The sequence below is a fragment of the Phascolarctobacterium succinatutens genome (assembly GCF_023497905.1).
GTDB classification, from domain to species: domain Bacteria; phylum Bacillota; class Negativicutes; order Acidaminococcales; family Acidaminococcaceae; genus Phascolarctobacterium_A; species Phascolarctobacterium_A succinatutens.
In genome coordinates, this window is the sequence record NZ_CP097284.1 from 1,285,072 (window position 1) to 1,400,414 (window position 115,343).

Annotated in this window: 89 protein-coding genes, 3 tRNA genes, 5 pseudogenes and 1 riboswitch (1 of these 98 running past the window's edge); of the genes and pseudogenes, 18 read left to right on the plus strand and 79 right to left on the minus strand. The window is 46.4% G+C overall.

The annotated features are described in order from the left end of the window. Positions 1-23 precede the first annotated feature (23 nt). The 5 genes from dapG to M5E81_RS11310 all read right to left on the minus strand — a co-directional run bounded on the left by dapG (position 24) and on the right by M5E81_RS11310 (position 7,668). Positions 24-1,244 carry an aspartate kinase gene (gene dapG, locus M5E81_RS06090; RefSeq protein WP_009145029.1) on the minus strand — a complete coding sequence of 407 codons (1,221 nt, stop codon included), beginning with the start codon at positions 1,242-1,244 and terminating at the stop codon, positions 24-26. 111 nt (positions 1,245-1,355) lie between these two features. Continuing rightward, the gene (locus tag M5E81_RS06095) at positions 1,356-2,393 is read right to left on the minus strand and encodes an aspartate-semialdehyde dehydrogenase (protein WP_249747034.1); all 1,038 of its coding nucleotides are present in this window, start codon (positions 2,391-2,393) and stop codon (positions 1,356-1,358) included. 20 nt (positions 2,394-2,413) lie between these two features. Further along, positions 2,414-3,184: a 4-hydroxy-tetrahydrodipicolinate reductase gene (dapB, locus tag M5E81_RS06100; RefSeq protein WP_009145031.1), complete on the minus strand. Its 771-nt coding sequence runs from the start codon at positions 3,182-3,184 to the stop codon at positions 2,414-2,416. A 93-nt stretch (positions 3,185-3,277) separates the two neighbouring features. Next, positions 3,278-3,443: riboswitch (Lysine riboswitch) on the minus strand. 161 nt (positions 3,444-3,604) lie between these two features. Further along, positions 3,605-6,772: a type III restriction-modification system endonuclease gene (locus tag M5E81_RS06105; protein WP_249747035.1), complete on the minus strand. Its 3,168-nt coding sequence runs from the start codon at positions 6,770-6,772 to the stop codon at positions 3,605-3,607. After that, on the minus strand, positions 6,772-7,668 hold the full coding sequence (locus M5E81_RS11310) for a DNA methyltransferase (protein WP_272881114.1): 897 nt from the start codon (positions 7,666-7,668) through the stop codon (positions 6,772-6,774). Before M5E81_RS11310 ends, M5E81_RS06105 begins: the two co-directional genes overlap by 1 nt. On the opposite strand from M5E81_RS11310, the gene M5E81_RS06120 reads away from it, so the two are divergent. The 5 genes and pseudogenes from M5E81_RS06120 to aph(3')-IIIa all read left to right on the plus strand — a co-directional run bounded on the left by M5E81_RS06120 (position 7,583) and on the right by aph(3')-IIIa (position 10,693). After that, positions 7,583-8,620 carry an IS1595-like element ISCco2 family transposase gene (locus tag M5E81_RS06120; RefSeq protein ID WP_002814786.1) on the plus strand — a complete coding sequence of 346 codons (1,038 nt, stop codon included), beginning with the start codon at positions 7,583-7,585 and terminating at the stop codon, positions 8,618-8,620. The genes M5E81_RS11310 and M5E81_RS06120 overlap by 86 nt on opposite strands. A 26-nt stretch (positions 8,621-8,646) precedes the next feature. Beyond that, positions 8,647-8,775, plus strand: a pseudogene (locus M5E81_RS11435) (AAA family ATPase); the annotation flags it as partial. Then, positions 8,776-9,267, plus strand: a pseudogene (locus tag M5E81_RS06130) (aminoglycoside 6-adenylyltransferase); the annotation flags it as partial. Next, a complete protein-coding gene (gene sat4, locus M5E81_RS06135) occupies positions 9,264-9,806 on the plus strand; it encodes a streptothricin N-acetyltransferase Sat4 (RefSeq protein WP_000627290.1) in 543 nt (180 codons plus the stop codon). The pseudogene M5E81_RS06130 and the gene sat4, both read left to right, overlap by 4 nt. A gap of 92 nt (positions 9,807-9,898) precedes the next feature. Continuing rightward, complete coding sequence (aph(3')-IIIa, locus tag M5E81_RS06140; protein WP_001096887.1) at positions 9,899-10,693, plus strand: aminoglycoside O-phosphotransferase APH(3')-IIIa; 795 nt, start codon at positions 9,899-9,901, stop codon at positions 10,691-10,693. A 659-nt stretch (positions 10,694-11,352) separates the two neighbouring features. Here the strand turns inward: aph(3')-IIIa and M5E81_RS11440 are convergent. Together M5E81_RS11440 and M5E81_RS06150 are read right to left on the minus strand one after the other, a co-directional pair. Beyond that, positions 11,353-11,466 (minus strand): annotated as a pseudogene (locus M5E81_RS11440) (anti-sigma factor family protein); the annotation flags it as partial. Further along, a complete protein-coding gene (locus tag M5E81_RS06150) occupies positions 11,459-11,725 on the minus strand; it encodes an RNA polymerase sigma factor (protein WP_223201969.1) in 267 nt (88 codons plus the stop codon). The gene M5E81_RS06150 and the pseudogene M5E81_RS11440, both read right to left, overlap by 8 nt. Positions 11,726-11,916: 191 nt before the next feature. Here M5E81_RS06150 and M5E81_RS06155 point away from each other — a divergent pair, with 191 nt between their 5' ends. Beyond that, the gene (locus M5E81_RS06155; protein WP_249747014.1) at positions 11,917-13,302 is read left to right on the plus strand and encodes an IS4 family transposase; all 1,386 of its coding nucleotides are present in this window, start codon (positions 11,917-11,919) and stop codon (positions 13,300-13,302) included. A gap of 32 nt (positions 13,303-13,334) precedes the next feature. Here M5E81_RS06155 and M5E81_RS06160 read toward each other — a convergent pair. Continuing rightward, positions 13,335-13,547 (minus strand): annotated as a pseudogene (locus tag M5E81_RS06160) (AAA family ATPase); the annotation flags it as partial. Between the two features lie 33 nt (positions 13,548-13,580). Between M5E81_RS06160 and M5E81_RS06165 the strand changes: the two are divergent. Together M5E81_RS06165 and M5E81_RS06170 are read left to right on the plus strand one after the other, a co-directional pair. After that, positions 13,581-13,874, plus strand: coding sequence for a pyroglutamyl-peptidase I (locus tag M5E81_RS06165; RefSeq protein WP_009145957.1), 294 nt, complete (start codon positions 13,581-13,583; stop codon positions 13,872-13,874). A 156-nt stretch (positions 13,875-14,030) separates the two neighbouring features. Then, positions 14,031-14,576, plus strand: coding sequence for a P-loop nucleotide/nucleoside kinase family protein (locus M5E81_RS06170; protein ID WP_226313799.1), 546 nt, complete (start codon positions 14,031-14,033; stop codon positions 14,574-14,576). 48 nt (positions 14,577-14,624) lie between these two features. Here the strand turns inward: M5E81_RS06170 and M5E81_RS06175 are convergent, their stop codons facing one another. Genes M5E81_RS06175 through M5E81_RS06185 form a run of 3 tightly spaced genes read right to left on the minus strand, consistent with a single transcriptional unit; the run spans position 14,625 to position 19,719 of the window. Beyond that, on the minus strand, positions 14,625-15,872 hold the full coding sequence (locus tag M5E81_RS06175; RefSeq protein WP_249747036.1) for a site-specific DNA-methyltransferase: 1,248 nt from the start codon (positions 15,870-15,872) through the stop codon (positions 14,625-14,627). Further along, on the minus strand, positions 15,869-16,483 hold the full coding sequence (locus M5E81_RS06180; RefSeq protein WP_249747037.1) for a DUF4391 domain-containing protein: 615 nt from the start codon (positions 16,481-16,483) through the stop codon (positions 15,869-15,871). Before M5E81_RS06180 ends, M5E81_RS06175 begins: the two co-directional genes overlap by 4 nt. Then, positions 16,483-19,719, minus strand: a complete 3,237-nt coding sequence (locus M5E81_RS06185; protein ID WP_249747038.1) for a helicase-related protein — start codon at positions 19,717-19,719, stop codon at positions 16,483-16,485. Before M5E81_RS06185 ends, M5E81_RS06180 begins: the two co-directional genes overlap by 1 nt. 223 nt (positions 19,720-19,942) lie before the next feature. Here M5E81_RS06185 and M5E81_RS06190 point away from each other — a divergent pair, with 223 nt between their 5' ends. Then, entirely contained in the window at positions 19,943-20,143 is a 201-nt protein-coding gene (locus tag M5E81_RS06190) for a helix-turn-helix domain-containing protein (RefSeq protein WP_044484102.1), read from the plus strand. Between the two features lie 260 nt (positions 20,144-20,403). Here M5E81_RS06190 and M5E81_RS06195 read toward each other — a convergent pair whose 3' ends face one another. Further along, positions 20,404-21,606, minus strand: coding sequence for an ATP-binding protein (locus tag M5E81_RS06195; protein WP_249747039.1), 1,203 nt, complete (start codon positions 21,604-21,606; stop codon positions 20,404-20,406). Positions 21,607-21,794: 188 nt separating this feature from the next. Between M5E81_RS06195 and M5E81_RS11315 the strand changes: the two genes are divergently transcribed. Next, positions 21,795-21,989 carry a transposase gene (locus M5E81_RS11315; protein ID WP_272881147.1) on the plus strand — a complete coding sequence of 65 codons (195 nt, stop codon included), beginning with the start codon at positions 21,795-21,797 and terminating at the stop codon, positions 21,987-21,989. 188 nt (positions 21,990-22,177) lie between these two features. Here the strand turns inward: M5E81_RS11315 and tkt are convergent, their stop codons facing one another. From tkt to ybaK, 10 genes and pseudogenes are all read right to left on the minus strand, one after another. Continuing rightward, positions 22,178-24,160, minus strand: coding sequence for a transketolase (tkt, locus tag M5E81_RS06205; RefSeq protein WP_249747040.1), 1,983 nt, complete (start codon positions 24,158-24,160; stop codon positions 22,178-22,180). A gap of 137 nt (positions 24,161-24,297) precedes the next feature. Then, entirely contained in the window at positions 24,298-24,750 is a 453-nt protein-coding gene (dut, locus tag M5E81_RS06210; RefSeq protein ID WP_009146131.1) for a dUTP diphosphatase, read from the minus strand. A gap of 69 nt (positions 24,751-24,819) precedes the next feature. Further along, positions 24,820-26,907 carry a polyribonucleotide nucleotidyltransferase gene (locus tag M5E81_RS06215; protein ID WP_249747041.1) on the minus strand — a complete coding sequence of 696 codons (2,088 nt, stop codon included), beginning with the start codon at positions 26,905-26,907 and terminating at the stop codon, positions 24,820-24,822. Between the two features lie 187 nt (positions 26,908-27,094). Then, the gene (locus M5E81_RS06220) at positions 27,095-27,493 is read right to left on the minus strand and encodes a DUF2207 domain-containing protein (RefSeq protein ID WP_009146134.1); all 399 of its coding nucleotides are present in this window, start codon (positions 27,491-27,493) and stop codon (positions 27,095-27,097) included. Positions 27,494-27,509: 16 nt separating this feature from the next. Next, positions 27,510-29,054 carry a hypothetical protein gene (locus tag M5E81_RS06225; protein ID WP_249747042.1) on the minus strand — a complete coding sequence of 515 codons (1,545 nt, stop codon included), beginning with the start codon at positions 29,052-29,054 and terminating at the stop codon, positions 27,510-27,512. Between the two features lie 52 nt (positions 29,055-29,106). Next, positions 29,107-30,512: pseudogene (larC, locus tag M5E81_RS06235) on the minus strand (nickel pincer cofactor biosynthesis protein LarC). Between the two features lie 70 nt (positions 30,513-30,582). Continuing rightward, entirely contained in the window at positions 30,583-31,416 is an 834-nt protein-coding gene (gene larE, locus M5E81_RS06240) for an ATP-dependent sacrificial sulfur transferase LarE (RefSeq protein WP_009146139.1), read from the minus strand. A gap of 301 nt (positions 31,417-31,717) precedes the next feature. Next, positions 31,718-32,461 carry a nickel pincer cofactor biosynthesis protein LarB gene (larB, locus tag M5E81_RS06245; protein ID WP_009146140.1) on the minus strand — a complete coding sequence of 248 codons (744 nt, stop codon included), beginning with the start codon at positions 32,459-32,461 and terminating at the stop codon, positions 31,718-31,720. A gap of 135 nt (positions 32,462-32,596) precedes the next feature. After that, the gene (thrC, locus tag M5E81_RS06250; protein WP_249747043.1) at positions 32,597-34,087 is read right to left on the minus strand and encodes a threonine synthase; all 1,491 of its coding nucleotides are present in this window, start codon (positions 34,085-34,087) and stop codon (positions 32,597-32,599) included. A gap of 156 nt (positions 34,088-34,243) precedes the next feature. After that, on the minus strand, positions 34,244-34,729 hold the full coding sequence (ybaK, locus tag M5E81_RS06255) for a Cys-tRNA(Pro) deacylase (protein ID WP_009146142.1): 486 nt from the start codon (positions 34,727-34,729) through the stop codon (positions 34,244-34,246). A gap of 97 nt (positions 34,730-34,826) precedes the next feature. Between ybaK and nadE the strand changes: the two genes are divergently transcribed. From nadE to M5E81_RS06275, 4 genes are all read left to right on the plus strand, one after another. Further along, positions 34,827-36,719: an NAD(+) synthase gene (gene nadE, locus M5E81_RS06260; protein ID WP_249747044.1), complete on the plus strand. Its 1,893-nt coding sequence runs from the start codon at positions 34,827-34,829 to the stop codon at positions 36,717-36,719. Between the two features lie 120 nt (positions 36,720-36,839). Beyond that, positions 36,840-36,916 (plus strand) — tRNA-Pro (locus M5E81_RS06265). 1 nt (position 36,917) lies between these two features. After that, positions 36,918-36,991: transfer RNA gene (locus M5E81_RS06270), tRNA-Gly, on the plus strand. 9 nt (positions 36,992-37,000) lie between these two features. After that, positions 37,001-37,077 (plus strand) — tRNA-Arg (locus tag M5E81_RS06275). Positions 37,078-37,172: 95 nt separating this feature from the next. Here the strand turns inward: M5E81_RS06275 and M5E81_RS06280 are convergent. Together M5E81_RS06280 and trpE are read right to left on the minus strand one after the other, a co-directional pair. Further along, the gene (locus M5E81_RS06280) at positions 37,173-37,739 is read right to left on the minus strand and encodes an anthranilate synthase component II (protein ID WP_009146234.1); all 567 of its coding nucleotides are present in this window, start codon (positions 37,737-37,739) and stop codon (positions 37,173-37,175) included. Positions 37,740-37,742: 3 nt separating this feature from the next. Next, positions 37,743-39,122: an anthranilate synthase component I gene (gene trpE, locus M5E81_RS06285; RefSeq protein ID WP_419720858.1), complete on the minus strand. Its 1,380-nt coding sequence runs from the start codon at positions 39,120-39,122 to the stop codon at positions 37,743-37,745. A 149-nt stretch (positions 39,123-39,271) separates the two neighbouring features. Between trpE and M5E81_RS06290 the strand changes: the two genes are divergently transcribed. Next, entirely contained in the window at positions 39,272-40,471 is a 1,200-nt protein-coding gene (locus tag M5E81_RS06290) for an IS256 family transposase (RefSeq protein WP_249747046.1), read from the plus strand. Between the two features lie 809 nt (positions 40,472-41,280). Here M5E81_RS06290 and M5E81_RS06295 read toward each other — a convergent pair. From M5E81_RS06295 to M5E81_RS06405, 22 genes are all read right to left on the minus strand, one after another. Beyond that, positions 41,281-42,468 carry an ATP-binding protein gene (locus M5E81_RS06295; RefSeq protein WP_249747047.1) on the minus strand — a complete coding sequence of 396 codons (1,188 nt, stop codon included), beginning with the start codon at positions 42,466-42,468 and terminating at the stop codon, positions 41,281-41,283. Positions 42,469-42,787: 319 nt separating this feature from the next. After that, positions 42,788-43,339 carry a hypothetical protein gene (locus M5E81_RS06300; RefSeq protein WP_210684351.1) on the minus strand — a complete coding sequence of 184 codons (552 nt, stop codon included), beginning with the start codon at positions 43,337-43,339 and terminating at the stop codon, positions 42,788-42,790. Positions 43,340-43,409: 70 nt separating this feature from the next. After that, positions 43,410-45,440 (minus strand): TonB-dependent receptor plug domain-containing protein, encoded by a 2,031-nt coding sequence (locus tag M5E81_RS06305; RefSeq protein ID WP_249747048.1) that lies wholly within the window; start codon positions 45,438-45,440, stop codon positions 43,410-43,412. A 379-nt stretch (positions 45,441-45,819) separates the two neighbouring features. Continuing rightward, positions 45,820-46,467, minus strand: a complete 648-nt coding sequence (locus M5E81_RS06310; RefSeq protein ID WP_249747049.1) for an Rpn family recombination-promoting nuclease/putative transposase — start codon at positions 46,465-46,467, stop codon at positions 45,820-45,822. Positions 46,468-46,697: 230 nt separating this feature from the next. Continuing rightward, positions 46,698-48,956 (minus strand): TonB-dependent receptor plug domain-containing protein, encoded by a 2,259-nt coding sequence (locus M5E81_RS06315; RefSeq protein ID WP_249747050.1) that lies wholly within the window; start codon positions 48,954-48,956, stop codon positions 46,698-46,700. A gap of 285 nt (positions 48,957-49,241) precedes the next feature. Beyond that, on the minus strand, positions 49,242-52,301 hold the full coding sequence (locus tag M5E81_RS06320) for an efflux RND transporter permease subunit (protein WP_249747051.1): 3,060 nt from the start codon (positions 52,299-52,301) through the stop codon (positions 49,242-49,244). Next, positions 52,301-53,416, minus strand: a complete 1,116-nt coding sequence (locus M5E81_RS06325) for an efflux RND transporter periplasmic adaptor subunit (RefSeq protein WP_249747052.1) — start codon at positions 53,414-53,416, stop codon at positions 52,301-52,303. The genes M5E81_RS06320 and M5E81_RS06325 overlap by 1 nt, the downstream gene beginning before the upstream one ends. 143 nt (positions 53,417-53,559) lie before the next feature. Further along, a complete protein-coding gene (locus tag M5E81_RS06330; protein WP_009145752.1) occupies positions 53,560-54,117 on the minus strand; it encodes a hypothetical protein in 558 nt (185 codons plus the stop codon). Between the two features lie 56 nt (positions 54,118-54,173). Next, positions 54,174-56,138 (minus strand): VWA domain-containing protein, encoded by a 1,965-nt coding sequence (locus M5E81_RS06335; RefSeq protein WP_249747053.1) that lies wholly within the window; start codon positions 56,136-56,138, stop codon positions 54,174-54,176. Between the two features lie 12 nt (positions 56,139-56,150). Further along, positions 56,151-57,179, minus strand: coding sequence for a magnesium chelatase ATPase subunit I (locus M5E81_RS06340; protein WP_021721194.1), 1,029 nt, complete (start codon positions 57,177-57,179; stop codon positions 56,151-56,153). Positions 57,180-57,277: 98 nt separating this feature from the next. Then, entirely contained in the window at positions 57,278-60,988 is a 3,711-nt protein-coding gene (gene cobN / locus M5E81_RS06345) for a cobaltochelatase subunit CobN (protein WP_249747054.1), read from the minus strand. Positions 60,989-61,118: 130 nt separating this feature from the next. Further along, positions 61,119-62,096, minus strand: coding sequence for an ABC transporter substrate-binding protein (locus M5E81_RS06350; protein WP_249747055.1), 978 nt, complete (start codon positions 62,094-62,096; stop codon positions 61,119-61,121). Between the two features lie 105 nt (positions 62,097-62,201). After that, positions 62,202-63,668, minus strand: coding sequence for a TonB-dependent receptor (locus tag M5E81_RS06355; RefSeq protein WP_272881117.1), 1,467 nt, complete (start codon positions 63,666-63,668; stop codon positions 62,202-62,204). 115 nt (positions 63,669-63,783) lie between these two features. Further along, positions 63,784-65,169, minus strand: coding sequence for an IS4 family transposase (locus tag M5E81_RS06365; RefSeq protein ID WP_249747056.1), 1,386 nt, complete (start codon positions 65,167-65,169; stop codon positions 63,784-63,786). Positions 65,170-65,249: 80 nt separating this feature from the next. Beyond that, positions 65,250-65,615: a TonB-dependent receptor plug domain-containing protein gene (locus M5E81_RS06370; protein WP_249747057.1), complete on the minus strand. Its 366-nt coding sequence runs from the start codon at positions 65,613-65,615 to the stop codon at positions 65,250-65,252. A 282-nt stretch (positions 65,616-65,897) separates the two neighbouring features. Beyond that, positions 65,898-67,388: an ATP-binding protein gene (locus M5E81_RS06375; RefSeq protein ID WP_249747058.1), complete on the minus strand. Its 1,491-nt coding sequence runs from the start codon at positions 67,386-67,388 to the stop codon at positions 65,898-65,900. A 145-nt stretch (positions 67,389-67,533) separates the two neighbouring features. Further along, the gene (locus tag M5E81_RS06380; protein ID WP_009145748.1) at positions 67,534-68,493 is read right to left on the minus strand and encodes an ABC transporter substrate-binding protein; all 960 of its coding nucleotides are present in this window, start codon (positions 68,491-68,493) and stop codon (positions 67,534-67,536) included. Between the two features lie 168 nt (positions 68,494-68,661). Further along, positions 68,662-70,632, minus strand: coding sequence for a TonB-dependent receptor plug domain-containing protein (locus M5E81_RS06385; RefSeq protein ID WP_249747059.1), 1,971 nt, complete (start codon positions 70,630-70,632; stop codon positions 68,662-68,664). A 134-nt stretch (positions 70,633-70,766) separates the two neighbouring features. Then, positions 70,767-74,483 (minus strand): cobaltochelatase subunit CobN, encoded by a 3,717-nt coding sequence (gene cobN / locus M5E81_RS06390; RefSeq protein ID WP_249747060.1) that lies wholly within the window; start codon positions 74,481-74,483, stop codon positions 70,767-70,769. An 18-nt stretch (positions 74,484-74,501) separates the two neighbouring features. Continuing rightward, the gene (locus M5E81_RS06395; protein ID WP_249747061.1) at positions 74,502-75,422 is read right to left on the minus strand and encodes an ABC transporter substrate-binding protein; all 921 of its coding nucleotides are present in this window, start codon (positions 75,420-75,422) and stop codon (positions 74,502-74,504) included. A 35-nt stretch (positions 75,423-75,457) separates the two neighbouring features. Then, a complete protein-coding gene (locus M5E81_RS06400; RefSeq protein ID WP_249747062.1) occupies positions 75,458-76,228 on the minus strand; it encodes a carbon-nitrogen hydrolase family protein in 771 nt (256 codons plus the stop codon). Positions 76,229-76,332: 104 nt separating this feature from the next. Continuing rightward, complete coding sequence (locus M5E81_RS06405; RefSeq protein WP_249747063.1) at positions 76,333-78,240, minus strand: TonB-dependent receptor plug domain-containing protein; 1,908 nt, start codon at positions 78,238-78,240, stop codon at positions 76,333-76,335. A 193-nt stretch (positions 78,241-78,433) separates the two neighbouring features. Here M5E81_RS06405 and M5E81_RS06410 point away from each other — a divergent pair, with 193 nt between their 5' ends. Next, positions 78,434-79,267: a MerR family transcriptional regulator gene (locus M5E81_RS06410; RefSeq protein WP_249747064.1), complete on the plus strand. Its 834-nt coding sequence runs from the start codon at positions 78,434-78,436 to the stop codon at positions 79,265-79,267. Positions 79,268-79,318: 51 nt separating this feature from the next. Here the strand turns inward: M5E81_RS06410 and M5E81_RS06415 are convergent, their stop codons facing one another. Next, the gene (locus M5E81_RS06415) at positions 79,319-79,603 is read right to left on the minus strand and encodes a hypothetical protein (RefSeq protein ID WP_210684331.1); all 285 of its coding nucleotides are present in this window, start codon (positions 79,601-79,603) and stop codon (positions 79,319-79,321) included. A gap of 228 nt (positions 79,604-79,831) precedes the next feature. On the opposite strand from M5E81_RS06415, the gene M5E81_RS06420 reads away from it, so the two are divergent. After that, entirely contained in the window at positions 79,832-80,671 is an 840-nt protein-coding gene (locus M5E81_RS06420) for a MerR family transcriptional regulator (protein WP_249747065.1), read from the plus strand. A gap of 61 nt (positions 80,672-80,732) precedes the next feature. Here M5E81_RS06420 and M5E81_RS06425 read toward each other — a convergent pair whose 3' ends face one another. From M5E81_RS06425 to M5E81_RS06470, 10 genes are all read right to left on the minus strand, one after another. Continuing rightward, on the minus strand, positions 80,733-81,710 hold the full coding sequence (locus M5E81_RS06425; protein WP_249747066.1) for an ABC transporter substrate-binding protein: 978 nt from the start codon (positions 81,708-81,710) through the stop codon (positions 80,733-80,735). Positions 81,711-81,901: 191 nt separating this feature from the next. Continuing rightward, positions 81,902-83,905 (minus strand): TonB-dependent receptor plug domain-containing protein, encoded by a 2,004-nt coding sequence (locus M5E81_RS06430; protein WP_249747067.1) that lies wholly within the window; start codon positions 83,903-83,905, stop codon positions 81,902-81,904. A 170-nt stretch (positions 83,906-84,075) separates the two neighbouring features. Beyond that, on the minus strand, positions 84,076-84,846 hold the full coding sequence (locus M5E81_RS06435) for a carbon-nitrogen hydrolase family protein (RefSeq protein ID WP_249747068.1): 771 nt from the start codon (positions 84,844-84,846) through the stop codon (positions 84,076-84,078). A gap of 220 nt (positions 84,847-85,066) precedes the next feature. Continuing rightward, positions 85,067-86,092, minus strand: a complete 1,026-nt coding sequence (locus M5E81_RS06440; protein ID WP_249747069.1) for a radical SAM/SPASM domain-containing protein — start codon at positions 86,090-86,092, stop codon at positions 85,067-85,069. Further along, positions 86,082-89,801: a cobaltochelatase subunit CobN gene (gene cobN, locus M5E81_RS06445; RefSeq protein WP_249747070.1), complete on the minus strand. Its 3,720-nt coding sequence runs from the start codon at positions 89,799-89,801 to the stop codon at positions 86,082-86,084. Before cobN (M5E81_RS06445) ends, M5E81_RS06440 begins: the two co-directional genes overlap by 11 nt. 15 nt (positions 89,802-89,816) lie before the next feature. Next, positions 89,817-90,854, minus strand: coding sequence for a FecCD family ABC transporter permease (locus M5E81_RS06450; RefSeq protein WP_249747071.1), 1,038 nt, complete (start codon positions 90,852-90,854; stop codon positions 89,817-89,819). 16 nt (positions 90,855-90,870) lie between these two features. After that, positions 90,871-91,842, minus strand: coding sequence for an ABC transporter substrate-binding protein (locus M5E81_RS06455; RefSeq protein WP_249747072.1), 972 nt, complete (start codon positions 91,840-91,842; stop codon positions 90,871-90,873). A gap of 7 nt (positions 91,843-91,849) precedes the next feature. Continuing rightward, on the minus strand, positions 91,850-93,145 hold the full coding sequence (locus M5E81_RS06460; RefSeq protein WP_009145968.1) for a nitrogenase component 1: 1,296 nt from the start codon (positions 93,143-93,145) through the stop codon (positions 91,850-91,852). Beyond that, positions 93,138-94,427 (minus strand): nitrogenase component 1, encoded by a 1,290-nt coding sequence (locus M5E81_RS06465; protein WP_249747073.1) that lies wholly within the window; start codon positions 94,425-94,427, stop codon positions 93,138-93,140. The genes M5E81_RS06460 and M5E81_RS06465 overlap by 8 nt, the downstream gene beginning before the upstream one ends. Then, complete coding sequence (locus M5E81_RS06470; protein WP_009145970.1) at positions 94,417-95,223, minus strand: nucleotide-binding protein; 807 nt, start codon at positions 95,221-95,223, stop codon at positions 94,417-94,419. The genes M5E81_RS06465 and M5E81_RS06470 overlap by 11 nt, the downstream gene beginning before the upstream one ends. A gap of 148 nt (positions 95,224-95,371) precedes the next feature. On the opposite strand from M5E81_RS06470, the gene M5E81_RS06475 reads away from it, so the two are divergent. Next, positions 95,372-96,232, plus strand: a complete 861-nt coding sequence (locus M5E81_RS06475) for a MerR family transcriptional regulator (RefSeq protein WP_009145971.1) — start codon at positions 95,372-95,374, stop codon at positions 96,230-96,232. Positions 96,233-96,409: 177 nt separating this feature from the next. Here the strand turns inward: M5E81_RS06475 and recO are convergent, their stop codons facing one another. The 22 genes from recO to M5E81_RS06585 form a co-directional block, all read right to left on the minus strand. Further along, complete coding sequence (gene recO / locus M5E81_RS06480) at positions 96,410-97,171, minus strand: DNA repair protein RecO (RefSeq protein WP_249747074.1); 762 nt, start codon at positions 97,169-97,171, stop codon at positions 96,410-96,412. Continuing rightward, positions 97,164-97,928: a hemolysin family protein gene (locus M5E81_RS06485; RefSeq protein WP_249747075.1), complete on the minus strand. Its 765-nt coding sequence runs from the start codon at positions 97,926-97,928 to the stop codon at positions 97,164-97,166. The genes recO and M5E81_RS06485 overlap by 8 nt, the downstream gene beginning before the upstream one ends. A 129-nt stretch (positions 97,929-98,057) precedes the next feature. Further along, positions 98,058-98,972 carry a GTPase Era gene (gene era, locus M5E81_RS06490; RefSeq protein ID WP_272881148.1) on the minus strand — a complete coding sequence of 305 codons (915 nt, stop codon included), beginning with the start codon at positions 98,970-98,972 and terminating at the stop codon, positions 98,058-98,060. Between the two features lie 18 nt (positions 98,973-98,990). Then, complete coding sequence (locus tag M5E81_RS06495; protein ID WP_009145975.1) at positions 98,991-99,398, minus strand: cytidine deaminase; 408 nt, start codon at positions 99,396-99,398, stop codon at positions 98,991-98,993. A 56-nt stretch (positions 99,399-99,454) separates the two neighbouring features. Then, positions 99,455-99,961 carry an rRNA maturation RNase YbeY gene (ybeY, locus tag M5E81_RS06500; protein WP_009145976.1) on the minus strand — a complete coding sequence of 169 codons (507 nt, stop codon included), beginning with the start codon at positions 99,959-99,961 and terminating at the stop codon, positions 99,455-99,457. Then, the gene (locus M5E81_RS06505) at positions 99,958-100,959 is read right to left on the minus strand and encodes a PhoH family protein (protein WP_249747077.1); all 1,002 of its coding nucleotides are present in this window, start codon (positions 100,957-100,959) and stop codon (positions 99,958-99,960) included. Before M5E81_RS06505 ends, ybeY begins: the two co-directional genes overlap by 4 nt. A 32-nt stretch (positions 100,960-100,991) precedes the next feature. Next, the gene (locus M5E81_RS06510) at positions 100,992-101,552 is read right to left on the minus strand and encodes a peptidylprolyl isomerase (protein ID WP_040565289.1); all 561 of its coding nucleotides are present in this window, start codon (positions 101,550-101,552) and stop codon (positions 100,992-100,994) included. Positions 101,553-101,602: 50 nt separating this feature from the next. Beyond that, entirely contained in the window at positions 101,603-102,349 is a 747-nt protein-coding gene (locus M5E81_RS06515; protein ID WP_249747078.1) for an alpha/beta hydrolase, read from the minus strand. Positions 102,350-102,485: 136 nt separating this feature from the next. Continuing rightward, positions 102,486-103,313, minus strand: a complete 828-nt coding sequence (pgeF, locus tag M5E81_RS06520; RefSeq protein ID WP_249747079.1) for a peptidoglycan editing factor PgeF — start codon at positions 103,311-103,313, stop codon at positions 102,486-102,488. Between the two features lie 85 nt (positions 103,314-103,398). Next, positions 103,399-103,650: a hypothetical protein gene (locus M5E81_RS06525; RefSeq protein WP_009145981.1), complete on the minus strand. Its 252-nt coding sequence runs from the start codon at positions 103,648-103,650 to the stop codon at positions 103,399-103,401. Between the two features lie 11 nt (positions 103,651-103,661). Next, positions 103,662-104,129 carry a transcriptional regulator NrdR gene (gene nrdR, locus M5E81_RS06530; protein ID WP_009145982.1) on the minus strand — a complete coding sequence of 156 codons (468 nt, stop codon included), beginning with the start codon at positions 104,127-104,129 and terminating at the stop codon, positions 103,662-103,664. Between the two features lie 19 nt (positions 104,130-104,148). After that, the gene (ftsZ, locus tag M5E81_RS06535) at positions 104,149-105,219 is read right to left on the minus strand and encodes a cell division protein FtsZ (RefSeq protein ID WP_009145983.1); all 1,071 of its coding nucleotides are present in this window, start codon (positions 105,217-105,219) and stop codon (positions 104,149-104,151) included. A 124-nt stretch (positions 105,220-105,343) separates the two neighbouring features. Continuing rightward, entirely contained in the window at positions 105,344-105,676 is a 333-nt protein-coding gene (locus M5E81_RS06540) for a small basic family protein (RefSeq protein ID WP_009145984.1), read from the minus strand. Continuing rightward, on the minus strand, positions 105,673-106,371 hold the full coding sequence (locus M5E81_RS06545; protein ID WP_009145985.1) for a DUF881 domain-containing protein: 699 nt from the start codon (positions 106,369-106,371) through the stop codon (positions 105,673-105,675). The genes M5E81_RS06540 and M5E81_RS06545 overlap by 4 nt, the downstream gene beginning before the upstream one ends. A 63-nt stretch (positions 106,372-106,434) precedes the next feature. Next, positions 106,435-107,211, minus strand: coding sequence for a cell division protein FtsQ/DivIB (locus tag M5E81_RS06550; protein ID WP_040565291.1), 777 nt, complete (start codon positions 107,209-107,211; stop codon positions 106,435-106,437). A gap of 33 nt (positions 107,212-107,244) precedes the next feature. Beyond that, positions 107,245-108,192, minus strand: coding sequence for a D-alanine--D-alanine ligase family protein (locus tag M5E81_RS06555; RefSeq protein ID WP_009145987.1), 948 nt, complete (start codon positions 108,190-108,192; stop codon positions 107,245-107,247). Next, positions 108,182-109,576, minus strand: a complete 1,395-nt coding sequence (gene murC, locus M5E81_RS06560; protein ID WP_249747080.1) for a UDP-N-acetylmuramate--L-alanine ligase — start codon at positions 109,574-109,576, stop codon at positions 108,182-108,184. The genes M5E81_RS06555 and murC overlap by 11 nt, the downstream gene beginning before the upstream one ends. Before the next feature lie 13 nt (positions 109,577-109,589). Next, positions 109,590-110,693 carry an undecaprenyldiphospho-muramoylpentapeptide beta-N-acetylglucosaminyltransferase gene (gene murG, locus M5E81_RS06565; protein WP_249747081.1) on the minus strand — a complete coding sequence of 368 codons (1,104 nt, stop codon included), beginning with the start codon at positions 110,691-110,693 and terminating at the stop codon, positions 109,590-109,592. Then, the gene (gene murD / locus M5E81_RS06570) at positions 110,690-112,063 is read right to left on the minus strand and encodes a UDP-N-acetylmuramoyl-L-alanine--D-glutamate ligase (protein WP_040565293.1); all 1,374 of its coding nucleotides are present in this window, start codon (positions 112,061-112,063) and stop codon (positions 110,690-110,692) included. The genes murG and murD overlap by 4 nt, the downstream gene beginning before the upstream one ends. 88 nt (positions 112,064-112,151) lie before the next feature. Further along, complete coding sequence (gene mraY, locus M5E81_RS06575; protein WP_009145991.1) at positions 112,152-113,114, minus strand: phospho-N-acetylmuramoyl-pentapeptide-transferase; 963 nt, start codon at positions 113,112-113,114, stop codon at positions 112,152-112,154. A gap of 25 nt (positions 113,115-113,139) precedes the next feature. Continuing rightward, positions 113,140-114,504 carry a UDP-N-acetylmuramoyl-tripeptide--D-alanyl-D-alanine ligase gene (locus M5E81_RS06580; protein WP_009145992.1) on the minus strand — a complete coding sequence of 455 codons (1,365 nt, stop codon included), beginning with the start codon at positions 114,502-114,504 and terminating at the stop codon, positions 113,140-113,142. After that, positions 114,498-115,343 carry the 3' portion of a UDP-N-acetylmuramoyl-L-alanyl-D-glutamate--2,6-diaminopimelate ligase gene (locus tag M5E81_RS06585; RefSeq protein WP_009145993.1) on the minus strand. Its footprint extends 642 nt past the window's final position, so 846 of the gene's 1,488 nt are visible here — the last part of the coding sequence; its start codon lies off the right edge, out of view — the gene reads right to left on this strand; its stop codon occupies positions 114,498-114,500. The genes M5E81_RS06580 and M5E81_RS06585 overlap by 7 nt, the downstream gene beginning before the upstream one ends.

Sequence of the window (115,343 nt, forward strand, 5' to 3'; positions counted from 1 at the left end):
GCAGACGGTGCTTTATACACAGACTATAACTTGAAGGCTTCGTGGAGCGCCTTCACCGCCTCCACCAAATGCTCCTCTTTAACAATCGCGGAAATCGTAGTATCGCTGTCCACAGTCTGCAGAATAGCAATATTATGGCTGGCAAGCGCACTTACAAAGGTAGCCATAATGCCAGGCACACCACGCATAGCGCTGCCGACAACGGAAACCTTGCCGCAGCCTTCGTTCAGCGTATATTTAAAGCCGCTTTCATTAAGCACCTTGCAGGTGTGCTCTACGTCCGGAGAGAATACGGCAAACATTGCTTCCTTCTCCGACAGGTTCAGGCAGCCTACGCTGATGCCTGCATCCGCCAAATCTTCGAACAGATTACGGCCTGCAGTAATATCCTGCGGGTTCAGGTCAATGCGGAATTGTGCCAGATCATTAAGATGAGCTACACCGCTGGCGCAGGATTCGTTAATCGCAATTTCGCCACCGTTACCCTGACCGATGCGTTCGCTGGTAATCAGAGTGCCGGGAGCATCGCTGAAGGTGGATTTAACATACATAGGAATATTGCTGCCCATGGCAATTTCAACGGCACGCGGATGAATAACCTTAGCACCGTTCTGCGCCATCTGGCAAACCTCAGCATAGGAAATCTGCTGCAGAATATTAGCCTTCTCGACAATACGCGGGTCAGCAGTCATGATGCCCTCAACGTCTGTATAGATTTCCACAAAATCAGCCTTGAGTGCAGCGCCCAGTGCAGCAGCAGAAGTGTCGCTGCCGCCGCGACCCAAGGTCGTAAATTTATAGTTATTTTCCGTCATACCCTGGAAGCCGCAGACAACCGGAATGATGCCTGCCTCCAACAAACGGATAAGACTGGAAGTATTGATATTTTTGATACGTGCTGCCCCAAACTGGGAATCGGTAATGATACCTGCCTGGCCGCCGGTAAGCGCCATAGCGTTAATGCCGAATTTTTGCAGGGTTGCCGCCATTACGCAGGAGGAAATGATTTCGCCGCAGCACATCATCATATCCATCTCACGCACATTAACGGAAAGGTTAACGTCCTTCAGTGCGCCGATAAGCGTATCGGTTGCGTAGGGAGCGCCCTTGCGTCCCATAGCTGAAACTACGACTACCGGGGAGTAACCGTTGCGGATAGCCTGCTGTACCTTGTTTTTAACTGCAACGCGGGCTTCCTCACTCGCGACGGAGGTGCCGCCGAATTTCTGCACAATGATTTTCATGTAAATTGCTCCTCATCTGTTTAAATTAAAATGCAAAATGTACCGGATGCCGGAAAGGCTGCGGCGTACAAGCTGTACGCCGTTTAGTCTTTACACCGCAGAGGTGCATTATTATTTTTCTAACCAGCCGTTTTTAATCATAACCTCAGCAATCTGCAGCGTGTTCAGCGCAGCGCCCTTGCGGATCTGGTCGCCTACTACCCACAGGTTAAAGGTGTTCGGATTGGACTCATCGCGGCGCAGACGGCCAACGAAGCAGTCATATTTTTCCGAGGTATATAAAGGCATCGGATAAATCTGATTGGACGGATCATCCATCATCTGAATTCCGGGGAAAGCGTTGATTGCAGCTGCCATATCCTTCAGCTCCAAATCATGCTCAAACTCAATGTTTACCGATTCGCTGTGGCTGCGGTATACAGGCACACGCACGGTAGTAGCAGTGATGCGCATTTCGTCATCATGCATAATTTTTCTGGTTTCGTTGATCATCTTCATCTCTTCTTTGGTGTAAAGATTATCAAGGAAAACATCAATCTGCGGAATCAGGTTAAACGCAATCGGATAATGCTTCGGCAGGCTTGCGGACGGAAGAATGTGTGCCTCCATCTCACGGCCCTCGCTGTAAGCCTTGGTCTGATCGGTGAGCTCGTCAATGCCCTCCTTACCGGCGCCGGAAACAGCCTGATAGGTAGAAACGACGATACGTTTAATGCGTGCCAGGTCATACAGCGGCTTCAATGCCATAACCATAATAATGGTAGAGCAGTTAGGGTTGGCAATAATGCCCTTGTGCTTCAGGATGTCCTCGGGGTTAACCTCCGGCACAACCAGCGGCACTTTGGGGTCCATACGGAAGGTGCTGGAGTTATCAATAACAACGGCACCGGCTTTCACAGCGTAAGGAGCAAATTCCTTGGAAACGCTACCGCCTGCGAACAAAGCAATATCAATGCCCTCGAAGGAGTCCTTGGTGGCCTCCTGCACAGTATATGTTTTGCCCATAAATTCAATCTGCTTGCCTGCGCTGCGCTTGGAAGCCAGCAGACGCAGTTCTGCAAATGGGAAGTTTCTTTCTTCAATAAGCTTCAGAAATTCAGTACCAACAGCACCGGTAGCGCCTAAAATAGCAACGTTATACTTTTTCATAAAATTCTCCCCCTCACTATTTAGAGTAATTTATCTAAGCCGTATACCAGGCCTGCTTGATCAACAATTTTGCGGCAGCCAAGCGCAACGCCCGGCATGTAGCATTCGCGGTTAATCGGGTCGGTGCTGATTTTCAAAGTTTCGCCCTGACCGCCGAAGATAACCTCCTGGGAAGCAACGTAACCCGGCAAGCGGACACTGTGAATCTTCATGCCCTCGTAATCCGCACCGCGCGCACCTGCCATGGTTTCCTTTTCATCAGGATTACCCTGATGCATAGCCTTGCGCACCTCAGCAATTTTTTGTGCGGTGATAATTGCAGTACCGCTGGGAGCATCCAGCTTGTTATCGTGATGCTTCTCGATAATTTCCACATGCGGGAAATATTTGGCAGCCTCACACGCCAGCTTCATCATAACAACTGCACCAAGCGCAAAGTTCGGAGCAATCAGCAGGCTGGTGTTATGCTTGCGTGCCAGCTCATCAACCTCTTTTAAATCTGCATCGCTGAAGCCTGTAGTGCCTACTACAGCATGCACGCCAAGCGGCAGCATTTTGCGCAGGTTACCCATAACAACATCAGGACGGGTGAAGTCAACAACAACGTCCGGTTTGGCAGCCTCAATCGCAGCAACCAGGTCAGTAGTTACCTTAACACCGTCACCCAGAGGCACGGTGCCTTCCTTAATATCTACAGCACCGACAAGCTCCAAATCAGCTTCGCTATATACCTTTTTACATACCTCGCTGCCCATGCGGCCCAGCGCGCCATTTACCAAAACACGAATCATGTCGTTCACTCCTTAATCATAAAAATAACCGTTGAGATATTTCCTTTGGATTCTATCTCAACGGTTAGCATGCTAAATAATATTCACACCCATAGCCGAGATAGCCCTCCGCTGCAAATGCAGCGACAGTCCGGCAGCTTTCACTGACGGCCCAGCACAACGACACGGCTGCCATTGCACTTCGGCGTTAGCCCTTTTGTGATGCTTCTCAGCTCCCGCTCCACAACCTACTCATGCTTTCCGCGCCTCTATCTTAATGGTTTGCTATTAAAAAAATTATATTACTGTTACTGCTGTTTGTCAACGAGGAAATTTATTAGCATCTTCTTATAACAGCAAGTGTAAAGATTTTACAAAAAGAGTATACACATAGGCACAAGCAAACTATCAGCGTGAATTATTCCATATTCGGTTGTGGTTTTATCTATCAAGTACAATATCCATCAGGCTCTTGTAATCCGTTACCTGACCGTAATGCACTTCGCCATTGGAAAGTTTTTCAAAAAGCTTTTCGGCACATTTAATTTTTGCCTGCTCCATAGATTTCAGCTCCATACTTTCATTAGTTCCTTTGGTTTCAGCAATGAAATATACGTACTTAATCTTTCCCTCTTTAAAAGCAATTGCCCAGTCAGGCGAATATTTGCCTACAGGTGTCGGAATGTAAAAGCCTCGCGGAAGCTTTGCATATACTGCGACTTCATCTGCTTTATCCAGATTTTCAACAAATTTACGCTCCACACTCTGCTCTGCCGTACCGTCAGTAACAACATAATCCGTTACGGCACGCAATGCAGGAAATACTTTTGATAAAGCTACACGATGACATTCCGCCGTGAAGATTTCTTTGTCAAAAACTTCATTTGTCGTATTGTAGGTAACGCCTTCTACAATCAGGCCGGCCTTCTGTTCGTTAATCAGACGTGCAACCTTGCTGATAAACTCTTCCGGATTATCACGGAATTTCCTGTACTTCATCATATTGATTCTGCTCAAAATAGCAGCAACAGTGCAACGTGTTAAAGAAGTCCGTTGCGTCAGCTCGTGCAGCAAATCATACTTCAAGCTGCTGTCATGAGCATTTTCCAATACATTTGTAGTATGTGAAGGTGCTACAAAGCTGGTTTTTTGCTCTAATTCATGCGCCTGCATATTATTTTTCTGATATCCGACGCTCAATGTATAAAGTGTCTGAGTAACCTGCAGCTTGGCATCAATCGCTGCCACAGCCTTATCAATCAGCACATTACTGTCAATCTTTACGGTATAAGCACACTTACGGTTGATACGCTTCCACAGCTCCTGGAATTCCTGCTTTTCAAAATTCTTATTGTTGAGCTTGTTTTCAACGGTTGTCTGATTACCGTTAGTAATCATATCCTTAAGCGAATCCTTATCATACAGGCTCTTAATCAGTACATGTACAGCAGGCTCAATATCCTTAAGCTTATCCTGCACAGGCTCCAAAGTACCGTTGGCGGCATCCTGCTTATATTTTTCGGTGATTCTGTCATCATCGTCAAGATAATCATGTCTATCAAGATATTTCACTATCTGACGTGCCTGCTCGCCTTCAATTTTATAAGTTTCATCGCCAACCTTTACTACTCTGCCGAAGAAGTACTCTACAGATACCTTTTCAGGACGTTCATACAAAGCTTTTTTGATTTCATCCTGCAGGCTGTCGACAAAATCGGCATAGCTTTCACTGGCAATAACCGTCAATTTATTGACCACATGCACATTAGCTCCGCATACGCTTTCATCCATGCGCTCACCCTGCTGATTGACGCAGATACGCATACCACGGCCGACCTCCTGACGCTTATTGACATTGCTGTTGGACTGCTTCAAGGTACAGATTTGGAAAACATTGGGGTTATCCCAGCCTTCACGCAACGCGGAGTGAGAGAATATAAAACGCACAGGATTATTAAAGCTTAACAGTGCTTCCTTGTTGCGCATAATCAAATCATAAGCTGATTCATCGTTAGAAGTATCCTTGCCACGTTCACATTTACTGTCAACGCTATGGCCTTTTTTATCAATACTGAAGTAGCCTGTATGCACTGCACTTACATCCGCAGCCATATTTCTCAGATATTCGCCATACGGCGTTTGATAAAGCTCCTGCATCCTATCTCTGAAAATTTTCTGATATTCTTCTTCAAATATTTTGCCGTATTCGCCCAGCTTTTGTGTGCCATCTTCGTCATATAATCTGTATTTGGCAACCTCATCAATAAAAAACAGCGATAAGGTTTTGATGCCCTGCGCAAAAAGCTGTTCTTCCTTTTCAAAGTGAGATTTTATAGTTTCACGAATCTGTACACGACGCAAATCAGACATTTCCTGACTGTTGTTAGCAACTTCACCGCCATGTAATTCTTCTCCGTTGGTAAATCTTACGCAACCTGTATCGTTGGCATCAATGTCACTGATTTTGTAGCCTTCGTACTGCAGCATGCCGTTAGAAAGCTCATACAGATTATCTCCGTAAGCACAATTGCGTAAAACACGCTTTACAGTACCGCTTTTCAGCTGCTGTTCAAATTCCAGCTTTACCATGGGAGGTTTATTTTTGGAAGTAACAAAGCTGTCGCAGTAAAGGTAACCGTCAATGCCTTTAAGATTTACAACCTCAATACCCTTAACCTCTATCTTTTTGACCAGCTTATGATTATAGGCATCAATCGCATCTAAACGATATACTTCATTATGCTCCTGTTTATGCGTAGCAGAATAATTGACGCTGAAAAGCGGATTAAAGCGCTTCATTGCTTTTTGCGTAACATTACCTGCCAACTTCTGTGGCTCATCGATAATCAAAATCGGATTAGTTTTGGCAATAACATCAATAGGCTTGCGTGAACCGAATTCATCACGTTCACTGTAAATAATCAATGCACCCTTATCACCGCCACGGCCTTCCTTATTCTTCTCCTCATTCAAGGACTTAGCAAAGGCTTGATTATTAATAATCATTACGTTGATTTCGTTGCTTTTGGCAAAATCATCAATCTTCGTCAGATTCTTGCTGTCATAAATAAAATAGCGCGCTTTCTTGCCATACTGGCTCATGAAGTGCTCTTCCATAGTTTCCAGGCTTTTTTTGACGCCTTCACGGATTGCGACGGAAGGCACGATAATAATAAACTTATTCCATCCATACTGCTTATTCAGCTCAAACATAGTCTTGATATAGACATAGGTTTTGCCTGTACCTGTTTCCATTTCAATATCAAGACTGCACTTTCCCTGACCTTCTATAAGCTCCTTAGACGGAGTTATATTATTATTGCCTTGAATAAGCTTAATATTTTCCAGAAGCTGCACCTTATCCAATTTTATTGGCGCATTAGCATAACCAAGTATTATATCCTGCTTGGCTTCCTGTTCATCAAGCTCCTGCTGAAACAAGTTATAACCATTGCTATTCTTTGCTTTTTTTGTTTTCACCGGCACAAGTCTGCCCGGATCAAAAAAGTAGCTGGTATCCTGCGCAGGACGCACCTGTCCCTTGAACACGTCAATCACTGCATTAACAGCATCCGTCTGGTACTGCTGAATTTTAAAACTGAACTTCATTACAGCACCCTCCTCACTGTTTGCGGACTATAGGTGTTGAAAATCTGCTCAAAGTTAATTGCTACGCTGTCATCAGCCTGCGAGCTGTCACGCATAACAAAATAGCTCGGCATTTCTTTGGCAATGGCAGTAATAACCTCATCCGTCACGTTCTTATCAAAGCATGCCATTAAATGACCTTGCGCCACGTTGTAGACAGTTTTGCCGGCAATGCTTATCTTTTCGATTTTGCTGGAAAGCGGTGTATCCAGCTTCAGCATAGCATCAAACAGCAAATCCTCATCGCTGCGGTCTTTTTTGATATTGTCAATAAACAGGCTTTGTTGTTTATCCATGTATTCCTTCGGCGTGAAGTACACGTCCTCCATGTTACTACTGTCGCATTTCAGCACGCGGAAGCCGATGTCTAAATCCTGGGTTGTCAGCGGATTTTCTTCTTTGATTTTCTTGCCTGCACGGCGTATGCGCTCCTTGCCGATTTCGCAGATGTTTTTGTAGCCTGCTTTGTACGCTTCGCTGTTTTCAGCACATTCTTCCGGTAATTGCACCATAATAAAATTACGCTTACCGCCATCTTCGGCGTTAAGCTGCATGACTGCGTGAGCGGTGGTGGCAGAACCGGAGAAGAAATCAAGAACAAGGGAGTCTGCAGAACTTAATACAGTAATTAACTTTTTTAGTAAAAACAATGACTTTGAATAATCAAAGATCTTTTTTTCTTTGGCTATGTCACAACAAACGGTTGATTTTTGACGAGAAATAGCGCATAATAATAGTAGGAAATAGTACCACCGAAGGAGGTAATTGGATATGCCTACTATCAAAGACGCATTAGATATTATCGGTAAGTTGACTGTTGCAGAGCAGGAAAGCCTTAAAACAATGCTTTTAAGCACTGCCTTTGTAAAGTCTTTGAATATTGAAGATTTCGTGGCAAAGGAACGCTTTGCAAATGGTCGTGTATGCCCTCTTTGTGGTTGTATTCATGTGGTTCGTAACGGTCATCGTAAAGACGGTACGCAGCGATATGTATGCAAGGATTGTGGCAAGTCCTTCGTGATTGCTACGAACTCCATTGTGTCTGGTACAAGAAAAGACTTGTCCGTATGGGAACAGTATATTGATTGTATGATGAATGGTTTATCCATTCGTAAGACTGCTGTTGCTTGTGGTATTCATAGAAACACCGCTTTCCTTTGGAGGCACAAGATTTTAGACGCTCTTCAGAATATGGCAGACGATGTTACTCTTAACGGCATTATTGAGGCTGACGAAACTTTTTTCGCCATCTCGTACAAGGGCAATCATAGTAAGAGTAAGACATTTACTATGCCACGCAAGGCTCATAAGCGTGGTCATTCTACACATATCAGAGGCTTGTCCAAAGAAAAAGTATGTGTTCCTTGTGCGGTTAATAGGAATGGCTTGTCTATCTCCAAGATTACGAATACTGGTAGAGTTTCTACAAAAGATTTACATCATATTTATGATGGTAGGATTAAGACCAATTCCACTCTTGTTACGGACAAGATGAACTCCTATGTGAGATTTACGAATGCCAACGGCATTGACCTTGTACAGTTAAAGACGGGCAAAGCCAAGAAAGGCATTTATAATATACAGCATATCAATAGCTACCATAGTCAGTTAAAGAGGTTTATGCGTGGTTTTAATGGTGTTTCCACCAAATATCTGAACAACTATCTTGTGTGGAATAACCTTGTAAATTATGCCAAAGAAAGTGACATGGAGAAAAGGAACATCTTCTTGACTTTCGTTTTGGCAACATTGAAAACTGCTAAATGCAGAGACTTATCAAACAGACCAGCAGTTCCTCTGGTCGCCTAATTAGAAGTTGTGGAGGTAAAATATAGATGAATCAAGGTAGAATTATTGTAATCACAGGTGCGCCGGGGACAGGAAAAACTACAACGGCATCTGCTGTTGCAAAAGAATCAGATTTGGAAAAGTCTGTGCATATGCACACAGATGACTTTTATCATTATCATGTAAGAAAGCCAAGCGCAAGGGAGTATGATGATTGCTGCAATGAATTTTGGAATGTAACACCTTATGTTATTAAAGGATTGTGCCGTAAGGAAATTTTATTTGCTATTGATCATTTTAATCAGATTGTTCGCCATGAGCTGCTGAGAATGATATCATGGAAGGTCGGCATCGAAACAGGCTTTAAATTAAGTGTAGGCAAGAACTATAAGTTTATTGAAAGGTATATATCCGAGGATTTGTGGGAGAAACTTTTGTCCACCTACCGGATGGATTCCTATGAAAACATATGGGAAGCATTATTTCTATGCCATCAATTGTTCAGGGCGGTATCCGGTGAGGTGGCGGAAAGGCTTCATTATGCCTATCCGGAGTATGATAGGAATATAACAAAATATACCAGGGACATGTATAAAAAATACACTGGTAAAACCGGCTGCCTGGATAGCACATATGCCGCTGATATAGAAGAGAGGCGGGAACAGTGATTACAGAAATGAAAGCAGGGCACCTGAAAGATATCGATAAACCCAGCGAACCATTTGAGGTGATAGGTAAGATTATACCGAGGTATGAAAACGAGAATTGGACCTTTACAGAATTACTCTATGAAGCGCCATATTTAAAAAGCTACCAAGACGAAGAGGATGAAGAGGATGAGGAGGCAGATTGCCTTGAATATATTGACAATACTGATAAGATAATATATCTTTACTACCAAGACGATAAATGCGTCGGAAAAGTTAAACTGCGAAAAAATTGGAACCGGTACGCTTATATAGAAGATATCGCCGTATGTAAGGATTTCAGGGGGCAAGGCATAGGCAGCGCGCTTATCAATATATCTATAGAATGGGCAAAGCATAAAAACTTGCATGGACTAATGCTTGAAACCCAGGACAATAACCTTATAGCTTGTAAATTCTATCATAATTGTGGTTTCAAAATCGGCTCCGTCGATACTATGTTATACGCCAACTTTGAAAACAACTTTGAAAAAGCTGTTTTCTGGTATTTAAGGTTTTAGAATGCAAGGAACAGTGAATTGGAGTTCGTCTTGTTATAATTAGCTTCTTGGGGTATCTTTAAATACTGTAGAAAAGAGGAAGGAAATAATAAATGGCTAAAATGAGAATATCACCGGAATTGAAAAAACTGATCGAAAAATACCGCTGCGTAAAAGATACGGAAGGAATGTCTCCTGCTAAGGTATATAAGCTGGTGGGAGAAAATGAAAACCTATATTTAAAAATGACGGACAGCCGGTATAAAGGGACCACCTATGATGTGGAACGGGAAAAGGACATGATGCTATGGCTGGAAGGAAAGCTGCCTGTTCCAAAGGTCCTGCACTTTGAACGGCATGATGGCTGGAGCAATCTGCTCATGAGTGAGGCCGATGGCGTCCTTTGCTCGGAAGAGTATGAAGATGAACAAAGCCCTGAAAAGATTATCGAGCTGTATGCGGAGTGCATCAGGCTCTTTCACTCCATCGACATATCGGATTGTCCCTATACGAATAGCTTAGACAGCCGCTTAGCCGAATTGGATTACTTACTGAATAACGATCTGGCCGATGTGGATTGCGAAAACTGGGAAGAAGACACTCCATTTAAAGATCCGCGCGAGCTGTATGATTTTTTAAAGACGGAAAAGCCCGAAGAGGAACTTGTCTTTTCCCACGGCGACCTGGGAGACAGCAACATCTTTGTGAAAGATGGCAAAGTAAGTGGCTTTATTGATCTTGGGAGAAGCGGCAGGGCGGACAAGTGGTATGACATTGCCTTCTGCGTCCGGTCGATCAGGGAGGATATCGGGGAAGAACAGTATGTCGAGCTATTTTTTGACTTACTGGGGATCAAGCCTGATTGGGAGAAAATAAAATATTATATTTTACTGGATGAATTGTTTTAGTACCTAGATTTAGATGTCTAAAAAGCTTTAACTACAAGCTTTTTAGACATCTAATCTTTTCTGAAGTACATCCGCAACTGTCCATACTCTGATGTTTTATATCTTTTCTAAAAGTTCGCTAGATAGAGTTCTATATTAGAGATGTAAAGAGTTTTGGTGAAGAGGTTTGTGAGTATGGCTTTTATAACCAGGGTGCAATGAGAAGCACTAACAGCAGCTAGCTTAAGAACGCATAGGATATACTTTTTATGGAAGTCACAGAGGAGGAATAAAATTTGAACAGGATTAACAGAGTAAAGATGCATAACACCATGAACATTTTCCTCGTTATCAGCTGCGAAAAAGATCAGCAGGTGATTGTCTATTGTTTGCCACGAGACTGCACGAACCGGAGTTCCTGCTTCCACACCGGAAATAGTGTTGCCTTCCGGTGAAGGAATATAGTCACATACCGCTTCCAGCCTACCGGCTTCTGTATTGGCATAATGAAACTCCAAATCATAGAGCCACCCTATACAAAACAGGGCAACAAGTGCGGAAAGAATTGCCGCTATTAAGCGAGTGCGTTTAACACGCTTTAAAAATCTAAGTGCACGCTGTGGCGCTTTTTCAATAGGAACCTGCCTGCGCATATCCTCTTCAAGCTGGCGGCAGGCCGCACAATGCTCAATGTGTTCTCTGACCATAGCAGAGGTCTCTGTCTCGGTCAATTCTTCAAGATAGGATGGGAGTAAATCCCTGACTACGCAGCAGTCAAGATTGGTTTCACGCATTGTTATCACCTCCGATAATCTTTACAAGTTTTTCCTTACCACGATAAAAGCGCACTCGAGCCCATACTTCGCTGTGCCCAAGAATGTCACCGATGTCACGGAAAGAGAAATCACCGGCTAATCGCAGATGGATTACTTCACGAGTTTCGGCATCTAACTGTTGCATTGCTCGATATAGTGCAAAACGCTCTTGCCGGTTCTCAAACTCTTTCGTGGGATTATCAGGAGCCGCAACATGAGTAAGTTCGCTTTCTTCCACAAGAGTGGTGCGCTTACTTGCGATTTTTTCTTGTACTGCGGAAACAGTATCTTTGACTCAAACTTCGCAGGTAAAAATCCCCTGCACCCCTTGAAAGTCCAGGCTTTGTAAACAGAAAAATAGCATGAGTCTTGCCAGTTTGGTATAATTATGTTGGCTCAAAAACATACCAAGCACCGGAGGCTCATGCTATGAAAAGTATATCACAAACCACCCAGCAGATGGAATCCATCTCGAAGAAAACTTCGGCGTTCTTCCGTCGTTATCATGTCGGCCAGATTCTGCGCGCGGCCAACGCTTGCAAGCTCAAAGGATTTTCCTCCATTCTCGTTTTCCTCGTGCTCGTAAGCATCATCTTCGAGAACCGCTCGCTCTATATGCAGCGCCGACTTCACGAGGATTCGCTGCCGTTCGGCAAGGACACGGCTTACCGCTTCTTGAACTCCTGCCACACGAACTGGCGCAAGTTCACGCTGCTTCTTGCGGCGCGGATCATCAACGAAACCATCAAGCCGCTGACGGATGCCGGCCGGCGTTGTGCCATCGTCGTCGACGATTCGCTCTTCAGCCGCTCGCGTTCCAAGCGCGTGGAACTCTTGGCGAACGTCTACGACCATGTGAGCCGCCGCTATACGAAGGGCTTCCGCTTGCTCGTCCTCGGCTGGACGGACGGGAACACGTTCCTGCCACTCACGTTCTGCCTTCTTTCAACCTCGAAGGAAAAGAACCGGCTCAATGAGGCCAGCGCATCCGTCGATGCAAGAAGCAACGGCGGAAAGCAGCGCAAGCTCGCGCAGATGGAAGCGCCAGCCGTCGTCCTCAATTTGTTGCAGGAGGTCAAGGCGACAGGAATCCCCGCGCAGTACGTCCTCTTCGACACATGGTTCTGCTCGCCGTCGTCGCTGAAAGCCATCCATGACCTCGGCTATGACGTCACCGCTATGGCAAAGAAGAGCAAGAAGGTGCGCTACCCCTGCGAAGGGAAGATCTCGAACGTCAAGGCCATCTACAAGGAACACAAGAAACGCCGCGGACGCTCGCGTTACCTCCTGTCCGTCGATGCTGTCGCGACGAAACAGGGAGAATCCCTCGTGCCTGTGCGATTGGTCTTCGTGCGGAACCGCAACAAGCGGAAGGATTATCTCGTCCTCGTCACGACAGACCTCTCGCTTTCGGAGGAAGAAGTCATCCAGCTCTACGGGAAGCGCTGGGGCATCGAGGTGTTCTTCAAAGCGTGCAAGTCCTACCTGCGGCTCGGCAAGGATTGTCGTTCCGTCTCCTACGATGCGATGACGGCGCATGTCGCCGTCGTCTGCACACGATATATGCTCCTGGCTGTCGAGGAACGTGAGAACACGGATGGGCGAAGCCTCGGCGAGCTCTTCTATCTGGGGCTTGATGAGCTTCCGGACTTGAAGTACATGGAAGCGCTTCGCCTCGTGTTGCAGGAGTTTGCGGAGCAGCTTCGGGCAGAATATCCGTCAGAAGTCTTGCTGGTCGAATCGCTCTTGGAACGATTCCTGAACGATCTGCCCGCTCTTTGGATGAGTCGTCTGCGTGCACAGAAGTGTGCGTGAATGGCTTTCGACATTCAGTTCAAGCTGATTTATCAAGGCATACGGGATGTTTTCCGTGTGCGAAGTTTGAGATCTTTGATTGAATGCGTAGTTGTATCTATAACATTTAATTCATAGATTCCCAAATTGGAAAATTGCTTCCACATTGTTTCAACTAATTCAATATTTGTTTCTCTGTCTAACTTTGAGCGTTCGATAGCTCGCTTCATAGTTTCTTCTTTACTTGCCCTTAAAACGATATACAAGGCGCGGAAATTTTAAAGCTCGAAGTGCCGACGGTGTTTGGAAAGGCAGGAGAGGTTCTTAAAAAAGCGGTGGAGCAATACAGACCCGACGCGGTGGTGTGCGTAGGTCAAGCCGGAGGGAGAGCCGCCATTACTCCCGAGATGATAGCCGTGAACATAATGGACGCGCGCATTCCCGACAACGCCGGAAACAAGCCGTGCCACGAGCTTATAATAAAAGAGGGAAGAGAAGCGTATTTTTCCTCACTTCCGGTGAAGGATATCGAGAAAAATCTAAATGATAACGGAATTCCGTCGTCGGTATCGTATGGAGCGGACAACGAGTAAAAGAGTGACCGCCGAGATAACCCATTGCTCGGCGGTGTTCCTTTCCAAGTTAATTGCGTGATATAGATTGAAAAGTGGATAGATTTATGATACAGTGAATAGATTTATGATATAATGAGTTATCAACAAATCGGAATTTGTGGAGGTAAAATATAGATAAATCAAGGTAGAATTATTGTAATCACAGGTGCGCCGGGGACAGGAAAAACTACAACGGCATCTGCTGTTGCAAAAGAATCAGATTTGGAAAAGTCTGTGCATATGCACACAGATGACTTTTATCATTATTTGAGTAAAGGGGCAATACCACCGCATTTACCAGAATCAAATGAGCAAAATTTGATTGTCATTGAAGCGTTTTTAGAAGCTGCGAAGCGATATGCTCGTGGTGGATATGATGTAATTGTTGACGGTATTATCGGACCGTGGTTTTTAAAGCCGTGGCAAAGTCTTGTTCGGGAACATTATGAGGTGCATTATATTATTTTAAGGGCAAGTAAGGAAGAAACCTTGAAGCGAGCTGTTGAACGCTCAAAGTTAGACCGAAAGACAAATATCGAATTGGTAGAAACCATGTGGGAGCAATTTTCCAATTTGGGAATCTATGAATTAAATGTTATAGATACAACTACGCATTCAATCAAAGATACTGTTTCAGCAGTAAAAGAAAAAATAGTAAGCGGTACGGCTTTACTATTTTAGACAACTTCCAGTTTGTAGGGGAGTTTTAAGGCTCCCCTATAAAAATGGCTATATATCAACTGTTTGTTGTGACATAGCCTTTTCTTTAAAAAGATCTGTAAGTAATTCAGTTGCAAATTCATTGTTAATTTCTTTATCATCCCAAATACTCATAGGTTTTCTTCTTTTATTTTCGCTGAGATAATCCTTACTAAAAACATCATATTCATATTCTGTGCCACGTTTTACTGCTCTTACTACCAGTAAGTTTTTTTCTCTCTCTACTTTTGATTTACTCCATCTCCATCTACCATCAGTTCCATCGCTTAATTTAGGATATATTATAACGCTATATTTTTCTATTGTAGATAAGTTATCATTGTCAGGATCGTAATATATCGGGAAATACATACTGGGTGAATCTTCTCTTCTAGAATCTGCTCCTCTTTTTCTTAATCCCAATAATCTGTAACATCCCATAGCGTCTTGATACTTGTACTCTTTCTCTTGTTCTTCGGTTAATTCCAAACCATTTACTTGATACTCTTTAGATTTTGCAATAACCAAAATATACTCGTGCGTAATAGCTATGTCTTTACTAGACTGAGAACCTCTAGGATTCATTTTTGATATAATTGTAGCTATATAATTAGATTCACCGTAAATCTCTTTACAACATCTTTTTAAATTTTCTACTTCATTTTCATCTATGCTAATAGCAATAACACCATCATCACTCAGCAAATCTTTTGCTAGCTTCAATCTAGGATATATCATATTCAGCCAATCAGTATGAAAACGACCGTTACTCTCAGTATTAGTAACCATCTGATTCCCTTCTTCATCATATTGGCCACTATTATCCTTGTATTCCGAAGCATTTTGCTTAAATTCATCGCGATAAATAAAGTCATTACCCGTATTATACGGCGGATCAATATAAATCATCTTCACCTTGCCCAAATACGTTTCCTGCAGCAGCTTGAGTACTTCCAGATTATCGCCTTCAATATAAAGGTTCTCCGTATTATCGAAGTCCACGCTTTCTTCTCTGCAGGGGCGCAAGGTTTTGTTAATCGGTGCATTGGCAGCCAAAATTGCTTTGCGCTTATCCGGCCATGTAAACTGGTAGCGTTCCTGCAAGCCATCTACAACATGGTCACTAAGCTCCTGTTTCAGCATATCAAAATCAATGGCATGCTCCAATTTGCCCTCATTATTGATTCTTTCGGTAACGCAATTAGGGAATAGCTCCCTTATCTTCGCTACGTTTGCTGCAACCTTATCCATAGATTGCATGTTGAGATGTTCCATCATTGTAAATCCTCCAGTTCTTTTTTCAGCTTGTTTATTGCTTCACGCAAGGTCAGTTTTTTGCGTGCCTGCTTTTCCGCAAACATTTTCTTCGTCAGCGCTGCTATCTGTGCTTCTGCTTCTGCCCGCCTGCCGGCATTGGCAATCACGGAAGCAGGTGTAAGCCCTGCACGTGGCGTTAATTGCGCCACCTGCAGAGCTAAGTGCTCCCAAATATCGTTTAAGCTTGTGCCTTGCAAATTCACCTTCTGCTCAGCCACAGGCATAAACTCATTGAGCAATATTCTGTTATCGAAATACAGCGCCAGCTGCAGCTTATCTTCATAGCAAAGCGCCAACAGCAAGCGTTGGTCAATCAGCCTGCACAGCCTTTGCAAAAGCCTTTCCGCACAGCCCTCCTGCTTCAGCTGTACTGCCAAAACATAAACTGCTTTTTCCTGCTCCTTTTTTTGCAAGGCAGGAATTGTGCGTAAGGAAATTTCGTTGACAATGGTCATCTGCCTGATGGCTGCATCAAACTCCTTCTGCTCCGCTGTATTCATTTGAAACTTGCTGTATAAGGCACGTTTGGGAATAATTTTTTTTACTTCTGTAGTCTGCGGTAAGCCTAACATTACTGCTCACCTCGCACAACGAGGAAGCAAATCAGTTCAAAATCATCCAGTCCCTTAATACTATTGTCAAAGAAGCTGATTTCTTCACCGCTCAGGAAGCTGTCCACATCGTCAGCGTCCTTCACGTTAATTATGGAAGCAATAGCATCCTCCAAAAGCCGGGAATAAACACCCATACTTCTGCCATCATTCGTCGCCTTGTTGAATCCATTGCACAAATCCGTCATAGGCTTATCCTTGCCACGGCAGGTAAAGCGCAGCTTGTCCAACAGCTTCTTCGGCGCCAAATGGTTGCAGATAATCTCACCATCCTCGCCAATATATACGGCATAAAACGGATGCAGCAGATTTTTTCTGTCTATATTTATGTTATCCGTGCAGTTTTTCAGCACGTAAATTACACCAGGAGGGCATTCCTCACTCGCAGGCACAACGGCATGCAAGCCAAAGGGGGTTTTATCCAGCTCGCCATGCGTCTTTATATATTCCAGTAAATCAAGGCGGAACTCGTTTAAGCCTAAATCCATAATGGAAATACCCGTACTCATATCCTCAATATCGACAACTTCCTTTTGTAGCTGCTGAAGCTGCTGCTTGCGATACTGCAAGTCGAGCTTTTCATTATTGCTCAGCAGATTATCGTCCGCGGTAGCAGTCAAATCAACTGCCTTCATACGACTTTCTACACGGCTTTTGAGGTCAATGTAGTCGTCCAAATCCACGTCTGGCCAAAAATTAACCAATTGGATAAAGGCATTTCTGCTGCCTATGCGGTCAATACGGCCGAAGCGCTGGACGATACGCACTGGATTCCAATGTATATCATAATTCACAAGAAAATCACAATCCTGCAAATTCTGACCTTCGGAAATACAATCAGTAGCAATCAAAATATCTATATCGTTTTTATCCTCAGGGAAAATCAGCTTCTTATCCTTCGCCAATGGTGCAAAACAGGTCAGTACAGTATTCAAATCACACCTAAGCTTCGGTATCGTGCATCTGCCATCCACCGAGCCTGTAACCATCGCTGTATGCAAGCCAAACTGCTCCTGCACATGCTTGCTGATATGCTCATAAAGATAAGCAGCAGTATCGGCAAAGGCAGTAAACACAATAATTTTCTTGTTATCTGCATTCAAGGGATGCTGAATTTTATCGTCTATAAGCTCTAGCAGTTCCTGCAGCTTATTATCCTGCTCAGGCGTTATCCCCTGCACCATCCCAAGCAGCTCATCCAAACACTCCTTGTCATGCTGCAAGCTATGCCCCCAGCTCACAATATCCATGTCAGCCAGCTCAATAGGAACTTTTTTGCCCACAACAAAGCTTTCCTCTTCCATATCAAAATCGGCGCCGCTGAAATCAGTACCGGTATCCACCTGCGCATTAGCAAGCCTGTGCTGTGTGAAGCTGTCTATCTTTTGCAATGCTGCGCAAATACTAGCCCGCACTCTTTCCACAGTCAGCCTGAACGAATACACGGAGCTTTCCATGCGCTTCAAAATATTTATCGCCATCAGTCGACGAATACCACGCTCACGGTTCGCCTGTGTAAAGCCAGTATTGACCTTATTATCATCAAAAAGCTCTGCATATTTCGGCAAACGGCTATGCAAAATAAATTCCGTAGGAGTATATATAGACAGCTCCAGCTCATCAAGCTTCGAAAATATTTCTTTATAATTTACCGCGCCATTCTTAACCAATGCAGGGCGAAAGGATAGCGGCGTTTTGCGTTCAGGAAAGCTGCCAATAGCCTTTGTATCATAATATCTGGTAATATGCTTGCGTGAACGTGCAATAGTCACAGAATCAAGCAAATTGAAAAAATCATAGCTGAGGTTTTCCAGCAAATTCTGCACTGTGCGTTCTGCCGGAGGCAGCTTCGACCAATGATTATAGGCAGCCTGCGCATTACGGAAAATATCATCTATAGAGTTTTTGGTGTTCAGCTTATCATTAATTTTGCTGCTATCACCTTCATAGGCCAATTGCAGCTGATTCTTCAAATCGTTAAAGCGATTATTAACGGGAGTAGCAGAAAGCATCAACACCTTTGTCTGCACGCCCTCACGAATAACCTTGTTCATCAGCACCGTATAGCGATTCTCTTTATCTTCGCCATCAAAGGCACCACCATTACGGAAATTATGCGATTCATCAATAACTACAAGGTCATAGTTACTCCAATTTATCCTGCTTAAATCAATATCACCGCTATAACCGCGCTTGCGCAGCAGGTCTGAATGATATAAGACATCATAGCGCAGTCTGTCGCTGGCAATAGGGTTGTTTTTATAGTTAGCGCGATACGTATTCCAGTTGTCTGCCAGCTTTTTCGGACATAATACAAGTACATTCTTGTTGCGTCCTTCATAATATTTAATAACAGCTAATGCAGTAAAGGTTTTGCCCAAACCAACACTGTCAGCTAAAATGCAGCCATTATATTTTTCCAGCTTATTAATAATGCCTAACGCAGCATCACGTTGAAAATTAAAGAGCATATTCCAGATTTTGCTGTTCTTAAAGCCTGTACGCTCATTTGGCAGCTCATCCTCACTGATATCCGTAAGAAATTCATGGAAAATATTATACAGCGTCACGAAATAAATAAACTCAGGCGCATTCTCATTATAAGCCGAGCTTATACTGCTTATAACATTGTTGGTTACGTCCTTTAACTCTTCTTCGTTCTGCCAGAGCTTGGCAAATTGCTCTATGAATGCCTGCGACGCAGGACTTTCTAGCTTTAATATGTTCACGCCCATATTGTTTCCCTGCTCACAGCCTAAATCAACAGTCGTGAAGCTATTAACGGTATAATACGCTATATCGTTCAATACAATAAACCTATCTGTAATTTCCTTATTACCAACATTGGATTTAAAGGTAACCTTCTTCTTAATCCACTCAGCACATTCCTTGGCAATAGCCTTTTGATTTAATTCGTTGCGCAGCTTTACCTCAAATTCCGTGCCATAAATACGACGCTCACGATTTATTTTAGGAATATAAAATTCACGTTTTTCCTTCTTGCTATTCTCTTTTTGAATAAAAGTAGGGTCAGTGAAAATAAAACGTAATTCTTCAATCTCGCTCAGCTCCTTACGCAAAGCCTCGAAGGCATACATAGAAAAATCTGCTGCCACAATAGACAGCATACTGCCCTTCTGCAATTCTAAGGCCAAATCATCTTTTAGCGTTTCATTTACGTTTCTAATAACCTTCATTTTCTCAAGTCAGCTCCGTTAATTGTTCATGTATCAAAAATTTGTTAATAACTCATTATAATGATACACTGTTGTCCCCCCCCGTCAAGCAAAAGCACACATCGAGTGTGTTTTGCCTGACGTATTAGCAAGCTAATACTTTCCTGTTCTGATTTTAGCGCAATTTGCGCTAAATAGCAAGTTGAAGTGCCATCTCTTTCTATAATGTTATTGGGTGATAACAATGTATCAGCGTATTCGCGACTTACGTGAGGACAAGGATATGACGCAAACACAAATGGCTGAAATCCTTAACTGCTCACAAAGAGTCTACAGCAACTATGAAAAAGGCGAACGGGATATACCGACAGATATACTCATTGCCTTGGCTAAATTTCATAACACATCCACGGATTACATTTTAGGCTTAACAAACAAAAAATAAGGATTCACTTCGCAAGTAAATCGGAAGTGAATCCTTATTTTTATTATAACGATGAATTCTATTACGAGAAATGTGCATTTTCTCCCTTTTCTCGTAACAGAATTGCTTATTCCAGAAAAAAGCTTAAATTTTTTTCACATTCTGTCAAAATATGCCATTGCGCTTGCAAAAAAATATTTATAGAAATTCAAAGAAAAATCACGCAAGCACAGTAAACTGCTTACGTGATTGATTCAAAATATTATATTGCATACTAAAAATTAAAGATCTACTTTTCTGAGCAGGAAATCAATGAGATTATAATGGATAATGCCATTTCTTGAAATGGTATGCTTATCAAAAGTTATAACATATTTGGGATAATTATCAGCAATTTTTTCATATGCTCCAAACTCTCGCTCTATCGTTTTTTCATCAGTTAAAAGATACGCTGCCTGAATATAAATAATCTTACAATTCAATTCTGCGATAAAGTCAATCTCACCCTTCCAGGTTTTACCTACATAGACCTTATAGCCACGCGAAATCAGCTCATTATAGCAAATTGTTTCAATAATATAGTTATACTCGTCCTTAATTCTGTTTTTCTTCAAATGCAGAAAGCCAAGGTCGCAAACATAATACTTCTCTTCAAATGCAAGCGCCTTCTTGCCACGAATATCATAACGCGAAACCTTATCGCAAACACAGGCATCAACAATGCAGCGCAGATAATCATACACAACAGGTGCAGAAACCTTATGCCCATTACTTGAAAGCGTACCGGCAATAGCATTACCGGAAACAGTCAGTGAAGAGTTACCTACAATATAATCAAGTACCTTTTCCAGAACCAGCGGCGAATTTATTTTGTTACGCATGACTATATCCTTCAGCACAACCGCATCATATATATTATTTAAAATAACCTCTTTGGTTTCCTTATTGGCAGCGCCACATACCAAAGGCAAGCCACCATAAGTCATGTATTCCGCCAGCAGAGTTTCATAATCCGGCGCAGAGATATCTTTGTATTGACAGAACTCCATAAAATTGAACGGTAATACGCGCAAAGATACAGTCCTGCCACTTAAATGCGTAGCTAATTCTCCCGAAAGCAGTTTAGAATTAGAACCGGTAATAAAGATACTCACATTATGAGTTGCCCGAAAAGAATTTACCACAAGCTCAAAATTATTTACATTTTGAATTTCATCGAAAAACAGATAATATTTACTTTCATCAACAATTTTTTGCTCAACATATTCATAAAAAGCATCTGCATCTGTCAGCTTATGATACTTATAATCTTCAAAATTTATGTAAACGATATGCGAATCCTCGATACCATTTTCCTTTATTTCAGCAATAACCTGACGCAAAATAGTAGATTTACCGCAACGTCTGATGCCGGTAATAACCTTTACCAGCTCCGAATCATAAAACGGGCGCAAACGTTCCAGATACTGTGTTCTGATAACCATAACCCTGCTCCTTTCCGCTTTGTCAGCACATTTTCCTTTATTATATTCTAACACAACCCACTCCCCTCCGCAACAGTGTTAATTATTTTTAATACTATCGTACATTTCGTCGATAGTATTAATTTATTTTAACACTATGAGCAATTTTTGCGTTACTGTTAATTATTTTTAATACTATTGCACGAGCTATTCCTCTTTATAATCCAAACACAGGCACAAAAAGGTTCTATAATTGGAAAACTGAAATTGCAAATATAATTGACGAAAGAATTTCTAACGGGTTTATTGAAGGCAGTAACAATAAAATCAAAGCATTGAAGCGAATCAGCTATGGTATAAGGAATATCGACAGATTTCGAAACAGAATACTGTATCTGGAATAAAATATAGTAAAATCGCATTAGGATAACTATGTCTTATTTTAGAAAAATAAAACCAGCCTCCAATATAAATATACTAGAGGCTGGTTGAATTGCAAAAATAATTATGTATTGTCTAGGTCTATGATGTTAAAGTCTTGAATACCCCAAAACTTGACATAGAACCCTTTAAGATCAATTTCAAATTAAGCTTACAGCGCTGCTTTAACCTTTGCAACCAGGTTTTCAACAGTAAAGCCGTATTTTTCCATCATTACATCGCCGGGTGCGGAAGCGCCGAAGGTAGTAATGCCCAGAACATTCTTTTCAGTGCCGGTGTAACGGCTCCAACCGTAAGGAACGCCTGCTTCAACAGCAAACTTGGTTACGCCTGCAGGCAGAACACTTTCCTTGTACTCATCGCTTTGAGCATCAAAAGCATCCCAGCAAGGCATAGATACAACGCTAACGTCAATGCCCTCTTCTGCCAGCTTAGCCTGTGCAGCCAGTGCCAGATGTACTTCACTGCCGGTACCGATCAGAACAGCCTTCGCCTCGTTCTTAGCCGGGCTCAGTACATAGGCGCCCTTATGAGCGTTTTCATGAATGGTTGCTGCATAGTCATGCAGTACAGTCAGCTTTTGACGGCTCAGCAGCAGGCAGGTCGGTTTATGCTTGTTCAGGCAAGCCTGTTGCCATGCGGTAGCAGTTTCCAGAGCGTCAGCCGGACGGATAACGCTTACGTTCGGAATCAGACGCAATGCCATAGTAGTTTCAATCGGCTGATGAGTAGGACCGTCTTCGCCCAGCGCAATGCTGTCATGAGTCAGTACGAATACGGACTGAATGCCCATGAGTGCTGCCATACGGATGGTCGGACGCAGAAAGTCAGCAAATACCAGGAAGGTACCACCGAAGGGAATGAAGCCACCATGCAGGGAAATACCGTTCAGAACGGTACCCATAGCGTGCTCGCGAACGCCAAAGTGAATGTTGCGGCCGGTTCTGTCAAGCTTGGAGAAGTAACCGCCGGTTTTCATGATAGTTTTGTTGGAAGGACCAAGGTCAGCACTGCCGCCAACCAGCTCAGGCAGCTGTGCAGCCAAAACTTGGATAATATCACCGCTTGCTTCGCGGGTAGCGTTTTTAACGGTATCCTTGAAGATTGCTTCCAGAGCACTCAGGTTAACCATGGAGTTGCCGGCAATGCGGTCTTCCAGCTCTTTAGCCAGCTCTGGATATACCATCTTATAGTCATCCATCAAAGCCTTCCAAGCAGCTTCATTTGCAGCACAGCCATCCAGCTTAGCAGCAAAATGTTCTTTAACCTCAGCAGGTACATAGAACATTTCCTGCGGCCAGCCGGCTTTTTCTTTGGTAGCCGCCAATGCTTCACCACCCAGCGGCTCGCCATGGCAGGACGGGCTGTCCTGTTTCGGGCTGCCGAAGCCGATGTGAGTACGTACAATAATCAGAGAAGGATGCATAGTATCAGCCTTAGCTTCTTCGATAGCTGCCTGCATAGCGTCAACATCCTCGCTGCTTTCTACGCGCAGAACCTGCCAGCCATAAGCCCTGAAGCGGGCTTCAACATCCTCAGTGAAGGCAATATCAGTGCTGCCTTCGATAGTAATTTTGTTGTCATCATATAAGTAAATCAGTTTGCCCAAGCCAAGGGTACCTGCCAGAGAAGCAGCCTCGCAGGAAACGCCCTCCATCAGGTCGCCGTCAGAGGTCAGACCAAAGGTGTAGTGGTCAACAACCGGGAAATCAGGTTTGTTGTACTTTGCGCCCAGCATAGCTTCGGCAATAGCAAAGCCAACACCCATAGCAAAGCCATGGCCCAGAGGACCGGTAGAAACGTCAACGCCCGGAGTCAGGCCGAATTCCGGATGACCCGGAGTCTTGCTGCCCCATTGGCGGAAGTTTTTCAGCTCATCCAGGGACAGGTCATAGCCTGCCAGATGCAGCATAGCATAAAGCAAAGCGCTGCCGTGACCCGGAGAAAGGATGAAACGGTCGCGGTTGAACCATTGCGGATCAGCCGGATTATAATTCATAAAGCGGTCCCAAATGGTGTACATCAAAGGAGCTGTACCCAGAGGGAAGCCAGGATGGCCGGATTTAGCCTTTTCTACCTGGTCTGCTGCCAAAAAGCGAAGGGTGTTTACACATGCCTGATCAATTTTCTGCATCGAGAAAACCTCCATTTACCAAAATTATCTAAATTAATTATATCATATTTCCCTATATTGTCTACACTTTTTCGTTAAAATTGTAAACTATTTACACTTTTAACCGAATCTCCAAGCGAAGTAATACTGTGATATTATTATTTGCCTGTGCTGCCGAAGCCGCCGCCACGGACTGCTTTTTCTATCTTATCATCATCATCCACCGTCAGGTAATTGAAAAAAATACCTTGGGCAATGCGCTCACCCTGAGGAATAGTAACAGCCTCGGTACCCATATTCATCAAAGCCACCATAATGTGACCTTCGTTATCAGCATTGTTATAATAATCGGCATCAATAATACCGACATTATTCACCAGCATCAGATGCTTCTTCACCGCCATGCTGCTGCGGATATGCAGGCCCAAGAACTCGCCTGTCTGCATATAGGCCTTCACACCGGTAGGCACCAGCACCAGCTTGCCCGGCTCCAGCACAACCTCTTCGGCAGCGCTGATATCATAACCGGCGCTGAACTGTGTCTTGCGCTCCGGCATCGGGAACTCAACATCCATATACTTGGCAACCTTTTCAAAACCACGTGTTTTCATTAGTAACTCACTCCTCCAATCTACAAAAAAGAGCTGTCACAAATGCGACAGCTCTTTTAAATTCACAAATTATTTTTGTACGCTCTTCATCAGAACAGCCTTGCGGGACAGGTTAATGCGACCCTTGTTGTCGATTTCAGTAACCTTAACAACAATTTCATCGCCAACACTTACAACATCCTCAACCTTATCTACATGCTCAGTAGACAGTTGGGAAATATGTACCAGACCTTCCTTGCCCGGCAGAATCTCAACGAAAGCACCAAAGTTCATCAGACGGGTAACCTTACCGGTATAAACCTTGCCAACCTCAGCCTCAGCAGTAATGCCCTCGATCATCTCGATAGCCTTATTAGCAGCCTCGGTATTAACAGCAGCGATAAATACGCGGCCGGTATCATCGATATCAATCTTAGCGCCGGTTTCGTCAACGATCTTCTTGATCATCTTGCCGCCGGGTCCGATAACCTTAGCAATCTTATCAGGATCTACATGGATAGTAGTAATCTTCGGAGCATATTTGGACAGCTCTTTGCGCGGTTCGCTGATGCATTCCATCATTTTGCCCATGATGAACTCACGGCCGCGTTTAGCCTGTGCCAAAGCCTGAGTGAAGATATCCTTGTTGATACCGTCAATCTTAATATCCATCTGGATAGCAGTAATACCTTTTTCGGTACCTGCAACCTTGAAGTCCATATCGCCCAGAGCATCCTCCAGACCTTGGATATCAGTCAGAATAGTGAAGTATTCGCCATCCTTAACAAGGCCCATAGCAACGCCGGCAACAGGAGCCTTAATAGGAACACCTGCATCCATCAGGGACAGGGTGCTTGCGCAAACAGAGCCCATGGAGGAGGAACCGTTGGATTCCAGAACCTCGGATACCAGACGGATTGCATACGGGAAATCCTCTTCAGAAGGAATAACCGGACGCAGAGCACGCTCAGCCAGAGCACCGTGACCGATTTCACGACGGCCGGGGCTGCGCAGCGGTTTGGTTTCGCCTACGCTGTACGGCGGGAAGTTGTAGTGATGGATATAACGCTTGGTTTCCTCAGCGCCGAGGCCATCAAGAATCTGTGCTTCACGCAACGGAGCCAGAGCCAGAACGTTCAAAATCTGAGTCTGACCACGGGTGAACAGAGAGCTGCCATGCGGACGAGCCAGCAGGCCAACCTCGCAGCTTACCGGACGTACTTCGTCTAATTGACGACCGTCAGGACGAATCTTATCTACAGAGATAGTGCGGCGAACGATTTTCTTAACCAGCTTTTGGGTGATATAAGCAACGTCTTTAGCATTATCAGGATATTTCTCCAGGAATACTTCAGCGATTTCAGCTTTAACCTTAGCAACGTTTTCTTCGCGCTCCAGCTTGTTAGCATCCATCAGAGCATCTTTGAGCTTTTGAGCACCGTATTCTTCGATTTCCGCAACCATTTCTTCAGGCGGAGCGTAGAACGGAACTTCCATTTTTTCTTTGCCGATTTCAGCAACGATTTTCTCTTGGAACTCAACGAGCTGTTTGATTACGCCATGACCGAACCAGATAGCGTCCAGCATGGTTTCTTCGGAAACTTCGTTAGCACCTGCTTCTACCATCAGGATAGCGTCTTTGGTGCCGGCAACAGCCAGGTTCAGTTGGCTGATTTTAGCCTGTTCAACAGTCGGGTTGATGATGAATTCACCATCAATCAGGCCTACGCGCACACCTGCGATAGGACCTTCGAACGGAATATCGGAAATAGACAGAGCGCAGGATGCACCGATCATAGCGGGCATATCCGGAGCATTGTCGGGATCAACGGAAACAGCGGTAGCAACGATCTGTACATCGTTGTGGTAGCCTTCCGGGAACATCGGGCGAATCGGACGGTCAATCAGACGGCTGGTCAGGATAGCCTGCTCAGACGGACGGCCTTCGCGTTTAATAAAGCCGCCAGGGATTTTACCTACGGCGTACATTTTTTCTTCAAAATCAACAGTCAAAGGGAAGAAGTCTACACCCTCACGCGGGGTTTTGGTGCCGGTAACGGCAACTACTACGGCGGTATCGCCATAACGAACTAATACAGCGCCATTAGCTTGTTTTGCAATCTTGCCGGCTTCAATAGTAAGAGTTCTGCCGCCAAGATCCATGCTGTAACTATGCATATCTTATGCCTCCTATTCTTTTCACACATTGTGTACCTGCATATTATTCGCCGTCAATCAGAAAAATCCTCTATATTTTTACGGCTTTTTAAAATTTTTTTGAAAAAATTTCTACAACAGACGAAAACAGCCGGCAGCTCTGCCAAAGGCAACACTGCCGGCCGTCAGAAACACATTTTTTAAGCCTTTAAAAGCCCATAAAAAGGCGCATAATAAACAAAACTATTGCGCCCACAGCGGCAAAGACAATAAACGTCGGCAGCAAAAAGAAGATAACTGCCACAATGCCGCACAAAATCAGAAAGGTAATCAGAATTCCGCTGCCGCAGCCAAAGGTATGCACCTTAATATTCGGCGGCACCTGCTGCTGTCTTTCATTATAAGCATCAGCGCCGCTGTCATATACAGCGCCTTCCCTGGCGCTTTTGGTTTCCTCTGTGCCTGCGCTCTCGTCTATCGTCACGCCCTCAAAGGTATCGCGCTCCTCCGGACTGAGCACCTGCGCATCAATCTTGAACTGATAATGGCAGTACGGACATTCCACTGTGCCGGGAGCAACCTCGTGTCCGCAAAAATCACACTTCATATTCTGGTGCCTCCTCTCACTGCAGCAGCATCAGCAACAGACCCTCTTCGTTAACATAACGCGGGTCGTGTGCCTCCAGCTGCAAGGTTTTATTTAGCATATCTATCATCTGCTTCAGCTTTACATGGTCGGTAGCACGGCACATAGCAAAAACCTGCTTTTCCGTAAAGGTATAAACATCATTCAGCTTAACAAAGCAGTACATAACAGCTGCCGTCCAATGCTCAAAATCAGCGTCTGTATTATCAGGCAAAGCATTGCCACGAAGCATAAAATCGCTCCACATGGTACGCATCAGCTGTATATCATAGGCAGAAAAAAGGCCTGTTCCTCTAAGAGATTCCAGCATTGCCGAGGTCTTGTCCTCAAGCAGCGCCGCCGGCTGATAATCACTTATCTGCGTGCTGAAATTAAAGCCCTCCATCCGCACATAGATGGCATATACAACAGAAACATGGCGCACGAACATCGGATTACGGTTGATAAACTCCTCCCAGCTCATTTCGCCGCTTTGGCGCACAGCAAACCAGTCCTTCGCCGCGCTGACAACCTCGAAAAAGCGCTTACGCGAGGTTTGCGACATCACCAGTCCGCGCAGGAAGTTCATCACCATAGTATTTTCATAAAAAATATGGCCCATGAAAATATAGCCTTCTGTGTCAATATTATCATCTACCGGCAGCATCAGGGTATATTTTTCATTGGTGAAAATATTTCTGCAGACATACATTCCCTCCTCCGTGCGTCTTTGCACATCAAAGAGAACCAGCTTTGCCTTAATCAGCTCATTCAAAATATCAACGGAGGTATCCATCTCGGAAGCGTCGCGGCAGATTACATCACGGTAATGCTGCAGCGGCGTTTTGTCATCTTCAAGCAGGCGATAGTCAAAAAGAAAATAATCCCAAAAGGTCTGTGAATATTCCTCCGTGCCCGGCTTTTCCTGAACTGTACCATTCTGAAAAATACCGCCGAAGAGAAAATCGGCCCGCTCCAAATCGCGACGGAACTGCTTCTGCGTATAGTAGCTTTGCACATCATCCAGCAGATTCTGCATTCTCTCGCCGATGTTCAAGTACACTTTCGTCGGCAAATCCGGCGTAGAATAAAGATTGTAGCGGTCATACTCCGGCAAAAAGCTGCCATCTTTGCCGACAATCTGCAGTTTTCCGTCAACCAGCAGCTTGGCTTTGGCTTCGGCAGGCGCATTATCACGGGTAATAATGCGTTTCTTTTTCATATATGCATAAAACTCCTGCATAACATCCAGGAAATGTGCGATGTTGCTCTCCGTTGCCGGGAAGCCGGAAACATTGCGGCAGCACCAGCCTACGCAGTCAATAAAATCCTCACGCGACATATCACCGAGAAAGTTCTCGGAATTGCCAAGGTAAATACAAAGAATCGTAATATAATCCCAAATCTTGACCAGCTCGCCATCCTTGGCTCCCTGCCATGTTTTATAGCGCAGGAAATCCTCAGCACAGGCTTGCTGCAATACCGTATTCCATTCTTCATCCTGTGTATAAAATTCTTCTATCAAATCGAAAACATTAGTCATTTTTTCTCCATTCTCTGACGTATTATGGAGATATTATACCACACTTTTGTGGCTAATTTATGTTTTTTTGCGCCAACTGCGCCGCCAGATAGATATCCTGCAGCGGCACTCCCTGCTCCTGTGCCAGTTTGGCAGCACTGTCATATTCCACATAACAGCGTTCGCCGTTCTCCAGCAGGCAGCGCTTCACCGCCACATCACCGTAAGCAGTGTGCACCACATACCTGCTACGCGGCAGCACAGTGCGTTCCATGCGCGCACGACGGATACCGATGGTTGTCGTTTCCGCAAAAATCAGCGCTTCCAGCTTCGCTCTGTCCTCCTCGCGGCAGATAACAGTAAGCTCCCACGCCGGACGGCTCTTCTTCATGAACACCGGCTGATAATGAGCATCCAGCGCTCCTGCCGCCAGCAGGCGCTCCAGCGTGTAGCCCAAAAGCTCGCCGCTGCAGTCATCAATATCAGACTGCAATTGGCAGATGCAATCTGTCTGCAAAGCGTTACTGTTTACAGAGTTTTTTTTTGTGCATTATCCTCAATCAGCAGCGCACGCAAAATGCTGGGACGCTCATACTGACGCTTGCCTGCTCCCAGACCGATGCCCAGAATCTTAAAGCTCTGCGGCAACTCGTCCGTAGTCATCAGCGCAGCAGCGGCAGCAGCACCGGTCGGTGTAACGAACTCGCCCTGCACCGGCAGCAAGTGTACATTAAATCCAAAGCGCTGCATAATATTAGCTGTTGCCGGAACAGGCACCGGCAGCACGCCATGCTGGCAGCGCACAGTGCCGCGGCCCTCGCAAAGCTCAGGTACAATTACGTTTTCAACACCAAGACTGTCGGCACACACAGCAATCGCCACAATATCAACGATAGAATCAATCGCACCAACCTCGTGGAAATGCACTGCATTCTTCTCCACTGCATGCGCCTTTGCCTCAGCATCCGCAATAATATCAAAAATCTTCAGCGCCAATTCCTTGGCTGCAGCACTCATATCCGTAGCATCAATAATCGCAATAACCTCCTGCAGACCGCGGTGCTCATGGTGATGATGATGCTCATGCGGCACATGGCTGTGCTCATGTTCATGGTCGTGGTCATGATGATGTTCATGCTCGTGCTCATGGTCATGGTCATGATGATGTTCGTGTTCGTGCTCATGCTCGTGGTCATGATGATGCTCATGCTCATGGCTATGCACTACAGCATCGTCGTTGCCATGCAAAAAGGCCATATCATGGTCATGGTTAGCATGCTCCTCGTCCAGAATAACATCAAAATCACAGCAGTTAACGCCTGCTTTAGACACTCTGCTGATTTTATATTCAAAGCCCTTTGCAGGAATACTCTGCAGAGCCTTATCCAGTGCCTCTTTGTCCGCGCCCAGGTCCAAAAGTGCTGCTACCAGCATATCGCCGCTGATGCCGGCATTACATTCCAAATATAAGCTTTTCATAAATCTTCCTCCTAATCTGAAGCCTGCATACTTGTAGCAGGCTAATGCTAAAATTCGCTATAAGTACAAATTAATCCTGCTTTAAAGTTTCATTCATGCTGCCTGTACGATAGCCTTGCAAATCAAGTGCCACATAAGCAAAGCCTGCAGCCTTCAATCCTTTGTAAATCGTACTGCGCATCGGCTCCGCCACTGCCAGCTCCAGCTGCTCGGGCAACAGCTCAACGCGCGCCAAACTGCCATGCACACGCACACGGAACTGCTTAAAGCCCAGCTCCCACAAAAGCTGCTCCGCCTTATCCACCGCCGCCAGCTTCTCCGCTGTAATACGCTCACCGTAAACAAAGCGCGAAGCAAGACAAGCAAATGACGGCTTATCCCAAGTCGGCAGCTGCAGCTTATGCGACAGCAGGCGGATTTCTTCCTTCGTCAGCTCTGCAGTGCGCAGAGGGCTCTGCACTTTCAGCTCAGCCAAAGCCCTCAGACCGGGGCGGTAATCACCCAAATCATCCATATTCGAGCCTTCGCAAAGCACAGCACCGTTTTCCTGTGCAATGCGCAAGAAATTACTGAACAGCGTTTTTTTGCAGATATAGCAGCGGTCCGGCGGATTTTCGGCAAACCCCGGCACCTGCAGCTCATCAAAATCAAAGTAAAGATGACAGATTCCCTGCTTCCGACAGAACTCCTCTGCCTCCGCTATATCACGCTGCGGCACAACACCGGAACGTGCCGTCACAGCAAGTGCCTTATCTCCCAACGTCAAATGCGCCGCCTGCAGCAAAAACGTCGAATCAACGCCGCCGCTGAACGCAACCAGCACACTGCCCAAGCGCCGCAGCTCCTGCTGCAGCACGGCAAACTTGGCTTCCGCCTGTATTTCTAAATCTTTATTTATAGGCATAATAGTTCTCCCTCATAAAAATTAAACGCATAGCTAGCCCCCTTCCGCCTCGCTTAGCTCGGCATCTTCCCTATACTAAGACACATTTTTCATGCAATGAAAAATGCTGGTCGTGTTATACTCGAAGAGTGCAAGGGGCAGGCAAGAAAGGTTGGACAAGCAATTAATATATTGCCAAGCACAACCCTCAGTCATCGCCTGCGGCGATGCCAGCTCCCTTGCAGGGAGCATATAAAAGTTTATATCTCCCCTGAAAGGGGAGGTGGAGGCGAGCTTTGCGAGCAGACGGAAGGGTTGGATCTCACTTGCACGCCAACCTGTTAATCTGCGTCGCAATAATCCCCGCGCCATATCCATTATCAATATTCACAACTGAAACACAGTTAGCGCAGGAATTAATCATCGTCAGCAGCGCACTCAGCCCATGAAAGCTCGCACCGTATCCGACAGAAGTCGGCACCGCAATCACCGGATTACGCACAAGGCCACCGATAACACTCGCCAGCGCGCCCTCCATGCCTGCAGCCGTCACTACACAATTTGCTTGCTGCAGCAAATCAACCTTATCCAAAAGACGGTGAATCCCGCTCACGCCAACATCGTAAAGACGCTCCACATGCGCCCCGAAAAATTCAGCCGTCTGCGCCGCCTCCTCCGCAACGGGAATATCGGCAGTACCCGCAGTACACACAACAACGCAACCGCTCCGCACCTTATCCGGGCGCTCCTGCTTCAGCGTCCGCGCCACCGGATCATAAACAATATCAGGCAGCTGCCGCCGCACCAGCTCATACTGCTCCGGCGTTGCCCGCGTGCCGAACACCTCACCCTGCTCCGCCAAAAGACGCTTATAAATATCCGCCAAATACGCATCAGGCTTACCGCTGCAGTAAACCACCTCCGCAAAGCCCGTGCGCTGCTCACGCGAAGTATCAAGACGCGCATAATTTAAATTCTCGTACGCCTTGCGATTAAAATAGCGCTCCGCCTCAGCCACCGACAGCTTGCCGCTGCGCACCTGTTCAAGTACACTCCTGGAGTCCACTTTATACCTCCTTTTATGACAAAGACTTAGTCCGCCGCCCGGCAGACTAAGTCTTGCATATATAAATATTAAATTTCGGGTTTATTATAGCGAAAACATACCCGCAACGCAAGTATTCTTCACTTCAAGCCACAATTACACCAAGTTCTTCACAACCGCCAGCTCCATCTTGTCCGCAGGAATAACCTCGGAATGCAGCACCGGCAGATTCTCCAACGCCAACATACGCGGCGGAATCTCCGTACCGGTATCGGCATGCAGCTTTTGCAGCAGCTCAAAAGGATTGCTGCTCTGCGGCTGAGCATCATCAAGCGCAGCCAAAACACTGTCGGCAAACTTATACGGACTTGCGGTAGACAGCACCACGGTATATGTTTCATCACTGGTCAGGAAACGATATTTTTCCATCGCACGCCAGGCAACAGCAGTATGCGTATCCATCAGATAATGGTAATCATTATAAATACGTCCGATAGCCTCCTTTGTTTCCAGCTCATCAACCCAGGCCCCGAAGAACTGGCTTTGAATCTGCTTCAGATCATCGCTGTCAATCTCATAATGACCTTCGGTATTCAAACGCTTCATATAATCCGCTACGCGTGCAGCATCATGCTCAGTCACACTGTAAAGCAGACGCTCCAGATTGCTGGAAACAAGAATATCCATAGAAGGAGATGCAGTTTTAAAGAACTCACGGCGTCTGTCATAAACACCGGTATTTATAAAATCAGTCAGCACGTTATTACTGTTGGATGCACACAGCAGTCTGTCAATCGGCAAGCCCATCAGCTTAGCATAATAGCCTGCCAGAATATCACCGAAGTTGCCGGTCGGAACAACAAAATTAATCGGGTCACCGGCAGCAATCTTGCCTGCCTTCACAGCATCTACATAAGCGCTGAAGTAGTAAACAATCTGCGGCACCAGACGGCCCCAGTTAATAGAATTGGCAGAAGAGAAGGTATATCCCTTTTTCTCCAGCTCATCACTGAGCGCAGTATTACCGAAGATTTCCTTCACGCCGCGCTGAGCATCATCAAAGTTACCCTCAATACCGAAAACCTTAACATTTTTGCCTGCCTGGGTAATCATCTGCTGCTTCTGGATATCACTCACACCCTCGCTGGGGTAGAAAACAATAATCTGCGTTCCAGGAACATCAGCAAAGCCCTCCAAAGCAGCCTTGCCGGTATCACCGGAGGTAGCAACCAGAATAACAACCTTATTCGTTTCACCGGTCTTTTGCATCGAACGTGTCAAAAGATGCGGCAAAAGCTGCAGTGCCATATCCTTAAAAGCAGACGTCGGGCCATGCCACAGCTCCAGCACACCGGTGTTATCATTTACCTGTACCAAAGGCACAGGATTATCACCGAATTTTTCTGGCGCGTAGGCAGCATTTACACATTCGCGCAGCTCGTCCTCGCTGAAATCAGTAAGATACTGCAGCAGAACGTCAACAGCACGCTCCGTATAAGGCTTGCGCTCCATCGCCTTTATATCAACCATACGCATCGCAGGAATATTCTGCGGTACAAACAATCCTCCATCCGCTGCCAAGCCACGGGTTATCGCGTGTGCAGCGGAAAACAAATCAGTTTTCCCTCTTGTACTAACATATAACATATATTCAACCTACTTTCTTCTTTGAATTTTGACGTCATACTGCCGTCAGCGTTAATAATACGCCTTCAGGCCAGCACAGTCGTATTTCTTTCAAACACAATTGTGCAAATAGGTTATCAAGATTATAATAGCATATTTTATAGGAAGGAACAAGAGTTACTCTGCAAAAATCAGCGGTGCCACCGTTGCAGCCGTAGCACGCTGCAAATCAGCAGGCGCTGCAATAATCTGCATACCGCGCTGACCGGCGCTGATTGCAATCTCCGGCCAGTTATTGCTTGTCTCATCCATATATACAGGGTAGTTCTTTTTAGCGCCCAATGGTGAACAGCCGCCGCGAATATAGCCTGTCAGCGGCAATACCTCCTTCAGATGTACCAGCTCGGCACGCTTATTGCCGCTGGCTCTGGCCAACGCCTTTAAATCAAGCTCGCTATCACCGGGAATTACGGCAAACATAATGCCGTTCTTGTCACCGCGTACTACCAGTGTTTTGAATACCTGTGATGCAGGCATGCCAACCTCTGCGGCAACATGCACAGCATCCAGATGCTCCTCGTCCACCGGATATTCCATAATACGGTATTCTATCTTCAGCTCGTCCAAACGGCGGGCTGCATTAGTTTTTTTGTTATGTTTCATAAGGAAAAACCCCCTCTAAGCTAGAGAAATTACTTCATCTCTGTTATAATAGCACTATAGTAATGTAAAATGCAAATAAAATTGTGAGGACAATAAATTGAAGCTGAAAATTATCTGCGGACAGCTGGAAATTACTCCCGGCCGTCCTGATGTAAACTATAAGAAAATCATTGACGCTATTGAAAAAGCACGCAGCCTTGAGGCCGATATCCTGCTTCTGCCCGAAATGGCACTGCCGGGTTATCTTATCGGCGACATTTGGGAGCAGCAGACATTTTTGGATGACTGCGCCTATTATGCCGAAAAGATCGTCGCTGCCACCGAAAATATCTGCGTTATCTTCGGTAGCGTTGCCACCGAATCAGGCAAGCTCAACGAGGACGGACGCGTGCGCAAATACAACGCCGCCTTTGCCTGCCAAAACGGTAAGCTGCTCGGCGGTTATCAGGGACGCAGCTTCTTCATCAAGACATCGCTGCCCAACTACCGCGAATTTGATGACTGCCGTCATTTTTACAGCCTGCAGAAACTCTGCGCCGAAGAAGGTGCAAGCGTCAGCGAAGCACTGCAGCCTTTGGAAATCGTCATCCGAGGCACCAGCCTGCGCATCGGCGTCATGCTGTGCGAGGACGGCTGGACGGAAAACTATCACCTTAACGTACCGCAAACGTTGGCAGCCAACGGAGCACAGCTCTTGTGCAACCTTTCCTGCTCCCCCTATACGCTGGGCAAAAACCGTAAGCGCAACCGCCTTTTCAGTGCGCAGGCACGCACCGCAGGCATTCCGCTCATCTACTGCAACAATGTCGGCATCCAGAACAACGGCAAGAACATCTTCACCTACGACGGCTGTACTTCCGCCTACAACGGCGACGGCAGTCTGGTTACCTCTGCACCCATGTATGCCGATACCTTTTTAGAATTCACCTGGGATACAAAAGTGAACCGCATCATTCCCACCTGTCCGCCGGCAGAGCTGCCGCAGGAGCCGGAATCCGTATACCGCGCTCTACGCTACGGCACCGCCAAATTCCTGCAGCAATGCGGTATCAAACGCATGACCGTCGGCCTTTCCGGCGGCATCGACAGCGCCGTAACCGCTGTCATGTATGCGGATATTTTGGGACCGGAGAACGTGCTGCTGCTCAATTTGCCTTCACGCTTCAACTCTGCTGCCACACGCAACAGCGCGCAGCAGCTGGCGCAGGCATTGGGAGCAAACTATGCCGTAATGCCAATCAGCGAAAGCTATGAGCTGACAGTCAAGCAATTAGAAGAAACGCCTATCACCAATCTGGCAGACGGCAGCAGCTTCAACCTGCAGCTCAGCGGACTCATAAAAGAAAATATTCAGGCCCGCGACCGCGGCGCACGCGTCATCGCTGCTGCTTCAGCAGCCTTCGGCGGCGCCTTCAGCTGCAACTCCAACAAAGCAGAGCTTGCTATCGGCTACGCCACCTTCTACGGCGACATCTGCGGCGCCATGGCCATGATTGGTGACCTTTGGAAGCATCAGGTATATGCCCTTGGCCATTATCTGAACGAAGTGATTTACAAACGCGAAGTAATCCCCGAAGCTATCTTCAATATCCGTCCCAGCGCCGAGCTTTCGGATGCACAGACAGTAGGCAACGGCGGCGACCCGCTGGTGTATGGTTATCACGATTACCTGCTGCGTGCCTTTATCGAAAACTGGCACAAAACAACGCCGGCAGACATCCTGCGCTGGTACAAAGCCGGCACGCTGGCCTCAGAGCTTGGCTGTACGCAGGAAGCGATTAACGAAGCCTGCCCCGATGCCGCTGCGCTGATTGCCGATTTGGAGCGCTGGTGGAAGCTGTTCGCCGGCTTTGCTGTTGCCAAACGCATTCAGGCACCACCGGTTTTGTCGCTCACCAAACGCGCCTTTGGCTATGACCATCGTGAAGTACAGCTTACACCCTATTTCTCACGCGAATATTACGAGCTTAAGGAAGAACTGCTGAAATAAGCAATCTGTAAGGCAAAAGGAAAATATGATTTCAAATATTTTTCTTCTGCTTCATGATTAACAAAGTATATATTTTCTCTTGACATCTGTTTAATTAAATAGTATAATACCTTTTGTATTCGGGGTGTAGCGCAGTTTGGTAGCGCACCTGCCTTGGGAGCAGGGTGTCGCAGGTTCGAATCCTGCCACTCCGACCATGCGGGTGTAGTTTAGTGGTAAAACCTCAGCCTTCCAAGCTGATGTTGTGGGTTCGATTCCCATCGCCCGCTCCAAGTTAATATGGTTCAGTAGCTCAGTTGGATAGAGCAACGGCCTTCTAAGCCGTGGGTCGGGGGTTCGAATCCCTCCTGGATCACCATGAAAGAAACCCCGCAACCATGCAGGTTGCGGGGTATTTTTGTGTGTAAACAACGCAGAATGTACTCATCTTCTCAGTACATTCTGCGTTTTGCTTTACAGGCTCAAAAAGTTTTTCAAAATCGTCCGTCCCTGCGGCGTCATAATCGACTCCGGATGGAACTGCACGCCATACACCGGCAGAGTTTTATGCTGCAGCGCCATGATTTCATTCTTCGCTGTTTTCGCCGTAACCTCCAGGCATTCCGGCAAGCTTTCCGGCTCCACAATCAGCGAATGATAGCGCGCTGCCTCAAAGCCATCAGGCATATCCTTAAAAATGGGGCTTGCCGCCTCCAGATACACCTTATCTGCCTTACCATGCACAATCTCCGGCGCATGCACAACGTTACCGCCAAAAGCCTCACCAATCGCCTGATGCCCCAGGCAGACGCCCAAAATCGGGAACTCACCGGCAAGCTGGCGGATAACATCCAGACAAATACCCGCCTGCTTTGGATTACCCGGACCGGGCGAAATAATAATATGATCCGGCTGCATAGCTCTGATATCCTCAATCGTCAGCTTATCATTGCGCACAACCTTGATATCAGAATTGATTTCGCCAATCAGCTGATACAGATTAAAAGTAAAGCTGTCGTAGTTATCTATAATCAAAATCATTCCTTACTCCTCCTCTGCCGTCATGCACAGCGCTGCCATGCAGGCGCCTGCCTTATTCACGGTTTCCTGAAATTCATTGTCCAACACGGAATCCGCAACGATACCGCCGCCGGCCTGAATATAAACTCTGTCATTCTTCTTAACCATAGTGCGGATGGTAATACAGATATCCATGTTGCCGCCAAAATCAAGATACCCCATGCCACCGCCGTAAATACCGCGGTGCTCCGGCTCCAGCTCGTCGATAATCTCGCAGGCGCGAATTTTCGGCGCTCCGCTCAACGTGCCTGCCGGGAACACCGCCCGCAGCGCATCCAGTGCATCCTTATCAGCGCTCAGCTGGCCTGTAACCTTGCTCGTGATATGCATAACATGTGAAAAGCGTTTAATTGCCTTGTAATCGCTCACCTTGACGCTGCCAAAGTCACAGACACGGCCCACATCGTTGCGCCCCAAATCTACCAGCATATTATGCTCGGCGATTTCCTTAGCGTCTGCCAAAAGCTCCTGCTCCAAAGCCAAGTCCTCCTCGCTCGTCCGTCCGCGGCGGCGTGTGCCCGCAATCGGCATGCTGATGACCTTTTTGCCTACCACCTTCACCAACGTTTCCGGTGAGCCGCCGGCAATTTCCATATCGTCATTATGCAAAAATACCATGTACTGCGAAGGGTTCGTCGTTCTCAAATAGCGGTAAGCACTGAAAAGGCTTTGGTCATAGGTTGCGCTGAATTTTTGCGCGTAAACAATCTGAAAGGCATCGCCGTTTTTAATATATTCCTTGCAGCGAAGCACACTTTTATTATACTGCTCACGGCTCTGGTTACTGGTGAACTCGCCCAGCTTAGCCTTTACAGGCTTCTTCGGCTGCACAGGCTGCAGCAGCATTTCCTCCATCGCCGCAATTTCACGCTCTGCTTTAGCGTAATTGATGGCAGCATTATCCGTTTTGACATTCACAATCAGGAAAATCTTCTGCTTGAGATGGTCAAAGGCAATCAGCTTATCAAACAGCATTAAATCAACATCGGCAAATTCCGCCTTGCTCTCTTTATTCACCCGCATATCCGGCTCGCAGTAGCGCATAAAATCAAAGCCAAAGGTGCCTACAAGACCGCCGGTAAAATTAGGCAGGCCTTCAATCAGCGGTGCCTTGTACTCTTCCAGAATATGACGGATACAGCCAAGAGGATCATTTTCCTGATACTTTACGGCAGCACCGCTGATGATTTCCGCATTACCATCGGTTATTTTCAAACGCAGCACAGGATCATAGCCTACAAAGGAATAGCGCGCCCAGTGCTCACCGCCCTCAATACTTTCCAAAAGGAAGTAGTTGCGGCTGCTGCGTCTTACATTGTCCAAAAATGCCAGCGGCGTCAGCATATCCGCCAGGCATTCCTTCGCTACCGGCACAGCCTTGTAGTCCGATAACGTATAATAAGTTGCGCAAATTCAATTCAAAAAGATAGACATAGAGACTACCTTTGCTTACAATTAAGTTACCACACAAAACATGAAAGAAGGTAGAATCTATGTCTGGTAACATTATACAATTAAACGAGCAATTTATCCACAACGAATTGAAAACTATTGTAAAAAATAGTGTAGAAGAAACTCTCAATGCTCTTTTGGATGCAGAAGCTGACAAACTTGTACAAGCTGAACGCTACGCACGTGAGCAAACAAGAAAAGGTTATCGCGCCGGTCATTACGAAAGATCATTCTCTACTCAAGCTGGTGACGTTACTTTAAAAGTGCCTAAATTAAAAGGTCTTACTTTTGAGTCTGCTATTATTCAGCGCTACCAAAGACGTGAATGCTCCGTAGAAGAAGCCTTGGTAGAAATGTATCTTGCCGGCGTTTCTATGCGTCGTGTTGAAAGTATTACAGAGATTCTCTGGGGACAGAAGGTTTCAGCCGGAACCATTAGCAATCTGAATCAAAAATGCTTTTCTCAAATTGAAGAATGGCGCTCCAGGAAGCTTACAGAAAAGTACCCCTATGTCTTTGTAGACGGTATTTTTCTAAAAAGATGTTGGGGAGGTTCCTTTGAAAACGCCTCTGTATTAGTTGCTATTGGCGTCACAGAAGACGGATACAGAGAAGTTATAGGTACAGCCGAGGGCCTCAAAGAAGATACTGAAAGCTGGAAAAATTTCTTTGTATGGCTGAAAAGCCGTGGCTTAGATGGCGTAAAACTTATAATTGGCGATAAAAATTTAGGCATGGTAGAAAGCATAGGTGAAGTGTTTCCAAATGCCAGATACCAACGCTGCACGGTGCATATGTACCGTAATATATTCTCTGTAGTACCACGTAAAACTGTCAAGGAAGTTGCCAAGATGCTCAAAGCAATTCATGCTCAGGAGAATAAAGCAGCAGCTAAAGAAAAGGCAAAATCAGTAATTTCCAGATTACGTGAGATGAAACTTAACAAGGCTGCAGACAAACTAGAAAATGGTTTAGAGGAAACCTTGACCTATATGGATTTTCCGTCAGAGCATTGGCTACGTATACGTACCAATAACGTTATTGAACGTGTAAACAGAGAAATAAAGCGTCGCACAAGAGTGATTGGCACGTTTCCTGATGGTGAATCAGCATTGATGCTTGTATGTGCAAGATTGCGTTATATAGCCAGCAATGATTGGGGCAAAAAACGTTACTTGAACATGAAACATCTAACAGATATGCTTGCCGAAGAACTGTATTGTGAAGCAAAAATATCTTAAAAACAGCTAACTTAATAAGCAAAGGTATCTAAAGCAGAAGCTAGTTGATATTTAACGGTGAAGTGCACTAACCGTTAAACTTATATAACTAAACTTCTGCTAGGATGTCTGAAGAAATTTGCGCAAAACTATTGACAGTACCTGTAGTCCTTTGCATACTGCATGACCTGCTCCAAAGATAAATTTAACATTTTGTCACCTCATCTGCTTATTTTCACCCGTGTCAACAAAAAAGCCTGTCCTCGTACTGCTCACTTTGAGCAATATCAAGGACAGGCTATAAATACTTATACCTGCGGTACCACCTTGCTTCGCCGTACATCGGCGCTCTCTCGCAGAATGCTGACACATTCCTCACCCTTAACGCCGGTGCAACGTTGCCGAATACTCTCGCCTAAACGATTTGACAGCACCCTCAACGGTCCATTTATCAGCCTGCATCTCTATCCGGCTTCCACCTGCCCGAACTCTCTGTAAGCGCATCTGCTGACTTGATCTCCGTCTCAACGGTTTGTGGTCTTTTTGAAGTTGTGCCTAGTGTAACACTCTACATTGATAGAGTCAAGAAAATATTACACTTTGCGTACTTCCGATTATTTTGCAGTAAATAATGTAAAGCAGGTTACAGTTTCAAAATAACTGCGCAACAGCAAGCAATGTATATATTACGCAAGTTTTCTTCTGTATGAGAAAAACTCACTAAAAACTCAAAATTTTTCTTTTCTAAACGAAAAACTTCTGATTTTTAAGCATTGTTTCTTCTGCAGGCGAAAAACTTTTAGATGTAGGAAGCAATATAACTACTTGACTCAATTTTCTTCCAAAAGAAAATCTATGATATTCTTTTGCTCAATCCCATCCTCACCCATAGGGAATTCATCAAGAGTAAGCACATACTTCGGATAGCTGTCATTAATCTTTTTAAGTGGAGCAAATTCACGCTCATATGTTTTTTCATCCAAAACCGATGCAGATACTTGATAATAAATGCGCTTATCCTCTTTTTGAGCAATGAAGTCTACTTCGAGCAGATCTAATTTGCCTATGCTAACCTGATATCCTCTTCGCAAAAGCTCCAGATAAACAATATTTTCAAGAGTATGTCCGATATTGCGAGTGCGTTCACCCAATAAAAGGTTACGCAAGCCTATATCAACGATATAATATTTCTCCAGTGATTTCAAAAACTCTTTGCTTTTGATATCATAGCGATTTGCTTCATACAAAATAAAAGCATCTTTTAGTGCTCGAATATAGTTATCAATAGTCCCTGATGTAGTCCTTCTGCCATTACTATTCAAGGTATCAGCTATTTTTTTAGTTGAAACTATATTTCCTATATTATCAAATAAAAATCGTATTACATCTTCTAAGAGCTTTACGTCTGAAATCCTCTTGCGTTCAACAATATCCTTAAGTAAAACAGTGTTGAATATACCTCTAAAGTATTCCAAGCGAACTTCTTTGTTATCAATAGTTGCAGCATAAGGAAAGCCACCATTAAGATAATATTTATTAAACGCCGTCTTTTTATCTCCACCGACTAATTCCCAATACTCCTTAAACGACAACGGTAGTATGCTCAGTTCAATATACCTTCCAGACAACAATGTAGATAATTCACCAGAAAGCAAATATGCATTAGAACCAGTAATATAAATATCTACATCATCACGTAAGAACAAACTGTTGATAGCCTTTTGAAACTCTGGAACAATTTGTATTTCATCTAAGAATATGTAATTTTTTTCATTAGGGGATAAGTTTTCCAGGATATGATTATATAAAGCATGATAATCCTTAAGACTTTCCCAACGCAAATCTTCAAAATTTATATATTGACAGCATGAAGGATGCACACCGCTGCTTACTAAAAAATCTCTATACATTTCCAGCAGTGTCGACTTACCGGAACGACGCACACCTGTAATAACCTTGATAATCTTTTTATCTCGCATCAATTTTAGTTTTTCCAAATATGTCTGACGTACAATCATACAAATCCTCCTCTCTCGAACTACCACTATATTTCTTTGTCCTTTATATCATAACAGAAAGCATAATGCCACGCAACTTTTTCTTCTCCATGAGAAAAACTCATCAAATATCAGAAGTTTTTCTTCTATAAACGAAAAACTTCTGATTCTTAAGCACTTTTCCTTCTACAGGTGAAAAATTTTGGCTTCTTTTTTTCTTTCACATGTCAAAAGGTAGTCTCTATGTCTGCCTTTTTAAATTGAATTTGCGCAACTGATTTTATACATCATCAAAAAAGGCGGCGCACTCGCACCGCCCCAAGGTTTCAGGTTAATTTTACTATTTCATGCATGCATCACGCGGCAGTCCCAGCTGTTCGCAGATGTCGCCCCATTTTTGCTGACGTGTTTTCATCGCCAGCAGCTCTTCCACGCTCTTGTCACAGTGACGCGCCAAAAACATAGCACGCTTCACCTGATGCGAAGCATACCCCATGCGCATGTATTTGTCCACCAGCTTTTTATCCAGGCCGAACAGGCGGTGGATGCGGTCAACCTTGTACTCATGCTCGGCACGCGCCAGCTTTTCCGGCGTCAGCCCCAAAAGGTAATCAACACGCGTCCAGACGTATTTGTCGCGCAGCTGCGCAACCTCCTTCACTGGCTTTTTCGCTGCGTAGGCATGCAGGCAGAGCTTTTTCAGCTCCATGTAGCTGATGCCGCTGTCAAAAAGCTCGCCAAGCTCTTCCTTGTCAAAGAGAAAGCTGTCATGCAGACCGTTCACTGCCTTTTCCTTATCCATAGGCTTCTTGCCTGCGGCGCTGGCAGTTGCTCCGCCAACAACAAACAGACCGCAGAGCATCAGGCAGATCAAAAGCGTTATTTTTTTCATTTTACACCTCCGAGGTAAGTCAGCAAGTCAAAAAGTGGTGGCGCAAACGCACCGCCGTAATGGTTAAGTGTTAGAAGCTATATTCGTAGCCAACCATGAAGTTAATACCAGTGGTATAGTAGCCATAGGTAGTTTCATCAGGACCTTTAGAGGTAGTGTAATCTTTTCTGTCTAACAAGTTATTGATATGGAGGAATGCTTTCTGATTTTTCTCAGGAGCATAGGAGAAGTGCAAATCAGTATACAGGGCAGGTTTCATTCTGTCATGAACAGCAGATGTGCCATCTGTTCTCATACCAATATAGTTAGCGCTCAAAGCACTTGCAAACTTGTCTGCATGATAATTTACGCCCATGTTGAACTGGAACTGATTATTATATTTAATCCATTCGCCACCTGCACTGTTATCGGTTTTGAAGGATTTTTGCTTCGGATTGCTATAGGTAACGCCCCAGAAGGAATCCAGGTTATCATTATGCTTAACATTCAAAGACAGCTCTACGCCAGTATTTTTAACGTCAGTATTGCTGTAGATCAAATTACCTGCTTGCGCACTACCGCTAATGCTTTCAATAGCATCTTTAATATCGTAATTAAAGATTGCCAATCTCCAGGAGCGGTTTGCTTCGTTAAGCTTATAACCCATTTCGTAATGCACGCCATGCTCCGGCTTCAAATCCACAGACGGTAAAATAACACTGCCACCGAAGATTTTGGTCAGCTCCGGTAATCTGTAGGATTTGCCGGCTTTAGCATAGAAGGAGCTGTTGTCAGTCAAATCACGGATATACTGAATTTCCGGAGTGAATTTACTCTGATTCATCTGTACAGTTTTAGTAGTAATGCCTGTACTCAGGTCAGTGTTATCACCTTTAGCATTTCTTACAAAGGTTTCGCGCAGGTTAACAATCAGCTTGTCATTGTCAGTCATCTGCCAGTCATAAGATGCATAGAGAGAGTAGATATCGCGATTATATGTGCCGGTACGTTCCGGTTTAGCAGGAGTATTGCCCATTTTCTTGCTAGCAGAGTTGTAAACATCCAAATCCTCGCGTTTGAAGGATGCACCTACCAAAAATTTATCTTTTGCGTTGACATCAAAAACCTTCTGCACGTTGATATTGGTATTGTGACCCTTGCGCCAGCTATATTTTATAGCACTGCTGATTGCACCATTGCTCTTCCATGTAGTCTGGTCATAATTTCTTTCCTGAGTACCATAAGAAATATTGGAAGTAAAGCCATGCTTATCATCTATAGCTAAAGCAAAGGTGTTATTATGGTCATCGTATTCTTTTCTTTGATAAGGGCTCTTAAGATATTTATTATCGATTACATCCATCACATTATTATTTTCTACATAATTATGTGTGAACTTAATATTGTCATTAATATTATAATTCCATAAGATACCCTTACTTTCGCCATTTACATAATCATAATGGCGGTAGGAAGTCTTGCCCATAGCAGTATTTTTAATGGTAGTTGTCATATTGGATATCTTACCACGATTCTCTAATGAAGCGGTTGCATTAAATCTGTCTGCACCTACAGATACTGCATAACGCTCACGGCCATAATTGCCGGCAGAAACTTTAACGCTGTTTCTCAAAGTATTTTTAGTGATAATATTAACAACGCCACCAGTAGCCTCAGAGCCGTATAATACGGAACCGCCGCCACGAACTATCTCTATTTTTTCAATCATATCAGACGGAATATCTTCCAAGTTGTATTTTCCGTCCTGGTTCATTGGAACACCGTCAACCATAACGAGAGTACCTTTATCTACGCCACGAATAATAATTTTACTGGTCATAGAACCCATTGCTGCACCATTAGGACCTTGTGCACTTGACATAATGCCCAAAGCGTTTTGCAATACATCATAAGCGGAACCAGCACCACTGTTTTCAATTTTTTCTTTGGTAACTACTTCTACAGCAGCCGGAGTTTTTAAATCTTTAGACTCCATTCTCTGTGCAGTAATAACCATCGGATCAAGCGTGTACTCCTGCAGTTCTTCGGCAAAAGCAGCTGCACTGCTCATCAAGGTACCGGTAATCAACGCCGTCATCAATAAGCCTTTTTTCATCTTCATTTTTCTCATACTCCTATCAAAAATATTTATTGAAAAGCCCTTGCATACCCAGTCTTTCATGGTCATATGCAGCAAGCCTTACAATCGGCAAAAAATATTTGTATATCAACTCATCTAGATAACATTATATCTTATTTTAAAGTATATAGCTACTTTATAGACAAGATTTTCATGAAAATTTTTGCAAGTAAAAATCACCGCCAGATTCGTCTTCAATCATAGCGGTGATCGCTGTTTTTATCAGTTTGTATCCCTAGGCACTCATTTTAGCAGCCAGCGCACGTACTTCCTTCACCGAAAGCTTAGAGTACTTAACAACCTTATCTATGCATTCATTATCGGCTAGCATCTCTTTAGCTAAACTGATGCGCGCTTCCTTTTACGCTTTAGCAACTTTAGCTTCATATTTTTTCGCCATTTTTTCCAAAGCTTCTTTTTCACGCTTTGCTATAAGCTTTTCCATTACATCGCCCATTTTATCCAAGCCCTCCTTCTCTTCTTTAAAGTATCTAATTTTTTCAGCAAGCTTTTTATAATGCATATCATCAGGATTCTTGCAGCAAAAGTCATGCATCAGCATTCCTAACGGAGTGTCATTATGAATTTTGGCATTAACGTAGATAATATGCGAGCCATCTGCAAAGCTGCTACCATTCTCATCTATCATTCTATGAATACGATAAATCGGCAACAGTCCTTTAAGAACATCTTCCCTTGTAATGAAAATAACATAGTTCTCAGGGATTTTGTCAAAATACTCCCCTTTCGGCAAGCTTTTCGCATCCAACAGGCTCATATGATAGCGTGCTCTTTGAGGGATGGCACCACTGCTTTCATTCTGTACTTCGACGTTAAACTTGGTGCCATCAGCTTTTTCAGCTAAGATATCAAGCTGTAAATCCCTTCCCTGAAGATTTTTCAGACGTTTTTGTGTTAATGCTTTCTTTACTTTGATTGTATCATTTTCTAAGATAATCCGCAATATTAATTGTGTACGCTCTATATCATCTTCAAAAACCTTGGTCATAAACGGGTCATCCATAAGAGTAAATTCTTTAATGGAATTCAATAAATCTTGCTTTACTTTTACCATTTATTTTCTATAGCCTTTCTTCTGATTTTTCTGACTAGTCTTTGTGCTTATTATATTAGCAGAGAAGGTTACAATAGTTAAGCAATTTTTTCTGAAAATTCGCTTTTATTTTGATGGTATATTAAAAGGCGGCGCAAGCGCGCCGCCTCAGCTATTTGATTAAATTAGAAAGTATAAGAATAAGTCAACAGGAAGTTACGACCTTGGCCTAAGGAATAGTTATAATATTCTCTGTCTAACAGGTTGAATACACTGAATTCCAGACCATGATGTTTGTCAAAGTTGTATTTAGACGTAAAACTCATGAGGAAAACAGGATCATAAGCACCAGGTACATCGGTAATAGTATCGCTATTATCTGCTTTACCGTATTTTTTACTATAGTAATTACCAGCTAATTCAGCGCTAAATTTATTGTCAACATAATCAACACCAATATTTAACAAACGTTTCGGAGTCGTGCGTACAATCTTATCATTTTCCTTTGCACTTGCACCCTTTGTAATTTGCGGATTTTGAATAGTTGCATTCACATAAGCAGAAAGCTTATCATCAAATTGATGCGTTAAACCAATTTCAAATCCAATCGTCTTACCTTCTCCATTAGAAGTAAGTTGCTTTTCCGCATACATACTACCATTGCTATCAAACAGATGATCATCATCTTCCAAATACTGTTTTCTACCTGTATCGCCTTGATAGATGATGTTCTTAATTTTATTATGGAACACCGCCATTTGTATGCTAGTTTTATCACTAATACTTTTTTTATAACCAGCTTCAGTTGTTGTAATAATTTGTGGTTTCAAACCAGGATTAGGAATGACTACCGTTTTGCTACTTTGAACTGAACCAGCAATTTTACCATTAACAGTACCAGAAAACATATCATACAAAGAAGGAGCAGAAAAAGCTCTTCCCCATGAAACGTATGCACTTTGAGTATCATCAAACTTATAGTTTAATGCCAATTTAGGACTTAATGCAGAATCACTTCTAGAATCCGGTTTATCATCCATGCCATTAACATCATAAACGTGACCATCTTTAACAGTCCAATGGTCATACCTAAGCGCACCAATCAACGATACTTTATCATTAAATTTATGCTCATCTTGGAAGAAAATACCATACATATCGGTTTTTCCTTCACCAGCTTGACTAATAGTTTTGAAATCGCTACTCTTAAGTTTTACCTTATCCATTTTATCATGCTGATATTGAAGACCAAAAACAGCATGATCGTTATTGCTAAGTTGCACTTCTTTCGTCACACCCATAGTATAACGTTTGCTATTATATTTAGATAAGTCAGTTTTAGATGTACCGCCAGAATATACACCGCCATTCCAACTTCTGTTATCAGTCAAACCTGCATTTACATGCAAACCTGCATCTTTATCAGCATAACCTATGGTGTAAATTCTTTCATCTACACCACCAGGAGCTGCATCAAAGCTCTTATCTGAAACAGAAAAGTATTCACTCTTCTTCGCAGTAGAACCAGTTAGATTGTAAGTTCCATTGTCAATCCATCTTTCGTGAGAGCGGTAATCGTAAGTATATTCATTCTTAGTTTTCATATAGCCTAAGCTTAAAGTCTTCGAATCATCAAATTTATAAGTAAATTTCCCTTTATAATTATCTTCATCCCAAATTTTATTACCCTTTTTACCGATTATAGCTTGTTTACCACCTGTAGTAGTCGGACTCAACGGAAATTTATTTAAAGTACCTCCTTCAGGTTCATTAGCTTCTTTACGTTTGCTAACACTAGCAGATGTCATATCGCTGTAGGTATGGCTATCGGTTCCCTGATAGTACAAATCGTAACCAAACTTACCAACCTTATCGCCAACATTTACTTTCTTAATCCATGTATGGTTAGTACCGTAAGTTAAGGAAGTCTTAGCATGCATTTTTTCGCTATCCTTAGTCGTAATATTAATTACACCAGCCATAGCGTTACTACCATAAATTGCAGAACCAGGACCTTTTACAACCTCAATTTTTTCAATGCTTTCAACAGGAATGTCATTCCAGTTTACAGTACCGCTATAAGCATTTACCATAGGTTGTCCATCCACTAATACAAGGACGTCACTGCCAGATTTTACACCACGCATAGTAACAACGGGTTTAGAGTTTGCTAAGCCACCAGTTCTAGATACGGCAATACCTGTAACCTTCTTCAAAGCATCATCAATATATGTTGCACCAGATTTCTCAATATCCTTTGCAGTAACAACCTCAACACTTGCGGGAACATCAATAATTTTTTTCTCCGTTCTCGTCGCCGTTACAACCATCTGGTCCAGCGAATACTCCTGCAGCTCTTCGGCAAATACGTTTGTATCCCCCCATATTACACTACCGGTAATGAGGGCCGTCATCAATAAACCCTTGGAAAAATTACTCTTCATGTTTACTCATACTCCTAAAAAATATATTTTGACCACTCTTCCCCCGTCCAGTCTTGCATGGCCACAGGCTACTAAGCGCATCAAGCAAAATTGTAAGCTATACGGCAATATAGCTATAAAAAAGCGCCCTTGCTTTTATAATCAGCAAAGGCGCAAGTTACTCTTCTGATACTATATAGAAAGCTTCTTTGTAAAGTTATATTTCGCTTTAGGAATCTCTCTTTTTGTATGTCTATAGTATACTACACAAGCCTTATATATTCAATATCCATTCTTATTATTAAACTAAATTCTACTAGGAAATTTTTCTTTCAACCACAAAAACAGTATTGGCAGCACCAAAAGCGTAAATACCGTCGACGTTATCATACCGCCGATGATAACCCACGCCATGCTAACGCGCGTTTCCGAGCCTGCGCTCAGCGACAGCGCCGTCGGCAGCATGCCCACCACCATCGTCATTGCTGTCATAAAGATAGGCTTCAGACGAGTTTTGCCTGCTTCGATTACCGCAGCCTTCGCCGTCATACCTTCATGCATCAGCGTCAGCGTGTAATCCAACAGCAACGTGCCATTTTTCGCAACAAGCCCGTCCATAACCAAAATGCCGATGAGTGAATACAAATTGATTGTATTATGCGTCAGCAGCAAACAGAAGATGGCACCGATAATGCCAAGCGGCAGTGAAAACATACGGATGAACGGCGTGAATACCGATTCATAAAGCACTGCCAGCAGCAGATAAATCAACAGCAGTGACAGTGACAACGCCATAGCCATTTCAACAAACGATTCGTTCATCGTCGTCGCTTGACCGGAGAACTCATAGGTACTCTTTAAGCCGGCGGCATTGAGCTTCTGCGTCAGCTCCTTGACTACCTCATTCAGCGGTCTGTCCGTCAGATTACACTGGATGTTGATGATGCGCTCCTTGTTCACGCGACGGATAGTAATCGGGCCTACGCCCTCTTCTACGTCGGCAAGGTCGCCAAGAAAGACGCTTCCTCTGCCTGTCTGCACGGGAATAGCGCGCACGTCTTCAATATCATAGCCACTGCCACCGGCAAAGCGTACTGCAATATCGGTGTCATTGCCATGGTTTTGCACATCGTTCGCCAGTACGCCGGCACTGCGTCCGCCAATAGCGGCGTTAAAGGACTGCGCCACGTCATTGACTGTCGCGTGATAATATTTCAGCTTGTCGCGGTCTACCGTCACCTTCAGCTCCGGCATGCCTTTAACATAGGAATTTTTAATATCCTTCAGGCCTGCTGTCGAAGCAAAAATCTGCTCCACCTTGGCGGAATCTGCCACGAGCTGGTCCATATCGCTGCCCTTAAGCTCTACCTGTACCGGTGAACGCACAAGGTTGCGGCCGCCGGAAACACCGGTAACGGATGACTGAATCTCATTGACGCGCACCTTGATTTCGCCAAGATTCTGCTTGGCAAAGCTGCGAATCTCCTGTGCTACCTGCCAGACATCCTTACTGCGCTCATCGCTGCTTTTGAGCGCGATAACCAGCTTGCCCATGCTCTGTGTGGTCGTTACATTAGTCATATAATGCTCGATTTCCGGCACCTTGGCCAAATAATCCTCAAACAGCAGCAAGGCCTCGTTGGTTTGGTCAGCGTTAAAGCCCGTAGGCAGCTCAATATTCACCTGAATCGCGCTTTCGTCGGTACGCGGCATGTACTCCGAGCCGACGATACCGAGCGGCACCAGCGCCACCGCCACCGCGAAGGCTGCCAGTACTCCCAGCACCAGCTTCTTCGGCTTTTCTATGCATTTGCGCAGTAGCACATCATACTTTGCAATCGTCTGCGCTTCAAAGTCATCCAGTCTGCTCCACAGCTTGCCCTTAGGCTCCTCCACGCCGTTTTTATAAAAGCGCGAAGCCAGCATCGGCGTCAGCGTAAAGGAAACGACCAGCGACATCAGTGTAGCAAAAACAATCGTCATGCCAAACTGCTTGAAGAACTGGCCGGTCGCACTCTGCATAAAGGCAATAGGCAAAAATACCACCACGTCGCAAAGCGTCATAGCGATTGCGGCCATGCCAATCTCATTACGTCCTTCCTCCGCCGCCACGTCAGCGCTTTTACCCATCGCCAGAAAACGATGGATATTCTCCAACACAACAATGGAGTCATCGACAAGAATACCAATACACAATGCCATACCCATAAGTGACATCATATTGAAGGTAAAGCCTGCCAAATACATCAGGAAGAAGGTTGCAATCAGCGAGGTAGGAATGGCAATCATAACTGCCATAGAGGACTTCCAGCCACGCAGGAACAGATACAAGACAAGGCCGGTAGTAACAAGGCCTTCCAGTAGCGTTTTAAGCGTGTTGCTTAGGGAATCGCGCACGAAATGCGACTGGTCATAAACAACGGTAAAAACGTAGTCCGGGTAATCCTTGCGCAGCGTTTCCAGCTGCTGCAGCACGCCATCTGCTGTGTCGACGATATTGGCACCGCTAGCCTTATACACCTCCAGTGATACCGCCTCGTTGCCGTCAACACGGCTATAGGCCACGGCACGCTTATCCTTGGCCTGCACGTTGGCCACCTGCCCCAGCTCGATATATCTGCCGCCTGCACCCTTAAGCTGCAGATGCTGAATCTCCTCCGGAGCCTTATACTGCGCCTGCAGACGCACGGTTTTTTCCAAAGCATCGGTATAGACGGAGCCGGAAGAAACAATAACGTTTTCCTTGCGCACCGCCGTAATAATATCCTGCAGCGTCAGTCCGTAATAATTGAGCTTATCCTTATCAACCTCGATTGCGACTTCCTTGGTACGACCGCCGGTAACGTCAACATCAGCTACGCCGGCTGCCTGCTGCAAGCGCTCCTTAAAGCTGCTGTCTGCCAAGGCAAAAATATCGTCCAGGTTATCCTTAGACGTTGCTGCAATCTGGATAATCGGATATTCTTCTGAAGAACGCTTGAGCACTGCAGGCTCATCAATATCCTCCGGCAGATTCTTACGGATACGGCTGACTTTTTTCGTTGCCTCGATAGCCACCATATCAGCATCGGCCTGACTGTCCAGCTCGACAAAAATCTCCGCACGTCCGGGACGTGTAGCGGAACGCACCTGCTTAAAGTGCGAAATTGAGGACAGCTCGTCCTCAATCGGCTTCGTCACCTGCTGTTCAACGGATTCCGTACTGGCGCCCGGATAGTTGACAATTACGCTGATAAATTTAGAGTCCACGTCCGGCAGCAGCTCCACGCCAATGCGAAAGAAGCTGATAAGACCGAGGACGCAGACTAATATGTAAATCATGCAGATACCGATAGGCCGTTTAATAGAAAAGCGTGTAATATTCATTACTTCGCCTCCTCCTTGGCCACCTCAACCACCATGCCGTCACGCAGACGCGCAAGATTATCAAGGATAACCGTTTCGCCTATCTTCACACCCTGCACTATTTCAATACTTTCATTATTACTTGCACCGGTAGTAACAGGCTTTTTCAGAGCCTTATTACCCTTGCCCAGCACATAGACAAAATATTTGCCATCCCGTTCGAGAACGGTATTTTTAGGTAAATATATAGTGGATGGCTTTTGCAGAAAACGCAATTCACCCTTGGCAAACAAGCCTGCCTTTACGTTGGAGCCAGGCTCATCCAGCCTGATGCGGAGGGTAAACTTGTTTGTTTCCCTGCTTCTTACAGGGCTCACATAAACAACAGTACCCCGGCATATTTCGCCAATCGCCTCCAGCTTCAGCTCGACCTGCGTGCCAACGGTCACAGAAGCAGCCTCGGCCTCTGTAATATCGCAGTCCACTGTAAAACCACTGTCATCTAAAAGGGTAAGCAGCCTGCTCCCTGCAGGCGCATAGCCACCCACTTCTGCATCGCGGTAGGTAATAATACCTGCGCGTGGTGCCTTAAAAATCAGATCGTGATACTTGTTTTGCGCAATAATGTACTCCTGCTCACGTCTGGCAGCAATCTGCTCCTGACGGTAGACCTGCGACGGTGTGCCATCATAGCTTTCCTGCTGCGCCAAAGCATCGTACTGCGCTTTTTTATTAGCCAGCGTCTGCTCCATACTGTCCAGCTCAGACTTGGAAACAGCGCCCTGCGCATACAACTTGCGGTAACGCTCCGCGTTGACCTGCGCCAGCTTATAATCAGCCTCATAGCGAGTAAGGCTGGTGCTGTAGCTCACATCCGTAGTTGCCGCATTAGCTCCGGCCTCGGCATAGCGTGCCTTGGCCTTGAGCATTTCGGCGCGGGCATCATCAAGATGCTGCACCAGGAGGATATCTCCGGCCTGCACCTTGCTGCCCAAATCCACATTAATCTCATCGACGATACCGGCATACTTATTGACGATATCAATCTGTGCCTTGGCCTTGAGCTGTCCAAAAAGATTAATGCTTTTATACAATGGTCGTCTGCTCACTACCTGCGTGTGCACAATAGGTTTCATTACTGCTTTTTTTGACGTAGACTGGTTGGAGAGATGCCTGAGGCCCAGTGTCAAAGTAATGCCTATCACACAGATAGCAAGCAGACTAAGGAGTTTGTGTTGTAATATATAGTTTTTTGCCTGAGTAAAATCGGGGCGCAGCATTATTTCGCTGCTGCTTGGGCATCAGCAGCTACGGCCTGTTGGCAGACTTCCAGCATAGCCTCAGCAAAGCTGCCTGCCGGAACCGGAACAAACTTCAGCTCCTTAGCCTGATGGCTCAGCAGAGTTTTCTTGCTGCCATAAACATCCATTACCTCTACACCGTAGGTTTTATCCTGCAGGTTAAAGGTCATGACGATTTCACAGTATTGCACCTTCTCTTTTTTAGTCAGAGAAGCCTTGTATTTTTCATTGAGCTTTTTCAGCATATCCTTATCGGTAAAAACGGTTTTCGTCAGCACGGAAATAATATTTTTATCGGGCAGGCCGTTAGTAACCTTGCTGAATGTCAGAGAATCCATATCGTAAGCATAAATACCTACGTTATTTTCTACAACAATAGACCAACGTGCCTGCTCCTGTTCTTCTTCGCTCGGTTTAGGCATCATGCTGATTTCCCAGTTCATACCCTCCTGAGTTGCAGGCTTCTTGTCTGCATCCGCAGCAAAAGCGGTTGCACAGCAAAATAAAGTCATCAATAAAACAATCAGCTTTTTCATGAAAACTTCACTCCTTTATATTTCAATATACCTATTAGTATACTATACTCTTATCTTTAATTCAAATTTCTTACAATATGAATTATATTTTCCTTAGACAGCTTCTGCAGCGTATAATAATTGGCCTGCATGGCGGCGGCAACCTTCTTTGCCAGGCCCAGCTTGATAAAACCGCTTTCCGTATCAATCACTACTGAAGTAATTTTAGCCTTAGCGATTTTTTCAGCAATGCTGATTGCTGCTGCTACAGGATCCTTTTCGCCCTCGTGCACGGCATTCGCGCGTCCGTCGGTAACAACGATCAGAAGCGGCTCCAGCTCACTGTCACGCTTGTTCATCATTGCCAACGTCTGCAGTGACAGCGCCAGTCCGTCAGCCAGCGGCGTTTTGCCACCGGTCGGCATTTCTGCCAGACGCTTCTGCGCCAGGTCCACGCTACGTGTAATCGGCAGCAGCATATCTGCCTTATCGCGACGAAAGGCAATCATGCCTACGCGGTCACGCTTTTGGTACGCCTCCTGCAGCATGTAGAAAATGGCACCCTTAACGGCGCGCATACGCTCACGTGCACCCATGGAACCGCTGGCATCCACCGCAAACAGGAAGGTGTTGCCGATGCGTTTTTCGCGCACCTTCTGGCGTAAATCCTCTTCCTTGATGTTCAGCGCACAGCCGTTATCCTCACGCAGGCGCTGATAAGGCGCTGCCGCGCGGATGGTTGCGTCAAAGGCCAGGTCCGTAACCTTGCTTTTAGGCTGTTCGGCGCGCACGTAACGTCCCTGCTTCAGGTCAGTCTTGGTCACGCTGCGTTTGCCGCTACCACGGCGCACATTGCGGTCCTTGCCCAAATCCAGCAGCATCTTCGGCAGGCGGAAGCTTTTGTCAATATCTGCAAGCTGCTCCTCCGGTGCCAAGTTGTTATCATTACGCTCCTGCTGCTGCTCGTCCTCGTCGCTTTCGTCGTCCTCGTCCTCATCGTCGGAAGCATCGTCATCTTCGTCATCTTCGTCATCATCGCCGTTATCCAAGGGCGGTGGCGGCGGCAGCTGGTTATCTTCGTTGTCCTCGTCATTATTTTCATCGTCAGGATTATCTTCGTTATCCTGCTCGTTTTCTTCTTCGTTTTGGTTATCGTCCTGTTGCTCCTGCTCCTCGGGCTGTTGCTCGGGCGGCTTGCGCATACGGTGCGGCAGCACGAACTGCGCTGCCTCCTCCACGTCCTTCGGCAGCACGTAAGTGCGCCCCGCCAGGGCGGCGATAGCGCGCGCAGCCTCGAGCAGATAAATTTCCGCACGATGGCCGGCACAAAAGGCCTGCGAGCACAGCTGAGCGGCAAGCATCAGCATCGCATCGCTCACCTCAACCTGCGGCAGCAGCTCACGCGCTGCCTTAACCTTCGCTGCCAGGGCAGCAGTTTCTTCCGCATACTGCTCACAAAACGCAAGGGTATTGTTACTATATGCTAAGGCACGTTGGATAACCTCCACGCGCTGACCGATATCCTGCAGTGCCTGCATATCTGCGTACATACCGAAACGGTCCAGAATATGTCCGGGCAGAGTGCCCTCCTCCGGATTCATCGTAGCAATAACGGTCGTGCGCACCTCATGGCTGCAGCTGATACCGTCACGCTCTACATTATTTATACCTGCGCTGTTAGCATCCAATGCCGCAGTCAGCAGCTCCTGACGCAGCAGATTAGCTTCATCAATATAAAGAATATTATCCGTAGCACGTGCCAGAATGCCCGGTGAAAAGCGTTTTTCGCCCAAGCTCACGGCAGCCTCCAGGTCAATGCTGCCAAAAAGCATATCATCTGTTACATTCAGCGGCAACGTCAGCATCCTTTGCGCACCAATCAAACTCTGCACACTGCGGGCCAGCACGGATTTTGCCGTACCCTTGGCACCGCCTATGAGCAGGCCGCCTGCTCTGCGGTTGACCAGAGCAATGAGCAAGGCCTTTTTTGCCTCCTCCTGCCCCACCACCGCAGCAAAGGGATAAAGATTATTTTTAAGCATAGTCAACGCTCCTTAGGCTTCGGCAGCCAAAAAGCTCTCTACCTTATTCCAATCCAGCTCGCCCTCTTCAAACGGACGACGGCGCATACGGTGCGGCAGCACCAGCTTAGCTGCTTCCTTCAGGTCATCAAGGTTAGCCTGCTTGCGGCCGTTGAAGGCAGCCAAGGTCAGCGCTGTCTTGATAACGGTAATATCTGCACGGTGACCGTCTACACCCAGCTCAACAGAAAGCTTAGCCACAGTTTCCAGCAGCTTGTCATCAATAGTTACCTCCGGCAGCAGCTTGCCGGCAGCGATAATTTTTTCTGCCAGCTCCTCCTGCGCTTCCTTATAGCCTGCAATGAAGCTCTCAGCATCGTTTTCATAAGCCAGACGGCGTTTGATTACCTCTACGCGCTGCAGCGGGTCATGTTCGCCGGTCACGACAACGCTCAAACCAAAGCGGTCCAAAAGCTGCGGGCGGATGTCACCCTCTTCGGGGTTCATAGTGCCAACCAGCACAAAGCGTGCGGGGTGGGAATAGGAAACACCTTCACGCTCAACGGTGTTTACGCCCATGGCAGCGGCATCCAGCAGAACGTCTACAACGTGGTCATCCAGCAGATTGATTTCGTCTACATATAAAATATTGCGGTTGGCCTGCGCCAAAATACCGGGTTCAAACTTTTTCTCACCATGCTTAATCGCATGCTCAATGTCCAATGTACCGACAACGCGGTCCTCTGTAGCACTTACAGGCAACTCAACCACGCGCATGTTGATGGTTTCCTCTGGCAAGGTTCCCTCTGCCTGCAGCTTGGCAGTACAGTCATCACACAGCTGGCTGCTGTGCGGGTCACAGTGGAAGCGACAGCCGTGCACAGCCGCCATCGGCGGCAGCAGCTCGGCAAGAGCGCGAACAGCGGTAGATTTTGCCGTGCCCTTTTCACCCTTAATCAAAACACCGCCTAAAGCCGGGTTGATAACATTTAAAATCAAGGACAGCTTCATTTCCTCCTGTCCTACAATCGCAGTAAAAGGATATACAGCAGTACGTTTCATTTATATTCCTCCGTTTATTAAAAAGAACTATCAATAAAATATGTATCTAATTATACAGTGTCTACTAGGTATACACGCAAGCGGTTTAGTGAAAAAATTTATGCATCGCCGCGTTCTTCGATTTCTCCTTCGATATTCAGCAACAACTCCTGCAGTGACTGCTTAGTCTGCGGCTTGGCGTTCCACAGCCGGCGCTGTTCCGCCTCCAGCAAAACCTCCGTCAGTCTGCGCAGCGCCCAGGGATTAACCTCAGCAAACCATTTTTGCATATCTTTGTCCAAAGCGTACTTTTCCGCAAACTTTTCATACATCCAGTCCTCCATAACAGCGCTGGTAGCATCCCATTGGAAGCAATTGTCAACATATGTTGCCAAATCACCTGCTCCCTTATAGCCAAACTCCTTCATGCCCCGTATATATTTGGGATTAATTGCCTCACCGCGGAACAGGCGCTTGACCTCCTCTGCCAGCGTGCGAATCACCACATGCTGACGGTCAGAGCTGTCACTGCAATAGTTTTTCGGCATCTTGCCGCTGAAATTACGCACTGCAGCAATCATGCCGCCGCGGTAAGCGTTATAATCATCGGAATTCAACAAGTTAGACTCGCGGTTATCAATATTGCTTACAGTAACCTCCAGCTTTGCCATCCGCTCTGTAAACAGCTGCGGCCTGTACTGACCTTTTTCGCCCTCGCCATAGACATGCGCGCCCCAACGCACATACACATCAGCAATATCGCCTAGGTCATCCCAATTGCGGGAAGCCAAAAGTGCGCTCACGCCCGCACCATGCGCTCCCGGCGGGTCGCCGAAAATGCGGTAGGATGCCTGCCTCCAAGCCAGCTCCTTATCCACGCCCTCGCTTTCTAATCGCTGAGATTCCTCCACCACATGCTTGCGCACAAAGTTGTCTTCAAAGCTCTCATCCAGTGCTGCTACCTGCTGCACTGCCTTATCCAGCCAGCAAACTGCTCCCGGCAGCGTATCACGGAACAGACTACTGATGCGTCCGGTAACATCAACACGTGGACGCTTCAGCTCATCAAGCGGAATAATCTCGATGCCTGTCACCTTCAGGGTTCCCTTCTGCCAAACAGGACGCACGCCCATCAGGCGCATAAATTCCGCCATACACTGACCATTAGAGCGCATGTTATAGGTTGCCCACAGCAAAATACCAACACTTTCGGGATAACGCCCTTCCTCCGCCACAAACTTGTTGATTACGTCCTCTGCCATCTGCGAACCGATTTTCCACGCTACGGGAGTAGGCAGCAACTGCGGGTCAACGCCGTAAAAATTGCGTCCGGTCGGCAAAATCTCGGCACCTCCGCTCGTAGGCGCACCGCCGGCGCTAGGCTCAATATATTCTGACTGCAGCGCACGAATACAGTTGCTGCGTTCCCAGGTAGTATGCGCCAGACTGGGATACAGCTTATCGCAGATAAAGCCGGCAATTTTAATTATCTTCTGCTGTACAGCTTCATCCCAGCATTTTACGCACTCCAACGCACGTAATTTATCTTCGTGGACTACGAAACCATCATTTTGCAGCAGACGGATAATCTCCAAGCATTGACCGTTGATTTTATCAAGCAGCATACCATAGCTCAAAATACCGTCCGGCAACAGCTTGCTGCTGTTGTCAATCAGTTCGTAATAATCGTAGCCGTAAGCCTGCGCCAAGGTTTTGGGCAGTGACGGCATATCAGGATTTTCCAAGCGCACCAGTGCATAAAGATATTCCGTAAGTTTTTCGCCCTGCGGCGGATTACCCATGATATGCAGGCCGGTAGTCATCTGCATATTCTTCAAATCCGTCAGATATGTGTGCAGATGACCTACATAATCGTCAAAATCAGCGGCATCCTCCTCACGTACCTCGTCTGTAAGGTCGGCAGCAGCAGCTTTCTCTCTGATTTGTGCCATCGGCTCGCTCAAATCGGCATCATTATCAGCCTTAAAGTGCACATATTCCTCCAAAGCCTTTTCCAGCTCCGCCAGCTCATCATACACACCGCTGATGCTAAGCGGCGCCGAGAGATAACTGATGAGGCAGGCCGCACTGCGGCGTTTGGCCTGTATGCCCTCGCCTGTATCCACAACCCAATAGGGATAAACATTAGGTAAATCGCCGGTACAGATATCGGGATAGCATTCATCACACATCGCTACACCCTTGCCCGGAAGCCATTCTAAACTGCCGTGCGTACCAATATGCATCATAGCATCTGCGCCCCAGATATCGCGCAGCCAGTGATAAAAGCCCAAATAATGGTGTGTCGGCGCGCAGTCTGGCGAATGATAGATTTTATCCGGATCCTCGCCAAATCCGCGCGGCGGTTGCATCGTAATAAAAATGTTGCCGTTCATCATGCCGGGAATCAGCAAAAAATCATCATAAAGGAATACATCACCCGGTGCTTCGCCCCAATCCTGCTCCAAGCGTTGCTGTACCTTTTCCGGCAGTGTCTTATAATAATCGCGGTAGGCACTGACGAGGAGCTTGGCATCGGCATTATCAATCTGCTTTTCGCTCATGTAGTCCCTGTCATTCGTCGCACCGGCAATCAGTTCGTCAATAAACTCCTGCCTGTCCGCCGGAATATGGTCAACGACATAACCTGCATCCCGCAAGTCCTGCAGCAGCAAACGCACGCTTTCAATACTGTCAATCGCCGAACAGCTGCCGATATTAGAATTGGTCGACGGATGGTTGTGAAAAACAATGGCTATTTTCTTTTCGGCATTCGGCTTAATACGCAAAAGTGCCAGCTTTTTGGCTTTGCGCACCAACATATTCATGCGCTCCGCAATCGTCTGCGTAACCTGCTTGCCCTCAGCATCACGCTCCATCGTAGTCGCCGGGCAGCTATGGATAATAGCATCAAACTCAGGCAAGCTCACGCTATACGCTACCTCTACGGCACTCATGCCGTCAAAGTTTTCATACCATTCCTGATACGAACGATACAAGGTATAGGCCTGCAGTACCGTGATATTGAGCTTGGTCAAATCATCAAGTGCGCAGGCACGGATGCTGAACAGTGAAAATTTTATAGTGTTGATGAAAACATCGGCATAGCATTTGCCGTCCGCGCAAACATACTTGCTTAAGGCTTCTTTAAAGCCGCCGCAGCCGCTTGCGGCGTCAGGCGAGCTTGTGGAGAAGAAGCATAAGGCGTTGCACCCCAGCGCTTCAATCTCTCTGACTACCGCATCTGCAAAAACGGTATTGCCCCACAGCCAGTCACTGCGGAAGAAGACAACAGCCAGCGTAGGTCTGTCCGCCTTGCAAAAATCACAGCGATATTCCTCCACATCATCGTATACCTTGCCTGAACGAGGATGATAAATGCCATCCCACGGCAAAAGCTCGGGAGCAGGCGCATCACAAGCCACCTGCAAAAACTGCTGCGCCAACCACAGCCACAAATTTGTCCAGTTCTGCAGACCGCCGAATTTATAATAATCATTTATCCGCTTCAGCTCCTCCTCAGCTAGACCGCCGTGCAGTATATCCTCTGGATTACCGGTCATCAGATAAACATGCCTCTTCTTATTGGCAAGCAGATAGGATGAGGATTCCGACAGAAACTTAGTGCTCAGGCCAGTTCCCATCCAGGGGAAAATGACAACCTCCGCCTGCTGCAGCTGCTTTTCCATATCCCTCGTCCATTCTGTATCGCTTGGGACATACAGCACCTGTCCTGCTACAGCTTTCTGCGTCTGCTGCGCCAGCTTCAATGCATCCTGCAGATAGGTTGCAGTTTGCTCCATATTGGTGAGAAATAAAATTTGTTGCATTCTTTCACCTCCGAAAATTATCGATACTCCTATGCTTTCATAAAAATGAGGACGAACAACCATCGCCCTCACAATAAAATAATATTACGCTATATAGTTCTCATACAGTCAAGCACTTCAGACTTATTTGCTAATATCCCTTAAGAAAAACTTCCTCTTCATCAGTAAATATATTTCCATAAGCAAGATTGGCAATCTTCTTAATCGCCCATACGCAGTTTTGATTGGAAGCATATAAATACTTGTCCTTCAAATAGCAGACATGATTATTCTTGACCGCCTCCAGATTAGCCAACGCAGGATCCTCCAAAAATTCCTTTTTATACCCATCCTTATTATCATGCTTAAGCTCCCAGGACAGTGAAAGCAGAAAGTAATCTGGGTTAGCACGTAGCATTACTTCTTTGTCCATCAGCTGACCATTGAGCACCCCTATCTCTGCAGGTGCATTTTTCACCCCCGCAAAGTGGCACATATCATCAAAAAAAGAGCCCTTACCACCGTAATTATGGTTCATTTTAGAAACAAGCATCACACTTTTTGGCTTCATGCTAGCGCTATCAACCTTGCTTTTGATATAGTCAAGCTGTGTCTGCATTCTCTGCTGTAGCTTTTCCGCACGCTCTGATTCCCCCACAGCCTGACCTATCTCCTGAATCTGCTTTTTTATCTCTTCCACATTATTCGCATTGCTCACCACGTATACAGGTATCCCCATGGCGCGATAGGTCTGTATGCGGTTTTCACCTGTGCTCTCTCGGGCGATGATTAAATCCGGCTTGAGTGCCAGAACCTGCTCTGAGGAAAAATCATAGTTTAATTTTGTAGGCTTTTTGATTGCCTCAGTACTGATATAAGATACCGAAGCATCATACATTGATTTAGAGAGAGCAATAACACGCTCTTCATCAACAAGTCCCATTACAATATTGTCCAGATTAAAATGTGTTGTCATAATCCGCTGGGGCTTTTGGGCAAATTTTATTACATTCCCCTGCGAATCAACTACCTGATAGGCTGCCCCGCTTGTTTTTTCAACATACTGCTTTTGACAGCCTGCTGTGCAAAATGCCAGCAGCAGTAAAAGCAGCAGTAAATTCTTCCACATTTTTTCACCTCATTTTCCTGTTATATGAAAAAGCAGGACGGAATATGTCCGCCCCACTTTTTCGGGAGTGTGAGTTATGAAAAGGTTTAGTTATGCCAAATATACTTAGAATGCATATTCCATGCCTACAAGGAAGGAACGGCCGGGAGCACGCCACCATTGTCCGTCCGGGTCTGCGCTCCAGTTATAACGGGCATTAGAATGCTCTGCATAGAATTTGTCGAAGATATTATTAACTTTGAAATAAATCTTTGCATTCTTATTAACATTGTAGTTCATGGATGCATCCCAAACAAAGTAGGTTGTTGCCGGGAAGAAAGCATCAACAGCGTCTGCAGACTGAGGTCCCATACGGTCAATAACACCCTTACCGATCAGGCTGGCATTAAAGTCCTTGTTATCATAATCCAGGCCAATATCCCATGCGCCTTTCGGTACATAGCCGTCAACATTTTTTGCACGTTGAGCAGTCGCATCAATAACTGAATGTGTATAGCCGACATAAGTAGAGAATTGCGGTGTAAATTGTTTTTTCAGTTGTATATCCCAACCGCGCGCTTTTTCATCACCAACATTCGTATACTTCGGTTTCACATAACCGATTCTATTCTCGGAATAGCGTTTGAAAGCATGTGCAGATAATACAAAGGTATCATCAAATTTATGGTTAATGCCTATTTCCTTAGTATTACCGGTTTCCGGCTTGATATTCGGATTACCGTATGATGCACTGTAAAGGTTACTCGGAGAAGGCGGAATGAAATACTCACTATAGCTTACATATACATTGGTTCTGTCATTATTAAAGGTATATCCCAGATTAGCACTGGGAGTAGTGTGCTTGCCAAAGCCGGAGTTATTATCATGACGCACGCCTGCAGTCAGCTTCAGCTGGTCGGTAATATCAAACTGATCCTGCAGGAAGAAGGCTCTGTTCATCATCTTCTTGCCATTAAAAGTAATAACTTTATCATGGCTGAACTCAAAGCCGGCAGTCAGCAAATGATTACCTAACTGTGTAGACAGCTGGTCAGTAATACGTTTGGTATTGGTTTTTGTCTTGTAAGCATTAAAATCAGTATCATTATCAAGATTTACGAAAGATAAAACATTTGTCGTATTACCATCAAAATTACTGTTCAAAATAAATTTATAGTTTTGATTGTCTACTTTACCATTCTTCAAAGCAGGCTCCCACAAAGCAGTATATTTATAATCTGCTTTATAGGAATCATAAGTAGCTGTCAGCTCATGCTTATCGCTCAGCTTTTTAGTGATTTTGAAATTAGTGCTTGTAGACTTGGAAGAAGACGGAGTGGTTATACCATCGCCATCTTTGAAATCTCCACTGAGGTTTCTGCTTACGTTAGCATCCCATGACCAGTCTTTTTCTTTGCCGGACTGACCCATATAGTAGTTGGTTACGCTATTACTGCCGCCGTCTACACGGAAATAAGTAGAAATTTTTTCCGGTTTTTTGGTAATAATATTGATAACGCCGCCCTTAGCATCAGAACCGTAAAGAGTAGAAGCAGAACCCTTCAGTACCTCAATACGATCAACATTGTCCATGTTTTTGAGCATTACTGCAGAAACACGATTACTTACATTGTTAACTCAAACTTCGCACACGGAAAACATCCCGTATGCCTTGATAAATCAGCTTGAACTGAATGTCGAAAGCCATTCACGCACACTTCTGTGCACGCAGACGACTCATCCAAAGAGCGGGCAGATCGTTCAGGAATCGTTCCAAGAGCGATTCGACCAGCAAGACTTCTGACGGATATTCTGCCCGAAGCTGCTCCGCAAACTCCTGCAACACGAGGCGAAGCGCTTCCATGTACTTCAAGTCCGGAAGCTCATCAAGCCCCAGATAGAAGAGCTCGCCGAGGCTTCGCCCATCCGTGTTCTCACGTTCCTCGACAGCCAGGAGCATAAATCGTGTGCAGACGACGGCGACATGCGCCGTCATCGCATCGTAGGAGACGGAACGACAATCCTTGCCGAGCCGCAGGTAGGACTTGCACGCTTTGAAGAACACCTCGATGCCCCAGCGCTTCCCGTAGAGCTGGATGACTTCTTCCTCCGAAAGCGAGAGGTCTGTCGTGACGAGGACGAGATAATCCTTCCGCTTGTTGCGGTTCCGCACGAAGACCAATCGCACAGGCACGAGGGATTCTCCCTGTTTCGTCGCGACAGCATCGACGGACAGGAGGTAACGCGAGCGTCCGCGGCGTTTCTTGTGTTCCTTGTAGATGGCCTTGACGTTCGAGATCTTCCCTTCGCAGGGGTAGCGCACCTTCTTGCTCTTCTTTGCCATAGCGGTGACGTCATAGCCGAGGTCATGGATGGCTTTCAGCGACGACGGCGAGCAGAACCATGTGTCGAAGAGGACGTACTGCGCGGGGATTCCTGTCGCCTTGACCTCCTGCAACAAATTGAGGACGACGGCTGGCGCTTCCATCTGCGCGAGCTTGCGCTGCTTTCCGCCGTTGCTTCTTGCATCGACGGATGCGCTGGCCTCATTGAGCCGGTTCTTTTCCTTCGAGGTTGAAAGAAGGCAGAACGTGAGTGGCAGGAACGTGTTCCCGTCCGTCCAGCCGAGGACGAGCAAGCGGAAGCCCTTCGTATAGCGGCGGCTCACATGGTCGTAGACGTTCGCCAAGAGTTCCACGCGCTTGGAACGCGAGCGGCTGAAGAGCGAATCGTCGACGACGATGGCACAACGCCGGCCGGCATCCGTCAGCGGCTTGATGGTTTCGTTGATGATCCGCGCCGCAAGAAGCAGCGTGAACTTGCGCCAGTTCGTGTGGCAGGAGTTCAAGAAGCGGTAAGCCGTGTCCTTGCCGAACGGCAGCGAATCCTCGTGAAGTCGGCGCTGCATATAGAGCGAGCGGTTCTCGAAGATGATGCTTACGAGCACGAGGAAAACGAGAATGGAGGAAAATCCTTTGAGCTTGCAAGCGTTGGCCGCGCGCAGAATCTGGCCGACATGATAACGACGGAAGAACGCCGAAGTTTTCTTCGAGATGGATTCCATCTGCTGGGTGGTTTGTGATATACTTTTCATAGCATGAGCCTCCGGTGCTTGGTATGTTTTTGAGCCAACATAATTATACCAAACTGGCAAGACTCATGCTATTTTTCTGTTTACAAAGCCTGGACTTTCAAGGGGTGCAGGGGATTTTTACCTGCGAAGTTTGAGTTGTTAATCTTAACACCATCTACCAAAACAACGATTTCATCAGCGTCGTTAATTTTCAGAGCATTACTGTTATCATAGCCGGCAGGAGCGTAGTTGCCGATATAAACACCAGGAACCATGCGCAAGGCTTCAGATAAATCACTATAATGTCTTTCCTTAATTTCCTTACTTGTGATAACACTTACATTTGCATTAGTTTTAAATGCTTCTACCGGAGTTCTTGTTGCCGTAACAACCATCGTATCCAAAAAATATTCCGGAGTGTTTTCAGCAGCAAACGCTGTTGTACCCCATACTACACTTGTACTCATAAGTGCAGACATCAATACCGCGTTACTCAATACCTTGACTTTGTTCATTGTTGATTTTCAATCCTTTCATAATCATCGGTTTAGTTTTTGTTCACGTACAAACACAGCTAGTCTTTCATAGTCCTGCGCTATCTATTGAACCATGAGTTATCATAAACGATATAGCAATCATATAGTCAAGTATTTTTATTTTATTATTTTTCTTTTTGAGAGCCATTCCGCTTTTATATTAAAAAGCAGGACAGAATAAATCCGTCCTGCCTGGCATTGCATACTACATTATTATTTTCTCACATATCTTTGCTTGGAGCTTTTAGGCTTGTCCGGCAGCGTCAAAGCAATTTTGCCGTCATCAATCAACGGCTGCACAATTTTTGACATGGAATAATAGCGCGAAAAGCCCAGGAATTCAATAATCTCCTGTCTGGAGCGCGGCACTGTGCAAAACTCTATCAAGCGTTCTTCTATGCTATATGCCCGCTGTCCATTGTATTGCTCCTGCTCCTCCTGCACACTGCTGACAGTTGCATAAGGTGCATCATAAACCTGAGAAATTTTGCTCTTGAAGGTAACTACAAATTCGCCATGGCGGATACAAAAAGCCGGCGGTGGCAGCTGCGCCTTCTGCAGCTCGTGATAAATAGTCGGAATGCCACTGTAACGGTTTTCGGTAACATGCAGCAGTTCCAAAATATTCGCCAACGCACTGTTGCGTGTATCCGGACGCACTTTGCCTAATGAATCAATCGTCAGCTTGCCATACAAGCCACCGCTGGAAATAATCTCCAGACGATTACGATATATTTCCAGACGCACAGGCACGTTTTCCGAGTGAATACTATAATCCCGGTGCATCAAAGCATTAAGAATCGCCTCACGCACTGCCTTTAAAGGATACTCATCTCTGTCTGCACGCTTGCCCTTATCATCTATAATCGTACTGTGGCGGCTGTTGCGGTTCACAAAATCAACCGCCTCGTCTACCATTTCATCTATCGTGCCTGTAATACGCTCATTATCAATAAAGCGCTCTCCCTGTAATCCCGGCTCGCCCATTACATTGCCGGGCAAAGCAACAGCCGTAATGCAAAGCTGTGGAAAAGCTCCCTGCGGATATTTAGAAAAACACAGCTCGCCTGCCAGCGTCGGCTGTCCGTTTACCATAACACCCATCAGCTCTAAAATATCTTCATCACTTACATGCTTAGCCAAATTTTTGCGTTCTTTTTTTACTGCCTGCAAAAAGCAAGCCAACTTTTCTTCATCAAAAAAGCTTCTGCGTGCACCCGTTGCTTCGCGAATATCGTCTCGGATACGCTTGCGGAAGGCATCATAGCTGTAAATTTCATATTCACTCATCGGTTCATCAGCATCGCCCACACGTATATAAGCGCCTTTCAATCTGCCTGTACCACGATAAAAACACGGTCTTTCTGTGACATCAAGCCCCGGAATCTCTGCCGAAACTACAACCTTGTCATCTATTTCGCAAACAGTAAATAAAGCACGCACACACGGCGACATCTGATTACACTGTTCTGTTACCTTTTTCTGCAAATCCTGCGCATCATAAACACCGACAACCTCAAATCCTTTTCTTTCATCTATGCCGAACACGATAACGCCGCCCTCGTCCTGATTGGCAAAGCTCGACAATGTATCGTATAAACGTGTAGGACAGCCCTTGTTGGCAGCCTTCAGCTCTACTGTTTGCATTTCACATTGCAGATGTTTTATTTTAGCAACCAAATTGCGCAAAGCTTCAGTTTGCATAGTACGCCCTCCTTTTAATTGCTATTGCTCTTACAGTTTAGCAACTTTTTGGCAACTAGTCAATTGTTTTGCCAACTATTTTGACAACATTAACAAAAAAAGTCGGCAAGCAGCATTGCACCGCTCACCGACGTCATTGATAATTTTATTCACTATATACAGCGTCCGCCAAATCCTCTACAGCGTTGACAATGTACTGCGACACGCACAGCACATGCTTCGCCGGCACTGTATAGACCTTTCTGTTTTTCACTGCGTCCGTAGTCTGGTAACCGGAATTGTTCAGCAGTTCCTCCTCCATCTGCTTCGGATCATGCTGACCATCATAATTCCAGCCTGCGAGTAAAAACACCTCCGGATTAAGCTGAACCACTGCCTCCTGATTTACTATGCCAGGCTTATCATAATGCAGCTCCTCCAAGGCATTGCGCACCTGCGCATATCTGCAGACATCGTTAAACGAAGCCTCCGGACTGTAGTAGGCACCGTTACTGCGCATAAAAACAATGCGCTTCTGTTTTTCCTTAGGGATTTTGCCTATTTTATCCTGCACCTTCTTCAGATGCTCGTCCATAGCGGTAACCATCATTTCGCCGCGTTCCTTTTCGCCAACGGCCTCGCCCAGAAAGCGTATGCACTGACGCACATCATCCATACTCTTGGGAGTTTTATAAACATAAACCTGCAGATTCATGTCACGCAGCGACTGAATAACCTCCGGCTTAACAAAATCCGGTATCAATATCAAATCAGGGTGCAGCGCCATAATTGCCTCCGAGCTTTGGCCATCTACTCTGCTGCCCACACTCTGCGCCCGCTCTACAATATTGGATATCCCCGGGTCGTCCACCAGACGTGAGAAGGCAGCAATGCGACTGCTTGGTACAAGGTCAATGAGGATTTCATCAGTGCTTATAGACATAGATATAATGCGTTGGGGTTTTTCTTTAAAATACAGCTTATGCCCCTGCGAATCCGTAACAGTATAGGCTGCAGTACTTTTCGATTTTTGCGCACTATCACTGCTACAGCCTGCAACTATTAATAGTATACTCAAACACAGCAGCAGTGCTGTTATTATCTTTTGATATTTTTGTTTCGGCATATTTTCTTCATCCTTTATTTTCCTTCAGTATAGCTATTATAGCACGAACATCAGCTTTCGACATAAGCAAGTTATAGCAGTTTGGCATATGAAAAAGGCAGAACAGATTTTACTCTGCTCCGCCTTTCTCAAAGGAGTTAAGTGTATATGAATAAGGTTAGGGGCTGATTAGAAGGTGTATTCTACGCCAACCTCAAAGTTTCTGCCCGGTGCAGAATACCAAGAAGTGCCGGTTTCAGGCAGCAAGCAGGCTCTTTGCTCAGTATAAAGTCTGTCAAAGACGTTATTGCATTTTGCATAAATATTGATAACCTTAGACGGTTTATAGTTCATGCCTAAATCAAATACCCAATAAGTATGATAGGAGCTTGCTTCTGCAGAGGTATTATCACCATAAGTTTTGGCAAAACCACCTTGCTTTGCAATGGTACCACGAGCAGCCAGATTAGCACTAAATTTTTCCAGATCATAGCTTACGCCAATGTTCCACGCACTACGCGGAACTCTGCCATCGCTGTTCGGGTTTTTATTAGGAGCAGTCGGTTTAATATAAGTATAGGTATAACCAACATTCGTAGACAGATGACTGTCAAAGGCCTTGCGTACCTGAACATCAAAACCAGTAGCAACTTCCTCACCAGAGTTCAAATATTTCTTAGTGCCTGAATCATAGTTAATGGTATCCTTCATATTGCGTCTGAAAACATGGACACTGCTTACAAAGGTCGGATCAAAGCGATAATTTACACCACCCTCAAATGCAGAACCAGTTTCCGGATTCAAATCAGGTGTACCATATTGACCATACAACTGAGACGGATAAGGAGCTACAAAGAATTTTTTAAAGCCCAAATAATAATTCAGCTTATCATTCGGAGTATTACCTAAAACAATGCTTGGCAACCATTTAGAGCCATAATTAGAATCGTCATTATAACGCACACCATAGGACAAACTCCATGTATCAGTTAAAGCAAACTCGTCATTAATATAGATTGCTTTATTGGTTGTGCTCTTATCGCTGTATTTACTGGAAGCACTAGTCATGTAATTGTCAACCTTGTCTTTATACCATTCAAAACCACCAACAAGAGTATGTTTATCATCAGCCTTCACAGTAACTTGATCACTGAAACCCATAGAACTATAGTGATAAATATAAGGTTGAGTTGTTGCATTAGTTTTACCAGGATTCTTCCAAGTAATTTCATCAGAAACATGTTTATTTCTGTATAATGCCAGCTGATTAGTAACCTTGTCGCTCATTTTTTGAGTATATACGATATTCAGCTTGCTGTTATCTTTACTACCTGTATTGAACTGATTATTCGCCTTATTTGAAGCAACAACATTCCAGCCACCAGTAGGACGTAGATAATCAGCCTTATAAGTCTGATAGGTTACGTTAATATCGGCATTATCATCAAATTTCTTACCAATCTTGAGCATATTGTTTTCGGAATTCAAATGCTCAGGAATTTCTCTGTTCCAACCATCTTTAAAGTTTCCGGAAATCTTCTTTTGTAATGCCAAATCCCAATAGAAGCCATCAACATTGCCTCTATGAGTCAAGTTGTAGCGTTCCTTACCATAACTGCCGGTTGCTGCTGCCAATTTGGTAGATACGCCATTTTCAGTAGCTTTTCTTGTAATAATATTAATAACACCGCCAGCTGCATCAGCGCCATACAAAGTAGAAGCAGAGCTTTTTAAAACCTCAATGCGCTCAATAGAATCCATATTAGACAATTCAGATGTAGCCATTTTGCCATAGGTGCTAGAACTACCATTGATATTTGCACGTACACCATCAATCAAAACTACAACCTTATCACTGCCATTTAAGATTAAACTGTTGGAACTATATACTTCACCGGTATTGCCATAGCCAGCAATAGTAACACCAGGAATAACTCTTAAAGCATCCTGAACATTAGAATAATGATTCTTTTCAATAGTATCTCTGGTAACTACGCTAATATTTGCATTAGCCTTGAACTCCTCTACAGGGGTTCTAGTCGCAGTTACAACCAATTCTCCCAGTAAATATTCCGGTGTTTCTTCAGCATAAACAGCTGATGCACTACCCAAAAGCAGTGTCAAAAGCACCGCGCTGCTCAAACCCTTAACAACCTTCATAAATTTGCACATCCTTTACTCATACTTTATTTGCAGGTAATTCTTTAGGTTAAAATATTCTATCTGCAAATTATTTTCATCAAATAACATATACGAGTATAAACTATATACCGTTCATACAGTCAAGGGAAAATTTATTCTCCTCGTTCCTCCAATTCCCCCTCCATCGACAGAAACAACTCTTGCAAGGCCTGCTTTGTTTCCGGCTTAGCCTGCCACATACCACGCTGCTCCGCCTCCAGCAAAACTTCTGTAATACGGTGCAACGCCCACGGATTTACCTCCTGCATCCATTTCTGCATATCCTTATCCAAGGCATACTTGGCAGCATATTTTTCATACATCCAGTTTTCCATAATATCGCTGGTTGCATCCCACTGATAGCTTACCGCAACATATGTCGCCAAATCGCCAGCCCCCTTATAGCCATGCTTCTTCATACCTGCAATATATTTGGGATTCATTGCTTCGCCACGGAACCAACGCTTCAGCTCTTCCGTAAGGCTGCGCAGCTGCACCTTGCTTCTGTCCGAACTATCGCTGACATAATTACGCGGCATACTGCCCTTGTAACTGCGTACTGCTGCAATCATACCGCCGCGATAATTATTATAATCATCACCGCTGAGCATAGAAGATTCCCTGTGGTCAACATTTTGCACCGTAATATCTATCTGCGCCATACGCTTTTTAAAGACCTCCGGCATATAGGTGCCTTCACTGCCCTTACCATAAGCATGTGCCCCCCATCTGGTATATACTGCAGCAATATCATCAATCGTTTCCCAATTTTTCGCTTCTAAAACAGCACCTGTACCGGCGCCATGTGCTCCCGGAGGATCACCGAACACGCGATACGAAGCCTGTCTCCAGGCCGCCTGCTTATCCAAGCCTGATTTTTCCAGCTCGCCTGCTTCCTCCAGTACATGCTTACGCACAAAGTTCAGCTCAGTCGGCTCATCCAGAGATGCTATTCTCTGCGCAGCATCATCTAGCCAGATAACACTTCCGGGCATACTGTCCCTAAAGAGACCACTGATGCGTCCTGTTACGTCTACACGCGGACGCTGCAGCTCCTCCAAAGGAATCACCTCTAAGTCAACAACGCGTTGGCTTCCAGACTGCCACACAGGACGTAAGCCCATCAGATATAAGAATTCGGCAACGCATTGTCCGTGATTACGCAAATTACTCGTAGCCCACAAAATTATACCGACGCTTTCCGGATAACGTCCTTCTTCTTCGATAAATCTGCCGATAACATCCTCTGCCATCTGCTTACCGATTTCCCAGGCAGGCTTCGTCGGTAGGCATCGTGGGTCGATACTGTAAAAATTGCGTCCCGTAGGCAGCAAATCAGCGCCGCCGCTTGTAGGCGCACCGCTGGGACAAGGGTCAATACATTTGCCGTTTAATGCATTTAAAGTATTTTCCTGCTCCAAGGCAGTCATAAGCAGACTAGGGGCAATATGCTCGCAAATATAAAGCAGAGATTGCAGCAGCTTATCCCGAATTTCCCCTTGTAAATTATTCGCCCAGGATAAGTTAAGCACTTCTTCAATTTTAGCAGCATCAAAGGAATTTTTTTGCAAAATCAAGATAGCTTCTCTTGCCTGCTCGCGTATTTTGTCCAAAAGCATACCATAGGTCATGCTGCCATCAGCCAGCATCTGCTCGCTGTGCTCCATCAGCTCATAGTAATCATGCCCATGCATTGCAGCAAGGTTTTTCATCAATGACGGCACCTTACCGTTATCCAGCTTCGTCAACGCCAACAGATATTCTACCAGCTCTTCTCCTTCCGGAGGCACGCCCAAAACATGCAGGCCTGTACTGATCTGCATATTCTTTAAATCAGTAATAAAATTATGCAGCTTGCCAATATAATCATCAAAATTCTCTGCTTCGCTTTCCGGAACATCCTCGTCAAGATTACATTCTGCAGCTTTGCTGCGAATCATTTCTTTGATGCTATCCATACCCGCAGCGGCAGCATCGTCATTTTTAAAATGACAATATTCCTCCAACAGGTTTTCCAAATCTGCCAATTCTTCGTAAGTACCGGAAACACTCATCGGCGCGGACAAATAGCTTATCAGACAGGCAGCACTGCGGCGCTTAGCCTGAATCCCTTCACCGGTACAGGTAATCCAATAGGGATAGATGTTAGGAATATCACCTGTGCAGATATCAGGATAGCAGGCATTACTCATAGCATTACCCTTTCCCGGCAGCCACTCCAGATTACCATGCGTTCCCACGTGAATCATGGCATCTGCGCCCCAGATATCACGCAGCCAATGGTAAAAGCCAAGATAATGATGTGTCGGTGCGCAATCCGGCGAATGATAAATTTTTCCCGGATCATCACCAAAGCCACGCGGAGGCTGGACCGTAATAAAAATATTGCCGTTGAGCATACCGGGGACAATCAACACGTCGCCGTAGCGGAAAACCTCGCCCGGTGCTTCGCCCCAGTCGCGTAAAAGCTGTTCCTGTGTTTTTTTAGGAAGCTGCTCAAAAAAACTTTTATAGTCCAGCTTTTCCAGCTTACCGTCAGCTGTTTCCAATAATGCCTCAGAGATAAAGCGTCTGTCATTTGTAGCATGTGCTGTTATATCATTAATAAACGACTGACTGTCTGTCGGTATATTATCAAGCCTATAGCCTTGCTTTTGCATTTCCTCCAACAATAGGCGTACGCTTTCAATCGAATCCAGACTGGCAGCGCTGCCGATATTGGAATTGGTCGGCGGATAATTATGAAAAACTATCGCTATTTTTTTATCACAAGGCTTTTTATAACGCAACGATGCGAGCTTGCGTGCCTTTCTTGCCAGCATATCAATGCGGTCTGCAAGCGGCATGCGGTAATGTGTACCGTCCTCACGTTCCTCATTGGTGGAAACCGGCACGGAATGCAGAGCTCCGTCAAATTCTGGCATACAAACAGCATAGGAAACCTCATTCGGAGTTAGGCCAACCATGCTCTGCTGCCACCACTTATAAGGCATATAGGTATTTACTACCTGCAGCACAGGCACACCAAGCTGCTGCAAATCCTGCAGCTTTAAAAATCCTGTAACTGTCAATGAAAATACAAAGGGATTAATAAGAACATCTATACAGGGCTTACCATCTTGATAAAAAAACCTTTCAAATGCTGTGTCTAAGCTTACTGCACCAGTCTGTTCATTAGGCATGGTAGTGCTAAATACAGCAATAACATTACAGTTTTGTGCTTCTATCGCCTTGATAATCTCATTTTGATATGCAAGGCGTTGCCAAAGCCAATCCTCACGCGAAAAGATAAAACCCACAGTAGGCTTGCTGCTGTCATAATGCTTTGCCAGATAAGCATCAAGCTCAACAAACTCATTCTTAAAATCCGGATGATAAATTCCGCACCAAGGCAGTTGTTCCGGCAGCTTATAAGCTCCCTTTTGCTGCGTAAAGGCAGCAACAAGATATAAGCACAGATTCTGATAATTCTTCAGACCACCGCAGGCCAGATATTGCTTCAGCAGGCTCTTTTGCTCCTCCTGCAGGCCGTAATCCATCTTATCATCACCTGGGTCAATGATATCAAAAAGATGGCGCAGCTTCTTTTGCTGTAAAAAGGCAGAAGCTTTTTTCAGATAATCACAGCTCAAACCTGTACCCATCCAGGTACAAAAGAAAAATTTTGCTCCCTGCAGTTTCTGCTGCCAATAGCCGTTCCACTGCTCACTGTCATTTATTTGAATTACTTCGACAGCGTCACTGATTTCTTTGTTCTCCATGGTGTTTAAAGCATCGCGCATACCAACATAATGGGGTTCCATGTTGGTCACAAAAATGATGTTTGCCACTTTCCTGCTCCTCTCAGCTTACTTAAAATATTCAGGATATACCAGCTTATCAATTTCCAAAATACTGTCAGCGACATATTGACTTACGCAATACATATCCTGACCGGACAACGTCACCAGATTTTTATTTTGAATTGCTTTTACGCTTTGCAAAGACTTGTCATTGAGCAGTTCTTTTTCTGTTTCCAAGGTCTGCGTAGGTGCACCGTTCCATCCCGGCATGATAATGACATCAGGATTGGACTGGACAATAAATTCCTTTGAAACAGTAGTATTCTGTCCTGTCTGTAATTGCTCCATGCAGTTATCAACCTGAGCATATCGGCAGATATCGGCAAAAAGCGAGCCCTTAGTACCAATCACTCCATGTCCTGACATCACAACAACCTTTTTCTGCTGGTTAATGTTTGCAGCCTTGATAACAGATTGTGCCTTAGCGATTTTTGCATAATATTCTTTAATTACCGCTTCGCCCTGCTGCTTAGCATCCACAACATCAGCAATCTCACGAATCGTTTTTTTAATATCCGCCACCGTATATGGTGTTTTATAAACATATACACTGATTCCCATATCGCGGATAGTCTGAATACTGTCTGGTGTCCACCAGTCTCCCAAAATGACAAGGTCGGGCTTTAAGGCCATGATACGCTCTACGCTCGGCGTTCCTTTAATGCGCTCTTTAACAGCCTTGCTTTTTTCCACGACATGCGAAATTCCTGCATCATCACAAAGATAGCTTACAGAAGCTATACGCTCCGGCTCCACTAAACCAAGCAAAATTTCATCACAGCTGATGGAGAAGGAAACTATCCGCATAGGATGTGCAGGTACCTTTACCTCATAGCCCTTGGCGTCCTTGACAACTCTCGTTCCGTTGTTTTCCGACTTATCATTGCCGCATCCCAGACATGAGCAACAGGCTATTACTATACACAAAAAAAATACTGCTAATTTTTTCACTGTCATTCACCTTAAATATCCGTCAAATTTATTGTTACAAATTCTGTAGACAAAACCTGTTTCTTTTCTTCATCAAAATCTATAATCAGCACTGCCTCGCGTCCTTCATAGGTAAAAAGTACTTCCCCATTGCAGAGAACAGCACTTTGCGCATGGCTGCAATCCATGCCTTCTGTCCCCGTCTGATTACAGATAAGCACCGGAATACCATTTGCCGAACGGCTCAAACGCTTCCACGCCTCTTCCGGCGGTCCTGCATGACCTCCAGGAGGCCAGGCAGCAACAACTACAGCAAGCTCTGCTCCCTGCTCGGCAATTTTTTCTCCGTGCTCGGCAAAATATGCATCCGCACAGACCATAACACCGGTATTGATACCTTCTAAATTCCAAACCTCAAATTTTTCTCCGGGATGTGCCCAGTTTTCCGTTATCCACGGCACAACCTTCGTTTTATCGTGACGATTATAATATGTTCCGTCCGGCGAAATAATTGCGCAGCTGTTACGCGGAGTTTTTTCGTCGACAAAACCACAGCCCAAAAACAACCTTTGCTTGTATTGCCTGCAAGCCTCCATAAACTCCTGTAAAAGATTATTTTGCAGCGAAGCAAGCTGAAACTGCTTATCGCTGCGCATCATATAATAACCCTGCAACGCCATTTCCGGCGTCAGTACCCAACTTGCGCCATACTGTGCCGCCAGCTTCATCCCCTGTAAAATTTTCTTTGCATTATCCGCTTGCGGTCCGCAGCAATATGCAAAATGCAAAAAGGCTATTTTCAAAATTCAAGCCCCCTCTCCAAAAACGTCTGTATATAGGTGTGGTGGCATAAGCGTTATGTATGCCTATGCCACCACTGGTGTATGAGAAAAAAGATTATAAGCTATTAGAAGGTATATTCTACACCTGCAACAAAGTTACGGCCCGGTTGTGAATACCAGCCATCGCCGCCAGGATTACGCATATCATAAGTCATATCCGTATACATGCGGTCAAAGATGTTGTTCAGCTTAAAGAATACATTCATGCCTTTAACAGGCTTGTAGTTCAAAGCAAGATTTGCAGTCCAGATGCTCTTATAGGTATCTAAAACCTGCGCCTCATTAGATTTACTGCCGGGACGGTCTACGATACCTTTAATATTCAGGCTGCCGTTAAATTTAGTATCGTCATAGTTAAATGTCAAATCATATTGACCTTTAGGGATGTAGCCATTGCGGTTAGGATTAACAGTTGCAGAGGCTGCCGGAATATATGTATGTGTATATGCAGCAGTAGCGCTGAAGTGATTATCAAAAGTCTTAGTCAGTTGAACATCCCAGCCCTTAATCGTTTCTGCGCCTGCATTGTAATACTTCCAGGTAACATTATTGAAGCCGATAAGATTATCGGAATCTGTACGGAAATAATGAGCAGAGAAGGTAGTCTTGTCATCAATACGTGTGTTAAGACCAATTTCTTTAGTTTCGCCTTCTTCAGGATTCAGCTTCTCACTGCCATAGAACGGATTGTACAGCTCATACATGTACGGAGCACGGAAGAATTCCTTATAAGATACATACATGTTGGTCAAATCGTTAAATTTATAGGAAAGCACGCCGCTGCCTGTGGTTTTGTTGCCATACTCGGAATGCTTGGAGAAGCGCACACCGGGAGTAAAGCCCCAAGCACCAAACTGCATCTGGTCCTGAATAAAGAAAGCCTTATTATCTACAGTACCGGTCATGTTAGGTGTATACTGGTCCTGGTATTTGTTCATAGCGTCTTTATAGTAATCATAACCACCAACAATGGTATGATTACCGTTTGCATATGTCAGTTCTTCAGAGAAACCCCAGGTTTTTTCACGCATCAGCCACAGAGAAGCCGGATGATTAGTATCATCGTCCAAGTCTGATGTACGGGAGAAATAGGTCAGTCTGTTGCTCAGCTTATCGTTGAATTTGTAATCAAAAGCAACAGTATATTTTGTATTGTCTTTTTTACCATCAGTCATACCACCTGTAAAAATAGTCGGTCCCATCATAGAGGAACCTGTTTCCGGTCTGCCGTAATCCAGCTTGTAGCGGGAATAAGAAACATTGATATCAGCTTTATCGTCAAATTTTTGGCCCAGCTTTACACCATAGCTCTTGCTGTCAATTTTATTGGGAGTGGAATTGCCATGGCCATCCTTATAATCGCCCATTTTATCTGTCTGACCATTAACAGTCCAATAGAAGCCGCCTTTAGTCATGCCTTCGTTATAAACATTATATGTTTTCTTACCATAGCTGCCCCAAGCGCCGGAAATTTTTGTAGTTGTACCACCGGCTTTAGGCTTACGGGTAATAATATTGATTACGCCGCCGACAGCATCACTGCCGTAAAGAGTAGAAGCGGAGCCTTTCAGCACCTCAATTCGTTCAATATTATCCATATTGCTTACTTCGGAAGGTTGGAATACGCTAAATGTAGAACCATTGGTGTTCGCTCTCTGTCCGTCCACCAAAACAAGAACATGGCTGGTACCATTAACATATAAATAGTCAGCAGAATAGTTAGCACCGGTAGCACTGTAGTTTTGGATGGCAACGCCCGGAACAGCACGCAGGGCATCACTTACCGTCTGATAATGCTTTTCTTCAATATCCTTACGGGTAACAACGTTTACGTTAGCATTTGCTTCAAAATTGCTTTCTTCCAATCTACTGGCAGTAACAACCATTTGATCAAGATTAAATTCGCCTATTTTTTCTTCGGCAAATACACCTTGTGCACTGCCGGCACAAATACCGGTTATCAGCATACACATTAATAAGCTCTTAGAACTCTTCTTCACAATAACACCTCATCTTCATAAACTACAGAACAACTCTTGACAAATGCTATGTCAAGCATTTTAATAATATATAGAACCAAAATCCTAATTGTTCTACTTATCATTAAGAAGAATTTTAAAGTATCTACCTATAGTATAGTCAAGCATTATTTTTACAGGTGAATTTATGAATAAATTATCAGAAACATATTTTACAATCGGAGAATTTGCCTCTCTGTTCAAGCTATCGAAGCAAACATTATTTTATTATGAACGCAATAATATTCTTAGGCCTGCTTATATTGATGAAAACGGTTATCGCTATTACTCTTTAGAACAGTATTTTATCTTTGATATTATTATCAATATGCGTAAACTTGGAATCCCCTTGAAAGAAATTGCCGATTATATCCAAAACAGGGATGTTAATGCTTTGCAGCTTTTTTACAAACGCAAACAAACAGAATACCAGGTACAGATTGATATTATGCAACGCAACATTACTAATCTGCAGACAAAAATCAATCGCCTGGAAAAAATAAAAAATGTTACTACTGATAAGATTACTTTAGAAGAACAGGCCGAAGAATATTATATAGCAACACCTTTCTCTGCCCCGAAAATCTCAATCAAAGAAAAAATAAAGCTGGTTGCCAAGCATAACTACCCTTTCGCTAGCAGCGAATTGTTAAACGAATATCTGATGGGATATATCCTGCCTAAGGACGCTCTGCAGCAAGGCAATTTTTTAGCAATATCACATCTTTATACCCGTATCTCCCATCCTGATGAATACACCGACGTGCAAATAAAAAAAGCAGGCCTATACGCCTCCATTTATACTCCCAACGGTTTCCATACACAATACGAATACTCTTTCAAAAAGCTTTTGGCATTCATTGAACGTAACGCTTTAACAATTGTCGGCGATGTATATATTGAACAATTACGAAATTATTGGTCTACTGCTGATTATACAAAATATATTGTAAAAATAATGATACCTGTAGATTATCTCTAAAAAACAAGCCCCTAAAGCAATCTTTTAATTACTTTAGGAGCTTATTCGTCATTATTTTGCTTCGCTTAACACTTTTTGAAACAGCTCATGCACTTCTTTATCGGATTTTCCTTCAGCCATAGCAGCTTTGGCCTGTTCGACGGCATTTTTATAATTTTTGTGCGCTGCATCATCAGGAAGATTATCGATATCATAATTCATGACACTATTGAAAATCTCATGAATTTCTTCTACTGATTTCCCTGCAGCTTTTGCAGCCTCAACATGCTTCATGGCCATTTTATAGCGATAGCCTGCGTGGGGTGTATTAGGTAAAACATATTCCGGGTGTGACATATCTTATCCTCTCCTCTGTATTTATTTTTTGGACAAATATATTCTACGGTATATACTCATAGTAGAGTAAAGCACTTTTTTCGTAAAACTATTTTGGATAATATTGAGTCAAAATCGCGAAAAGCAAAGCCTCTCTTTTCTCCCCAACTTCACTATCTAACCAATAAATGTTATAATAAACATAACTATTACGCAACGTATTGTGTTAAAGAACCAAGGTGATACATCATGAGTAAAAATCCTAAACTATACTATACTGCAGGCGAGCTGGCAGATCTTTTTGAGCTACCGAAGCAAACCTTGCTTTATTACGATAAAATGGGCGTTCTGTCCCCGGAATTCATTTCTGAAAACAACTATCGCCATTATTCCCTCAAACAGTATTTATTATTGGAAATCATCTTGAACATGCGCAAGCTGGGAATACCTATATCTAAAATCAAGGAATATCTGGTAGAACGCAGCATTGACAGCCTGCAGGCTCTCTTACAAGCTAAAGACCGTGAATGTGAAGAAATTATTGCACATAACGAAAAAATACGCAAAAATATTCACGTTGTTTTTCAGCAGCTGGATAAAATCCGCGAAAGCCGGCTTGATCAGATAACCGTCACCTTCCGCCGTAGCAAGCGATTCCTGCTAAGTCCTGTGCCGCCGGAATGCAGCGGCGACGAAAGTATTAAAATTCTTGCCAGACATAACTTGAATGTTTTTTCCAAAGAGCATTTCAAGGAAAAGGCTGTCGGCTGGCTTGCAGACAAAAATTGCTTTTTGGCAGGTGAATACAGCCGACCGCTGGCCTATTTTTCCAGTGTTAATTCTGATTACCATGGCAAAATGGAGTGTTACACCCGCCCCGCAGGACTCTATATGACGCAACGCTTTCAGGGTACCTTCCGTGAGCATGTACAGGAGTTGGCGGAGTTTTTTAAAGCTTATATGCAGCGTAATAAGCTGCACGCCGTAGACAATCTTTATATTATGCCCCTGAAAAATCATTGGATGACACCTGAGCCCGAAGAATATATCTACCAGATTTCCCTACGGGTTGAGCCTGATGAAAATTAAAAACTGCACCATCCAGTATCGTTTCCGATACTAAGCGGTGCAGTTTTTTCTATTATGCTTTCTACTTAACCCTTAAATGCTGCGCACCCTGCATAGCGAAGGCTTCGCCATAGGCAGCATGGGCGATTTCCTGTACGCCGAAGACTACGTCCTGCGAGCAGTTGTAGATATAGCCTTCATTGGGATAAAAAAGCTGCTTGCTTTTGATGGCGCGCATGGTCTGCAGCGACGGATCCTCTAAAAATTTCTGATTATATTTTTTGATATCAAAATTGCCGTGGTCGTTATACACCGGCATTATCAGCAAATCTGGATCAATCTTCACCAGCATTTCCTTAGTAATCTGCTGGCCGTTTTTGATTCCTGCAGCCGAAACGCCGTTGATAACGCCTGCTTCCTTGCACATGTCGTCAAAAATACACCCCTTGCCGCCGTAGGAGCTCATCAGCGAAACAAGTACAATTTTCTTCTTCTTCTGCGGCTTAAGCGCCGCTACCTGCTGCTTAACCTGCGCCAGTCTGCTGTCCATCAGCTTCACCAGCTCTTCTCCCTTACTGTCGGCGTGCATGGCTTTGGCGATAGTGCGCACGTTTTGCCTGATATCCTCAATAGTCGCCGGTCCTTTCAGTACGATAACATTCATGCCCAAATTACGCAAGTTTTCGACACGGTTCATGTCGCTCCAATCGTAGGCAAAGACCACATCCGGCTTCAGCGCCAGCACCTCTTCGGCCGAAGGATTTTTGATTTTGTGCTGAATTTTTTTAGCCTGCTCTACAAGGTTAGAGCTTACCGGATCATCGGCCATATAATTGACGGCAACCAATTTATCTTCCATGCCCAGCCCCATTATTATACCATCACTGCTAAGCGCCAGCGTCAGCACCTTTTGCGGTGCCTGCTTGAACGTGGTTACGGTTCCATGCTCATCAGTTACTTTATAGCTTCCGTCTGCGGCAGCGTCTTTTCCGCCGCTATCTTGTCCGCAGCCTGTAACTAAAAGCAGCAGCAACAGCAATAAACAAAAAATTTTCCTCATGCTTCAAGCCTCTATTCTCATCATTTTACCTTTGCTGTATTGACTTATATGCGGCAATACCGACAATACAGTAATTTATATTATAAAGTATATAGCGCTATGATAGTCAAGAGGGATTACAGTAATATTCCCCTCCCACACGTCAAAAAGGCAGCGCATTGCGCCGCCTTAAGGGTTAAACTGTTATGTGGTTAGAAGGTGTATTCTGCTCCAATGATGAAGCGTCTTCCCTGTGCAGGATAGGAGTATGCATAATTTACAGCTCCAGCAGATTCAGCATATGCTTTGTTCAACAGGTTATATCCTTTAGCATAGAAGGATAAATCCTTAGATGCTTTATAAGATACGGACATATCCAAGGTAACATAATTGCTGTCCACGTATTTTTGAGTATAATTACCATACCAATCGTTTGCGCCAGACGTATCCGCGCCACTGCCGCCACGCAGGAATAAATCAGCATTCCACAGATCATCATGATAACGAACACCAAAGCGATACATATTAGGAATGTAATTGTTATCACGAACATAGCCGCTACCATCATTATTATCATTTCTTACGCGTACATAGGTATAGGAAGCTTCTAAATTCCAATTGTCATTGAGTTCATGGCTAATACTTAATTCCAAACCATTTTTCTTTTGTTTATCAATATTTGCTGCTTCATCCAAATAAATCATATAGTTGGGATCAGTTGGATCAACATAACTTGTTTGTTTCCAATCGATAGCATCCTTCAAATTGCTTTGGAAGTAACTAATATCTATACTTGTTTTATTATTAATTTTTGTTCCATATCCTAACGTCCAGGTTTCTCCCTTTTCTGGCTTTAAATCAGAATTGCCTTTATAAATAATTTTAGATCCCAAACTATCCTGATAAGGGGGGTAGACCTCATTAGTATTGTAATATAAATTATCTATATTCGGTGCCTTGAAAACCTGTCCCCAATTAAAGTATGCATGACTGTTTTCATCGAATTTCTTGTTCAATCCTGCACTGAATGTTGTCTTGCTGCCAGCCTTGCTATGCTTGTCATAACGAGCTTCAGCATTTAAAGACCATGTAGGGGAAAATTCCCAAAAATCACTAATAAACAAGGCAAAATTATTGATATCACCTCCATCAGCATAACTAATATAGTTTGTAGCTTTAGACTTTCTATAAGAGGTACCGAAGACAAGTTTATTATTCTCGGAGGTAGTCAATGATTGTTGTGCATCAAAGCCATAATCCTTAGCTTCCATACCACCTTTATTGTAATAATCTAATTTATTATGATAAACCTGCAGATAGCCAGCATCAGATTCATTTACAGTCCAATCATATTTTGCGTAAATGTTAGTAGTTTTTTTATTTGTTGCATTTAAAGACGGATCCTTAGCCTTAGTCGGACTAAAGCCATCAAATTTACTATAGTCATAGCCAACAGTCAATGCTGTTTTGTCAGTTAAGTCTTGTACTAACTTCAAAGAAACCTTTTCATTATCATAATTTGAAGGCGCCGCCCATCTCTTAGTATCTCCATCAGCAACATCTTTATACTTATAATATCCTTGTTTATATTTAGATGCAGCAACCATTACACCTGTCTTACCTTCTTTAATGGTATACATGGCCTTTGCGTCGCGGGCCTGATTAGAGCCAAAACCCATAGAAACCTTACCATAGCTATGCTCCATCTTCTTAGTGATGATATTAACTACACCGCCAACTGCATCGCTGCCATAAAGCGCACCGCCATGACCTTTAACAACTTCAATGCGCTCAACCAGACTAACATCTGGTAATTGATTAAAGTCAAAGCTAGCTCTGCCACCACTAGTTGAACCCATTTCATTATTTACACGACGACCATCAACTAATACTAATACACGTTCATCACCGTTTAAGACAAGTTTTTTTTCATAGGCACCCTTACCCGTATCCAGCACATTCGCTCCCGGCACATCCTTCAGCGCATCTGCCACATCCAGATAATGTCTGTCAGCAATTTTCTCCGCAGAAATAACAGTTGCATTTACAGGAACATCAACCATTTTGCTTTCGGTTCTAGTAGCAGTTACCACCATATCCTCCAGCGCGAACTCCTGCAAATCCTCCTGTGCAAACACTGTGCCCCCCCATACTACAGTTGTACCTGCAAGCAAGGACACCATTACAGCATTACGTAAGCTTTGAACCTTTTTCATACTCTAAACCCACCTTTGAATAAAATTTATAGCAAACCATCCGCCTCTATACTTTCAAGACAGGCGTACAGCAAAACTAGCTTTCTCTCTCAGCTATCAGTTTATCTTCTTATCACTTACTCGTCAACGGCAAAAATAGGGGTATTATTTCGCCGCAAGCATTTATTTACTTACTTTATATAATGAACATCATAGGCAACTGACTGCACACACTTAGCTTCTGCATCATAATCAAAAAGCAGTACCGCAGGCTCACCGCTGTACGCCAGCTTCAGCTCACCCCGGTCAATAACCACGCTCTGCCCCACATTCATATCCATCCACTGCGGGGAACCGGTCTGATTGCAGACAATTATCGTCACATCAGTTACCTTAGATGCATGCAGCCAAGCGGGAAGCGGATTACCGCATACCTGTGTCGGCGGCCAGGCAGCAACGTCGACAATTATTTCGGCACCGTGTGCCTTGGTTCCCTCATAATATTCCGGGAACCACAGGTCAGCGCACACCAGCACTCCTGTCTGCAGTCCGCTGCAGGGAAGCACGGTAAAACTGTCACCCTTGCGCGCCCAAGACTCGGATGCCATGCACTCGCCAAAGAGCTTGCGGTGACGGCCGATGATTTCACCATCAGGACCAAAGACAAGACAGCTGTTGAAGTTTTTATCACAGGCAGCATCATATTCGCCGCAGCCTAAAAAGAGGGTAATGCCATATTCACAGCACAATTTACGCAACGGCTCCAATTCAGGTGACGGTTGTGGCACTACCACAGCGTTTTCATCTATGCGATAAAAATAATATCCCTGTACTGCCACCTCCGGCGTTAATACCCAGTCTGCGCCCTGCTCTGCAGCAATACGCACTGCCTGCTCCAATATCTGCAGATTGCGCTCCTGCGGACCGCAGCTGAGCTCTAAATGACATAAAGCAATTTTCATTCCATTGCCTCCGAAAATTCTAAACAATCATTTTTTCTATTTTATTGTATATACTAAGAATATAGTCAAGCAAAAGATACTACCAAGCAGCTTAGTTATGTCAAAAGATATGTAGAAAATACCTGTTAGATGTCAGAAGCATTACCTGACGCATTATTTATTAACAAAGAAACGTCAGCGAAGCGAAATACTTTGTTAAGCACCCGACGCTGACGTTTTTTTACTTTTGTATGCGTTTTATCGCTTCACGCTTCATGCTGCATTCCGCGCCATAGTCAGACTTATCCTCGAAGCCATACCAACGCGCGAAGCAACCGCCGCCGCACAATTTAAAATCACCGCATTGACGGCAAAAATCCATAGACTCGGCAATCACCTGCTTAGTTTTTTCTACCAAAGCAGGCTCTAAGCCGTTATATACATTACCAAGGTAAAAATCCGCATTGCCTACCAGCGAGGAGCAGGCGTAAATATCCCCCTTGGCATCCACAAATGCTGCTTCACCGTTCATGGCGTAGCAATGGCCGAAGGTCAGACTGCAATCCTTACACAAAAGCTGCGCCCGCTCCTGCTGCGCAATCGCTATGCGCATTCCTGTGAGCTTCGCCAGCTCGTCGCAGCGCGCAAAAACGCGCTGCATAGCCTGCTGCATCGCTGCAGGCGTTGGCGGCTGCAGATTGCGGCCACGTCCCTGCCCGCGCAGGATGTCAAAGCCGATTTTACGGATGTTGCCCAAAAAATAGGCAAAATCTACGATGCCTTCCAGTGTATCTACATTTTTCGATGTCACTACACAGGTTACGCCGCAGGCAATATTGTTGCGGCGTAAAACCTCAATACCTTTGAGGATTTCTCCGGTCGCACCGTAGCCATTCTTTTTCAGCCTCAGCTTATCATTGACAGCCGGTCTGCCGTCAAGGCTCACGCCGATAGCAACCTTATTTTTATAGAGATACTTGGCAATCTTATCAGTAAGCAAAGAGCCGTTAGTCTGCAGCTGCAGTACGGCAGGCAGCTTTTCCTGATGCACATAATCTACCACTGCCTTCAGGCAATCAAAGTTCAGCAGCGGCTCGCCGCCGCTGAACTGAATTACGAAGCGTTCACCGCCGTCCGCCGCCAGCTTAACTGCTGCCAACGCTGTTTCCGGTGACATCATACTGCGTTCATGCTCGGCAGCATAGCAGTAACGGCAGGCAAAGTTGCACTGGCCGGTCAGGCTCAGCACTAACATTTTAATGCCCATCTGCTCTGTCCTCCAGCTCGCCCTCCATATCAAGGTAGAGCTTTTGCAGCTCTTCTTTGGTTTCCGGCTTAGCCTGCCACAGTCCGCGCTGTTCTGCCTCCAGCAGAATTTCCGTCATGCGCTGCAGCGCCCAGGGGTTCACATCACGCAGCCATTCCTGTACTGCCGGGTCAAAGGTATATTTTTCAGCATATTTTTCGTACATCCAGTCCTCCATAACGGCGCTCGTCGCATCCCATTGGAAGCTGTGCGCAATCATGTTGGCCATATCGGCAGCGCCCTTATAGCCATGCTGCATCATGCCCTTGATAAACTTAGGATTAATCGCCTCGCTGCGGAACAGGCGCTTTGCCTCCTCCTGCACGCTGTGCATCGTCACACGCGTCCTGTCGGTACTATCGCCGCAGTAGGAGCGCGGCGCGCTGCCCTTAATCGAACGCACTGCTGCAATCATGCCACCATGATATGCATTGTAGTCATCACTGCTGAGCATATTTGTTTCGTGGTTATCCTCGTTTTTAATCGTAATATCCAAGCTGCCCATACGCTTGCGGAACTGCTGCGGCAGGAATTTACCCTTGGTTTTGCCGCCATAGGCATGACCGCCCCAACGTACATAAACATCGGCAATATCATCAATGGTTTCCCAGTTCTTGCTTTCCAACAGCGCCGCAACGCCTGCGCCATAGGTTCCCTGCGCATCGCCAAAGACGCGGAAGGCCGCCTGACGCCATGCTGCAGCGTGCTCCATACCCTCCTGCTGCTCCAGCTCCCTGGTATCCTCCTGAATATGCTTGCGTACAAAGTTTAAGTCATCAGGCTCATCCTGCTCCGCTGCCAACAGCACCGCCTTATCCATCACTTGCATTACCGACGGCATAGTATCGCGGAAGAGGCCGCTGATACGCGCCGTAACGTCAATACGCGGACGTTTGAGCTCCATCAGCGGAATGACCTCCAGGCCGTTGATACGCAGGCTGCCGCTCTGGTACTTGGGACGGATGCCCATGAGATAGAGGAATTCAGCAATGCACTGGCCATGACTGCGCATATTCGCGCCGGACCAGAAGACCATACCGATATTTTCCGGATAATGACCTTCCTCCGCAATGAAGCGCTCTACCACCTGGTCGCCCAGTGTCTGGCCGATTTCCCATGCCGCCGGAGTTGGCAGGCAGCGCGGGTCCACACCGTAGAAGTTGCGTCCTGTCGGCAGCAAATCAGCGCCGCCGCTGGAGGGCGCACCACTAGGACCAGGCTCGATATATTCGCCCTCAAAGCCACGCAGCATATTGGTAATTTCCTGTTTCGTTAAAAGCAGATTGGGGTAAAGTGTATCTACAATATAGTTGCATACCACTTCCAGCTTTTCTCTGCTTTCCGCCGGTGCCTGCTGCACCCAGGGCAGCTGCAGAGCGTCGGCAACAGCTTCCTTCACAAAGTCACGCTGCTGCAGGCAGCGAATCAGCTCGCGGCACTGATTGGCGATACGGTCAATCAGCATACCATAGGTGATATTCAGCGGTTCGTATATCAGGCTGCTGTTTTCCAGCAGATAGTAATAATCAAAGCCATACAGCGCAGCAATTGCCTGCGTCAGGCTGGGGATATTGCCGTTATCAAGACGCAGCAGCAGCCACAGATAATCCTCCAGCTGCTGGTCCTCCGGCGGCTGTCCCATAATATGCAGGCCTGTGTGTACCTCCATATTCTTCAAATCCGTAATGTAATTATGCAGATTCATCACGTATTCGTCGAAGGGCTTTTCTTCATCGTAAGTAACCTCATCCTGCAGGTTGGCCTCGGCAACCTTCGCCAGTACAAGCTCCTGCAAGCGCGGCAGATTATCCGGCTGCGTGCTGCTGAAGTGCACGTATTCGTCCATGAGCTTTTCCAGCTCCTCCAGCTCGTCGTACACTCCCGCTTGTGTCTGCGGCGCCGGCAAATGCTCAATCAGGCAGGCAGCGCCACGGCGTTTTGCCTGAATGCCCTCACCGGTAATAGTGATGTTATAAGGATAAATATTCGGCAAATCTCCCAGCGCCAAATCCGGGTAGCAGCTGCAATCAAGGCCGGCGTTCTTGCCCGGAAGCCATTCCAGGCTGCCATGCGTACCGATATGCGCAACAGCGTCTGCCTGCCAAACATCGCGTACCCAACGGTAGAAGGCAAGATATTGATGCGTCGGTGCAACGTAAGGATCGTGGTAAATTTTCTCCGGGTCCTCGCCAAAACCACGCGGCGGCTGCACGGTTACGAAAACATTGCCGTTCATCGTTCCCGGTACCAGGATATCGCCGTCATATTCCATGACAGTGCCGGGCGCTTCGCCCCAATCCTTCACCAGCTGCTCCTGCACCTTTTTGTCCATCAGCGCAAAGAATTCTCTATATTCTGCTCCCGTCAGCTTATAGGCAGCATCAACCTGCTTTTCCGTCAGCATACTGCGGTCATTGGTGGCATTAGCCGTCAGCTGTTTGATAAATTCCTTCGTATCCTCAGGAATCCAATCTACCTTATAGCCACGCTCGCGCATAGCAGCCAGCACGCGACGGATGCTTTCGATTGTATCTAAACCGATAGCACTGCCGATATTGGAATTACGTGGCGGATAGTTATGGAAAATAATAGCGATTTTCTTCTCGCTGTTGGCCTTGTGGCGCAGCATCGCCCACTTCTTCGCCTTGGAGGCCATGCGCTTTACACGCTCCATATTAGGCAGATAGCGGACATCGCCGTTTTCCAGAATTTTTTTGTGTGCTATAGGCACGCCGTGAATAATACCATCAAATTCCGGCAGAGAAACGCTGATGGAAACCTCCATAGCGTTCATGCCTTCAAAGCTGTCCTTCCATTCCTCAAAGGGCGCAATTGTCGTATAGGCAGCCAAAACCGGTACGTTAAGCTTTTTCAGATAATCAAGGTTAATCGAACCGCCGGTAGTCATGGAAAACTTCATGACATTCAGCAACACATCGATTGCAGGCACACCGTCCGCATTGCAGAAGAAGCTGTTGAAAACCTGCGTCAGACTGGGCATGCCCATCTCCTCCACCGGCATGCCGTTGCTGAAAACGCAGACAGCGTTGACGCCCTGTGCTTCCAGCTCTTCTATTATCGCAGTCTGGTAGGTCAAATCGCCCCACACCCATTCGTCGCGATAAAAAAGAATACCGGCTGTCGGACGGCCGCTGACGCAAAAATCACGCTGGTATTCCGCTAAATCGGTATATACCTTTTTCGCGCGCGGGTGATAAATACCGCACCAGTGAATCGGGTTAGGCTCATCGACTGTAATAGTCTCACCTTGCAACAGCTGCTGCAGATATAACCACAGATTGCTATAGTTGATTTCGCCGCCGAACATGCAATATTTTTTGATAACAGCAAGCTGCTCTGGTGTCAGTCCCTGCGCCAGCTCGCCCTCCTTGCTGCCGGCAGCATCAATATAAAAGGGCAGGCGCAACTGCTTCAGCAAGCTTACACAGCGCTGCAGAAACGGTGTATCCAGACCTGTACCCATCCATTTCATAATGACCAGCTTGGAGCCGGCAAGCTCCTTGTGCCATTTATCATCCCAAGCCGTCGCATCTGTAATCCAACGGCAGGCGCAGGCATTATCTAGCTTGCCTTCCTGCTGCAGCTTTTCCATAGTCTGCTGCATCATACCCATGCGGCGAATAACATTCGTCAAGAAAATAACCTTCATAATTTCCACCTCATCTTAAAAGAACTGCTTCTGCATTCTGCGCAGCAGATACAGGAAGTACGGCGTACCTAAAAACGCCGTCATAATGCCTACACGCACCTCTGCCGGCGGCATAATAATGCGTCCCAGCGAATCGCAGAATACCAAAAAGGCTGCGCCGCCAAGTGCGCTGGCAGGCAAAAGCACGCGATGGTCAGGACCGATAAGCATACGCATCATATGCGGAATAACCAAGCCGACAAACCCGATATTACCACTGACGCAAACGGAGGTAGCAGTAGTCATAGCTGCTACAAAAAGCAGCCCCATGCGGAAAGCAGTAACAGGCATACCAACGGCTTTGGCTTCCGTTTCGCCCAGCACCAGAATGTTCAGGTGACGTGCCAGCAGGCACATAATAATAATGCCGCACAGCACAGGTCCCACTGCCAGATATACGTGCTCCCAACGACGGTAATCAAGACCGCCGACCATCCAGAACAGATATTGCTGCAGCTTCTGCTCGTTCATAAATGTAAGCAGACCGGAGGTAATCGCACCCAAAAGCATACCCACGGCAACGCCTGCCAAAAGCAGCGTCATAACAGGTATTTTGCCGTTACGCATCGCCAAAAATACCGTCAGGCACACAGCACAGATACTGCCGCAAAAGGCAAAGGCCGGCATAGCAAACATGCTGCCAGAGGCTGCACCCAAAGCAATAGAAAGCACGGCACCGGTAGCAGCACCGGAGGAGATACCGATAAGACCGGGATCAGCCAGCGGGTTGCTGAAGATGCCCTGCATTACAGCGCCGGAAATCCCCAGCGCCGCACCTACAAGCACACCTACCAGCATACGCGGCAGACGGATATACCAGATAACGGCAAGCTGCTCCCTGCTGTAATCAGCATCCGTAAAGCCTGGCAGATTCAACTGAGAGCCGATAACTGCCAGCGCTTTGCCCACAGGCACATCTATCTGACCGAAGGTCAGCGATACACAGGCAATAACAACTAAGAGAACTGCTAAAAGAATAATAGCCAATGGACTCCGTTCACGTTTAATAATCATCTACAAACACACTTCCTCAAAAAATTTCCGGATATACAGCATGCGCGATGTTTTCAATAGCATCGACAATATGCTGGCTGGCAACATAGCGGTATTTGTCCGAAACAAACTTAATCTGCTTGTTGCGTACAGCCTTGACATCACGATAAGCAGGGTCATTCATTACGGCATAAGCATAACCCTGCACATCCTGTTTATTGTTATAATTCCAGGTCGGCAGCATAAAAATATCCGGATTTATGCGTACCACCTGTTCCTTGCTGATAGCAGGCATACCATGCTCACTCTTGTTTTCATCGGCAACAATGGCTGCGCCGTTAATTACATGCGCCATCGTCAGCATGCTGTCGAGCAAATCTCCTCTCCGCCCCATGGCAGAGGTAAAATTAAAGGCCACAGCAACGCGCCTTTCGCTTGACGGAATCCGCCGCAAGCGTTTTTGCAGCTGCTGCAGGTGCGTGTCCATCTTCTGCACCATCAGCTCCCCCTGCTGCTTTTCGCCCACCGCTGCAGCTATGCCGCGGATTTTTTCGCACATCTGCTGATAATTATGCGGACTGCGCGCTATATACACAGGCACGCCCAACCCCTCCAGACTGCGGACCAAATCACTTGAGGTAGCAGTCGAAGCAACAACAAGATCAGGCTGCAATGCGTAAACCGCTTCGGTATTTTCCGGCACCTTGCGTCCCACAGTATAGGCCTGCTCCTTGGTAATAAAGCTGATTTCGCTGTCGCCTGCCCAACGGCTGTAGGCCATAATACGTTTTATGTCAACTAAATCGGTAAGGATTTCATCCGTACCATATGTAAGCGAAACTATCCGCTGCGGCTTATGCTCAAAGTGCAGCGTCCTTCCGGCATCGTCCGTAACGCTGTAGGCTGCATCCGCCGCCGGCGGTGCAGGAACATCGGCAGCCTGCTGCTTACTGCATCCTGCAGTAAATACCAAAAGCAACAGGCTTATAATCATCAATAGCTTTTTCATAGACCACCTACTCTACTTTATTCTTTTTCCTGCGGATAAAGCAATTCCACAGTCGCTCCAGCATGTAAGCACTGCCCTGCAGGCCTACCATCGGCTGCTTGGTAATAAACACCTCATCATTCGTAGGATAGCAGATATTGCAGGCATCAAAGCTGCACTGCTTTCTGCGATAAAGAACCGAGCTTTCGCTGCTGCTTGCCAGCAGCAGTACATTTTCACAGGTTTTAAAATATTCACTGATGGCAGCATCGTCCACGCCGACAGTGTAAATCGCCTCTGCAGTGTCGCAGGCAGGCGCATCTTTGAGCGGTTGCTGGCAGATGACCGTCAGACTGCCGATATCGGTCCATTCGGTGCGCAGCGTCTGTGCGAGGCACAGCGCCTGCGTCGCAGGCGCGCTGACGAGCACGTTGTCAAACCACATGCTACCCCAAAGCGCAATCGCTTCATTATTACGGCTCATTAGGTAATTATCCTGCGCCTGAGCTTCTGCCGTCACCTTGTCCAACGCAGGAGCCGGCAACTGCGCGTTTATCTGCTGCAGCCAGCGCAGCGTTCCCTGCACCCCGTAAGGCAGTCCGGCAAAAATATACGGCGTGCCGTATTGCTTCTGCAGATATTCGGCAAGCGGCAACCCCAGCTCCGCATTCGTAACAATGTTCAGCGCAGCTTCAGGCAAACGCTGCAGCTCCTCCAGCGTGCATTCGCAGCCGGGAGTGCACAGCACCTCATAGCCTGCCAGCTGCAGTAAGCGTTTTAATTCCCGCGTATCGGCCGCACCCTGCAGATAAAATTCCGATTGTCCTAAAATATTCACTGCCAAGGACTTTGCTGTCGCAGTCTGCGGCAACAGCTGCGCAAACAGCTTCTTGGCAGCCTTGGCGTAGCCCTCGGCAAAGCCGCCGACCATACCGCCGCTGTCCAACGTAACTACCGGAAACGGCAGCTGCAGCTTGCGCGCCATGCCTGCCAGGTCATCACCGATTAAGCTCAGCGAGCAGCTGCTTTCCAAAAGCAGTACCGAAGGCTTATGACCATCCTCCAGCATACGCCGCAGTTCCTGCGTTACATATTCCTCGGAGCCATAAATAACAGCGTTATTATCAGGCTGTGAGCCGTAAAAGCGCGTATACATATCGGGACGCGCCTTTTCCAGATGGCGTAAAGCATAAAAATAACACCACAACGGTCCGTTAATCAAAACCTCACTCTTATCAATAGCAGCAAAAAAGGCTCCTGCACCTGTCAGCGCACAGGTATCCACACGCTCGCAGATATTGCCCCAACCTTGCTTTTCAGACATAGCGCACGCCTCCCTTCAGCCTGCTGCACAGGCTCTGATAGATTCCCTGCATCATCTTGACCTCACCGGCAACGGCAACCTGCGGCAGCATCGGCAGGAAAATTTGGCGTGCCTCCTTATTCTGCAGTTCGTGCGTTGTCAGCACAATGTCTGCATCCGCTACCAGCTTTTCACCCTCCGCCGTAGTATAAACAGGCACATCGCTGTTTTCCTGCACAACCTTCAGCATCGCTTCGCGCTCATCACCGTCATAGGAATCCAAGAGAATAATGCCGGTAAGATTCAAGCGCAAAAGCTTGATGGTCTGCAGGATATTCCCCGGATGAAAATATCTTAGGATACGGCCGATGCACAGCACTGTTTTCTTGCCTTCCGTTACCGGCAGAAAATGCTGCAGCTGCTCATCTAAGCGTTGCTGCTCCAGCTTCAGCACCTGCTGTGCCAACTGCTCACGCCCCAGCATACGGCCGATGCTGATAATCCAGTCCTGCGTTTCCTGCCAGCCGACAGGATAAATATCGGCCAGATAATGTGTGCCGTATTTTTCCTGCAGCTGCTCCGCAACCTTACGCAAGCCGATATGCGTCTGCCCGCGGCCGCCAAGCACAACCGCATATTCGGCAGCCGCCACCTTTTCCAGCTCATCCATAGCCATATAGCCGGGGAACTGACCGATAACCTCTACGCCGAACTCCTGCAGAATACGGGTAACCTCTTTTGCGTAATGGCCCCACGGGCCGCCGTTATCGCCTAAAAGCAGGACGCTGTCCTTTTGCTTGGTACAAGGCTTGACGAAGCGCTCCAACAGCTTTTGCGTAATTTCAAAATAACCATCATAATATTCTGCACCCAAAAAGCCGCAGCATTCCACAGTCAGAATAGGAACATTATATTCCTCCTCTACCTCGCGTGCCACGGATTCCACATCGTCACCGATAACACCGGCAACGCAGGAATTGGCAATCATCAGGCATTTTGGCTTATAGGTTTCAATGGCAAAGCGCAAACATTTTTCCAAACGCGCCACACCGCCGAAAATTGCGTCCTTTTCCTGCATCTGGCTGCTGAGCAGCGGAACGGAGCCCCATTGCTCGCGTTCATTCTCGGAAAGCGTGCGGTATTGGGAATTGATATCCATCGTGCGTGCTACATGAGCACAGGCACGCGGGCTGTGAAAAACTACTACAGCGCCGTCCATGTAGGCAACAGCGCGCCACACGCCCGGCATGCTGCAGCTGCAGCTTTTGCGTGCACTGTAAAAGCGTCTTGTTTTAATTGCCATATTCGGCCACCAGCTTTTCAAGCTCCTCAAAGCTCATCGGCGTAGGAATAGCCATGTTTTCATTATGCCAGATATCATGCGCCAGCTTGCGGTAAACACCGGCCTGAGCGCTTTCCGGTGCATATTGCAGCACTGTCTGGCGATTATTTTCCGCCTTATTGACGATAACGTCACGCGGAATAAAAGCAATCAGCTGAGTGTGCAGGCGTTTGGCAAACTCCTGCAGCAGCTGCTGCTCGTTAGGTGTATTACGGCCGTTGCCGATGATACCGCCAAGACGCACACCGCCACGCATAGCAAAGCGTTTAACGCCCTTGGCAATATTATTGGCAGCGTACAGGCTCATCAGCTCGCCGGAAGAAACAATATATATATCGGTTGCGTAGCCTTCGCGGATTGGCACAGCAAAGCCACCGCAAACTACGTCACCTAAAACGTCATACATAATCAGATCCTCGTCCGTCAGCACCTCCAGCGAACGCAGCTTTTCCAGCGCCACAATAATACCACGGCCCGCACAGCCTACGCCCGGTTCAGGACCGCCGGCCTCTACGCATTTAATGCCGTTATAGCCAGTATGGACAATATCCTCTGCCGCAACCTCATCATTATCGCGCACCATGTCCAGCACAGTCTGGCTGCAGATACGTCCCAGCAAAAGTCTGGTAGAATCATTTTTCGGATCGCAGCCGATCTGGCAAACCTTAAGACCATCCTCACTGAATGCAGCCGACAGATTTGATGTTGTTGTGGACTTGCCGATACCGCCCTTACCATAAATCGCAATTTTTTTCATTAGACATTGACCTCCATCCTATACTCAAAAACTTCTATTCAACTAGCAAGAAAATATGATATAATTTACTAGATAAAAAGAAGTGATATTACTTCTTTTAATATTAAACTATATACTAGTATTATAGTCAAGCTTATGAGGAACAATTATGATTAATAAAGACAAGCGAAAGTACTTTACTGCCGGCGAGCTGGCAGCAATTTTTAATATATCTAAGCAGTCATTGCTCTACTACGACAAGGTTAACCTGCTTTCACCGGATTTTGTCAGTGAAAATGGCTACCGCAATTATTCTATCCAGCAATTTCTGGATTTGGAGATAATCGTCAACCTGCGTGCGCTGGATATCAGCATTGCCAATATCAAAAAATATCTGGAGGACCGCAGCAAGGAGCATTTTCTGCAGCTGCTGCAGGAAAAAACAGCGGAATGTCAGGCAATAATCCACAACAATCAGGAAATCTGCGACACCATCGAACGCATCAAGGAGGATATGCACGTCAAGGAGCTTAATACATGTCGCCACCTGACGCTCAGCTGGCAAAATGACCGTCTGCTGCGTCTGACGCCGCTTGCGGAAAGTGATGACGGCAAAAGCCGTATTACCAAATTTGCCCGTCATGGTCAAAGACGCGCGCATCACAAGGGAGCACTGCCTAATCATGCAGGCTGGGTTTTAGACCAGGAGAGCTTTTTTAAAAAGCATGAATTTCAACGTTCACAGGCATATTTTTCCTGCGTCACCAGCGCCACCAAGCATAGACAGTCCATCAAAATGACGTTGCCTGCCGGTCTGTATCTGGAAATTATTTTTTCTGGTACCTTTTGCGAGAACGCTGAAAAATTATCCCAGCGCATCGAACGCTTTCTACAGACCAATGATTTGGAGCCTGTCGGCAATATTTATATCCTTCCTTTGGAAAATCATTGGTTCTCCTGCGACTGCGAGCAGTACGTCAACAAAATCTTTCTGAAGGTTGAGGATAAAGATACTTCCTCTCTGACGTAAAAATTCTCCCGCGTTATGCTTAAAACTACACCTTTACGTATAATGTCTAAGATAGCCTTTACTGAATCCGCTCCATGTGAGCGGACTTTTTGCATGCAAAAAACGCTAAAAACTTCAAAGCCTTTAGCGTTTTTGTTTACGTTTTACGTTCTTCAATTAAGTGCCTTCTACACAGCCTCACAGCTGCAGCTGACTCAAAAAGTTTAAGCTGTTCAACGGCTTATCTGTCTGAAAGAAGATAAACTTGAAGAGAATTTTTTCCAGCTCCATGAGCGCGCCGCCTCGCACACTAAAGGGCGCCGGCTGCTCATAATCGAGCTGCGCCAGCCACTGCCACAGCTCGCGTGTTTCTGCACCGCACGGCTCCAGCCCGTCACCATTATAGCTGCTTCTGCAGCTGCTGCAGATAAGCCCGCCCTGCAGCGGACTGAACCACGCATTCTCCTGTGCCGTCACAGCCTCACCGCAATGCACGCAATGCGTAAGCTGCGGTGCAAAGCCCGTAGCCGCCAGCAATTTTATAGCATAAGACAAAACAACCAGACGCGGATTGCGCTGCATCAGCGCCGCCAGGGCAGCGCCCAGCATTTCATAAAGCTCCGGCTGCGGCACTCTGTCCTCCGTCAGTACGGCAGTAAGCTCCGATGCTACCGCCGCATAAGCCATCTGCTGCATATCCATAGACTTGGGCATCTGCAAAAGCTCACAGCTGCGCAGCTTGTCTATCTTCTGACCCTGCTGAACCTCAATATGCAGATTGGCAAAGGGCTGCAGCAATCTGCCATGTATATTTTTTTCATAGCGGGCACCATAGGCGATAAAGCGCAGCTTGCCATGCTCCTTCGTAAAGCAGACCGCATATTTATCAGCCGTCTGCCAGTTTTTCACATGCAAAACAAGCGCATCATCTGCCAAAAGCTCCCTTTGCGACTCACTCATCCTGCTGTTCTTCTTTCTGTTCCTGCTCCTGCGGCAGCTTCGCAGCCAGCACGCGCACTACGCGGAAGCCCTCCGTGCGCAGCACCTTAAAGCTGTAGCCGGAAATTTCCACAGCATCGCCAATCTCAGGCTTGCGCCCCAGCAGACCGAACACATAACCGCCGATGGTATCCTCCTCAGGATCATCAAATACAATCGGCAGCTGCTCTGCCACATCGTCCAGCAGCACCATGCCGTCAAATTCAATCCTGCCATCGGGAAGCTGCAACACGTCCGGCGGCTCCTGCGCTTCATGCTCGTCCTGAATATCACCGACGATTTCCTCTACGAGGTCCTCCATCGTAATCAGGCCTGCAGTACCACCGTACTCATCTGCCACCAGTACCATCTGCACATGACGCTGCTGCATCAGACGCAGTGCCTTCGGCACAGGCATAGCCTCCGGAATAACGACAATCGGACGCATCAGGCGACGCAGGTCAAAGGTAGTCTGCCCCGGCTTAAGCTTCAGCAAATCACGCACATGCAGCGTACCCACAACCTGGTCCTTATCCTCCATGCAGAGCGGATAGCGTGTATGATGACTGCTGCGTACAACAGCCATATTTTCTGCCAGCGTATCATCCAAAAACAGGCATACCATATCCTGTCTTGGCACCATGACCTCGCGCGCCACACGGTCGGCAAAGTCAAAAACATTGCCGATCATGCTGCCCTCGACATGATCAATCTGGCCGTGGCGTTCGCTGGCACTCACCAGCTGGCGCAGCTCGTCCTCACTGCTGGCGCTGCCCTCCTTGTGCCAGGTGCCTGTTTGCAGGTAATGCCAGGCAAGCGGCAGTCTGTGCCAGAAATCAATCAGTTTCTGAAAAAAATTGATAAGTCCTCACTCCTTGTAGCCAAGCTGCTTCAAGGCTTTATCCTTGTTACGCCAGTCAGCCTTAACCTTAACCCATAAATCCAAAAAGACCTTGCAGTACAGCAGGTTTTCGATATCAGCACGCGCCTGCTGTCCAATTTTCTTCAGCAGGCTGCCCTTAGCGCCGATAACAATGCCCTTTTGCGATTCTCGCTCTACAAAAATTGTTGCTCTGATATAAACGTTTTCTTCGTCGCGCTCCTTGAATTCGTCCACCTCAACCGCTACGGAATGGGGAATTTCATCACGCGTCAGGCGCAATACCTTCTCACGGATCATTTCAGCGGCAATCACGCGCTCCGGCTGGTCGGTAATCATATCCTCCGGGAAGTACGCCGGTCCCTCCGGCAGATGCTTAGTGATTTCCTGCACCAGTCCGGAGAATTCGCTGTCATTCAATGCAGAAACAGGTACAATCGCCGCAAATTTATACAGCTTATTATAACCTTCCATAATCTGGAACAGCTTTTGCTTGTCTGCCAGCTTGTCAATTTTATTTACTACCAAAATTACCGGTGTTTTTACCTTCTGCAACAGGTTCAGGATATAATCCTCGCCTGCGCCGCGTTTTTCGGTTGCATCCACTACAAAGAGGACAACGTCAACCTCCTGCAGGGTGCTTTCTGCCGTACGCACCATGTATTCGCCCAGCTTATGCTGTGGCTTATGAATGCCCGGTGTATCAAGAAACATAATCTGTGCGTTATCAGTATTCATAATGCACATAATCTTATTGCGTGTAGTCTGCGGTCTGTCGGACATGATGGCGATTTTCTCACCAATCAGACTGTTTGTCAGAGTGGACTTGCCCACATTCGGACGTCCCACCATTGCCACAAAGCCAGCATAATGTTTAGCTTCTTCGTTGTTTACCTTCTTTATCTTAATCAGCTCCTGTTATCATAATTCAAAACCATACGGCAGCAACTCTTCTACCGTGGTAATTTTAAAGTCACCCTTCATATTTGCCAAAATCACGGTCTGGATACCAAACTCGCGCATTACCTGTCTGCAGGCACCGCATGGAGAAACGGGGCCGGAGGTATCTGCAACTACGCACAGCTCTGTCATCTCACGCTCACCGGCGCAGGCAGCATGGAAAATAGCGTTACGCTCGCCGCAGACACAAAGTCCGTAGGAAGCGTTTTCCACATTGCAGCCACCGTAGATTTTTCCGTTGGCACAGCGTACTGCCGCACCTACAGCAAAGTTGGAATAAGGAATGTAAGCATTCTTACGGGCAGCAACCGCTGCATCGTACAATTCGCGCCAAGCCGGGGATAATTCATTCAGTTTTACGTCTTTCATGGAAAGCACCTCCTATGTTTTTTACAGGTTAGTTATAAATAATTGTGCATTAAGCATCAATGAATGCCTGTGGGATGGTCAAAATATTCTTCTGAAAGGTTAATCGCACGCAGAGCTTCCTCCTCTTTCGCACGCATTTCAGCCTTATCCTCCTCCGTCATATGGTCATAGCCCAACAGATGGAACATACCATGCACTGCCAGATACGTCATTTCGCGCTCCAGGCCGTGCCCGTATTCCTCTGCCTGACGCAGTGCTGTTTCCGCCGAAATGATGATATCACCGAAAAGATGCTCCTCCGGTCCGCCAATCAGCTCCGGCTCATCTTCATCCTCGCAGTCCTCGTCCAGCGCAAAGCTCAAAACGTCGGTAGGTTTATCCATACCGCGATACTCACGGTTCAGCGCATGGATTTCCTCATCGTCGACAATAGTTACATCAACTTCGGACTCCTCCGGCAGCTCATTCAAGCGTGCTACTGCCTGCAAGCCCTCCTGCAGGCGCTCCAGCACCTGCGCGGAAAGCTCCAGCTTCTGCTGGTCATTTTCCAAATTAATTATCATGCTTGTTTTTCTCCGTTATATTTTTCTTTTTGTTTTTCAAAGCGTTCATAAGCCTTGATGATGGAACCCACGATTTCGTGGCGCACAACATCCTGCTCGCTGAACTTTATCACGCCGATTTCCGGAACATTTCCCAGAATACGCGCAGCGTCCTTCAGGCCGCTGTTCTTGCCGCCCGGCAAATCTATTTGCGTGATATCGCCGGTAATAACCATCTTACTGCCAAAGCCAAAGCGCGTCAGGAACATTTTCATCTGCTCCGGTGTAGTATTCTGCGCCTCGTCCAAAATGATGAAGGCGTCATTCAGCGTGCGTCCGCGCATATATGCCAGCGGTGCAACCTCAATCGTACCCTTGGTAAGATACTTTTGGAAGGTTTCCGTGCCCAGCATATCGTACAGGCCGTCATAAAGAGGACGCAGATACGGGTCTACCTTATCCTGCATATCACCCGGCAAAAAGCCCAGCTTTTCGCCTGCTTCTACCGCAGGACGCGTCAAGATAATGCGCTCCACCTCTTTTTTCTTCAGCGCCGCTACTGCCAGCGCCACTGCCAGGTAGGTTTTGCCTGTGCCTGCAGGTCCGATGCCCAAGGTTATATAGTTATGACGGATGGTTTCCACATACTGCCACTGTCCCAATGTTTTGGCCTTCACCTGACGGCCACGGTTGTTGACAATAATCGTATCAGCGTACATGCGATGCAGACTTTCCAAATTTCCTGCCTTCACCATATACATGCTGTAACGCACATCATGCGTTGTCAGCGGCAGTCCCTGACGGTACAAAAACAGAAGCTCCTGCAGCAGCTGTTCCAGCTGTGCCACCTCTTCGGCACGTCCGCTCATTGTAATCTGATTGCCGCGCGCGACGATTGTACAGTCAAAAGCACCACGGATTAAACGCAGAAATTCATCATTACGTCCGCAAATGCCAACCATTTCCTGCTGGTCAACAGTTTCGAGTATACCTTGTATTTTTTCTTCTTCACTAGCCAAGCAATTTCCTCCTACCTGTTTTAAAAGGGGTGTTAACGTTTTTCTATCGTAACCTTCTTAATGATTACAGGCTCCAACGGTTTATCATTGGAATCTGTTGCTGTTTTGCCGATTTTATAAACAACATCCATGCCCTTGCTTACCTTGCCGAAAACAGCGTGCTTACCGTCAAGCCATTTAGTTTCACGCAGGGTGATAAAGAACTGGCTGCCGCCGGTATTCGGGCCGCGGTTTGCCATGGAAATTACACCGGGGCCGTCATGTAGCAGCTTACTGCTGAACTCATCCTTAATAGTATAGCCGGGACCACCGGTACCGTTACCGGCAGGGTCACCGCCCTGAATCATAAAGTTATCGATTACGCGGTGAAAGGTAAGGCCGTTATAAAAGCCCTTTTCTGCCAGCGTAATAAAATTCTTCGACGTTTCCGGTGCATAATCTGTTGCCAGCTTCACCTCAAAATCGCCCATGCTCGTGTTGAAAACAGCCGTCGCAGGCTCTGCCTTCGGCGCCTGCTCCTGCTTTTCCTGACCGCAGGCTGTAAGTACCAGCGCGCACACCAGCATCAGGCAGATTATTAAAAATTTCTTCATGCTCTTTCCTCCCATAGAAAAGGATATAATTTCTCAAGTATATTATACAACTAACAAGCGCCGCATTTCAAGCGTTTGCCCAGCCAATCGCTCAGCAACGCGCCTGCCTGCTCACTGTACTGCGTAAAGCTGTGGTCGCCGCCTGCAAAGATATGCAGCTCTGCCGCCTCGCCAACGGCTGCGGCGTTGCGCTGCCCCTGCTCTGCCAGCACCACCTCATCCGCACTGCAGTGCAGCAAAAGTACAGGCAAAGGCTGCGCTTTTTGCAGCAATGCAGGCAAATCGTATTGGTCAAAGTCCGTCAGGAAATCCGGTGTCAAATCGCATTCGCCGCGTTCATCGTTAAAATGCAGGGTTTCGCCGCTGTCCAGACGACGATATTCGTCCTCCGTCATCACATAGCGGAAGGTAAAGCGCAGATTATTCGGCGTTGCCCACAGAATCAGGCCGGCGAGAGCTCCGTCCTGAGCCGCGGTAATGATGGAGGCAGCGCCACCCAAGCTGCGTCCCAAAAGAAACAGCTTACAGCCGGGCTGTCTGCGGCGTACCTCCGCCAGTACGGCGCGCAGCTCCTCTACCTGACGCGAAATTATCTGCGTACCCGTAAAGTTAAAGCGCACTACGGCAGCGTGTGCAGCAGCCTGCTGCGCCACTCCTGCAGCGCGCCCGCCGCTGTCGCGGCTGCCGCGGAAGCCATGCGCCATAACAAGTACAGCATTATTCTCACTCCGATTCGGTTCTACAACACACTCTATTTCCCCTAACGGTCCTTGAAATATAAAGGTATCCTTCAGCATCTTCACTCACTCTTTTCGTAAAATTTTAACGCATTACCTGAAGCATTCAGCGACTCGCTGCATAACGCATTTTTTAACGTATCACCTTAAGCTTCTAAGCTCACGTTCAACCCTAAGTCTTTTTCACGCGTAGCACTTAAGCGTTTTTATTGTCAGACATTCTATACAGGCACACGCCCATGCGCCCTGTTTTGCCCTGCTCCGCGCGGTAGGAACAGAACATTTCGTGGTTATGCTCTGTGCAGACGCCGGCAGTAAGGATATTTTCCGCCTTTAATCCTGCGTCCAGCAGTACCTCGCGGTTATAACCCCACAAATCCAGCAGATACTTGCCCGGCTTTTCTGCTCGTGGCGCAAAGAACTGCTCGTAGCCTGCAGCCTTACTGCGCACAAAGTCGTCCACCTCATAGCAGCATTGGCCGATAGAAGGACCAATCGCCGCAACGATATCTGCGGGACGGGAGCCGAAGGATTGCTGCATAGCTTCTACAGTATTGCGCCCAATCTGTGCTACCGTACCGCGCCAGCCTGCGTGTGCCACAGCGCACACGCCTTGGCGCTCGTCGGCGAAAAGCAGCGGCACGCAGTCTGCAAAAAATAGCAGCAGCGGTACGTTTGCCAAATTCGTAACCAAAGCATCCGTATCCTTAATCGTATCAGCAAGCGTAGTAGCACCGGCGCCAACCAAGGCTTCATCTACAACAGCAACATTGCTGCCATGCACCTGCTCGCAGGTAGTAAATTTTGATGCGTCCAAACCTAGAGCCTGCGCAAACAGGCGACGGTTCTGCAGCACCAGTTCCACCTCATCACCCACATGCAAAGCCAGGTTCAAAGTACCCGGTACCATGTCGCTTTCTCCATGCAGACGACAGCTGCAGGCATTACCGAAGCCCGCCTGCATCAAACGAGGGAACATTCCCCACCAGATATTATTTTTTTGCGTAATGATAAAATCCTGCATCAAAACCGCTCCTTTTATCTCTAATACCAAAAGAGACGGCTAATGCCGTCTCCCTTTGCAAGTGCCTGCGGCACCCTTTTGCTATTTACTTTTGATATGCTGGCACACCTTCCGGTATATCCAGCACTACGGTGATAATCACCGTGCTGTCGGTAGCCTTGGCTGCTGTGTCCATAAACACAACCTTGGCACCATTATCCAGATAATAATTAACCTCTTTCACAGCTCCGTTATTGTTATTGGAAAACGTAAAGAGTCTTTCCTTAGCCAGTGCCGAGCCGCTGAAGCCGGCCACCAGCATAAGAGCCGTTAAAGTAAGCAGTAAATACTTCTTCATATTTTGCACCTCTATTTTGCGTCTTTAGATTTCTGCATGATGCGTTCCAGCTCCTGCATAAAATTACGCACATCGGCAAACTGACGATATACGGAAGCAAAGCGTACATAAGCAATCTGATCCGTCTGCTCCAGATACTTCATAACCAGCTCACCAATCTGGGCGCTGGGAATTTCCGCATCCGCACTCATCCGCAGCTCTCGCTCGATGCTGTCGGCAATCTCTTTAATCTTTTCATAAGGAACTGGGCGTTTTTCGCAAGCCTTCAAAAGACCTGCCAGCAGCTTTTTACCGTCAAAAAGCTCGCGACGACCATCCTTCTTGCTGACAACAAGCGGTGTTTCCTCATATTTTTCATATGTAGTAAAGCGTTTGCCGCAATTAGGGCATTCTCGTCTGCGACGGATAGAACAGCCTTCCTCTACAGCACGGCTGTCGATAACACGGCTGTCTCGGTAGGAGCAAAACGGGCACTTCATATTACTGCCTTCCTTTCAATCAGTGACGCAGCCATGGCGGAATTTCATTCGGATCGGAGAAATTCTTGATAACACCGCTACTGTTGCGGTTGATAGATGCTGGACCGCCAACTGCATTTTTGGTAACAGGAGATTTCTTCTCAAAGCCTGTTGCGATAACCGTAACACGGATTTCGTCATTAAGGCTTTCATCAATAACAGCACCGAAGATAACCACTGCATTGGGATCTGCTGCTTCATTGACAATATTGGCAGCTTCGTTAACGTCAAACAGGGACAGCTCCTTGCCGCCGATAACGTTAATCAGTACGCCGCGAGCACCATCGATAGATGCTTCCAGCAGCGGGCTCTTGATAGCAGCTTCGGCTGCAGCCTTGCCGCCGCCTTCGCCCTTAGCGGTACCAACGCCCATCAGAGCGCTGCCTGCATTGGACATAACAGTCTTGACATCGGCGAAGTCAACGTTAATCAGACCGGGAACAGCAATCAGGTTGGAAATGCCCTGAACGCCCTGACGCAATACGTCATCGGCCTTTTTAAATGCTTCCAGCATGGAAGTACGTTTTTCGATAATCTGCAGCAAACGGTCGTTAGGAATAGTTACCAGGGTATCAACCTTTTCCTTCAGGTTGACAATGCCTGCCTCAGCCTGCTTCATGCGGCGAGGACCTTCAAAGCCAAAGGGTTTGGTTACAACGCCGACAGTCAGCGCACCGATTTCTTTGGCACATTCCGCAACAACGTGCGCAGCACCGGTACCGGTACCACCGCCCATACCTGCGGTAACAAATACCATATCTGCACCCTTCAGGGATTCCAGAATCTGGTCACGGGATTCTTCGGCAGCTTTTTCGCCGATTTCAGGGTTTGCGCCTGCACCCAGACCTTTAGTCAGCTTTTCGCCGATTTGGATGCGTTTTTCTGCCTTGGAAAGCATCAGGCACTGCTTATCGCAGTTCACTGCAATAAATTCTACGCCGCTTACGCCGGCGTCGATCATACGGTTTACGGCGTTATTGCCGCCACCGCCTACACCAATTACTTTAATATTGGCCAACGGTTCAAAGGTTGTCTCTACGTCATCAAACATATTCTACGTCCCCCTTAGCTTTGGGTAGCTTATTTATAAAAAAATCATTTTTATATTGTTCAACATGAAAGTGCTATTTTCCTGCTTATTAATGAATTTTTTTCTTCATCTTCCGACAGGACACTTATTTGCCCATATAAAGGCGACGGATAATTCCCAGATTCTGGAAAATACGCATACCGAAAATCAGTACCGCTACCAGATATAAATCGATACCGATCAGATTACCTGCATAGCACAAAAAGGCAGTCAGGATACCGTTGATAAAGAATCCGGAAATGAAAACCTGAGTATCATAATTGCCTTCGAGTGAAGCACGTACACCGCCCAGTACTGCATCCATACCGGCCATAACGGCTACGGCAAGCAGACGTGCGTATTCGGGCGGCACTCTGAAAGGACAGTAAACACCGAGTATAAGACCAAGCAAAAGGCCGGCAAATGCAAATCCAATCATTTCGCTGCCTCCTTGCTTTCCACTGTCTTAGCGTATTCAAAGCTACGCGGTGCTTTAAGCGCCGGAATATGCAGCTTTTCAACAGTCTTGATTTTTACCTGAATGCCCCAGAACTCAAAGGTTTCTACAACACCGCCACGCAGACGCAGGGCACTGCTCAGAGTTTTAGGAGCGCCTATAGCCTTTATAACATAAGGCGGAGCGCTGCGGACATTGTTTACCGAAATAGTAGGTCCGGCACAACGAATCTCGCTCATAGCTACAATGCGCTGATCGTTGACAGAAATTGCTTCCGCACCGGCAGCACGCAGCTCGTTGAGTACACGCAGCAAATCTTCATCATGAATAATGTACAAATTAGGATTTTCGCCGGACTTTTTGGCAATATTGCTGTCATCCAGCAAAATCTCAATGCCTTCGCCCTCTACGTCAGTCGTGCCTGCCATCAGCTTCATACGGTCATCAGCAGGATCCTTGGCAGCACCTGCTCGCAAGGTTTCCAGCTCCGTCAGCAGCTGCTTGTTCTCGGCTTCCATAATCTTCAGGCGTTCCGACAAATCCTCTACGCGGTCCATACGCACATTGCGTTGAAGCTCTGTAGTTTTATACTGTACCGAAAGCATAAATCCCAACACCATGAATACCACGGCAATCAACAGCTTGCCCTTTAAATCCATAGTAAAAATTTCTTTCATTATCTCACCCTCACTGTGACATCAGCTGCAACAGCTTTGCAGCTGTAACAAGTTAACAGCAATTTATTTTGGCAAAAGCTTGATATATGGCTTACCGAAGGTCAAATCAATATATTCAGCCTTAATGTTTTTATCTTTAATCTCGTTGAACACAGTCATAAACACAGAAGCCTTCTGTGATACCTCCTGCACCCTGCCCAGACGCACCGGAAAGCTGCCGCTCAGCTGCAGCTTGACATCCTGCTTATCATCAACGGCAATTTCACCGATACGCTGCAGTGCCTCCGGCGTCAGCTGCTGCAAAAATTGCAGAATCTGCAGCACACCCGTATTGGCAACCTTATCGCCCAGATAAAGATTACCGCATTTTATGCCGGCCAGCACAGGAGCCTTAGCATCCGGAATAGTAGTCGTCACACTAAGAACAACGCCGTTATAATCCACCTTCAGATAGCTGTGATAGGAATTGGCAACATAAAGCGCCGGCTGCCGTTCCTCTACGCTCACCTGCAAGGTTGCCGGAAAGCGGTAAGCCACCTCTGCATTCTTAAAGCGGACATCATGCAGCAAAGCCTCACGCAGACGGCCGGAGCTGGCATTGAAAAGATTCAACGGGCCTTGCCCGCAGCCTGCAAGCGAGATAACCTCTGCCTCCGTCAGCTGACTGCTTCCGTGAATGCTGACATTGCCAAAGGCAAATGCAGGATTATGCACATAGCGCCAGGCATATGTACATGTTACAGCAAGTACAGCCGTAGATACCAATAGGCGCACCAGGTGCCAGAATTTCCGGCGTCTGCGTCTGCGCAGTTGTTCGCGTATAGTCTGCGATGAATCCATGCTGCACCTCCTTTGGCTCCTAGTAAAACTTTTTTATTTAGCGCTCAGTAAAATTTTCTCGCACAGCTCCGGGAAGCTGATGCCAACAGCAGCAGCAGCCTTCGGAACCAGGCTGGTTGCCGTCATGCCGGGAACAGTATTTGCTTCAAGTACATAAGCAACACCATCCTCATCTCCCAGCATAGCATCTACACGCGCTACACCGGAAAGTCCCAGCAGCTTGTAGGTTTCTACGGCAATTTTTTGGATATAGGCAGTAGTTTTCTCATCAAACGGTGCCGGGCAGTGGTAATCCGTAGCACCCTTGGTGTATTTGGAATGGAAGTCATAGGCTCCGGAATGCGGTGCAATCCAGATAACCGGCAACGGCTTAGGCTCGCCGTTCTCTTCCATAATAGAAATCGTCAGCTCCTTGCCCTTGATGCACTTTTCTGCCAGCACATTTTCGGAATACTTGAAGGCTTCCTCCAGTGCAGGCACAACCTCTTGTGCAGTCTTGGGAATTACCACGCCGATGCTGGAGCCCTGAGTTGCTGCCTTAATAACTACAGGCAGACCGAACTCGGAAATAATTTTTTCTGCCAGCGTCTGCAAATCACCTGCATCACGCTTGTTGATAATCATGCAGGGTGCGGTAGGAATGCCTGCAGACTGCAGATAACGCTTCGTAGCGGATTTATCCATAGAAACAGCACTTGCCAGTACGCCGCAGCCGGTATAAGGAATACCTGCTGCCTCCAGAATACTCTGCAAACGGCCATCCTCACCGTACATACCATGAACGGCGTTAAATACTACCTTAGCGTTCATATCACGCAGCTCGTTAATCAGATTAGACGGATTCAGCTCTACTTCCTTAGCATTATAGCCCTTTTCGCGCAGTGCGTTGGCAATAGCGCCGCCGGTAACACGCGAAATCTCGGCCTCAGAGGAAGGCCCGCCTAAAACAACAGCAACAACATCCTGCTTATTAATCTGCATTTCTTTCCAACTCCCTAACCAATTCTTCTCCAATTTTAAACACATCACCGGCACCGATGGTCATCACCAGATCGCCGGGACGTACAACGCGCTCCAGGTATTCCTCAGCCTTGGTCAGCTTGCCGATATACAGCACCTCCTGACCGGTCGCTGCTTTGATACCCTCCGCCAGATGCATGCTGCTCACGCCGGGAATTGCTTCCTCGCTGGCTGCATAAATGTCAGTCAGAATCAGCTCATCGCAATCCTTAAAGCATTCGCAGAACTCAGAGAACAGCAGCTTGGTACGGGTGTAGCGATGCGGCTGGAATACACACAACAGACGCTCAGGCTTCGTCTGTCTGGCAGCCTTCAGCGTTACGCCGATTTCTGTCGGATGATGCGCATAATCATCAACAACCCAGACACCATTGACTTTACCCTTGGTTTCAAAACGACGTTTGGCACCGCCGAACTTTTTCAGGGATGCAAGAATTTTGTCGGTAGCAATGCCCATCTCATGTGCAGCAGCAAACGCGCCCATAGAATTCAGCACATTATGTCTGCCGGGAACAATCAGATGAACCTCTGTCACAAATTCTCCCTTGTAGTACAGCTTGTAGCTGGTGCCGTCAACACCGTAGGAAATATCACGAGCAATGTAGTCAGAACCCTCGCCTTCTACGCCGTAGGTAATTACCTCTTTATCGGTTTCGGCAGCCAGACGGCGTACCTTGGCATTATCAAAGCAAAGGACTGCCTTGCCGCCTTCCTTGATGTTGCCTACAAACTGTTTAAAAGCCTGATATATATTTTCTTCTGTACCGTAATGGTCCAGATGATCATCTTCAATATTAGTTACTACAGCAAGATACGGATACAGCTTGAGGAAGGAGCCGTCGCTTTCATCCGCCTCCGCTACCACAAAGCGACCTGCGCCGTTGCGCGCATTACCGCCAAGGCTGCTTACCTCGCCGCCGATGATAACAGTCGGGTCAATACCGCTTTCTGCCGCAATGCAGGAAATCATCGCACTGGTAGTAGTTTTGCCGTGAGCGCCTGCAACAGCTACGCCGTCGGCAGCATTCATCACTGCAGCCAGCACATCGCTGCGGTGCAGCACGGGAATACCGCGCTTTCTGGCCTCCATCAGCTCCGGATTGTTGGGATGAATCGCTGTAGAAATAACTACAGCCTCGGCATCCTCCACCTGGCTGGCAGCATGGCCCATATAAACCGTAGCGCCTTCTTCCGCCAGATGTGCCGACATATGACCGGCATTTAAATCGGAACCGCTTACATCATAGCCGCGCTTAATCAATACATAAGCAATCGCGCTCATGCCGGCGCCGCCGATACCGATAAAATGTATATTATGCAGGTTTGCTAATTTGTTTTCAGCCACTCGAGGCCCTCCCTTATTGTTTAGTCAAGGCCACAGCCTCTTTGGCTATAACCTCTGCAGCCTGCGGTCTGCCAAGCTTTTGGGCCGCCGCATGCATCTGCTGCAATTCCTCTTCATGTACTAGTAAATGCTCGATAAACTCCAACACGGTGTCGCCCATCAGGTCCTTATCAAGAATAACCTTGGCAGCACCCTGAGCCTCTACCGCTCTGGCATTAAACTCCTGGTGATTTGCCGTAGCATACGGATATGGTACCAGAAGCGACGGCACTCCCTTAGCCATCAGCTCTGCCAAGCCGATTGCACCGGCACGGAATACTGCCAGATCGGCCGCAGCCAACGCTACCGGCATATTATGCAGATAAGGCTTGATAATAATGTTATCTGCCACACCGCCGCGCTTTTTGATTTCCGCCATATATGCGTCATAATTCACGTCACCGGTCGCATGCAGCACCTGTACCTCGGCTCTGCCGGAAAGCGCCAGCTCTGCCTCCAGCATAGCGTTGTTAATGGTGCGCGCACCACGGCTGCCGCCGGAAACGAGAATCGTTTTCTTCGCCGGGTCCAGCCCCAGCTCCTTAACAGCTTCCTCACGCGTATGCTGCAGAATTTCACTGCGGATAGGATTGCCGGTATATTCCAGCTCTGCCTTGCCGTGAAAATATTTGCCGCCCTCTTTATAACCTAAAAATACTTTACGCACATAACGTGACAAAATTTTATTGGTTACACCGGGCATAGCGTTCTGCTCCTGAATGCAGCAGGGAATTCCATTTAACGCTGCCATGAAAACAATCGGGCCGCAGACATAACCGCCGGTACCGATTACCAGGTCCGGTTTTTCGTTACTGATAATCTTGTAGGCATCATATAAGCCGGCAAAAAGCTTTGCCGCGCTGCGCAGGGTATCCAGGCTCAGGCTGCGCTTAAAGCCTGCTACCTCAATGAACTGCAGCTTGTAGCCGTAGCGGGGAATGATATCCTTTTCCAAGCCCTGCTGTGTGCCCACGAAGCTGATTTCCGCCTCAGGCTGCAGTTTTTTTATCTGATCCGCAATGGTCAGGGCCGGATAAATGTGTCCGCCCGTACCGCCGCCGGAAAGAATTACCTTCACTTAACGTTACCTCCCTCCAGCTCGTGTACCAGCTTTTTAAAATAATTTCCGCGTTCGGGATAATTCTTAAACATATCAAAGGATGAGCAGGCCGGCGAAAGCAACACTACCTGTGGCTTATGTGCCATCGAATGCGCCTTGCTCACTGCATCCTCAAAGCTGTCAGCCAGCACGATATTCTGCACGCCGCAGGCAACAGCTGCCTTGTTAAAGCGCTCCTTGGCAGCGCCCAGCAGAATCAGAGCATCAGTCTTTTCCTTAACAAGCTCCATCATCGGCTCCAGCGGCGTCAGCTTATCGTGGCCGCCTGCGAGCAGGATGATGTGACCATCCTTGAAGGCCTCCAGCGCTTTAATTGTAGAATCGGTGTTGGTAGCCTTGGAATCATTGTAATACGGTACGCCATCAATCGTAGCAACGTATTCAATGCGGTGCTCAATGCTGCGGAAGTTACGCAGCACATCAGCCATATCGCTGATGCTCACACCGGCGAAAAAGCCGCAGGCAATGGCTGCCAGCACGTTTTCTTCGTTGTGACCGCCGAACAGATGCAGCTCGCTGATATTGCAGACAGTTTCCTGCTTGCCGTCCCAGCTGATGATAAAATTCCCATCCTGCATATAGATGCCCTGCTGCAGTTTTTCCTTACGGCTGAAGTAACACAGGCGGCCTTTAGTTTCCGCACCCCAGGTACGCACAATAGGATCATCGTAATTAAGCACCGTAACCTGCACTTCGCCCTGCTGACGGAAAATGTTCTTCTTCGCCTCGCCGTAGGCCTCCATCGTATGATGGCGCTCCAGATGATCCGGAGTCAGGTTCAGCACTACTGCGATGTCAGGGCAGAAGCTGCTTACTTTTTCCAGCTGAAAGCTGGAAAGCTCGGCAGCGAGCCAACCATCCTGAGGTAGGCTCTCTACCTCCTTGGACAGTGCCAGGCCGATATTGCCACCTACTGCAGAAGGCTCCGGCAGACGTTTGAGCATCTCGCCCACAATAGTAGTGGTAGTGGTTTTGCCGTTAGTACCGGTGATAGCGGCAATGTGACCGCCATACAGCCTGTAGCCAAGCTCAACCTCGCTGATGACCTCCAGTCCGCGCTGCTCTGCGAGCAGCACATTTGCGTTATCGCAGGCGATACCCGGAGAAAGCACCAGCACACCTGCAATATCAAGCAGGCCTTCAAATGCAGCCTGACCGATGGCCAGCCCACCGCCAACGCTCTCTAAAAGCTGCAGCAGCTGCGGCTCTAAAGTACAGTCCATATCGTTATACAAATATACCTGCTGCTTTCTATCTGCCAGCACCTGCGCTGCGCCACGGCCGCTGATGCCTGCGCCGTAAACGATTACAGCATCCTTTTTAGTCATCAAGAAACACCCTCTATTCATAAACATACATAGGCTATAGCCCTTTCACCGCAAAATTTGCGACAAAACGGTTATAGCCGAAGATTTTTTATACAAATGCATTAAGCCACAGGCATAAGCCAATGACAGACAATACGCAGCTTACTGCTGTAAAAACACGCACAACCTTAACCTCAGGCCAGCCGCCCAGCTCAAAATGATGATGCAGCGGAGACATGCGGAAAATACGCTTACCGCCGCTAAAACGGAAGTAGGTAACCTGAATAATTACCGACAGCGCTTCCGCTACATAGATACCGCCGACAATAACCAGCAGCAGCTCTGTACGTGTCAAAAGCGCTAAAGCGGCAATAGCACCACCCAAAGCCAAGGAACCGGTATCACCCATAAATACCCTGGCAGGATGACGGTTAAACAGCAAAAAGCCCAGGCAGGCACCGGTCAGTCCCAAAGAAAAACCGCTCAGATCCAACATGCCCTGCATGTAAGCAATAAAAGCGAAAACCATGGTAACGGGCAGACTGACAAAGGAAACCAGTCCGTCCAGACCATCCGTCAGGTTTACGGCATTGGTTGTGCCAACCAAAAGCAGGAAGGCCAGCACATAATACCCCCAGCCTAAATCAATGACAGCATTGATGCCGGGAACCCACAGCTCCGTATTGCGGATATGAGTTTCGGCGAAATATACATAGGCACCGGCCAGAATGAACTGCAGTAAAAATTTCTGCTTGGCAGTCAGGCCCAGATTACGCTTCATTACAACCTTGATGTAATCATCTATAAAGCCTATGACCGCATGGCCTACTGTCAGCACCAGAGCAATAATTACATGGGGAGTAAAGTTGCCCCACAGCAAAGCAACCAGCAACGCTGCCAGCATCATAAGTCCGCCCATCGTCGGTGTGCCGCTTTTCGCCATATGGCTTGCCGGTCCGCACTCTCGGATAGACTGGCCGAACTTCAGCTTATGCAGATAAGGAATCAGCACCGGGCCGATTAAAGCACACACGATAAACGCAGTCACAGGAATTCCGATTAATTTTAACATCTACTAAAATCTCACTCTCTTAAGTTTACTTGAACAGCTCCAGCATTTTGTCAACCTGCATGGAATGGCTGCCCTTAAGCAGGATAATATCACCTGCGGAAGCCATCAGACGCAGAGCATCCGCTGCCTCCTGACGGTCAGCGCAATGCTTGCTCTTGCCGCCAAGCTCTGCAGCCTCATCCGCAATATAAGCAGCCTGCGGACCGTAGGTCAGTACAAAATCTACACCGTTTTCTACAGCCCAGCGGCCTACACGGCGATGCGCATCCTCACTGATATCTCCCAACTCCAGCATGTCTGCCAGCACAGCAATAGTGCGGGCCTTGCCATGCGCTGCCTTCTTGGCCTCCGCCAAGGTTTTCAGTGCCGCTTCCATAGAAGCAGGACTTGCATTATATGCGTCATTGATAAAGGTAATATCGCCGATATAAACGATTTCCTGACGGCTGCCTGTCAGACGGGCAGTTGCCAGCGCCTGCGCGCTTACTGCCATCGGCACGCCGTAGCAGAAGGCGCCGGCAATAGCGCTCAATGCGTTATAAACGTTATGCTCGCCAATCAGCTGCAGGCTTACATTGACAGCTTCACCGGTAGCCTTATGGGTACAGGTAAAGGTAGTACCTGCACCGGAGGTCACAATATCACTGCCGCGGAAGTCGCAGTTTTCGCCCAGGCCGAAGTAAACAACTTTTGCCTTGGTTTTGTCTGCTGCCGGCAGTACGTATTCGTTATCGCCGTTGAGCACAGCAAAGCCATCCTCCGGCAAATTAAGTACGATTTCGCTTTTGGCCTTGCCGATGTTTTCCATGCTGCCCAAAAGCTCCATGTGAGTTTCGCCCACGTTGGTAATCAGACCGCTGTCAGGCTCGGCAATGCGGCACAGCTCGGCAATCTGGCCCAAGCCGCGCATGCCCATCTCCACAACGGCAATATCGGTATCAGGCTTAATACTCAGCAAGGTTTTCGGCAGACCGATTTCATTATTGAAGTTGCCCTGAGTTTTGACAACGTTATATTTGCAGCTCAGGCAGGCAGCCAGCAAATCCTTAGTAGAGGTTTTGCCGTTGGAGCCTGTGATAGCAAAAACCTTCAGGCCCTGCTTACGCAGACGGTAGGCATGCGCAAGCTGCTGATAAGCAAGCAGCGTATCCTCTACCATGAACACAGCAACGCCCGCAGGCAGGCCGCTCACCTCATGGGATACGACAACGCCCGCAGCACCCAGCTCCACAGCCTTGGCGCAATAGTCATGGCCGTCAAAATTATCGCCCTTCAGCGCTACGAATAATTCTCCCGGCTTTACCGCACGGGAATCGGTGGTTACGCCGGTAAACTCAAAATCTGCACAAACAGCCTTAGTAGCTGCTAAAACTTCACTGGCCTTCAGCATTTTTTATCACTCCAGTATTCCATTACAACTTCTTTATCATCAAAGTGAATAGTTCTGTCCTTCAAAATCTGGTAATTTTCGTGGCCCTTGCCGGCAATCAGAATAACATCATTGTCAGCAGCCTCTGCCAAAGCATAGCAGATTGCCTCACGTCTGTCGCTCAGACGGGTAACGTGCTTGCCTGCAGGCACATTTTGCAGTGCCGTAAAGATTTCGTCGATAATCAGCTCCGGATCCTCGGTACGCGGATTATCGGAGGTAACAACGATATTGTCAGCCAGCTCCAGCGCCAGCGCACCCATCAGCGGACGCTTTTTGTTGTCACGGTCACCGCCGCAGCCGAACACAACCCACAGCTTACCGCGGGTAATGGAGCGCGCTGTTTTCAGCACGTTCTCCAAACCGTCGGGAGTATGTGCGTAGTCTACAATAACAGTATAAGGCTGTCCTGCCTCAACAAGCTGGAAACGTCCAGGGACGCCGTCAAAACCGTCGAGTACGGAGCCAATGATATCCTTGTCAATATTTTCAGCCAGCATTGCACCGATAACACCCATAACATTATACACGTTGAACTCGCCGGTAATCTTCAGCTCCAGGTCCATTTCGCCCACCGGAGTATGCAACAGCAGCTGCATATGCTTAGGTTCTACCGTAAAGCTCAGCGGATAGATGTCATTATCATGGCCTTCGCCGTAGGTCAGCACGTTGGCCTTGGTACGCTCGCGGATAATTGCGGAGCTCGGATCATCCATATTGAAGACAGCGTTTTTATTCGGCTTACTGCCGTCGGTCAGATGCTCAAAGAGCAGGCTCTTGGCATCGCGATAGTTTTCCAT

Excerpts from the sequence above, each read along its gene's own strand:
- M5E81_RS06550 (WP_040565291.1), bottom strand. The coding sequence starts at position 107,211 with ATGGATTCATCGCAGACTATACGCGAACAACTGCGCAGACGCAGACGC.
- M5E81_RS06380 (WP_009145748.1), bottom strand. The coding sequence starts at position 68,493 with ATGCCGAAACAAAAATATCAAAAGATAATAACAGCACTGCTGCTGTGT.
- M5E81_RS06175 (WP_249747036.1), bottom strand. The coding sequence starts at position 15,872 with ATGATGGAACATCTCAACATGCAATCTATGGATAAGGTTGCAGCAAAC.
- M5E81_RS06495 (WP_009145975.1), bottom strand. The coding sequence starts at position 99,398 with ATGAAAGACGTAAAACTGAATGAATTATCCCCGGCTTGGCGCGAATTG.
- M5E81_RS06105 (WP_249747035.1), bottom strand. The coding sequence starts at position 6,772 with ATGAAGTTCAGTTTTAAAATTCAGCAGTACCAGACGGATGCTGTTAAT.
- M5E81_RS06315 (WP_249747050.1), bottom strand. The coding sequence starts at position 48,956 with ATGAAGAGTAATTTTTCCAAGGGTTTATTGATGACGGCCCTCATTACC.
- M5E81_RS06305 (WP_249747048.1), bottom strand. The coding sequence starts at position 45,440 with ATGAAGATGAAAAAAGGCTTATTGATGACGGCGTTGATTACCGGTACC.
- M5E81_RS06325 (WP_249747052.1), bottom strand. The coding sequence starts at position 53,416 with ATGAAACCTATTGTGCACACGCAGGTAGTGAGCAGACGACCATTGTAT.
- murD (WP_040565293.1), bottom strand. The coding sequence starts at position 112,063 with ATGACTAAAAAGGATGCTGTAATCGTTTACGGCGCAGGCATCAGCGGC.
- M5E81_RS06330 (WP_009145752.1), bottom strand. The coding sequence starts at position 54,117 with ATGAAAAAGCTGATTGTTTTATTGATGACTTTATTTTGCTGTGCAACC.
- nrdR (WP_009145982.1), bottom strand. The coding sequence starts at position 104,129 with ATGAAGTGCCCGTTTTGCTCCTACCGAGACAGCCGTGTTATCGACAGC.
- M5E81_RS06195 (WP_249747039.1), bottom strand. The coding sequence starts at position 21,606 with ATGGTTATCAGAACACAGTATCTGGAACGTTTGCGCCCGTTTTATGAT.
- M5E81_RS06225 (WP_249747042.1), bottom strand. The coding sequence starts at position 29,054 with ATGACTAATGTTTTCGATTTGATAGAAGAATTTTATACACAGGATGAA.
- ybeY (WP_009145976.1), bottom strand. The coding sequence starts at position 99,961 with ATGATAATTAATTTGGAAAATGACCAGCAGAAGCTGGAGCTTTCCGCG.
- tkt (WP_249747040.1), bottom strand. The coding sequence starts at position 24,160 with ATGCAGAAAATTGATCAGGCATGTGTAAACACCCTTCGCTTTTTGGCA.
- M5E81_RS06355 (WP_272881117.1), bottom strand. The coding sequence starts at position 63,668 with ATGGACAATGTTGATCGTATTGAGGTACTGAAGGGTTCTGCTTCTACT.
- M5E81_RS06540 (WP_009145984.1), bottom strand. The coding sequence starts at position 105,676 with ATGATTGGATTTGCATTTGCCGGCCTTTTGCTTGGTCTTATACTCGGT.
- ybaK (WP_009146142.1), bottom strand. The coding sequence starts at position 34,729 with ATGAAACATAACAAAAAAACTAATGCAGCCCGCCGTTTGGACGAGCTG.
- M5E81_RS06515 (WP_249747078.1), bottom strand. The coding sequence starts at position 102,349 with ATGCTGAAGGATACCTTTATATTTCAAGGACCGTTAGGGGAAATAGAG.
- M5E81_RS06430 (WP_249747067.1), bottom strand. The coding sequence starts at position 83,905 with ATGAAAAAGGTTCAAAGCTTACGTAATGCTGTAATGGTGTCCTTGCTT.
- M5E81_RS06290 (WP_249747046.1), top strand. The coding sequence starts at position 39,272 with ATGTCTGGTAACATTATACAATTAAACGAGCAATTTATCCACAACGAA.
- recO (WP_249747074.1), bottom strand. The coding sequence starts at position 97,171 with ATGAGTGAGTCGCAAAGGGAGCTTTTGGCAGATGATGCGCTTGTTTTG.
- M5E81_RS06340 (WP_021721194.1), bottom strand. The coding sequence starts at position 57,179 with ATGAAACGTACTGCTGTATATCCTTTTACTGCGATTGTAGGACAGGAG.
- M5E81_RS06475 (WP_009145971.1), top strand. The coding sequence starts at position 95,372 with ATGATTAATAAAGACAAGCGAAAGTACTTTACTGCCGGCGAGCTGGCA.
- M5E81_RS06220 (WP_009146134.1), bottom strand. The coding sequence starts at position 27,493 with ATGAAGTGTGATTTTTGCGGACACGAGGTTGCTCCCGGCACAGTGGAA.
- M5E81_RS06405 (WP_249747063.1), bottom strand. The coding sequence starts at position 78,240 with ATGTGTATGCTGATAACCGGTATTTGTGCCGGCAGTGCACAAGGTGTA.
- M5E81_RS06440 (WP_249747069.1), bottom strand. The coding sequence starts at position 86,092 with ATGGGCATTAAAATGTTAGTGCTGAGCCTGACCGGCCAGTGCAACTTT.
- M5E81_RS06385 (WP_249747059.1), bottom strand. The coding sequence starts at position 70,632 with ATGAAGGTTGTTAAGGGTTTGAGCAGCGCGGTGCTTTTGACACTGCTT.
- M5E81_RS06420 (WP_249747065.1), top strand. The coding sequence starts at position 79,832 with ATGAGTAAAAATCCTAAACTATACTATACTGCAGGCGAGCTGGCAGAT.
- M5E81_RS06155 (WP_249747014.1), top strand. The coding sequence starts at position 11,917 with ATGAAAAGTATATCACAAACCACCCAGCAGATGGAATCCATCTCGAAG.
- M5E81_RS06300 (WP_210684351.1), bottom strand. The coding sequence starts at position 43,339 with ATGAAAAAAATAACGCTTTTGATCTGCCTGATGCTCTGCGGTCTGTTT.
- dapG (WP_009145029.1), bottom strand. The coding sequence starts at position 1,244 with ATGAAAATCATTGTGCAGAAATTCGGCGGCACCTCCGTCGCGAGTGAG.
- mraY (WP_009145991.1), bottom strand. The coding sequence starts at position 113,114 with ATGTTAAAATTAATCGGAATTCCTGTGACTGCGTTTATCGTGTGTGCT.
- M5E81_RS06465 (WP_249747073.1), bottom strand. The coding sequence starts at position 94,427 with ATGGCAATTAAAACAAGACGCTTTTACAGTGCACGCAAAAGCTGCAGC.
- trpE (WP_419720858.1), bottom strand. The coding sequence starts at position 39,122 with ATGCTGACGCCGCTGGCATTTTTGGACAATGTAAGACGCAGCAGCCGC.
- M5E81_RS06310 (WP_249747049.1), bottom strand. The coding sequence starts at position 46,467 with ATGACCAAGGTTTTTGAAGATGATATAGAGCGTACACAATTAATATTG.
- M5E81_RS06365 (WP_249747056.1), bottom strand. The coding sequence starts at position 65,169 with ATGAAAAGTATATCACAAACCACCCAGCAGATGGAATCCATCTCGAAG.
- M5E81_RS06510 (WP_040565289.1), bottom strand. The coding sequence starts at position 101,552 with ATGAAGAAATTTTTAATAATCTGCCTGATGCTGGTGTGCGCGCTGGTA.
- M5E81_RS06215 (WP_249747041.1), bottom strand. The coding sequence starts at position 26,907 with ATGCATAGTTACAGCATGGATCTTGGCGGCAGAACTCTTACTATTGAA.
- M5E81_RS06450 (WP_249747071.1), bottom strand. The coding sequence starts at position 90,854 with ATGATTATTAAACGTGAACGGAGTCCATTGGCTATTATTCTTTTAGCA.
- M5E81_RS06460 (WP_009145968.1), bottom strand. The coding sequence starts at position 93,145 with ATGTCTGAAAAGCAAGGTTGGGGCAATATCTGCGAGCGTGTGGATACC.
- thrC (WP_249747043.1), bottom strand. The coding sequence starts at position 34,087 with ATGTTATATGTTAGTACAAGAGGGAAAACTGATTTGTTTTCCGCTGCA.
- M5E81_RS06410 (WP_249747064.1), top strand. The coding sequence starts at position 78,434 with ATGAATAAATTATCAGAAACATATTTTACAATCGGAGAATTTGCCTCT.
- M5E81_RS06185 (WP_249747038.1), bottom strand. The coding sequence starts at position 19,719 with ATGAAGGTTATTAGAAACGTAAATGAAACGCTAAAAGATGATTTGGCC.
- M5E81_RS06320 (WP_249747051.1), bottom strand. The coding sequence starts at position 52,301 with ATGAATATTACACGCTTTTCTATTAAACGGCCTATCGGTATCTGCATG.
- M5E81_RS06190 (WP_044484102.1), top strand. The coding sequence starts at position 19,943 with ATGTATCAGCGTATTCGCGACTTACGTGAGGACAAGGATATGACGCAA.
- M5E81_RS06545 (WP_009145985.1), bottom strand. The coding sequence starts at position 106,371 with ATGAAAGAAATTTTTACTATGGATTTAAAGGGCAAGCTGTTGATTGCC.
- M5E81_RS06180 (WP_249747037.1), bottom strand. The coding sequence starts at position 16,483 with ATGTTAGGCTTACCGCAGACTACAGAAGTAAAAAAAATTATTCCCAAA.
- M5E81_RS06455 (WP_249747072.1), bottom strand. The coding sequence starts at position 91,842 with ATGAAAAAGCTATTGATGATTATAAGCCTGTTGCTTTTGGTATTTACT.
- M5E81_RS06470 (WP_009145970.1), bottom strand. The coding sequence starts at position 95,223 with ATGAAAAAAATTGCGATTTATGGTAAGGGCGGTATCGGCAAGTCCACA.
- cobN (WP_249747070.1), bottom strand. The coding sequence starts at position 89,801 with ATGAAGGTTATTTTCTTGACGAATGTTATTCGCCGCATGGGTATGATG.
- ftsZ (WP_009145983.1), bottom strand. The coding sequence starts at position 105,219 with ATGTTTGATGACGTAGAGACAACCTTTGAACCGTTGGCCAATATTAAA.
- M5E81_RS06370 (WP_249747057.1), bottom strand. The coding sequence starts at position 65,615 with ATGAGTACAAGTGTAGTATGGGGTACAACAGCGTTTGCTGCTGAAAAC.
- M5E81_RS06280 (WP_009146234.1), bottom strand. The coding sequence starts at position 37,739 with ATGATTTTGATTATAGATAACTACGACAGCTTTACTTTTAATCTGTAT.
- cobN (WP_249747054.1), bottom strand. The coding sequence starts at position 60,988 with ATGCAACAAATTTTATTTCTCACCAATATGGAGCAAACTGCAACCTAT.
- M5E81_RS06375 (WP_249747058.1), bottom strand. The coding sequence starts at position 67,388 with ATGCAAACTGAAGCTTTGCGCAATTTGGTTGCTAAAATAAAACATCTG.
- pgeF (WP_249747079.1), bottom strand. The coding sequence starts at position 103,313 with ATGCAGGATTTTATCATTACGCAAAAAAATAATATCTGGTGGGGAATG.
- M5E81_RS06095 (WP_249747034.1), bottom strand. The coding sequence starts at position 2,393 with ATGAAAAAGTATAACGTTGCTATTTTAGGCGCTACCGGTGCTGTTGGT.
- larE (WP_009146139.1), bottom strand. The coding sequence starts at position 31,416 with ATGCCTATAAATAAAGATTTAGAAATACAGGCGGAAGCCAAGTTTGCC.
- M5E81_RS06350 (WP_249747055.1), bottom strand. The coding sequence starts at position 62,096 with ATGTGGAAGAATTTACTGCTGCTTTTACTGCTGCTGGCATTTTGCACA.
- M5E81_RS06425 (WP_249747066.1), bottom strand. The coding sequence starts at position 81,710 with ATGAGGAAAATTTTTTGTTTATTGCTGTTGCTGCTGCTTTTAGTTACA.
- M5E81_RS06555 (WP_009145987.1), bottom strand. The coding sequence starts at position 108,192 with ATGCAGATTAATAAGCAGGATGTTGTTGCTGTTGTTTTAGGCGGGCCT.
- M5E81_RS06120 (WP_002814786.1), top strand. The coding sequence starts at position 7,583 with ATGCCTACTATCAAAGACGCATTAGATATTATCGGTAAGTTGACTGTT.
- M5E81_RS06525 (WP_009145981.1), bottom strand. The coding sequence starts at position 103,650 with ATGAAGAAGTATTTACTGCTTACTTTAACGGCTCTTATGCTGGTGGCC.
- M5E81_RS06295 (WP_249747047.1), bottom strand. The coding sequence starts at position 42,468 with ATGATTGTACGTCAGACATATTTGGAAAAACTAAAATTGATGCGAGAT.
- M5E81_RS06435 (WP_249747068.1), bottom strand. The coding sequence starts at position 84,846 with ATGAAAATTGCTTTATGTCATTTAGAGCTCAGCTGCGGTCCGCAGGAG.
- dapB (WP_009145031.1), bottom strand. The coding sequence starts at position 3,184 with ATGATTCGTGTTTTGGTAAATGGCGCGCTGGGCCGCATGGGCAGCGAG.
- M5E81_RS06335 (WP_249747053.1), bottom strand. The coding sequence starts at position 56,138 with ATGCTTAAAAATAATCTTTATCCCTTTGCTGCGGTGGTGGGGCAGGAG.
- M5E81_RS06580 (WP_009145992.1), bottom strand. The coding sequence starts at position 114,504 with ATGCTGAAGGCCAGTGAAGTTTTAGCAGCTACTAAGGCTGTTTGTGCA.
- M5E81_RS06415 (WP_210684331.1), bottom strand. The coding sequence starts at position 79,603 with ATGTCACACCCGGAATATGTTTTACCTAATACACCCCACGCAGGCTAT.
- dut (WP_009146131.1), bottom strand. The coding sequence starts at position 24,750 with ATGAAAACACGTGGTTTTGAAAAGGTTGCCAAGTATATGGATGTTGAG.